Raw genomic sequence first — 111907 nt, forward strand, 5'->3', positions numbered from 1 at the left:
CCGGCGGTTTTCTGCAGCTTCTGAATAAATCGAAGACCCTCACACCGGTTGAAAAAGGTTATATCGAGTTATCTTTGCAGGAACTGGGCCGGGCGGAGCAAATCGTCAGCGATTATCTGTCTTTTGCCAAGCCGCAGTCCGAAAACATGGTCTATTCCAACCTGAGAGCGGAGTCGGAGTATACCAAAAATTTAATCCTGCCTTATGCCACTATCCATCAAGTCGAGGTCAAATATAACTTCAATAACTCGTTAAATAAAAGCTACGACAGGAACCAGATCCAGCAATGTTTGATTAACCTGTATAAGAACGCGATCGAAGCGATGAAAGAGAAGGGCGGCGGCACGCTGTCCATTGATATAACGGAGAAAAAGCACAACATCGTGATCAGTATCCAGGACACCGGAATCGGAATGACCAAGGAAGAAATATCGCGTCTGGGCAAGCCCTATTATTCCACGAAAGCTGAAGGGACGGGTCTTGGGATGCTCATGGCCTATAGCGCCATCCATAAGGTCAAAGGGAATATTGAAGTCGACAGTGAAAAAGGCAAAGGCACCACATTTGTCATAACCATCCCTACTTAAATGCCGTTTACAGCATAGTGGTAGGATATGTTAGTATGGATGTAACGAATGGAGGAATGTAGTGTTGTCTAATTTGCCCAATTGTCCAAAATGTAATTCCGAATATACCTACGAAGACAGAGGTCTTTATGTTTGCCCGGAATGTGCTCATGAGTGGACTTTAGAATCAGAACCTGAGGTTACTCAAGATCAAAGGATTATCAAAGATGCGAACGGCAATATCTTAAACGATGGGGATACAGTGACCATAATCAAGGATCTTAAAGTAAAAGGAAGTTCATCCGTCTTAAAAGTAGGTACAAAAGTAAAAAATATACGTTTAGTTGACGGGGATCATGATATTGATTGCAAAATTGACGGGTTTGGGGCGATGAGTTTGAAATCCGAATTTGTCAAAAAGGTATAACACCGATAAACCTTAAAATGGGGGGGCAGAAATGAGTCAGCAATCTCAAAACTATACTAATCATCGCAGGATACATCCTCTTTTTCACGTTTTGCTTACCCTTTTGACAGCAGGTTTGTTTATTTCAGCTGTAGTAGAGCTGGCGAGATCATTGAAAGCGGGAAATCAGGTGTTTCCTGCAGTCCTTTTTCTAATCATTTCTATCATGTTCATCGTTATTTTTCTAGTAGTTCGCTCTTACCCTTTAAAAGCACAGGACCGGGCGATACGGGCCGAAGAGAATCTCCGGCACTATGTATTGACACAAAAACTGCTCGATCCGAGGCTTAGCGTGAAACAAATCGTAGCTTTGCGGTTTGCCTCCGATGAGGAATTTCCTGCACTTTGCAAGAAGGCGGCGGCAGATCAGCTGTCACCCGATGCCATTAAAAAATCGATCCAGAAGTGGAGAACCGACGACTACAGAATCTAGGGAGCCAAGGAATAGAGTACGTTACTACTCGTTTTCCGGGACTCCTTTCCCAGATCAAAGGGCATCCGCCAAGGATGCCCTTTAGTTTATAGTTAGCCTTGCTCCGCAATTGCCGCGTGACTTCATCCAAGGGAATGAGAATTCTCTTCTGCTGGCTCATCGCTTTTCCTCTCCTCTTTAGCCTATTCAAGAATTTTAACTGGTAAGGGATGAACTGTCACGAAATATGGTGAGAAGGACAACGGCCATGCCTACGGGCACTCAAATTTCATTGTTGGCGGAGATAGCCGACAGCTAGATTAGCCTTGACCTAGAGTGCACTCGAGGTATTATACTGGAATAATCTCGAATCAAGAAAGGGTGGTCTAATATGTTAAACGTTGTAGGAAAAGTCGTTATTTTAACGGGAGCATCCAGTGGAATTGGTGAAGCTACGGCGAAGGTGCTTGCAAATAGCGGAGCCAAGGTGGTGCTGGCGGCAAGACGCGAGGATCGGTTGCGCGAGCTGAAGTCTGTCATCGTGCAAGAAGGCGGCATTGCCGAATATAAAGTGACGGATGTGGCTTCCCATGCAGAGGTAGAGGAGCTTGCGCGTTACACGATTGAGACGTTTGGGCGGATTGATGTCCTGATTAACAATGCGGGCATTATGCCGCTTTCTTTTTTGCATGAAAAAAAGGTCTCCGAATGGGACCAAATGATCGACGTGAACATAAAAGGCGTACTTTACGGGATCGGCGCGGTTCTTCCCTATATGAGGGAACAAAAGAAGGGGCACATCATTGATGTTTCTTCTGTCACAGGGCACATCGTCCGAAAGACGTGGGCGGTTTATTCCGGCACCAAGTTTGCCGTTCGGGCGATTACGGAGGCTGTGCGGCAAGAGGAAGCGGAGAACAACATCCGTACCACGATCATTTGCCCCGGAGGTGTGGCAACGGAGCTGTCCAATACCATTACCAATCCGGATATTAAAAAGAGCATCGAGGATTCGTGGGATGTTGCATTGTCTCCGGAGGCCATTGCCCACTCGATTTTATATGCGATCTCTCAACCGGAAAATGTGGCGGTTAACGAAATCATTGTAAGGCCGACTAAACAGGAGCTATAGAGTATGCCGGCTTCGTCCTGCATAGGCTCTGATGCTGCCTGCTTTCAGCAGTTTAACGTTTCTTGATAACAGCTGCTTGTCGCTGACGATCCAGGTATGGTCTTTGGAGTTTCTTCTGCGCATCGCAATGAAATGGCGGGGGCTTCCCGAATAAATCCTGAAGCCTTTGGCCAGGCAGGCGGAACAGAATTTTACGCATTCGCCCCGGTTGGTATTCGGGAATTTAATGCGGCTGAACACATGCCGTCTGACGAGAAGGGTCGCGCCTTGAACCTGGGAAACATACTGATTGGCCTTGTCATAGTAGCGAAGCAGGAGCATTTTTCTGCCGCTTAAGTGCATATAATGAGCCCGTTTTCCTACGATATCGGCGTTTGTTCTGAACAGGGTTCTCACACTTTCCGTTAAATAGCCCGGAGCATAGTAATCGTCGTCATCGAATTTGGCAATCAGGTTGTACCGCGATAACCGAACGCCGTAATTCAGGCAGCTTCCAAGCGATACATGCTCCGGAAGGCGGTATATCCTTACGTTCTTGAATCGTTTTGCAGCCTGGATATACTCGTTCATCTTTAAATGGTCATGATTTAAAATAACAATAAGCTCTTTGTGCCGATAATTCTGTCTGCGGTAGTTATGAAAAAGAGTGTCCATACACTGCCCCCGCTTGGTGCAAGTGATGATCGAAACCCCATGCTTATTGCGGGAAATGCCGGAGTCCGCCACTATACAACACCCTTTGGCTTTCTTCGTACAAAGCTTTTGTAATTTTTGACGCCGGGGATTTTCCGGTGGTGGGCGATCAATTCCTTGTCGCTGATAATCCACGTATGGTTCGATGAATTTTTCCGCCGAATGGCCACGAAATTATTTTTTTCAGCAGAATACACCTTGTACCCCTTCTTCTTGCTTCTTACGCAGAACAGGTCATCTTCTCCCACGCTTCGATCAGGAAACCGGACTTTGTTTAACACCTCCCGTTTAATGACGAGCGTCGCGCCCGGCAGCTTGGTGACAGGCCGGTTCTCATCCTCAGCAAAACGAAGGATAAGCGTCTTCGATCCGCGCAAATACATATAATGGGCACGCTTTCCGATAATATCGGCTTTCGTTCTCTGAAAGGCCCGGAGGCTTTCGGTCAAATAATAGGGAGCATAGTAATCATCGTCGTCGAACTTGGCAATATAGCTGTATTTCGTCTTCCGGACAGCATAGTTTAAACAAGCCCCGAGCGAGATTTGACCCGGAACGCGGAAGACGCGTATATTTTTATGTTTTTTCGCAATACGCTGATAGGGTTCAAGAGGGATTTGGCTGCTGTTGACAATAATGATCAGTTCTTTCTTGGAAAACGACTGCCTTCTGAAATTGCTTAACAGGTTTCCCAGATAGCCTTGGCGATTGGTGCAGGTAATAATGGAAACTCCCTGCGGTTTGACGGATTTTTTCGGGCTGGCTCCCATTATATCGCTCCCCTTATTCTCGTAAGAATCAAATACTAGTTCACTCTACAATATGTGAATGGAAAGCAAGGGTAACGGCATATCTACTAGGTTTTCTTTCCATTCGATATGGAGATACTTAGAGCTTAAGGAGGGAGCATACAGATGGAAGCGTATATAGGAATTATCATTCGCACCTTTTCCGCGATTCTGCTGCTATTATTGGTAGCCCAATTGCTCGGGAAACAGACGATTTCGAACATGACGCTGCGTGATTTTGTGACCGGCATTACCATTGGGACCATCGCGGCCAACCTGGCGTTCAATGAAACCCAGAAATGGACCCATCTGCTGCTGTCGCTTATTGTCATTACCGTTACATCCATTGTATTATCGATCATCGCCCTGAAGAGCCGCAAAATGAGAAGGTTAATATCGGGTTCTCCCTCTATATTGATTGAAGGCGGGAGGATCTTGGAAGATAACATGAGAAAATTAAGATATTCTATGGATTCTTTGGATCAAGCCTTGAGGGGAAAAGGGATTTTTAACGTCGAGGAAGTGGAATATGCGGTTCTCGAAGATAATGGAACGGTGTCGGTATTAAAAAAGGACGAGCATCAATATGTAACCAAGAAGGATATGAAGCTTCGTTCACACAAGCAGGCTTTTCCGGTGGAATTGATCATGGACGGAATAGTTATCGAAGAGAATTTGAAGAATAACGGGCTGACCCGAGAATGGCTGGATTCCGAATTGAGACGCAGGGGAAAGCAGATCTCCGACGTGTTCTACGGGGTTCGGGGAACCCAGCACCAGCTCGTCTTTGATTACTACAAGGATGGCATTACGAAACCGATTGATAAAGAATGAATATAAGAGGATTGCTAAAAATTTTAATTGAAAACAGAACATTCGTTTGGTATGATGGTGAAAAATACCTTGCTAATCAGGCCCCAGCTAAATTGATTTGTGTATTTGAAAGCGTTTCAATGAAAATTAATGGAGGGGAAACAATGAACGAACAACCGCAAGGTCAGGAAGTTTCGAGGCCCAGCAGCCCAATCAAGAGCAAGATCGGAAGTGTGTTTGTGCCGGTTAAGGATATCGAAAGGGCCCGGAGCTGGTACTGCAAGGTACTTGGTCTGAATGAAGCGGACTGTGAAATCCTCTTTGGCCACTTATGCCCGCTGCCGATGGAAGGAACGGGTATCCTGCTGGATATGATGCCAATGTGGGGAGGGGACAAACCGGGCGGACCTCCGTCCATTGAGACCCCCGCCTTTATGCTGATGACGGGCAATCTGCAAGGTTCCTTTGACTATTTGAAAGAGCTTGGTGCGGAGTTTGTGACCGAAATCGAGAACAACCATTGGTTCGTCGTGAAAGACCCGGACGGCAACAAATTGATGATTTGCGGGGAGAGAGAATAGGCGGGGTCCCTTTCGTGCAAGCATTTGAACCTCCGCCCAGCAGGGATTCATACGTTTATTGCCCGCAGGCGCTTTATATCTTGTATAGGTGAAAAACCAAACATTCGGGAATATTCACGGCTGAATTGCGACGGACTTTCATAGCCTACCCGGAATGCGACATCCGCGGCATCTGTTGACTCGGATAATAACAGACGCCGTGCTTCCTGCAGCCTCAGTTGTTTTTGAAACTGAATCGGGCTCATAGCGGTTACCTCTTTAAAGTGTCTATGAAGCGAAGAAACACTCATATTCGCTATTTCCGAAAGCTCCTCAATCCGAAAAGACGTATCATAGTTATTCATGATATGTTCGATAACGTCTCTGATTCGTTTGGTGCTGCTTCCTTCTATTGCAATTTGTTCCAGCGTAGCCCCATGCTGTTCTTGCAGAACCCTATAGAGAATTTCCTTCGTGATGAGAGGAGCAAGTACCGGGATATCCTTAGGATTGTCTAGCAAACGAGCTAACCTGATTACCGCATCCAACAAAGATAATTCCATCCGGCTGACAAACATACCTCGCTTAGCGTTTTCTTTCGGGTCAACTCGAACTTCAGAATCGCTTAAAATTTCTAAGATTTGACCCGGGGTAAACTCAAGTTTGAGAGACAAATACGGAACTTGGGAGGAGGCTTCCATGACTTGTCCGGTAACCGGCAAATCAACGGATGCAACAAGGTAATCGGTAGGACCGTAAATAAAGCGCTCTTGTCCCAGCAATACCTCCTTCACACCCTGAACGACAATGCAAAAGGAAGGATTGTAAACTGCAAAATTTGATCCAGTAACTTTAGATCGACGAGTGAAAAATAAAGACGGAATAGCAGTCGTGTGAACACCGTCCCGGCCTGAATAACGCTCAATGAGTTTGGCAAGCTCATCCTGCTGTTTATATATTCGTTCAGACATAAGATCCTCCTCGTTCCTCCATCCTTGATAGTTCCATCATAATTCATATTCGTACGCAACGTAAATGATTGTGAGAGGATTAGGCAATCATTTGAGCAGAATGGGATAACGGTCGCCTTTACATTTGTTGCATAATAAGGATGCCGAAGCTGATCCATAACTTTATTATGATCAATTTAGGTTAGGGGTCAGTATGCCAAGTGAAAGGGGATGATTAATATGGGTACACAAGGAAAATATACAGTTATTACCGGAGCAAGCGCTGGTATTGGTTACGCGACAGCTAAGGCTTTCGCAAAACGTAAGAAAAATATCATACTTGTTGCTCGCCGTGAACACAATCTGAACGAACTGAAAAGAGAAATTTTGCAGGAAGTTCCTGAGCTGGACATTGTGATAAAAGCAGTGGATGTATCCGTCAGTCAAAACGTCCATCAACTTTATCGAGAGTTAAATTCGTACGAAATCGAAACATGGATTAATAATGCAGGTTTCGGTAACTATGACAGTGTGTCCGGTCAAGACTTGGACAAGATTGAAACCATGCTGCGCCTAAACGTGGAAGCCCTAACTATCTTTTCGTCCTTGTATGTACGTGATTATAAAGACGTGGATGGTGCACAATTAATCAATATATCTTCAGCTGGCGGATACACAATCGTGCCAACGGCCGTTACCTACTGTGCTACCAAGTTTTATGTCAGTGCATTTACCGAGGGATTGGCCCATGAACTGAAAGCCGCCAATGCAAAATTACAAGCTAAAGTATTGGCACCAGCGGCTACCAAAACCGAATTTGGACAAGTGGCCAACAATACGAGCGAGTATGACTATGACAACGTGTTTAGTAAATACCATACAAGCGATGAAATGGCCAATTTTCTCTTGCAGCTTTATGATAGCAACATGACTGTTGGTAGAGTTGACAGAGAAGACTTTGAATTCAAACTTAGTGAACCACTTTTTGATTATGCAGGCAATTCCAAGAATAACCAAAGAGTCCAACTGAAATCTATTCCTCTTTCTATCAGCGATGAAAATAACATCCGATAATAAAAGACCCCTTCATCTACAATTAAGTAGTGGGGGGTCTTTGCATGGAATCCGTTTATAATTTTGTGGCCTTAGATACGCCTCTAAAATGATGTTTTTAAATGACGGACCAGAGCCTCTGCGCTTTCCCGAAGCTGCTCATTGCTTAGCACCCGTACGCCTTGGGCGGCAAAGGTGGGCAGGAAGCGCATTCCCGTCAGGTTCGCCATAGCCTGGAACGGTTTGGTCAGCTCGCTCAAGCTGTAATGATTGTACCCTCCCGCTTGATAGGCGGTTTCCGCTCCCCCTGTCGAAATCGCCAGACCAAACTCTTTTCCATGCAATTTCGTTCCTTGCGATCCGTAAGCCCAGCCGTAAGTGAGCACCACATCCTGCCATTCCTTCAGCAAGGAGGGACTGCTGTACCAGTAAAGCGGGAATTGAAACACAATCCGGTCATGCTCCAGCAGCAATTGCTGCTCGCGCTCCACGTTGATTTGTTTGTCCGGGTATGCCGCATATAGATCATGGACCGTGATGCCCTCTTCCTGGTGCAGCCGGTCCGCCCACAATTTGTTGACCACAGAATTCGCCATATTCGGATGCGCCACAATCACTAAAGTTTTCATGCCCATTTCTCCTTTGAAGTTTTTATTTGTATATGCAAATGAAAGGGTAAAAAAATTTACAGTTCGTCCTCCAGCTTATTGCTTGCTTCATGCAGCATTTTGCTTAAATCCAGGCTGAATTCACGTCCTAGAATTTGAGAGTAGCCTTCAAATAAGTCTTTTAAAGAGCTTCGAAACTTAAGGTACACGTTCTCTCCCTCTTCGGTTAAAGAGATGAAGGTCTGTTTGCCGTCTATTTTTCTGGTTACCAGCTTTAAGCCTTCGAGCTTGTCAATAAACCTCGTACTCGTGGAAGGAGCGATCGACAGCTTGCGGCACAGCTCTTTCTGCGTGATTCCCGGATGAAATTTGACGATCATGATCATGTAAAAATAAGAAGGAGCCAGATTACCGAAATCAAACGTGCGTTCCGCCAATTTAGTGATGTTCCGGGCAAAACGGCTGGCTGTGAAATATAGACAATGCATTAATACTTGTTCTTCTTCATTCACATGCTTCAGCCCCTTTTTTCATTTGCATATACAAATTAACACGAATACAAGTAACAGTCAACGATTGCCGGAGTTCAATGCCGTTGATTCTCATATTCTTCTTGACTTAAAGTTAACTCTAACTGCTACTCTGAAAAAGGGGGGAGAAATACTATGTATAAAATAAGCGATGTTTCGCAGTTAACGGGGCTGTCTACGCACACCCTTCGCTATTATGAAGAAATAGGTCTGCTTCCTGCAGTTAATAAAAACTGTTCTGGTATCAGAGAATATAATGACGAAGATGTTGCCTTTATCGAATTTGTTAAGGATTTAAAGGAAATGGGGCTATCGTTAGAAGAGATTATCCATTTTGGAAAAGAAGGGTGTGTGGATGAAAACAGCGCATTAACTGTGAATGATCAACTATTTAGCGTATTAACGAAACGTTTGGCTGGCTGTTGCTGGTTTTGTGCTGCTGCTAGTTTCTATTACAACGTTAATCGGAAATTTTTTCGGCGGGAGACTATTTGACCGGATAGGCGGCTATAAAACGGTTCTACTCGGACTGTGCATCTCGATTATTTCACTAACTGGTTTAGTCATTAATCATGACTGGCCGCTTTACGCCGTATTTTTAGTGATCACGGGTTTGGGTACAGGTATTATTTTTACATCCGTTAATTCGCTTGCGACCAGTCTATCAGACTATGATCATCGTTATGTATTTAATTCCATTTACTTAGGGCTGAATATCGGGGTAGCTGCCGGAACATCCATTGCCGGTTTCATTGCGGATTTCAATATTTCTCTTATATTTATAGCGAACCTGCTATTATACATCACCTTTTTAATGATCGTTTTATTGTTTTACAAAGATATGGGAGCCATTTCTCCACAAAGTGATTCTAAAGAGTTAAATGAGGCAGGCGATCGTAGTAAGGGTAAACGGTTAATCCATGTATTTGTCATCTGCTTTGTTTACTTCGTGGTCTGGATAGGTTATGTCCAATGGCAAAGTACGATTTCGGCTTATTTACCAAAAGTTAATATTTCAATTAAACAGTACAGCTTTTTGTGGACGATCAATGCATTGCTAATTATTTTAGGCCAGCCGATGATTTCATTAATTATTAAGAAAGTGGCTCACACTAATAAAATACAGATTTATATGGGCGTTACGCTGTTTATTTTTTCCTTCATTGTCCTCATATTTAGTCAGCAGTATATCGGGTTCATGGCTGCCATTGTCTTGCTTACCTTGGGAGAAATGTTTGTGTTTCCTGCTATACCCGCAATGATTAATGCGATTTCACCATCCCATGCAAAAGGCTCCTATCAAAGTTTTGTAAATATGTCGTCTACTTTAGGCAGGGCGCTCGGACCCATGCTTGGCGGAGTAATGGTTGAACAATTATCCTACGTGTACCTCTATTTAGCGGCGATTATTCTTATGGTTATATCCGTTTTCATTTTTCACTATAACTTAAAACGCAGTAGTAACGAAGTAATGAGGGTATAGGGAAATAGATCTGCTTCAAGATTGTTTGAAGCAGTTTTTTTGTGTTCAGAGACCGATTCAATTGAAAGCAGTTTGTAAAATTTCTGTAAAGGCTCTAGTTAAGCTTTGGCATATCGCATAAAATATAATCGATTTTTGATATGGGAAAGGAGTATTCCGACTATGGAAACAAATCGGCAGGAGGCGCCGAAAGGGGCTGGGCAGGGCAGAGCCTCGGCACTTCTGGAAGTGCTGAAGGTTTCAACCAGGCTTGGATTCACATCATTCGGGGGCCCGATCGCCCATCTGGGCTACTTTCATCATGAGTACATCCGCCGCCGCAAATGGATGGATGAGCACAGCTACGCCGATCTTGTCGCGCTGTGCCAGTTCCTCCCCGGTCCAGCCAGCAGCCAGGTCGGAATCGGCATCGGCGTAGTAAGAGCCGGGCTGCTTGGAGGTCTGGTCGCGTGGCTCGGTTTCACCTTGCCGTCTGTCATTGCGTTAGTAGCGTTTGCCTTCTTGCTTCAAGGTTACGATATCGCGGGCGCCGGGTGGATTCACGGGCTGAAGATCGTGGCGGTCGCAATTGTTGCCCAAGCCATTCTCGGGATGGGGCAGAAGCTTACGCCCGACCGGGGGAGAGTGACCATCGCCGCCGCTGCCGCAGCGGCCTCGCTATCCTGGCATACCGCCTACAGCCAAGTGCTGATCATTGCTGCCGCGGGGGCTGCCGGCTTGTGGCTGTATCGCAAGAATGCCGCGCCGGGAGGGGCGGACCTTCAGATTGGGATCAGCCGAACCGTTGCCGTCTGCTGTCTGGCTTTATTTGTTGGCCTACTTGTAGCGCTACCGTTTCTCAGAACGCCGGGGAAAATGGACTGGCTCGCGATGTTTGACAGCTTTTACCGTTCCGGTTCACTGGTGTTCGGCGGAGGTCATGTCGTGCTCCCGCTGCTGGAACGGGAAGTCGTTCCGGCCGGATGGGTCAGCCCGGAAGATTTCCTGGCCGGTTACGGGGCAGCTCAGGCGGTGCCGGGTCCGCTGTTTACCTTTGCGGCTTATCTTGGGGCTATGGCCGGAGGGATTACTGGCGCGGCGGTCGCCACGCTCGGCATATTCCTGCCCGCCTTTCTTCTCGTTATCGGTGCGCTCCCGTTCTGGAACGGGATCCGAAAGAGTCCGAATATCCAGGGAGCATTGACGGGAATCAACGCGGCTGTGGTCGGCATTTTGCTGGCCGCTCTATACGATCCGCTGTGGACTACCGCTATCCTGGAACCGATGGATTTTGCCCTGGCTGTTATTTTGTTTATCATGCTGGTCTTCTGGAAGCTTCCGCCCTGGACGGTTGTGCTGACCGGCGCGGCAGGAGGTATACTGCTGGGATTGATGTAACACCCGTTTTTATTTCCTCTCCTTGTGCATACTAGAGGTTGGAATTGGTATGCGAGCGAGAGGAGAGTGGAAGTTTTGAAAAGGTTCGTATATTTCAGTATGCTTTGTTTCCTCCTGATGATTCCGGCACAAATGACAGGGGCGGCAGAACGTGCGTTCCAAGCCGGGCCAGTGAACCCGTCGCTCCTGGATTCGCTTCGTCAAGGCGGATATATTCTGTATGTCAGGCATGGCGAAGCAACCGCAGGAGAAGACCGGCCCAATCTTGACCTGAGGGATTGTTCCACGCAGAGAAATCTTTCAGGAGAAGGCAGAAGACAAGCGGAGGCTTTCGGAGAGGCGATTCGCAGACTGCACATCCCTGTTCAATCTCCGGTTCTGGCAGGACCGTTATGCCGTACAAGGGAAACGGCGGAGCTGGCTTTTGGCGAAGAAAATGTGCAAATCGACCCATTCTGGATCAGAATTTATCGCTTAAGCGGTGACGTCACCCCTTCCGAGCGGGAAGCGGCATTGGCTGCCCTGACTTCGATACTTGAGAAAACGCCGTCTCCAGGCACGAATCAGGTCATCGTTGCTCACAGTTTCCCTAAAGGGGTGGGACTAGGTGGAATCCCCAACTTGGGTACCGTTGTGGTGAAACCGAGAGGGCAGGGGCAGGGCTACGAAGTTGCAGGCCGGATTTCGTTAGCCGAGCTGCCAAATGCGCGATGAGAAAGTCAAACATATAAACCTGAGGAATCTTAAAGTAATCGCTTTCCTGATAAGGTATAATGAGAGCGGATTTAGCTTGTTATATCTTAGGTACAAGGCGGGTGACTGTGCTTGAAAATTCAATTAAACGAGCAGCTTTCCATTTCCAAACTGGTCATTGGATGCATGAGAATGAATGACTGGAATTTAAGTGCCGAGCAGGTAGTCGAGTTTATCGAGTGGTGTATTGAACGGGGAATTACCACGTTTGACCATGCCGATATTTACGGTGGCGATCATCGAAACGAAGCGCTGTTCGGAGAAGCCCTTCAGCTGAAGCCATCGCTGCGGGAGAAAATTGAAATCGTGACCAAATGCGCAATCAGTGTGCCGAACGCCCGGAACCCGCATATCAAGACTCGTTATTTCAACACGGATAAAGAATATATTCTGACGCAGGTCAACGACTCTCTGGACAAGCTTCAATGCGGTTATATCGACATCCTGCTCATCCATATGTTCGATCTGCTGATCGATCCGCGCGAGCTTAATGAAACGCTGCTTCAGCTTCAGAGCGAGGGAAAGGTCAAGTATTTCGGCTTGTCCAACCACAGTCCGCTTGAATTTGACACTTTGCAAAAATATTCGGACATTCCGTTTGTCACCAATCAGTTTATGCTGCATCCGCTGGGCATCCAGAATTACCAGAACGGGGCCATGACCCATTGCCTGAAAGAAGGAATATCACCGATGATTTGGTCGCCTCTGGCGGGCGGACGAATCTTTAAACCGACTAATGCGTTTGAGGAGAAGATGCATAACGTTCTCGAAACGATTCGGCAGGAGCTTGGGCTGGAGCATCTCGACGAGGTCGTCTACAAATGGATTTTCAAGCACTCCTCCAATCCGGCCATTGTCCTGGGCACCGGAAACAAGGAGCGGATTGAGCGGGCCATAAAGTCGGCAGAAGGCCCTGAGCTGACCAAAGAGCAATGGTACAAAGTCCTTGTGGAAGCAGGGTATACGCTGTGGTAAATGCCGGGTAATCGTTATAGAAGTGCTGCTCCCTCGGTAGAACTCTCTGCCGGGGCTCGGCCCTTTTTTGCGTTGCACCCTTTATTCAGACGCTCCCTATTTTACGAATAGCCGCAATGATCAACAGCAGAATGGGGATGATCACATACAGCGGGAAAAAGATATAGGGTATGGATATATTCCAGCCGATATAGATATGCTGGCTGTACGTTGACGCAATGATAAAGGACAGGGCCAGAATAATCGTGCCCCATGGTACAAGCAGAATGTGGTAAGATTCCAGTCTGAACAGCTGCGCGGTTCCGAGAACGGCACCGTACATAAAGGCCCCAAGCTTGAAGAACCCGCCCAGAACCATCATCAGGATTGCGAACGCATCCAGATTCATAATAAAATCCCCCAGATCAACCATTCCTATCGCGGTATATAGAGGGAATTCCGTTTCTTTCAGAACGAGCGGTCCGAATACGAAAGTTAATCCCATCATATTTAATGACAAAATAATGCCGGACGCGAGAATCCCGGCCATCCCGACTTTTCGGAAACGGTTGCGGAAATTCAGGTTTTTGGCAAACATCATGAACAGCAGCGTTTGGCCGAACGGAAACACAAGAAGGAAGGGAAATACCGCGTTCCAGATCGACCGCCCATTTTTCTCAAAGACGGGTTCTATATACTCGAAATGGTGAATTTCGGAAGTGAAGATGAGAATCCACCCCGTTACAAGGGCGATGAAGGCCACCGGAAACAGGATCTCCCCCAAACGTCCAAGCACTTCAATCCCGCCTCGCAGACAATAGACGACGCCGAGCATTAATCCGGCCATAATGACCAGAATGGGGGTTTCCCTCAAGATCGTCTGCACAATAAGCTCCCCGAAGTCCCGAAGCACCCGTGAAGACTCGTAAGCAAAATTCAAGATATAAATCAGCGACAGCGGATAGCCGATCCATTTTCCGACGACCTCCGGAATGATTTGGACGAGCGTCCGATTCGGATAATATTCGCAAAGCTTGGCGTATACCCGCATTAAGACAAGCCCCGCAACCATCGCGGCCAAGATGGCCAGCCACTCGTCCTGCTTGGCCCGCATGCCCAGTCCAAACAGTACCGTAGTCCCGATTTCAAACAGAATGATCATGGAGAACAGCTGCCACCCGCTGATTTTTTCCTGTGCCATGTCCTGTCCTTTCCCGTGAAAAATAATAAACCCAGTATTTGCAGTTCAGAGGAAAATAAACCTTGCAAGAAACGGTTATTTTAACGGCAAGTAGGAAAACTATGCAAAGTATGCTTGGAAAATGGAGGGGCAAATTATGCTGGACCGGGGAAAGATCAGTGCCAGGCAGGCCGGCTTTCTGATGTTTACGTTTCTGATGGGAAGCTCAGCGGTAATCATTCCGTCCAGTGCGGCTTCCTTTGCCAAACAGGACGGTTGGCTGACCGTTGTTATCGCCACCCTGATTGGGATAGCGGTTGTTCTACTATTTACGAAGCTGGGCCTTCTGTTTCCGGAGCGCAGCATTGTTGAGTACAGCGAAATCATACTGGGAAAATGGATTGGAAAAGCTGTCGGTCTGCTGTATGTGCTGTACCCGTGTTATACGGGGGCGCTTGTCACCGGTGTCTTTCGCGATTATGTCATAACCGTCGCGCTGCCGCAGGCACCCGCCATTATCGTAAGCGGATCCTTGCTGGCCGTAATCGCCTATGCCGTCCGGGGGGGAATTGAAGCTCTAGGCCGGGTCAATGAGCTGATTTTGCCCTTTCGCGAACTGATCGTGATGATTATCATTCTGATGCTGGTCACGGAATACAAATGGAATTATTTGCTGCCTTTTCTAGGGCAGGGAATACCTCCGGTTATTAAGGGCTCGGTGTCGGTGGCTTCGCTTCCATTTGGCGAGACGATCGTGTTCGCGATGCTGCTGCCCAATATCAGCAATATCCGGAAGGTCAAGAAATCTTATATCCTGGCGGTTATATTCGGCGGGAGCATGCTTACGATAAGCGTGCTGATCAGTCTTCTGGTGTTCGGTCCGTCCATCGTTGCCAGAATGAATTATCCGACCCATGAACTTATCAAGTACATCGAAAAGCTGGGCTTCCTGACGGACATGGATACTCTGGGCATGATGCTCTGGATTTCGTCGGGCTTTACGAAGATCGCGATCCTATATTATTGCGCCGCTGTCGGGTTGGCCCAGTGGTGCAGGCTTTCGGATTACCGCTTCGTCGTTAATCCCCTGGGAGTTTTGATCTTCATTTTCTCAATTGCCGCCTATGGAAATCTTGTTGAGGATGCTGTATTCGTTACCACGATCTGGCCGTTCTTCTCTCTGCCTTTTGTTATTCTGCTTCCGCTGCTCATGTTGATTGTTGCCAAAATCCGGAGACTGGACGGAAGAAAAGAAGAAGTACATCTAAAGAAAGGGTGAACGAGAAATGGGCCAAGGGACGCCGCCTAATCAAGAGCTTGTCAGCGGGAATATTGCACAGGACATAGCCCTTCTAAAGAAGATTTTTGACCGATCGTCTGACGTTATCTACCGGGAATTTCAATTAGGAGGCTCTCAGGACGCGGCCATTATTTTCCTGGATGGAATGGTGAATAGCCTCATTGTCGATTCCGATATTATGGAGCCCTTGCTCGAATTTGGCCGGCAAATGACACAGAACTTAACAACTTCGCTGACTGGAATTGAGAAGTTGCTCCAAAACAAGGTCCTCAGCGCATCGCAAGTAAGCACCGGCGGGCGGATTCAGGATACCATAGACCATATTCTGCGTGGAGATACGGTGCTGCTGATTGACGGCGTGGACAAGGCTCTCTTCATCAGCGCGAGGGGCTGGGGAATGCGGGCGGTTGAGGAGCCGGCTACCGAAGCCATCATCCGCGGGCCAAGGGAAGGATTTACGGAAGATCTGGTCACCAACATCACTCTCATACGCCGCAGATTGAGAACGCCGCAGTTGAAATTTGAAGGCATCCAGCTGGGGCGATTGTCAAAGACCGATGTCGCCATTACCTACGTGGAAGGGATTGCGGACGAAGCGCTCATCGAAGAAGTCCGGAAGCGATTGAACCGGATCGACATCGACGCCATTCTGGAGAGCGGTTATGTGGAGGAGCTGATCGAGGACAGCTCATTTTCAATCTTTCCCCAGATAAACTACACAGAGCGCCCCGACCGGATCGTGGCCAACCTGCTGGAAGGCAAAGTCGCGGTGTTGATTGACACCACTCCCTTTGCCCTGTTTCTTCCCGTTACCTTCTTTGAAATGATGCAGGCCAGCGAGGATTATTACCAAAGATATGTCGTCTCGACGCTCATTCGGCTGCTCCGTTATATGTTTCTGATCATTGCTCTGCTGCTGCCGTCGCTGTACATCGCTCTGCTGACGTTTCATCAGGAGATGCTGCCAACAGCTCTGCTGCTCAGCGCGGCCGCTTCCCGCGAAACGGTTCCCTTTCCGGCCATTGTCGAAGCGCTGCTGATGGAAATCTCATTCGAGGCGCTGCGTGAAGCAGGGGTACGCCTGCCCCGGCCGGTCGGACAAGCGGTCAGCATTGTCGGGGCGCTCGTTATCGGCGAAGCTTCCGTAAGCGCAGGGATTGTATCCGCGCCCATGGTCATTATCGTCTCCATCACGGGGATAGCCTCCTTCATTATTCCGAGCTACTCCCAGGCGATTACCATCCGGCTGCTGCGGTTTCCCATGATGATTCTGGCCGGGACACTCGGGCTGTATGGCGTGCTGCTCGGCTTATTGTTCATTCTGATCCATATGGCGCGCCTGCGTTCGTTCGGCATTCCTTATCTATCGCCGCTGGCTCCCTTTCATGCCAGTGATATGAAGGATACTCTTCTGCGCGTGCCTTGGTGGGGGATGACCAAGCGCTCGACCGAGACCGGCAAGAGCAATCCCCGACGCATGAAAGGATCACTACGGCCGCGTTCTCCAAGACGCGGCGGGTAGCCGTGCTTATGAAAGGAGGACGCCTGATGAGAAAGCTGGGGTTCATGCTGCTGATCCTTGCCATGCTGCTGATGAGCGGCTGCTGGGGCCGGGTTGAATTGAACGACCTGTCGATTGTGACTGCCTCCGCCATTGACAAGATGGAGGACGGAAAGTACCTGCTCACGCTGCAGATTGCCGTTCCGACGATGCTCGGACCGGCCAGCGGTTCGGGAAGCGGCGGTTCGGGGAGCGGGGATGGAAATAAAGCAACCGTGGTCGTGTCGGAGAAAGGGGTAACCATGCTGGATGCTTGCCGCAGGCTGCAGAAGAAGCTTCCCCGCCAATTGTTCTTCTCCCATAGCCGGATTATTATCATCGGGGAGGAGCTGGCGCGGGAGGGGGTTGCGCCCGTGCTTGATTTTTTTGTACGGTACCGGGAATCCCGGCTGCGCAGTTACATTCTATTCAGCGAAGGAAGAGCGGCGGATATTTTGAAGATCAACGCCAAATGGGAGAAGATTTCGGCCGAGGAAATCAGGGAAGAGGAGAAGCGTCATATCGCAATCAGAATCTACTTAAAAGACTTTTTTAATATGCTCCTTACGGACGGTTGCGAGCCGATCGCTGCCCAGGTGGGGCTAAGACAAAGCGAGGTTGAGAACAAAGATGGGTCTTCCGGAGGGGAGATGAACACGGTCATTTCCGGGGCAGCCGTATTCCGCAAAGATAAGCTGGTCGGCTGGCTGGATGATGCAGAGACGCGCGGAGCGCTGTGGCTGCGCAATGAGCTGAAGACCAGTATTGTCACAGTGGAGATTCCAAAGGATAAGGGAGGGGGGAATATCAGCGCCTTGGCGGTCCGGAAAGCGACGAAGATCAAACCAATTCTCCGGGGCGGCAAGCTCCGAATCCAGGCGGACATCTATATGGAAAACACGGTCTATGAGAATAACTCCCCATTGGATATGAGTGACCCTAAGGTGATTCAATATGTCGAACAGGAATTGGAGCTGGAAACGAAGAGAAGAATACAGTCCACAATCGAGAAGGCGCAAACAACGTTTAATTCCGACATCTTCGGGTTCGGCAACGCTGTATACCGGGCATATCCGAAAGCGTGGAATCGGCAGTATAAAGACAAATGGGATGATGTATTTCCCGAACTGCAAGTGGACGTCAACGCCCATGCGAAGGTGGTCCACACCGGTCTGACCAATAAGTCGATGATTACCGTGGAATAGGAGTGAGAGTAAGCATGAAGATTATGGCGATTATCCTGCTGTTTGTGATGCTGGCCGGCTGGGATATCCCCCAATTGATCAAAAAGAAGCAGCGCAAGGATCTGATCGTGTACGCCCTGCTTATTCTGACGGGCTTGATTCTAAGTATTTTGTCGGCCTTTCACGTCCATCTGCCCAATCCATCCAAAGGGCTGTCAACGGTTCTGGAGCCGCTCGGTTCGTTATTGAAGGCGGATTGAACCAAGGTTGGCAGCCAATGGATTTCCGGGTGATTCGGTCCTAAGCAAGAAGAACCTTAAGGCCTCAGATTAATGGGGCCTCAAGGTTCTTAAATCCATGGCATCGGACTGGATATCCGTACTACACTCGAACTTCTTTAACGTCTTTAACTTCTTCCTGGATACCGGTTTTCTTTTTCTGAATGCTTTGTTTGACGTAATAGCAAATATAGCATAAGGCAACGAATGGGATGGTATAGAATAATGCCGCTCTTTGCGCCGGGTCGAACACGATCAATACACAAGAGAGGAAGCACAGAAGGAATGCCGCAATAGGGACAATCGGATACAGCGGCGTTTTGAATTTTAAATCGTTCACAGCATTTCCCGCTTTGAGGTAAGCTCGGCGGAACATAAATTGGGAAGCGGCGATGCCCATCCACACAATCACCACGGCCAGACCCGAAATGGAAACCAGGATAATATAAACTTGTTGAGCGGGAATCACACTGGAGATCAGAGACAGTACACCGCCCAAGGCGGTAAGAATCAGAGCGGGCATAGGAACGCCCTTCTTATTTACTTTGCCAAAGACGCCCGAAATCATTTTTTCATTGGATAAGGACCAGAGCATACGGGTAGCGGCATATAGACCCGAATTTGCGCAGGAGAGAATAGCCGTTAGAACAACAAAATTCATAATCGTTCCGGCATAAGGAATTCCTATACTGTTGAAGACCAGAACAAAGGGGCTTTGATCAACTCCGGCTTCCTTCCAGGGGATTAAGGCCGAGATCACTGTAATACTGCCCATGAAAAAGATAATAAGCCGTATGAGGGTGGTATGAATGGTTTTGGGGATGACTTTTTCCGGATTTGCCGTTTCGCCGGAAGCGACACCAATCAGTTCTGTGCCCGAAAAGGCGAAGTTAACCGCGAGCATCGTCAAGAATACCGCGCCAAACCCCGTCGGGAAGAGCCCGTCTTTGACAAAATTAGTGAACAAGGGAGCTTCGCTGGTTCCGGACATCGGAATGATCCCGAATACGGCCAATCCCCCGATAAGAATAAACAAGATAATCGCGATGACTTTAATACTCGAGAACCAAAATTCCGTTTCTGCAAAAAAACGGACGGAAAAGGCATTGAGAGCAAAGAGCAGTACAACGAAGAATGCGCTCCATTCCCATACCGAGATAGATGGAAACCACCCTTCCATGATTAAACCGGCTGCCGTAAACTCTGAACCGAGCGCCACAGTCCACGTCAGCCAATACAGCCATGCCATTGTGAACCCCGTACCGGGACCAATAAACTTGGTGGCGTACGTATGAAAGGAGCCGGTCACCGGCATCTTAACCACCAGTTCACCCAAGCAGAGCATAACCAGATAAACGATGACGGAACCGATCAGGTAAGCGAGAAGTGTACCTACCGGTCCTGCTTGATTGATGGTATAGCCTGAGCTCAGAAAAAGCCCCGTTCCAATCACACCGCCAAGCGAAATCATAAACAAATGCCTGCTTTTCATCGTGCGTTTCAGTTGGTTTTCCGTTATATTCTTCGTCTCTGACATTCTATTGCCTCCTCTTTTAGCTTTGTCACAAAAATACAATACACTTAATATTGTATATTGTATTTTTAAAAAATATAGCACTTTTCTTTTGATTGCACAATAAGTTTGTCAGAATATCTAACAAAAAAACCTCTATATCGTGCTGGAAAATCTGTTGGAGCATGATTATTCCGAAGAAAAATGCTGTAAAACCTAGTGTTTTATTAGATTGTGCGAGTTGCACGTTACCTTTCGTAACATGTATATTCAGTACCTTTTTGAAAAGAGGTTTACAAATCGTTTGTCATGATGGTAGGATTAAAAAAAATACAATATACAATATACAATACTACTTATAGATGCCTGGAGGCGACTTGTAATGAACCGAAACATGAATACTCTGCTAACCCGATTGGGAAATCACAACCCCAGCTCCTTATCCGTTCCGGAGACGATTCCGCTTACTTTAAGTTCGGTATTTGCCTTTGAGGACGTAGATAGTCTGAATCAGGTATATGAAGGCGAAGCGGAGGGTTTTATTTATTCGAGGATGACCAATCCCGTTCATGAAGCGCTAAAAGAAGTCATGCGCACCATCGACGGCGGAGAAGACGCGCTCGTGTTCTCTTCGGGAATGGCCGCCATTACTTCAACTCTAATTACGCATCTTGAAGCAGGCGACCATGTCTTGGCTTCTCATGCTTTATATGGAGAGACCTATGAGTTCCTCAAATATCAATTGAGCAAATTTCACATTGATGTGACCTTTGCCGATTTTGGAGACGAGAATATTGACCGTTATTTTACTCCAAAGACCCGGCTCGTTTACACGGAGACGATCTCCAATCCGTTAATGACCGTGAATGATCTTCGTAAGCTGGCGGAAGCCGCTCATGGTCACGGAGCCAAAATGGTGGTGGACAATACGTTCGCTACGCCTGTTGTCTGTCAGCCTCTGGCCCATGGAGCGGACATTGTGATCTACAGCGCAACCAAATATTTGTGCGGTCATGGAGATGTGACAGGGGGCATCGTCGTATCTGACCAAGAGACCATTCGGGCCATAGACAAAGTGGGTACGCTTTACGGAGGCTGCATGAGTCCGTTCGATGCCTGGATTCTGATTCGGAGCTTAAAAACATTGGAGCTGCGCATGAAAGAGCATTCCCGCAATGCGCTCAAACTGGCCGCCTACTTTAATTGCCATCCCAAAATTAACAAGGTTTTCTATCCGGGGCTGGATTCTTCTCCTTGCTACGACCGGGCGAGCTCGCTATTTAACAATCAGTTGTTTGGCGGCATGTTAACCATTGATTTAAAGGGAGCAGAGGACAGCTACCGCACCTTTATTGACAACCTGGACGGAATTAAATTTGTCCCGAGTCTGGCAGGTGTCAAAACCTCCGTCTGCTCACCGGCTATAACCTCCCACCGCAACTTAAATGACAAAGAACTGGAAGAAGCGGGTATTGCCAAAAGCTTCATTCGAATTTCGACAGGACTTGAGCATATTGATGATTTGATCGCCGAATTTGACAGCGTCTTAAACCTGATCTAAAGAGGGGAGCATTCCAAATGAAAAAATATTGGGTAACTTTATTTCTCGTTACCGCGAATTTATTTTGGGGAGGGCACTACGTATTCGGAAAGTATGTGGTTGCCGAAATGGACCCGCTGCAAATTACATTTACCCGGTGGATCATCGCCGTCGTACTGCTGTTCCCGATTGCCCAGCTCATTGAGCGTCCGGATTGGAGAAAGGTGTGGAAGCAGTGGAGGTATCTTTTGCTCATGGCCGCGTTTGGAATTATAGGGTATAACTTTTTCCTGTATACGGCTCTGAAGTACACCTCTTCTTTGGAAGCCGCGATGATTAATTCTTTAAACCCTGCATTGATTGTGCTGTTCTCGGTCATTTTTTTGAAGGAAAAGCTGAATCTGGTCAACGTGGCGGGACTGTTTATCTCCCTGCTTGGCGTGCTGCTCATTTTAACCAAAGGAAACCTGCAGCAAATTTTTAGCATCGACTATAATCAAGGGGACCTGATCATGCTGTTTGTCATCCTGAATTGGACCATATATTCCATTTTGGGACGAAAAATGAAAGGGATTCCGCCTATTGCGGCAACAGCGGCGTCCGTATTGCTTGGCATCCTCCTGTTGATTCCGTTCATGCTGTACTATGGGATTCACCTTCCGCACGGTAAACCTGCCATCATCGGGATACTCTACATCGGTATTTTGCCGTCTGTGGGATCCTTTGTGTTCTGGAATATTTCCATTAGCAAGATCGGAGCAAGCCGTGCCGGCATCTATCTCAATTTAATTACCGTGTTTACGGCGATCATCAGCGCATTTCTGGGACAATCCATTCCGTTCATCCAGGTGGTTGGAGGGCTGCTCGTTTTTCTTGGCGTCTATTTATCCAATAAAAGAAGAGAAAGCAGAGAACTCAAAGTGCAAGCGGAGGCATTGGGCTGACGGAACAGAACCGGATACAGTTATGGCATCCCATATATTATATATTGTATAATGAGCATATAACCGTATGTTAGGGGGCTGGCTATGACCAAGAGATATCAATCCTTGAAAGATCATGTCTATGACCATATCGCAACCGAAATTCAAAACGGGACCCTGCTTCCGAACCATAAAATTAATGAAGTCGCGCTAAGCAAGAAACTGGAAGTCAGCCGTACCCCTGTCAGAGAAGCTTTGATCCAGCTTGCTTCGGATAATCTGCTTGAATATTTGCCCCGCAGGGGATTTATCGTGAAGGATCTGGACACCAAGAAGAAACTGGATGTATTCCAGATCGTCGGTGTGCTGGATGCTTTGGCGGCTACGCTCGCTTTAGAGCAAATGACGGAAGAGGATATCGAGCAAATGGAAGACTTCGCGAAGATTATTGACCTGTCCATTGCGGAGAAAAATTATCCCGACTATCAAAAGTACCAGAAGAAATTCCATAACGTCTACATTAACAAATGCAATAATGCTACATTGATCGACACTTTGGAAATGCTGCAAAACAGCTTCGTGAGACAGGTTTATTTAAGCGATGACACGGACCGTTTGTTCGCCGTATCGGCACAGCTCAATGAAGATCACAAAGAAATCATCAAGTGTTTTAAGAATAAAGACAAGCAGAAGCTGGAGCAGCTCATTAAGAAGCATTGGGAGATTGAACATAAGGACATGATATAGGGGGCCGTCATGAGAAAAATAGTGTTGTTCAACAACATCTCTGTCGATGGTTATTATGCGGGTCCGGGAGGAGAGATCGACTGGTTCATCCACGACCCGGAGGTTAACCAGGCCGCGCATGAGCGGATGAGTCCAGACACGGTGCTGTTCGGCCGGGCAACCTACCAGATGTTCGAGGGCTATTGGCCGCATGTTGCAGCCAATCCGAAAGCTCCCGAAGGCGCACGGCGGATGGCTAATGAGCTGAACCAGATGACCAAAGTCGTGTTTTCCTCAACCTTGCAGGAAGTGAGCTGGATGAATTCGAGGCTGCTCAGCGGCAACCTTCAAGAAGAAGTAAGAAGGTTAAAGGAAGGCGAAGGCGCCGATATTACCATATTTGGCAGCGGCACGATTGTGCAGCAGCTTGCGAAAGCAGGATTGATCGACGAATATTTGCTTGTGCTGACGCCGGTTGTTATCGGAAACGGAAAACCCCTGTTTATAGATGCCGGTAAAATGAAGCTGGAGCTGCTCGAAGCGAGGAGCTTCAGTTCAGGGATCGTTCTGCTTCACTATAGATTTTAAGTATAATTTTTCCGATATTCCGGTTTTCCTCCATGTATTCATGAGCTTTTGCTGCCATTTCAATGGGAAACGCAGTGTCCATAATCGGTCTTACTTCTCCCCGTTCGAAATAAGCGGCAACGTTTGTGACAAAATCATGGGTTAATTGAGCTTTGTATTCATCACTTCTCGGAGTAAGCAAAGTACCTGTTAACTGGATGCACTTGGACATCAAGGAAATCAAGTCTACTTGTTTCACTTCACTGCCGCCCAGTATTCCAATAAGGACCCATCGGCCTCCGGTCTTGATGCTCGCAAGATTTTTCTTCCAGTATTCCGCACCTACGAAGTCTAAAATCAAATCCACGCCTTTACCGTTCGTGACTTTCAATATCTCTTCATCGAAAGACTGCTCTTTATAATTAATAAGGACATCGGCCCCAAGTTCTTTGCATATATCCAGTTTTCTTGTTGAGCCGGCCGTTACGATAACCTTCGCGTTGCAAAGCTGTTTTGCCAATTGAATAGCTGCTGTTCCGACCCCGCTTGCACCTGCATGGATTAAGACGGTTTCATGCTTTTGAAGCTTGCCGATCCAGAATAAGGTTTGATAAGCGGTCAGGAATACTTCGGGAATAGCAGCCGCTTGTTCAAACGAAAGAGGGTCAGGGATTTTCATAGCCCGGTCGGCAGGCATGACTGCATACTCCGCATAACCCCCGCCATTGACAAGTCCCATCACCCTATCCCCTTTGGAAAAAGAGCTTTCACCGTTGACTCCAGCCACTGTACCGGCAATTTCAATACCCGGAACGGGATTGGTCAAATATCCCAATTTCCCTTCGCGCGTTAATAGATCTGTGCGATTGACTGCCGCAGCATGAACACGAATCAGCAGCTCTCCCGCTTTAGGTTCAGGCATCGGCACCTGTGCCCAATCAAGCTGGTTTGGACCACCCGGTTTTTTTACGATTATACCCTTCATTTTTAACCCTCCCAATATATAAAATAGCCAAACCTAAAACCAAACATCCGCTTATTGCCACCCCTGGAACTAGGCCGAAGTGAAAGGATAAACTTCCTATACCTGAACCCGCCGAACCGCCAAAATAATACCCAACCATATACAGGGAGTTTAACCGGCTGTGTTTTTCCGGCGCAAGCTGATAAATACGTCCTTGATTTAAAGTCATATTCATTCGGGAGCCGACATCAAGCAGGAAAGTAACAGCAATCAGCAAAATCAAATGATTCCAGCTTAGACCCAAAACGACAAAGGAAAGGATCATCATGAGCAAAGCCGCAATATTCCACATTTGAACATGTTTGCTGTCCGATAATCGCCCGGAAAAGCCTGCTGCTATAGCTCCGGCAATCCCGATAATCCCGAACATGCCTATGGCCCCGCTGTCAAAATGATATGGTGCGCCATTTAACATGAAGGTGAGGGATACCCAAAAAATATTAAAAGCGGCAAACGCGGCTCCTCCCAAAATAATAGTCTCCCTTAACACAGGCTCTTCTCTCAGAAGAGGAATCATTGACCGCAAAATTTGTTTGTACGAGGGCTGTTTCGGTGTCTGATCGTCAGGTAATTTTATAAAAAGGTAACCCGCGATTACAAGTAAAATAAAAGCAGCGACCCAGTGAACCGTCTGCCAGTTGAACAACTGGCCAATCCACCCGCCAAAGACACGGCCCAATAATACCCCCAAAAAGATACCGGTTAACAGCCGGCTGATAATAGGCCCTTTTTTCCCGGATTGAATATTTGAAGAAACAAACGGGATAATCAGCTGAGCGGAAACGGTGCTAAAGCCGAGACAAAGACCAAAGACTAGCAGCAGCATAAATGAAGAAACAAGCGTCATCATGACCAGCCAAAATGCAGACAGCAGCAAGCTTATAAGGATCAGCTTCCGCCTGTTAAACCGGTCGCCCAGCGGAACGATAAACACTAGTCCCAGGGTATAACCCGCCTGAATGACGGTTAAGAGGAGGCCGGATTGATTGGGCACAATGTTGAAATCTTTGATAATGTCAGAGAGAAGGACCTGGTCGTAATATAAATTGGCTACGGCTATTGCACAAACAGCCGCCAGCAGCCATTGTAAAGGTAAGGAAAACATCTTTCGATCCGCAGCAAGTTCCATAAAGAATCATCATCCTTTCCGCTTTCTATGGGGTACAGTGTACAATGAAACCTATGCTGCAAGAAGACACGTGTTATCCTAGGATTGTGAAACCTACGAAAGGGGGCTTGGCGAGACCGTGGCCGACGAAAAACATGTTGAATTAGGACAATTTTTGAAGAAAAAGCGGGCATCGCTAACACCGGAACAGGCGGGTCTTCCATTAGGGAAAAAACGTAAAGTAACCGGACTACGCAGAGAGGAAGTTGCCGAATTAGCTAATCTAAGCGTAGATTGGTATATTCGTTTGGAGCAGGGGAGAGCGGTACAGCCTTCAGTGGAAGTATTGCTGGCTCTAAGCAATGCCCTGCAATTAAACCGAAAAGAACGGGACTATCTATTTAATTTGGCGGAACAACGGTTACCGGAGGAGATGCCGGATCCTATTACAGTAAGCCCGGGTTTGCAAAAATTCCTGGATTCCCAGAACCCCTATCCGGCCTATATTACAGATAAAGAGTGGAATATTGTAGGATGGAATAAAGCCGCGGCTCTCGTATTTGGAGATTATTCCTCAATGACCCCATTACAGCGTAATTCCATATGGCGGGCATTCATGGACCCTTTCATGAAGGACTTATTGGATAACTGGGAGGGTCACTCCAAGCTGCGTGTCGGTCAATTAAGAATGGCTCACAGCCAATTCCCTGCTAATCCTGAACGGTTGGCATTGATTGATGAACTGTGCGGGAAAAGCAATATCTTTGATTTATGGTGGAACGAACAATTTATTATCGGTACGCCTGAAGGAAAGAAGCTGCTTCACCATCCTGTCGTTGGCGATATCCGGCTCGACTATCTTTCCTTCCAGACGGATGAATATCGGGACGCAACGATTACCGTTCATCTGGCAAGTGATTCGGATTCCAAGAGGAAACTGGACAGGCTGTTAGAGGGGAGCTAAATACAGAGCGGAGATTACGACAAAAGCAGGGCATCCTTAACCTGGATGCCCTGCTTTTGTCTCGTCTGGCTGCATCATGCACTCAAGGGAAATAATTGTAATTCATGGATTTCATGATCGAATCCATGGCAGTTAATACTACATAATGCGACAAGTTAGTTGCGTATTTTGGATGATATTATCGAATTTTAGGATTTTAAACAAATTTCGGGCTGATAGAATGAACATATATTCCAATTGAGGGGGCAAGAAAAATGATGAAGTGGTTGAGGTTGTCAGTAATTCTGACGTTATTGGCCGGAGTATTGGCGGCTTGCGGAAATTCCGGTTCGGAAGGAAACGAAGCAAGCGGTTCAAATAAGCTTGTAGTCTATACGCCTAACAGCGAAAGCATGATTAATGCGCTGGTTCCGCTGTTCGAGAAGCAGACGGGCATTACGGTGGAGCTGGTGTCCGCGGGCAGCGGTGAGCTGATTAAGCGAATCCAGTCGGAGAAAGACAACCCGTATGCCGATGTCATGTTCGGCGGCGCATTTGATCTGTTCAATGCGAATGCCGACCTGTTCGAGAAGTACGTGTCACCCAATGACCAGTACTTGCTCGAAGGTCACCGGAACACGACAGGAATCATGACGTCTTATGTCTCCGATGGCAGTGTAATGCTCGTGAATACCAACCTGGCCGGAGATATTCAAATTAACAGCTACGAAGACCTGCTCAACCCGGCATTGAAAGGCAAAATCGCGATGGCGGACGCGGCCAACTCCAGTTCGGCCTTCCACCAGCTGACCAATATGCTGAAGGCGAAAGGCAATGACTATACCTCCGACGCCGGATGGAATTATGTCGGTGAACTGATCAAGAACTTGGACGGCAAAATCGCGGGCAGCTCGAGCAAAGCGCATAAGAGCGTAGCTGACGGCGAGTATATCGTGGCGCTGACGTATGAAGATCCGTCCGCAAGCTATGTCAGAGACGGCGCTCCGGTTCGCGTTGTGTATCCTTCGGAAGGAACGGTGTTCCTGGACGGGGTAGCGGGAATTGTCAAAGGCGCGAAGCATGAAGAGAACGCGAAGAAATTCATCGACTTCCTGATTTCCAAGGAAGCGCAGGACGCCCTCGGTACGGAAACAACGAATCGGCCGCTCAGAGCCGATGCACAGCTTGGAAGCTATATGACGCCGATGGATCAGATTAAAGTGATCGAAGAAGACATTACTTATGTGAGTGATCATAAGAAAGAAATTATTGAGAAATATACGGAGCTGTTCACCAGCCTGTCCAAGTAATAACAGCAAAGCGGGTGTTTATATGAGCGTTACGATTTCATTTCGTGATATAGTCAAGAAATACGGGAATACGACGGTGATTCCGGAGCTGTCTCTAGAGATCCAACAGGGTGAGTTCTTCACCCTGTTGGGCCCTTCGGGGTGCGGGAAGACAACCTTGCTGCGGATGATCGCGGGGTTCAACAGCATTGAAGGGGGGAGCCTCGCGTTTAATGACCGGGTAATCAACCAGGTTGCTCCGGGCAAGCGGAACATCGGGATGGTATTTCAGAATTATGCGATCTTCCCCCATCTGAATGTTTCGCAAAATGTAGAGTTTGGACTCACGAACCGAAAGATCGACAAGGCCGAAAGAATCCGGAGAGTCCAGGAGATGCTGAAGGTTGTGCAAATTGAGCCTTATCAGGACCGGATGCCGAAGAATTTGTCCGGAGGACAGCAGCAGCGTGTCGCGTTGGCCAGAGCCATTGTGATTCGCCCGGATGTTCTGCTGATGGACGAGCCGCTGTCCAACCTGGATGCCCAGCTGCGGGTCGATATGCGGAATGCGATCAAGGAGATTCAGCGGGAGGTTGGCATTACAACCGTATATGTGACGCATGATCAGGAGGAGGCGATGGCGGTCTCGGACCGGATTGCGGTCATGAAATCCGGCGTTATTCAGCATGTCGGAACGCCCCGCGAAATCTATCAGCGTCCGGCCAACCTGTTCGTGGCGACTTTTATTGGGCGCACCAATATTATGGACGCGGTGGTGTCCGTCGGTGAAGACGGAGAGGCTGTACTGCGTATCGGGAGTAGCTACTCGGAGCGGATACCCGGGCTGAAAGCGGACAAGTCTCATGGTTCCGCTCAAAATGTAAAGCTGTCCGTGCGGCCGGAAGAGTTCGTATTATCCGATGACGGCTCCGGCCTTAGAGGAAAGGCTATGACCAGCATTTTTCTCGGTCTGAACACTCACCTGAAGGTGGAGCTGGAGAATGGGCAAGAGGTCGAGATTATTCAGCCGTCCGCCGGGAACGTAGGGATCGAGCCGGGAGAGACCGTATGGCTGAAGGTCGATCCGCGGACGATTAACGTCTATGACGCATCGGGAGAAGTTAACCTGACCAGAGGAACCGGCGTATGAACAATGCAATGAAGCGAAGAGATATTTGGTCGTTAATTACCGCTATTATTTTTCTGGGTTATATCGTCTTTCTGGCTTTGCCTTTGTTCATGATTCTCATTAAAAGCTTCTTTGACGGGACCACGGGCGAATTCTCGCTCGCTTATTTCCAGAAATTTTTCGGCAAAGCCTATTATATGAATGCCTTGTGGAACAGCCTCAAGGTGACGATAAGCGTAACGGTATTGTCGGTTATCGTTGCCGGTCCGCTCGCGTATATCATGTCCACCATCAAGATTAAAGGCAGCGCTGCAATCCAAATCCTGATCCTGATTTCTTCCATGTCCGCGCCTTTTATCGGAGCGTACGCGTGGATTCTGCTGCTGGGCAGAAGCGGGGTCATCACCAAATTCGCCGAGCGGGTTCTTGGGCTGCAGATGCCCGATATTTACGGGTTTACCGGAATTCTGCTCGTCTTGACCCTGCAGCTGTCTCCGCTGATCTTCATGTATGTCTCGGGTGCGCTCAAGAATGTCGATCATTCGCTGATGGAAGCGGCGGAGAGCATGAACTGCACGGGTCTCCGGAAAATGTGGAAGGTGCTCGTGCCGCTCATCACGCCAACGCTGCTTGCGGGCGGCCTGCTCGTGTTCATGCGGGCCTTTGCCGACTTCGGCACTCCGATGCTGATCGGGGAGGGCTTTCGGACGGTCCCTGTCCTAATATTTAATGAATTCATCAGTGAAGTTGGCGGTGACGACGGATTCGCGGCTGCCATCAGCGTTGTCGTCGTGCTGTTCACAACCGCAGTCTTTCTGCTGCAAAAGTATATCGCGAACCGCAAGTCCTACAGCATGAGCGCGCTGAATCCGATCGAGCCCAAGCCAAAGAAAGGGCTGGCGAATATTGCCGCCCACGCTTACGTCTATCTATTCACGATCCTGGCCATGATGCCGCAAGTCTATGTGGCGTATACTTCCTTTCTCAAGACATCGGGCAAAATCTTCGTGGACGGCTATTCGCTCGACAGCTACCGCGCAGCCTTTACCAAAGTCGGCGATTCGATCTACAATACGTTCTTCCTGGCGATTATTACGATCATAATTATTACGCTTACGGCTGTTCTGATCGCCTATGCCACGGTGAAACGAAAGGGCGCTGTCGCCAATCTGCTGGATACCTTCACGATGATGCCGTACATTGTACCCGGTTCGATCCTCGGCATTGCGCTCTTGGTAACCTTCAACAAGCCGCCGATTCTCTTAAGCGGCACGGCCGCCATCCTGATCGCGGCATTCGTCATCCGGCGCTTGCCGTACACGATCCGTTCCAGCGCCGCCGTACTGCATCAGGTGAACGACAGCATTGAAGAAGCCGCAATCAGTCTGGGCGCTTCCACCATGAAGACGTTCTTCCGGATTACGGTGCCGATGATGATTTCGGGTGTAATCGCCGGCGCAATATTAAGCTGGATCAGCATTATTACGGAGCTGAGCACCTCTATTATTTTGTATACAGGAAAGACCAGGACGATGACCGTAGCCGTATATACGGAGGTTGTCCGGGGCAATTACGGTGTGGCCGCAGCGCTGTCAACGCTGCTTACTGTCATTACCGTCCTGTCGCTATTGCTCTTCTTCAAGCTGACAGGCAAGAAAGATGTGACCATGTAGGTTCGCTTAAGTCCGGTTTTCGCATAGCGGGAGCCGGCTTTTTGCGGCTTGCCCAGAGGGACCCAATCGGCTACGATAGTGGAAATCAATCGGCTTATGAAGGAGAGGAAGGCGATGGCCCAAAAGCGAAACTTCAAGGACTCGATCCGCCGCATGTTTTTGCTGCACGCTTTTGTGCCTATATTTCTTCTGTTTATCCTTTTCCTGATCTTCACCGTCGTCAACGCCCGCTTTATGCTGATCCACCAGACGAAGGAAGCCGGCAGGACCATCCGTTCCTCGCTCGGAGAGGTATACCGGTCTTATAGTGAAGAAGTGAACCGGATGGCAGAGCTGCCAGTAGTGATTGAATATACGGATACCCGCCGAGGCAGTCCCCGTGTATACGAAGAGTTCTACAATTTCAACAATCGTCAGCAGGTCAAGAGCATCATGCATATTCTGAACAAGAATGGCGAGATCCTTGCTTCTTCCGCTAATCTCAGTCCCGAGTCCTCCGAAAATGCGCTGAAAGCCATTGTGTTCCGGATGTCCAGAACCGGGCAGCCTCTGTTGGCCGAAAGCAACCATATCCGCTTTTCTCATGACCGTTACACGGTGTACACTTTTGCCAGGGAGATCCGGAAAGACGGCAGGATTCTGGGGTACCTGACTTATCAGCTGTATGAAGAGGATTTTCAGAAGCTTATTTTTGTGCAAAATAATGAAATCGCCATCGTGACGGATCAGCACCAGACCATTATTGCCACCACTAACAACATTGTGAGAGGGCTCCTGAATAAGTTAACGCTTGAGAAGAAGAACGGAAATATTGTGATCAACAATGGAAAATATTACGGCAGCGAAACGTCCATTCCGCAGGCGCAGTGGCGAATTTACACGCTGAACGCCATCCAGCTCATGAACTATACTTATCTGTCGCTTGTTGTATTCTTTGCCATTGCCAGCGTGCTGCTGCTGTTTCTGATCCAGGTTCTTGCAAGGACGGTTTCTTCGCGCCATACCCGGGCGGTCGACAAGCTGATCTATGCCGTAAGGCAGCTGCAGGCTGGGAATATGCAATCCTATGTTCATATTGACTCCGGCGATGAATTCGAGACGCTGGCCAATCAGTATAATACGATGCTCTCCCGTCTGAATGAACTGCTTGCCCGAAATGAAGAGCTGTCCGACTTAAGGAGAGTTGCCGAGGTAAAGCATCTTCAGTCGCAGTTTCATCCTCATTTTATTTTTAATGTGCTGGAAACGCTGCGTTATGCGATTGTGGTCGATAATAAGCTTGCTCAGGATATTGTTCTTATTCTTTCGAGGCTGCTGCGCTACAGCATCAGCACGGAGGGAAGCACGGTGATGCTGAAGGATGATTTGAATTATGTCGCGGATTACTTAAAGCTTCAGCAAATGCGGTTCAAGGAAAGGCTGAGCTATACGATGAACGTCAATGAAGAAGCGATAGAGGCGCTCGTTCCGAGGCTGATGCTGCAGGTGGTTATTGAGAATTCGATCAAATACGGCTATCGGCAAAAAGAACGGCTGCAGCTTTCCGTGTGCGGATACGTGGCCGGTCCGGATTTAACCATCGAGGTCAAAGATGACGGCGGAGGGATGAGCGAAGAGCGGCTGCGGGAGGTTCGCGGGATTATCCTGGACCCTGATAACAAGTCGCCGCATATCGGACTTAACAACCTGCATCGCCGCCTCGTTCTGATGTACGGGGAACGCTATGGTATCCGCATCGACAGCGTGCCCGGAGAGGGGACCGCTGTTCTAATCAACATTCCTTTCATGAGGGGGGGCGCCGATGTTTAAAGTGCTGCTGGTGGAAGATGAAGAGATGATTCGTAAAGGCCTGCGCTATACCTTTGACTGGCTGGCGGCCGGGTGCATCGTCATCGGCGAAGCCGAGAACGGAGAGGCTGGGCTGGAGCAAATCCGGGCGCTTAAGCCCGATATCGTCATCGTTGATGTGAACATGCCACTCATGAACGGGATTTCAATGATCGAGCAGAGCGTGCAGGAAGCGGTGTGCAGCTATATTATTTTATCGGGTTACGACGAGTTCGGGCTTGCCAGGCAGGCGATCCGCCTTGGGGTCACGGAATATTTGGTAAAGCCGCTTGAGCAGGAGCAGCTGCTCGGCGCACTGGAGCGGGCCAAGCAGCAGGTCGAGCTGAAGAAGAAATACGATGCGCTGATCCAGGCGGCTTCTGAGAGCGAGGAGGAGATTTACGCTTCATTAATGAAGCTTCCGGTCGGTTCCTCCCATTATGTATCGAAGATGATCGAATACGTCCGGGAGCACTATGCCGATAAAATCAGCATCAATGATCTTGTCGACCGGCTTGGAATCAGCGCAGCTTACCTGAACCGGAAATTCAAGAGCGAGACCACCTACACGTTTAATGATTTTCTGAACCGGTACCGGATTCAGCGGGCGATGGACAAGCTCAAGAGCGGCGAGGGAAAAATCTATACCATCGCCTCGGATGTGGGCTTCCGGGATTATAAATATTTTATTGCCATCTTCAAGAAGTACGCGAACTGCACGCCCGGCCAATACCAGGAGCAGTTCGGGGTTCGTGAGACAGAGCTGGAATAATCGCTCGAAAATTTAAAATTTTAAAATATTCCTTTACAGGAATATTCGAGATGAGGTATACTATCTACATAAAGCAGCCCATACTTAATTCATGAAATGAGGTGGCCTGACATGACCCGCACAGGAAGCATAGGCCGCGCAGGATCCGATGAATATTACAACCTTCAGCGCATTAGCTGAACCTAACCGGCTGGGCATGGTTGAGCTTTTGCGCGGCGGTCCCCTGACTGTAGGGGAAATTGCCGATCATTTGGGGCTCCGCCAGCCCCAGGCCTCGAAGCATCTGCGGGTTCTGCTGGAGGCCGGATTGGTAGAAGTGGAGGCCGTCGCCAATCGCCGCAATTACAGGCTCCGCGCCGAGCCGTTTCGGGCGCTGGATTCCTGGCTCGATGCGTACCGCAGAATCTGGAATGACCGATTCGACAATCTGGACATGTATCTGCGGAAGCTTCAAGCCGAAGAGAACAAGCCGCAAGCTGGGGAAAGTGAGCCAAAGGAAACCTAATCTTAAGGAGGAGTTTTCATGACGAACAAAATGGTTACCCGGGTAGAAGGTCAGGAACTTGTTCTGGAGCGTGTGTTCGATGCGCCGCGCGAGCTGGTATTCAAGGCGTTCTCGGAAGCTGAGCATTTGAAGCATTGGTGGGGGCCCCGCGGCTGGACACTGCCGGTCTGCAACATCGATTTTCGTCCGGGCGGCGTATGGCATTACTGTATGAAATGTGTCGACGAGAAGCAGGGCGATTTCTACGGCATGGAATCCTGGGGCAAGGCGGTGTACGAGGAAATCGTAGAGCCGGAGAGCATCGTCTATACCGATTACTTCTCGGATGCGGAAGGCAATGTAACGGATGGGATGCCCTCCTCCCAGATTACGATGATTTTTGTCGAGCAGGAGGGGAAGACGAAGGTGATCAGCCGCGGACGCTTTGAGTCCGCCGAAGCGCTCAAGACCGTCATGGAGATGGGGATGGAGCAGGGCATCACCGAAACGTGGGACCGTCTGGAAGAGTACCTGCCGTCAATCAAATAAACGCAAAGAGAAGGCCATCCTGCTTAGGGATGGTCTTCTTATTTAGGCTTGATTCAGATTTTTCAAATTTAGTGAGTGATTGATCAATTACTTTGCTTCGGCAAAAGAATTCTTCCGCTTCTGCAAGGTGCGAATGGTAGAGGAAATCCCTTCTTCGAACGATGTAGCCCGAACCGGTCCGATTAACCGTTCGTATTTCTCCCCGCTTAAGGTGAGCGGTTCGACTGTCAGGTAGAGCATTTCGACAACTTCCTTCATGACCGGAACGGCCAGGCCCAGCAGAGATAACCCTGCTTTTTTAAGCGGAATGACGGGTTTGGCGCTGCCGCTCGTAGCTTGGGCGATTCGTACGATTTCTTTGCCGGAAATCACGCCGGAGCCCGGGATATTCCAATTCTGGCCGTAAGCCAAGTCCTTGGCGGCTAACTCCGCAATCATGGCAGCGGCATCGGGCAGGTAGATATATTCACGCGGCACATCCATATTGCCGATGAAAAAAGCCATTTTACCATCAGCGATCGCCTGAAGGGTAGACCCCAGATACGAGGCTTCATTGGCTGTAGGGCCGTAATAATCCGGCAAGCGGACAATCATCACCTTAGCGCGGTTCCACCGGGGGCTGAACAGCATTTGCTCATAGGCCAGCCTGACCTTGCCCTTTTTCGTATGAGGCTGCTTCGGGTGGTCTTCGGTCACAAGCTCCATCTGCCTTCTTCCATAGGGATAGATCCCGTCTATGGCGACCACATTAATGCCCAACCGGTTGGCCGCCTCCATAACCGATTCCCCCAGCGGGATCAGCTTATCCGCCATTTCATGGTACGGGACGTTCGCGCAATGGAACAAGACGTCCGCCCCGTCCGCTTGCGATACGATGTCATCCGGCTTGAAGGCATCTCCAATGGCAAGGGACAAATGGTCGGGGTTGCCGAGGCTGGCCGCGAACTGCTCGAGCTTCTGACGCGAACGCCCGAATGCGATGGTGCGAACTCCCCGCTTGACCAGCTCTTCCGTAATGGCGGCGCCGCTTCCGCCTGTTGCTCCAATGACGATTGCTTTTTGCATAGATACTTCGCCTCTTTTCGTTAATATAGTAATTGATCAATCACTAACCTGATCTCATCATAGCACCGTGGTTAGTGATTAGTCAATAACTAAATGGAGAAAAAAACGCACAGAGAGTTTCCGCAAAACAGAGAGAAGGATTTGCGCCTTCTCACGTTTCCATTAATTCCGGCATGCCGATGGCTACAGCAATATTGCATAGCATTCCTCTTGCCAGAAACAGCATCGTCCGTTCTTCGGGATGCGCGATACCCGCCTGACGGAAGGCGCCAAGCACGATCTGGCGGACTTCCCTGAAGCCGACCCGCATGGCTTCCCGAATCGAGGGTTCCTGAATCGTCTGGGCCTGCATCTGAAGCAGTACCTCGTTGCGATGTTCTTCCAGAATTTTTTCGTATGCGGTGATCAGGTCGGTTTCAAGCTGCTGGGGAGATGCAGACTCTACGACTTGACGGAAGGACTCGATGATTCTCGCCCAGGAAACTTCCAAAGCCGTCAGCAGCAGCAATTCTTTCGTCTGGAAAAAGCGAAAAATATAAGGCTGCGATATGCTCGCCCGTTCAGCGACCTGAGCCGTAGTTGCTCTGTAGTAGCCGGTTTCCGCAAACACTTCAATGGCTGCCGAGATAATGTCCGATTTGCGGTTTACAGATGCCGATGTGTCTTTGGCCATGAGATTTCCGCCTTTCAATGAGGGTAAGTATTTAGTGATTCATCAATTCCTGATCAGTATAATGGAAAAGAAATGGCTATGCAACAAAGGAGGCAATCAGATGCAGCTGCACATTACCAACGGCGACTCGGTCGCGAACAAGCTAAGGCAGGGCGCCGTGCAAGGTGAGGTTATGGCCTGGAGGGAGATCTATTCGGTGGGGCCAGTATTTCGCGATATGGCGGCGAAGGATCACCGGGAGATACGGGCGCGGGATCTGGAACGGAGACTCGGGATTCCGCAGGAGGAGTATTTGAAGATTGAAGAGCAGGAGCGGCTCCTGCGTAACCTGGAAAAATATGAAGAAATCGTCCTGTGGTTCGAGTACGATCTATTCGACCAGACGATGCTGTGTTATTTGCTGCATTCACTTGCATCGCAGGCGCTTGGACACACGAAAGTAAGTCTGCTGTGCATCGGGGATTACCCGGGGGTTGAGCCGTTTTACGGGTTGGGTCAGCTGACGGCCGAGCAGCTGAAGGCACTAGCCGGCACCTGGCAGCCAGTCGGCGAGCGGGAATTGGCGCTTGGAAGCCGGATGTGGGAGGCCTACACTTCACCTCTGCCTGAGGAGCATGTCCGGTTTCTGCAGGAGGATACCTCGGCGCTGCCTTTTGCGAAACCGGCGTTCGAGGCCCATCTGTCCCGCATCCCTTCCGTTACGAACGGGCTCGGCGTCATTGAGCAGACGACGCTTGCGACCATTACAGACAAGGAGTATGGGCCGCACGCATTATTTGCAGAGGCGGGGGACAAGCTGCATATGCTCGGCATGGGCGATCTGGAATTTTGGCAGCACCTTAAAAAGATGTCAATGGAGCCTTATCCGCTGCTGAATATTCAAGGTCTGGAAGCCTCCCCCGACTATCGCAGCGCCGTACGGTCTTTTGCCGACTGCCGAATTACGCTAACCGCGTTGGGCCGGAAAGTTCTGGCCGGAGAGGCGGACTATCTTTCATTGAAAGGCATAGACGAGTGGTACGGCGGTCTGCATCTGATCGGAAGGTCCATCCCCTGGCGCTGGGACCCGGGCCGAAACGAGCTGTCCCGGTCCGGGCCGGACGTAAGCCGCTGACTTCCTTATTGTCTGTCCAGTCATCCAAGCGAAGAGTGAGCCTCAGGAATAATTCTCTACGTACCAGTCGATGATTTTGCGGGCGATGCTGACCTTTGGCGGGATATTGGGGAGGTTGTCCGGATCGAACCAGGCGGCATGGGCAATTTCCTCGCCGTCCACGTTGATCTCTCCGCTCTCATAGTCGGCGACGAAACCGACCATCAAGGAGTGGGGAAACGGCCACTGTTGGCTGGAAAAATAACGGATGTTATTAACCTTGATTCCGACCTCCTCCATAATCTCGCGCTTGACGCAGTCCTCCAGCGTCTCGCCGGGCTCGACGAAGCCGGCAATCAGCCCGTACATGTTGTTTTGGAAATGCCGGGCGTGGGCAAGCAGAATCTGCTTGTCCTTCAGAATGGCCGTGATGACGGCTGGCGCGAGGCGCGGGTAACTGACCAGACCGCATTCCGGGCATTCCCGGGAGCGCTCGATTTGCGACAGGACGGTCTGCGTGCCGCACCGGCCGCAGAACTGATGCGTACCGTCCCAGGCGATCATCTGGATCGCCTTGCCCGCCAGATGGAAGAGATCCTCTTCTATGATATCGTACAGAGGACGGAGCGGGCGGAACGCCAGTCCTTCCGGATCGGCCGCATCCGCCGGGACTTCCGAGGCGAAGCACGGGATTTCTTCGAACGTTCCGAGGTACAAGGTGCGCACGGGAGCAATCCCGAGCTGCTCGGCCGTCGGCGCGAGCGGAATATCGATCCTGCCGGAAGACTCGTCGACGAGGAGGCGGCCGGAGCTGAATATGAACCAGTAGGCGGGTCCGCTGAAATCGGGGCTCGCGGCAACCGCCGGAATATACCGTTTATAAATGCTTTCTCTTGGTTTAGGCATGGCGCAGGAACCTTTCATGCTAGAATTTTTTTCTATTAAGAATAGCAAAAAAGAGAAAGAGTGACAAACGCAGACAACTGCCGTCTCCGTTACCGGATCGGCAGTTGTCTATGTTTCTGTTTGTTATATATTGCTAGATTGCGTCTATGGCCTTTCCGTGTCTAACCCGGCGGACGGCTTCGATGAAATCCTCGGCCCGCTTCGTCAATTGATCGTAGCTGCCCGAATCCACCACAGACTTGTTCACCAATTCGCTGCCGATGCCGAATGCGGCCGCGCCCGCTTCGGTAAACTCTTTTGGACAGATCATATCTTTGGTTTAAGCTTTGTTTGAAAAATCGGATGAATCGTTAAATTAATCGCTTTCAAACACCGGATTCAAAGAAAATTGCCGCGGTATCATCCCGAATTTTCATGAATCAGCTTAAATCCCAAGATAAAGATCGGTTCTTTTGTCATAATCATATGATCTATTTTTGATCCGGTCAACTCTTTTTTTTCGCGCTCGGGCTCCTGCTGACACATGATCGGTCCAACGAATTATGTTAGAATGAAGCTGGTATAGACTATTTTTGTCCAAAAGAAAGGCCTGACCCGATGAAAAAAACCGCTTTCCAGAATGCGATTGATAAATTTAAACAAATGATCATTGACGGAACCTGGGCTGCGGGCGAACGGATTCCGACGCTTCAGCAGCTCTCCAAAGAGCTGTCCGTAAGCATTACGACGGTCCGGGAAGCGCTGCGGATTCTGGAGAATGAGGGGATTATCAGCATCGAGCACGGGCGGGGCATGTATGTGAGGAATGATCCTTTGCTGCTGAAGGACCCGACCGCCGAGTTAAAAGCGCTTGGGGATATCTCTTTGATCTCGCTGCTGGAAGCGAGGCTGCTGATCGAACCGAGACTTGCGGCTCTGTGTGCGGAAAGGGCGACCGACTCCGAGGTGAAAAAGCTGCGGAAGCTGGCCGATCTGATGATTGTGCAGATGGAAAAGGGAGGTTCTTTTCTCGAGACCGATCTGGAGTTTCACCAGATGATCGTTGCCGGTGCGCGGGAACCGGTGCTGTCGAGGATGAGCGAGGCTATTCTCCCTCTTCTTCAGGAGGGGCGGAGACAGACGAATACGCTGCCCAATATGCGAACGAAATCGTCCAATTATCATGTGCTGATTGCCATTGCCATCGAGGAGCGCAACAGCGAGCAGGCCCGGCAGCTAATGCAGAGCCATATCTTGCAAATGCTAGAGCCGCTGAAGAAAGCCAGAGAGGCCCAGGGAGAGGCGGACAGGATAAAAGGTTAAGGGCGGAGGTGTTCGAACGTATGCCGGAACCGGTGAAAACATACAATACCGCGGTGGAAGCGACCCTTGAAGTCATCGGAGGGAAGTGGAAGCCGCTAATCTTGTTCCATCTGACGTTTGGCAAGAAACGCAACGGCGAGTTCATGAGCCTGATGCCTACTGTCACACAGAAAGTGCTGACGCAGCAATTAAGGGAGCTGGAGCGGGATGAAGTCGTCAAGCGGACAACGTACAACACGGTTCCGCCCAAGGTCGAGTATGAGCTGACCGACTACGGCTGGAGTCTCAAGGAAATTCTTCATCTCATGTGCCGCTGGGGAGATACCCATGTTGAACGGAAATACGGGGATCAAGCTGTTATCTTGTCTGAAGTCCAAACAGAGAAAGAAACCGGTCTTTGAAATGCGAAAGACCGGTTTCTTGTGTGTGTAAAGGTTACGGAATAACCTTGCGGCGGCGGAAGTCTTCAAAAATATTCAGGAACATGGACTCCGTATCCACAAACTCATGAAAGCCGGCCCTTCGCGCCTTGGAGCCGTCAGCGAAAAAGTCGTAATCCCAAGAAAACACAAAGTCGCCGAACCGCCATGAGGAAACGCTGCTATAGCTGTTGTTCTCTAAGCCGTATTTCTGTACCATGGCGTCCCACAGCGCTTCTTTGTCCTGCATGACGACGTCCAGCGACATCGGCAGCGGGGGTGCGACCTCAAGCTCAAAATACGCGGCGATCTTGGGCCAAAGCTCATTCCACCTAAACAAGTCCCCGTTCGTAATGTTGAAAGCCTGATTGGCGCAGCGCTCGTCGGTCGCGGCCCACACCGTGGCTTTTGCAAGCAGCCCGGCGTCTGTCATCTCCAATAAGCTGTGGTAAGCCCCCGGTTTGCCGGGAAAGCGAAGGGGGATTCCCAACTCTTTCGAAATGGAGGCATAGACGGCTATCACCATCGCCAGATTCATTGGATTGCCGAGAGCGAAACCGCACACAACGGAAGGGCGGAGCGCCGACCAGGTCCAGCTTTTTCCCTGCTGCCGATTCTCCAGAAACTTCTGCTGGTCGATATTGAATTCCGGCGGCATATGATCGGCGTCGCTCTCGCGGGCCGGCGTCTTGAAAGGTCCGAGATGCGCCCCGTACACTTTATAGCCCTGCATGAGACTGATATGCCTGAGCTTATCGGCAACCGGCTCGACAGCCTCAACGGTGTTAACGAGCATAGCGAGGTTCGGGGGGACGAGCTCCGCCCATGTCGGGCGGTCCTGATAGGCAGCATAGAAAATATGGGTCACTTCCGTCAGGCCGCTTAATTTCTCGCGGCTTTCCAGGGGATCCAGCAAATCCGCGGCGATATAGCGGACGCGGCCGGAGGATTCCCCACCGCGGCGCGATACGCCGATGATATCCCAATCGGGAAGTGTGGCAAGATAATCCATCAAATTGCGCCCGATCACCCCGTTAGCTCCGACGACTAGCGCCGTTTTGCGCGGCTCCGCTGCTATAGTGTCCATCATTTGATCCTCTCCTTCCCTGTAATGGGGTTACACCCTCATTGTGCGGGAGCCGGGCGATGGCTGAAAAGTACGCACCTTGAAGTCATATAGTAACTTGAAAGTTATGAATGGAGGAATCCAATTAAAAAGGCTGGGATTTCCTGAAAGAAATCCCGGCCTTTTTGCGCCATCATAAGTTTTCATTCCCCCAGCAGCTTCTCGGACAAAAGGTCAAGAGCCTGCATCACTTCGGCGGTCTCCTCCGGATTCAAATGGGCAAACTGTTCGGCGATCAGCCTCTCCAGTCTGGCCGAGCATTCGTCCATGAGTTCCGTTCCGGCTGGGGAAAGCTCGACAAAATGAACTCTTTTATCCTTGAGATCGGCCCGTTTGGTCACCAGTTTCTTCTCCATCAGCTTCTTGACTTCACGGCTCGTATTCGGCAGGGACATGCCCACGCAGGCGCCGATCCGCCCAAAGGTCGGGGAGTCCTCGGTGTACAGAAGATGCAGGATTTCGAACTGAAGCAGGGTTACGTCTTCGGGCTTGATCTCCGTAAGCAATCGATGGGTTATCTTGGAGAATCCGGTTCCGAATGTCTTCAGTTTAAAGGCGAATTCGGGCAATGGCATGGTGATCACCTCGCTATGTGGAATAATTATGACAAATATTTTTTTGGCGCGCAATCTATTTATCATTTGACAACTAAAATACAATGTCTTAATATAGTTGTAAAATGAAAATTATCATTTGATAACTAATTAGGAGCGATGAGTGATGAACACCTTGATCGTCTATGCCCACCCGAGCCGTGAAAGTCTGAATGGGGCCTTCCTGAACGCCGTTCAGCAGGGGATCAGGCAAAATGCGGCTTCCGGAGAAATCCAGGTGCTGGATTTGTATGAAGAGCAGTTCAACCCGGCGCTGGTGTACAACAAGGAGCGCAGAAGAAGGGATATGCACAAGGACCCGGAGATGGAAAAATACAGAGCGCAAATCCGCTGGGCCGACCAGATTGTGTTCATCTATCCGATTTTTTGGGGGAGGCCGCCGGCGATGCTGCTGGGTTTTTTCGACCGGTTGTTCGCCTCGAACTTTGCTTACAGGGACCGGCCGAACCGGATTTATCCGGAAGGGCTGCTGAAGGGAAAAAGCGTCGTCTGCATCTCGACGATGAAAGGTCCGGCCCATTATCCTCTACTGACGCTGAACAATGCGCATAAAGTGCTGATGAAGAGGGCGGTGTTCCATTTCGTCGGCATCCGCAAGGTTAAGTTCTTCGAATTCGGGTCCATGGAAAGCCGAAAGGGGAACCATGCGAAGAAGCTGAACAAGGTGGAGCGGTATTTTGCGGGAAAATGATCCAAAGGACAGTAAAAAGGATTGACACTTCTCCAACCTGTAACTACAATAGTTACAGGATTGATTGAAAGCCTATGCCCTCATCGGGCTATACCTTTTAGAGTGGAGGAGTTCAAATGAAGATCGCGTTAACAGGAGCTACGGGACATTTCGGTTCGATTGTGGCGGAGTTTTTACTTGAATCAGTGCCTGCGGGAGACCTCGTCGTCAGCGTAAGGAACCCGGAGAAGGCGGCGAGCCTTAAGGCACGCGGTGCCCAAGTCCGGCACGGGGATTTTGATGCGCCCGAAACGCTGGACGCTGCGTTTGCCGGCGTGGACCGGCTGCTGATCGTATCCGCCGACGGTGACAATGAGACCCGAATCCGCCAGCATACAGCCGCCGTAGACGCGGCGAAGCGGGCCGGCGTTGGCTTCATCGCCTACACCAGCGTCAGCAATGCGGATGAGAGCGGATTGTTTCTGGCGGAAGTGCACCGCATCACGGAGAAGGCCATTCGCGAGTCCGGGATTCCATACAGCTTCCTTCGGAACAACTGGTATCTGGAGAATGAGACGGGCTCCATTCAAGCGGCATTGGGCGGAGCGCCTTGGGTGACTTCGGCCGGTTCCGGCAAGACCGGATGGGCTGTCCGCCGCGACTACGCGCAGGCGGCCGCGGTCGTATTGACGGGGGAAGGCCACGAGAATACGGTATATGAGCTCGCTGGCAGACCGAAGACGCAAGAGGAGCTGGCTGCAGCCGTAGCCGATGTCCTGGGCAGAGAAGTTCCCGTCCTGCAGGTGGATGATGATACGTATGCGGGCATTATGTCCGAAGCGGGCGTTCCGGAAGCCGTACTGCCTATCCTTCTCGGCATCCAGCGGGGAATCCGCGAAGGAGCAATCGATATCGAGAGCGGCGATTTGGAGAAGCTGCTGAACCGTCCGGCAACGCCGCTTGCGGAAGGCATTCGCGGCATCATCGGCCAGTTGAAGGTATAAGCTGAGACCGGAATGAAAAGAGTCTAGTTCAAGCATCGTTTAAATAAGCCCCCTCATGCTTAACAAGGATAGAAGGCCATCCGCCGGATGCGTCCTGCCTTGTCGTTAAGCCGAGGGGGCTTTGTGCTATCATCGCAAGTAAGATCGATTTGCGGGAGCTGCGCAAGGTTCAACCGGCTGTTTAAAGCGGTCATCGGCGTAGCTGCTTAATGTCGTTAATCTTGACCAGATTATTACCGCGGCAAAACGTTCGGGTGAGGATGAATTTATTGTTAGGCTTACGGAGCAATATGATACCAAACTAAAAAAGAAGGGGTTTATGCTCAACTCTATCACAAGCATGCTGGTTCATACGAAAACATAAAGATTAGGGAGTTTCACAAAAAAGTCACAGTTTGAGTTCACTTTTTCTCGAAAAAAAACAGTTATACATAATAGAGAGGAGGGGATGTAGTGGATGAGAGTGAATGGATTCGGCGCATCCAGCAGGGGAAACCTGAGTATCTGACGCCGCTGATTGAGCGATATTACGCCGGTATCCAGAAGTATTGTTATTGGAGGGTCCGGAACGGGGAAGAGTCGAAGGATTTGACTCAGGAAACCTTCTATCGCTTTTGCAGACACATTGAGAATTACAAAAATACCGGAAAATGCCGCAGTTACTTATACATGATCGCCCGTAATCTGTGCAACGATCATCTGCGGAAGCGGCCGCCCCTATCCTGGGAGGAAGCGGGGGAGGCAATAGGCCGGGTAGCTTCACAGCAATACAGTTCCATAGAGGAGCAGGTGGAAAGGGAGCAACTGGTGCATGAATTGCTCCAGTTGCTCCCTGAAGAGCAGCGGGAGATGGTGTTCATGCGGTTTTGCCTGGATTTGGCCTTCCGCGACATTGCTCGCATAACGGGAGTGAATATGTGCATGGTGCAATATCGGGTGAAGCGCGGGCTGGGCGTATTAAGACGCTATTTAGAAAGGAGTGAGTCCGGTGAAGAAGGAATCGAAATATGCCCTCGTCACCGCCCTAAAGAACTACCCCTCGCCCCCCGTTGACCAGCAGAAGCTGCAGGAGACGGTCAAAGAGGCGGCGGAGGTGCTGCGTCAAGCACAGGCGAGCCGTAGAACTTCCTTTGGAGAGTTTTATATGACCCAGCTTCGCTTCATCAGCTGGAAGGTGTGGGCTGTTCAATTGCTGATTGTTCTCGGGATGGGGCTATTGCTGCACAACTCCCTTCAAGAACAAGTTAGAAATGTTCAGCTTGTCATGCTGACCTCTATCGCCGCACCGCTCTTAGTGATAGCGGGGATACAGACGCTGACCCGTTCGTTAAGCTGCCATATGCTGGAGATTGAACTTAGTACGCGCCATCTTCTGGAGAAGCTGACGCTAGTTCGCATGAGTCTGCTCGGAATGGCGGATCTGATAGGTCTGGCACTGCTGGCCGTCTTAATGAGTGCTTGGATGCAGATGGAAATCGCGGTCATACTGCTCTATTTGCTGGCGCCATTCAATCTGACTTGTTTTGGCTGCTTGTGGCTGCTGAATCGGGTTCGTACCCCAAACTGTGGATACTACTGCCTGATCTATGGCGCTCTGGTGGCGCTGATGCAGACGGTTTTGGCGTTTAATCCCTCCCACTGGCTGTTTGAATCATCGGCAATCGGGGTGTGGCAGGCCTTGATGATGCTCACAGCCGCAGGAATTGCTTTCGAGGTACGCGGGGTGCGCAAGACTTGCCGGAGTCTGGAAACCGCATCAAAAATGCTGGTGTGACATTCTGGAAAAGCATGCAGGAGAAACGGGGCATACAAGGAGGAGGCATAAGATGCTCGAACTGACCTTGAACGAGGTAAGCAAGCATTTTTCCGCGAAAAAAGCGGTGAACGGCGTTTCGGTCCGGTTGACCAGCGGTGTATACGGTCTGCTTGGAGCCAACGGGGCGGGGAAAACAACGCTGATGCGGATGATCTGCGGTATTCTGAGCCCGACATCGGGAACGATTCAGATGAACGGCCAGGAGATTAGCCGTATGGGGGAGCGTTATCGGGATCTGCTGGGCTACTTGCCCCAGGACTTCGGTTATTACCCCGATTTCAGCGCAGAGGAGTTCCTCTGGTATGTGGGATCACTGAAGGGGTTGACTCTGCCCGCGGCAAAGGGCAAAGCTAGGGAGCTTTTGCGGACGGTGGCCCTGTTGGAGGCAGCACGCAAGAAAATCCGCACCTTTTCCGGAGGAATGAAGCAGCGGCTGGGTATTGCCCAAGCGATGCTGAACGATCCCCGCGTGCTGGTGCTGGACGAGCCGACGGCGGGACTTGATCCCAAGGAACGGGTACGCTTCCGCAACCTCATCGCTGATCTTGCCCGGGACAAGATTGTCATCCTTTCGACGCATATTGTATCGGATGTGGAATACATAGCCGACCAGATTCTAGTGGTGAAGCAAGGCGGACTATTGATGACAGGTACGGTGGAACAACTGACGGCGACGATGGAAGGCTGCGTATGGTCATGCCATGTTCCAGCCCGGGAAGCGGAGGAATGGAACGCCCGCTACTGTGTGAGTAATCTGCGGCATGAAGGGGATCAGGTGGAGCTGCGAATAGTGTCCAAGGTGAAACCTGCGGATCAAGCAGCATCGGTTCAGCCGACGCTGGAGGATTTCTATCTGCATCACTTCCAGGATGAACAGGCCGCAGTGAGTGATGAAGAGAAAGAGGGGGCATAGCCGATGGATACGTTGACTCGGTTCGAGCTGCGCAAGATCATGCGCCGGAAATCATTCTTTGCAGGGATTGCGATTTTGGCAGCAATGGTCATATTGATGACAAGTACTTTGGTTACGGGTGCGTACATAACGGGTAAGGACGGTAAAGAGTTAAAAGGAATAGCAGCTTTCCCGTTGCGAAAGGAGTACAACCGTCAACTTGCCGGTCCTCTAACCGTGGAAAAAGCAGCAGATGCGGTTGATCGGCATTATAAGCTGATGCATGATCCGAACAATCTTAATGAAAAAGGAGAGATTACCAATGAAGCCTATGCTAAATATGAAGTAAAGGATCAACAGATTGACTCCTTGATTCGTTCCGCTTTTTCTCCCATAGGGGAATACAATTACTATATTATCGACAAGTTGAAACCAAGTGACGGAAAAGCTTTTTACGAGAAACGGATGGAGAAGGTTCATGGATATTTGAACATGGATTATACGTTTGGCAATTATTCGGCGGAAGATAAAGCCTTCTTCATCAAGATGAATAAGAACATCCCTGTTCCTTTCCAAATGGACTATGTTACGGGTTGGGAGAATGTGTTCTTGAATCTGCAATATGTCTTTTTTTTCACCGCTTTCGTTATCGCACTCAGTCTCGCTCCTGTGTTTTCAGGTGAATACCAGAGTGGGGCTGACTCCATCATTTTATCCTCTCGCTACGGGCGTAGCAGGGTCATTGCCGCCAAGTTGAAAGCGAGCTTCATCGTGTCACTGGGACTCCTAGTCTTCGCGCTGACAGCCTATACACTCTTGATGCTGGGGATTTGCGGATTTGACGGCGGAAATGCCAGTGTACAAATCATTGATCTGTTGGCGCCAGTCCCCTACACGGTTTTTGAAACGTATTTGTGGGCGGTTTTCATTGGTGGTCTGGCCTGTCTGCTTGTGGGAGCAGTGACGCTGTGGCTGTCCAGCCGTATGAAGAGTCCTTTTCCCGTTATCATTGCAATCGCAATTTTCCTTATCGGTCCGATGTTTCTTCAGGAAAGCAAAAGCAGCCGCTTGTTTAATCACATGATGCATTTGCTGCCGAGTAATATGATGGATAGTATTGTAAGAGTAACCGGCTACGAAGTGTTCCATATTTTTGGTCAGTTGATTCCAGAGTACAAGGTCATGGTAGGCTTTGCAGTAATCGTTATAGCCCTGCTGCTGCCTCTTACTTATCGAACATTTAAAAAGCATCAGGTTGTATGAGGATACGATGGAAACTATATGTAGGATTCATAGTTTTGTTACGATAAATTAAGCATCTTACATTTATTAAGTTCCTACAATTGCTCTTTCAGCAGTTTACGAGCTCGAGAAATTTTTGAACTCTAATTCATGTGGACTTAATCATTTGCTGTCGTAATGTACTTGATCCCTATCTTTTTTGATCATGCTGCGAAGGATGGGACCTGATGTCGTCCGGGGCAGCCGGACGGATGCGAATGGCCTGCCCGCCTCCCGGGGCAAGCTTCAGCGACAGGGTTACGCTGCTATCAACCAATACCCTGGAAATAGTCAGGGGATAGGGATTGATCCTCCAGTCCGCATTGGGGCCGTCGGCATATATTTCGGCCACGTAAGATTTTCCGGGATCAAGAAAAGCAAGCGGTGCTTCAAGCATACGCCCGCACTCATCGGTAATGCTGCCCAGATACCAATCCTCGCTGTTTCTGTCTTTGCGGGCAATCGTTACATAATCTCCGATTTCACCGTTCAGCACCTTGGTATCCTGCCAATCGGTCGGAACATCCAGAATAAATTGAAAGGCTGCCCGCTGCTGTTCGTAATGTTCCGGCAGGTCGGCGGCCATTTGCAGAGGACTGTACAGAATGACATACAGCGCGAGCTGCTTGGCTAACGTCCCCCGCACCCGGTTGCCCGGTCTGAATTCCTTATAGATCAGCCTAACAATCCCCGGCGTATAGTCCATGGGCCCGGCAAGCATCCGGGTGAAAGGCAGGATGGTCGTATGGTCCGGCGGGTTGCCGACATATTCGGCGGAAGCATCGAACTCCTGTCCCCGCGCGCCTTCACGGGTCATCATATTCGGGTAGGTCCGCCGTTCACCCGTATCTTTTACCGGCTCATGGGCGATCAGGCTGATCTGATACCTGGCCGCGGTTTCGATGACTTTTAGATGATGATCGACCATATATTGACCGCCAAGCCATTCCATGCTGATCAGATTCCCTTGGTCGTCAAAGAGCTTGAGCGCAGGGTCGTGGGAGACATAGCCCGTTTTGACAACGTCTATCCCGAGCTTTTTAAACAATGTAAAAGCCGCTTCCATTTGCTGCTCCAGATTCTGAATCGCTCCGGCCGTCTCCATGTGACCGATGATTTTCACGCCCTTGCTCGCGGCATATGAGGTGACTTCCACAATGTCATAATCCGGATAAGGGATCGTAAAACTGAAATCCTCGCCATGCTTGGTCCAGTCGTTCTCCCATCCGATATTCCAGCCCTCAATTACCACCATCGGAATGCCGTATTTGGCGGCAAAATCAATGTACTTTTTGGCATTCTCGGTCGTCGCGCCATGCTTGGGGCCATAGCTCCATGTGTAAATCCCCAGATGCATGCCCCACCATATGCCGATATACTTGCCCGGCAGCACCCACGAAACATCTCCCAGCCTGTTCGGTTCATTCAGATTAAGAATCAAATAGGAGGTAATCAAATCGCCCGGCGTCTCCGCAATCTGGACCGTTCGCCAGGGCGTCTTTAGCGGAGTGGAGCCTTTGACTTTAACGCCGTCGGACCAGGGAATGAGGTCGGCTGCAAGCGTATTATTTTCCAGGGGCATTAGAGTCATTGTGGAATAGCGGGATAGTTCGGCTTCGTGAATGCTGAGGTATAATCCATCCGCCATTTTCATCGTTAGAGGGGTATGGACGGCGCGGTAAGGAATGGAGTGAATGGGGGTTACATTGTAGAAACCTTCGGTATACAGCTTCTGATAAGCGGGAATCCACCACGCCTTTTCCACATCGGTCAGGGCAAATTCGGTTTCTTCGCTTCGGATTTCCAAACGGGAGAGGTGCTGCTGCTCGGGCAGCTCGTAGCGGAAGCCCAGGCCGTCATTATATACGCGAAAAATAATCGACATTCGGCGCGCAGACGGGGTTGTCTCTACAAGCTCCACGCGGAGTTCATTGTAATAATTGCGTATTTCCTTAACTTCTCCCCAGGGCTGTGTCCACGTCTCATCAAAGCTGTCATATCTGGCGGCGGAGACCCTGAAGTTCCGGTTAAGCGGCTCGGCATGTTCCAAGGTGAAGCCCAGCTTAGAAGGCCGGATCAAGGGCCGGTTACAATAGCGCACACAATAATAAGGAATACCGCTGCTAAGCATGAATTCCGTCTGAATATCCCCATCGGGTGAAAAAACAACCCACCTGCTTGTCATTTTGGGCTCCGCCTCCTCGCGCCAATCTCATTACATCATCTTATGAGGGCTCCAGCTTGGCATATCCCTTGAAAAGCGTTTACAATAGGGGTAAATCATGAGCCGAGGTGAAGATATGGCAGCCTTTCGTTGCATGAACCACCCCGAACGCGAAGCGGTCCACCAATGCGCTAGATGCGGCAAGCCGCTCTGTGAGGAATGCTATAATCCCGATTTCGGAAGATGCCGGGATAACTGCGCGGACTCGCTTGTTAAACCGGAGCCGAAAGGGCGCAGCGCGGTCTTCCGGGTCATTGTTGCTATTTTGGCGGTTATCGGAGCGCTTGTCGTGCTGCTGGTGACCATCTGCGGGGCCTATATCTTCACGCTGTCCAATTAGGAAATTAGGCAAAGGAGCGAAGCCGATGGAATTTCCCGTATATATCGCTCTTGGTCCCTGGCGGATTCATCCGCATGTGCTGTTCGAATCGCTGTCTTATTTTATCGGCTTCCGGGTGTATCTGTGGACTCGCCGCCCAAGCGAAATGACCCGGCTGATGAGCCTGCTAATTCTCGCGGGTACCATTCTAGGCGCGGCGCTCGGAGCGAAGCTGCTGTTCTGGCTGGAGGACCCGGCCGTGACGTGGGAGCAGCTTCGGCAGCTGCATTTTCTCTGGGGCGGCAAAACGATCGTCGGCGGTCTGCTTGGCGGATTGATCGGCGTGGAGCTGACCAAGAAATGGGTGGGCTGGACAAGGTCTACCGGCGACGATTTTGCCTATCCGCTTATTCTGGGGCTGTGCATCGGGCGGATCGGCTGCTTCCTGACCGGCCTGGACGATCATACGTACGGTACGCCGACGACCTGGTTCACTGGCATCGATTTCGGCGACGGCATCCGGCGGCATCCGACCCAGCTGTATGAGATCGCCTTTTTGCTTGCGCTGGCTGTGCTGCTCATTCCCCTGTACCGGAGAAGCCGCGAGCCTGCGGGCACCCGCCCCGGTTCCATCTACCTTTCGGGCCGGCTGTTCCAATGGTTCATGTTCGGCTATTTGGCATTCCGGTTTGCCGTTGATTTCATTAAGCCGACGCCCCATCCTTATTTCGGACTTAACAATATTCAGCTTGCCTGTCTGGCCGGCCTTGCCTATTACGCCTGGCTGCTGTGGTGCAGGGGGCGTGTCCGCCGCTCTGCTGCGGCCGCGGAGGCAAGAAGCTATAAATAAAAGCGGCAGGCGCCGGCGGTTTTTAGGGCAATCTATGGCCCTGCCCAAGCTTTCACCATTCCACCGCAAAGGAGTCCTTCCATGCCGAACCGACCGTATCTCTATCATGAACTGACCGCCAGCATCTGCTCCGTGTGCTACCGCAAAGTCGAGGCCAAGATCATCGAGGAAGACGGGCGGATCTTTATGGTCAAAAGATGCCTGCTCCACGGCCCGGAAAAGGTGCTCATCTCCACGGACGTTCCCTATTACAAAAAGACGCGGGAGTTTATCAAGCCTTCGGAAATGCCCCTAAGGTGGAATACGCCGATTAAGTACGGCTGCCCGTATGACTGCGGCCTCTGTCCGGATCATGAGCAGCACAGCTGTCTGACGCTGCTGGAGATTACGGATCACTGCAACCTGAGCTGCCCGATCTGCTTCGCCGAATCGTCGCCTCACCGCACTTCCTACAGATCACTTGAGCAGATCGAGTTTATGCTGGACCGGATCGTGGAGAATGAGGGCGAGCCGGACATCGTGCAGATCAGCGGCGGCGAGCCGACGACGCACCCGCAGTTCTTCGAGATTCTGGACATGGCCAAGAGCCGTCCGATCAAGCATATCATGGTGAACACGAACGGCGTCCGCATCGCCAAGGACCGGGAGTTCGCGCGGCGGCTCGCTTCGTACATGCCGGGCTTCGAGATTTACCTTCAGTTCGACAGCCTGGAGGCGTCCGTGCTGAAGGAGCTGCGGGGCGCCGATTTGCGGCACATCAGGGAAGAGGCGATCCGCCATCTGAACGAATTCAATATTTCGACGACGCTTGTCGTCACGCTGAAGAAAGGTCTGAATGACGGGGAGATCGGCTCGATTATTCAGTACGGACTGAATCAAAAGGCCGTGCGCGGCGTGACGATTCAGCCGATCCAGGCGGCGGGAAGGCTGGAGGGCTATGATCCGGCGACGGATCGGCTGACGGTAAGCGAGGTGCGCCGCAGCATTATTGAGCAGTCGGGCGTGTTCGGGGAGGCGGATATTTTGCCGGTGCCCTGCCATCCCGACTCCCTTGCGATGGGCTACGCGCTGAAGCTGGGCGAGGAGGTGCTGCCGCTTACCGGACTGATCGATCCGGATATTCTGCTTGAAGGGGGCAGCAATACGATCGTCTTCGAGCAGGACCCCGAGATCCGGGGCAAAATGTTCGAGCTGCTCTCCACCGGGCACTCGCCGGTTTCCTCCGCCTTGTCGCTGAAAAGCCTGCTTTGCTGTCTGCCGCTGGCCGCCGTGCCGGAGCAGATCAGCTATGACAATGTGTTCCGGGTCATTGTGATGCAGTTTCTCGATGCGCACAATTTCGACGTGCGGTCGGTGAAGAAGTCGTGCGTGCACATCGCCCATCCCGACGGGCGGATCATTCCTTTTGACACCTATAATTTGTTCTACCGGGACGACAAGGAGCAGCTGCTGGAAGGGATAAGGGACGAGATCGCGACCGCTTGGGACGGGGAAGTCCAGTAGGGGGAGCCAGCCGCGAGGGGGATGGGCTGAAAAGGTGGCCGCGAGGGGAACGAGCTGAATAGGTGGCTAAAACTAACGGACGCTTTTCTGACTGCTTCCTGACTACTACGGTTCGGTCTGTGCCCGGTGTATGGCGGTTGGCATTTTCCTGCAAACCTGCAGGTTTGACAGATGAATTTTGCGTAGGAAAAAGTGATTGATGCGAATGTGCAGGTTTTGAGCTTATGTATCGCCAATCGGGGTGAGGGGAGGTGGAGTGCCTGCACTTTTGCAGGCATTCAGTCTGGGAGGCGGATTTCCATGGAAAAAAGATGTATCATCGCAGGAATCTCGCCAACCCAGCCACCTTCACCTTCCCATCGACCAACCGGGCCATCGACCAACTAACCACAGCCCCATCGAACCACCCATCAATCCAACCCATCGAACCACCTATCCAACCCCCATCAAACCCACCGAACCCATCCAACTGATCGAACCCCCATCCAACCTATCTACCCGTAGGCAATTTCACGACCCCACTCCCACGCACCTGCTAACTATCCCGCTGTCGGGACATCTTGCTTGACTTTAAACGTATACAACCCCTATCCCGTTTGATAGGCATTCCGCCCCAAGCATCTGCCACCGTCTCAGTATCTTAATAGGGGAACCGGCGTTTCCAAGCTCCTGCTGAAAAAGGTTATAGATCTCTACCTTACAACTGCCGGGCGTCAACTCCCGGTGCAGGAAGGGCATCCATTGACGGTGTCCTTTTTTGAATGGTTTAGTAACGTTACACCGCCCGCCGAAGCCCGCAGCGATAATAGTGTATAATAACGGGAGACGTCCCCAGGAGGCTATAGACCGGCGCAAGAGCACGGCGTACCAATGAAATTAAGGAGGAGCGGCCGAATGTCCGATCCGTTAAGAGAGGAAATCAAACAAAAAATCGTGAACGGCGATTTTCACTGCGAAAAGGAGCTTACCCTGTCCATCATCAGCGGAAAATGGAAGGTCGTCATTTTGTGGCATCTCGGGGTGGAGGGGCCGCACCGGTTCAGCGATTTACAGAAGCTTTTTCCGAAAATTTCTCATAAAATACTGACCCAGCAGCTGCGCGAATTAATGGAGGACGGCATTGTCCACCGGGAGGTGTACCCCGATATCCCGCCGAAGGTGGAGTACTCGATGACGGAGCTTGGGATGACGCTTCTGCCGATTGTCGAGATGATGTACGAATGGGGAAAAATGCGGATCGAGCGGATCAGACAGGAGCTAAACCCGGATGGCGGCCTGGAATTAGCGGCGGACCAGTGCGAGGGAACCTGCAAAAAAGCCTGAACAAGCCACGCGGCTATAGACCGGAAAAAGCTTGAGCAGGTTACCTTTTGGTAACCTCTGTACAAAAAAGTGCATTCTTCACAAGGAATATCGGCGGCGCTACAATGGTTGTTGCGTGAAGATAACCTTGGGAGGGAAATAACGATGAGTAAAAAAGCACTGCTGATTATTCCGCCGGACCGCTTCAACGAGGACGAACTGTTTCATCCGAAGGCGGAGCTTGAGAACGCGGGCATCGCGGTAACAGTCGCCAGCACGAAGACAGGAGAAATCACCGGCGACAATCAGGGAAAAGTAAACGCTGAAGTCGTTTATTCCGACGTTTCCGCTAACGACTATGATGTGGTGGCCGTCATCGGCGGCTCCGGCACGATCGATTATCTGTGGGGCGACGACAACCTGATCCAATACTTGAAGCAGGCTTACGAGCAAAAGATCCTCGTGGCCGGCATCTGCGCAGGTTCTGTGGCGGTTGCGAAGACGGGTCTGCTGGCCGGACGCCAGGCGACCTGCTATCCGGTTGATGCCATGATTGATGAGCTGAAAGCCAACAGCGCCGACTATGTGGTGCAAAATGTGGTGGCGCATGACGATATCATCACCAGCAACGGACCGGACGGCGCGCGGGACTTCGGCAAGAGCCTCGTAGCGGCGCTTGCCTAATTACAGGCGCGAGCGTGTTTTGAACTCCGTCCGCCGGGTTGAACCGGCGGGCGGGGAGCCTGACGGTCAAGTTGCCGCCGGGGAGTATTATACGGCAGCGGATCATAAGAATCCGCTGCTTTTTGCGCTGGAGCGGGGCCGCGAACAACAGCAGCCGCCCCCACATTTTCCCTTCATGCCAAGTACATAAACCGTCGCCATCCGGCCATCCTAAACGGGAAAGAATAGTCCGCTTGAGAAGGAGTGGTCCTTATTTATGAGACATTATGAGTCCAGTATGCGTTCGAACAGCACGGTCGATCAGGCGGAGGATGCGGCGGCTAAACTGCATAACGCCGTTTCCCAGGCGATGAGCCATCCCACGGAGCAGGTAATCGAGCAGGCCGAGAACAGCCTGAAGCATGCGGAGCAGGCAGTCCGGCACGCGCCCGAAGGCTCGGTGCAGGGGCATGGCGTCGATCTGGCGGAAGAAATGCTGGCAACGGAGAAGGAACGGCTGGCCTCTTTGTCCAAACAAAACCGCTGATCCGCCGGGCAAATGGCCATGAGCACAGACATGGTTTAATAAAAAGTCAAAGGCTTCCGCCATCGGCGGAGGTCTTTTTTAATAGGCTGATTTTAGGATGCCCAGAAACGTTATTTTCAAGCGATGCAGGCGGATTTGGGGTATATAGTAGGAAACGGGTGAACGTTTGCCGCGTAAATAACGGTTAAAAAGGAGGCATGACGATGACGGAAATGACGCTGGGTTCCGGAGGGCTGGAAACGCAGGAGGAGCTGCGCTTGGCACTGGAAGAGGTCAGGAAATGGGAAAAGGAGCAGAGACAGCTGATGATTTGGGAACGGCTGACCCGGCTCCCGTTTAAGCTGCTGGACAAGCTTACCCCTAAGGTTGTTCATGAAAAAATAGGCCAGCTGCTGAATGAGCTGGGCGTCTACATTCAAAATGGCGGCAACTACCTTGTGGCAGGGCGCAAGGTGGGCGAGCTTGTGGGCGAGGTGAGCCGCGAGACTGGAGGCAAGGGTGAAGGCCCTTACCCGCTTGCGGTGATGGACGAAGCGGCGCGCCGCCTGTCCAAGAGCCGAAGCAATTTCGCCACGGCTCAAGGGGCGACTACCGGCTTCGGAGGCGTGTTTACGCTTGCGGCGGATATCCCTGCCATCCTCGGCCTGTCACTGAAGGTGATCCAGGAGATCGGCCTCTGCTACGGATTTAACCCATTGGAGAAGGAGGAGCGCATCTTCGCCGTCAAAGTGATGCAGCTGGCCTCAGCCGAGGCGGTCGGCAGACGGGCGATTCTGGAGGAGCTGGACCTGGAGCTCGGCAGCGACGGCCGGATTGGCGGCGGCGATGGGGCGGCGGTGTCCAAAATTCAGGGTTGGCGGGAAGTGATTGCCGCCTACCGCGATAACTGGAGCTCGAAGAAGCTGCTGCAGACGATTCCCGTCGCGGGGATGTTCTTCGGCGCATACACGAACCGGGAGATGCTGAAGGCGGTGGCGGAAGCGGCCATGATGCTGTACCGCAAGCGGAGAATACTGGCCAGGCTGGAGGAAGGCGGCGAAACAACTTAAAGCAAGATTTTTTTTGCCGGATTAAATTATGAAACAAAAGCCAGACTCCTATTCTGCTAACAAAGGAATCTGGCTCATAGTGAAGCTAAAGCGCCGCATATGTACTTTAATTTTAAGCTGCCCGAGAGAGGATTTGCCGGTCTTCCAGAATCGTTCTGGAACGTCCGTCTGCGGGAGCATATCCTTTTTCAATCAGTTCCTTAATGTAAATATTATTGTAGACAAAGGAAAATACGATCCCGGTTACGAAGGCGCCGATTCCAAGGGTAAATGAGCCGATAACCGCTTCGATGATTAACATGATGATTGCCCATTTCAAATCGCCCCGGAATAAAGCCGGTAAAAAGCCAAAAAAGAAGGTAGTCCAACTGAAGCCAACCTTAACCTCTTTAGTCAATCCCCCCGGATTCTTCAATACAACTTTCATTAGGTCACATCCTCAAAATAATTTAAAAAAGAAAGGAAAGTGGATCGCATAGTACTAGGATGGAAGGGTGATGATTGTTAGACTTTTCCCTTCAGTAAGTAAATAATACCATGAAAAATATGGGTCTTTATTATCATTTGTGTCGTTTAAAGTAAAATAAGTCTGAATAAACTATGACTTTTGGTCTAATCTTATCACAGGGATGCTGTTGCTCCTCATTTTTACAAAATGGTAAGGTGAGACGCATGAACCGCCTGCTGGGCTCTCGCATAGCTTATAGCATCAAGGCTATAAGTTAAGGGAGCGATTTCTGCCATGGGAATCCAGTTAACGGCAATCCATTACGTCTATTTGGCGTTTATCGTATTTATTATGGCGCTGCTGATCAGGCGGCGCGACACGACGATGATTTGCGTGGCCGGCATCTTTATCCTGGGACTCCTGGCGACGGAGACGCTCGGCGGTTCGGTATCCGGTGTGTTCAACTCCTTTGTCTACGCTACAAAAGAATTGATGGGAACGATTATGATCATTTCCATTATTGTGGCCATGAGCCGGGTGCTGATGATTACCGGCATCAACGAGACGATGGTGTCGCCGCTGACCCGGTTTCTGCGCACGCCGGCGATGGCGTATTGGGGAATCGGCATCATTATGCTGGTTACCTCCCTCTTTTTCTGGCCTTCGCCGGCTGTCGCTCTGGTTGGTGCGGTCCTGCTGCCGGTGGCGCTCCGGGTCGGCCTGCCCGCGCTCGGAGCGGCGATGGCCATGAATCTGTTCGGCCACGGCATCGCCCTCTCCGGCGACTACATTATCCAGGGGGCGCCGAAGCTGACGGCGGACGCCGCGGGCCTGCCGGTCGCCGGCGTAATGGAGGCGAGCGTTCCGCTCGTCGCGGTTATGGGAATCGTGACGACCGCCGCCGCCTTCTGGATGATGCGCAGGGATCAGAAGAAAGGGACCTGGAAAGACGGCCTCGTCTCGGCGGGGCGGACACCGGGCGTATTCGGGGAGTCTTCTTCCCCTCTTCATCCGGCCATTCTTCATCCCCGATTGAAAAAAGCGCTAGCCGTCCTCATTCCGCTGCTGTTTCTCGCCGATGTGGCGGCGATGTTCCTCCTGCGTCTTCAAGGCGGCGACGCGACCGCTCTGATCGGCGGCACCGCCGTCCTCATTTTAATCTTCGTCACCTTGCTTGCGCACCGCAATCGGGGACTTGAGCAGATCACCTCCTACCTCATCGACGGCTTCGTCTTCGGCTTCAAAGTCTTCGGCCCCGTCATTCCGATCGCGGCCTTCTTCTACCTCGGCGACTCCGCTTTCACCGAGCTGTTCGGCACCGTCCTCTCCGAAGCCTCGCATGGCATCGTCAATGACCTGGGCGTGGCGCTGGCGAACTCCGTCCCGCTGAACGGCATCGTCGGCGCGGTCACACTGACCGTCACCGGTGCAATCACCGGTCTGGACGGTTCAGGATTCTCCGGCATCTCGCTTGCCGGTTCCGTCGCGCATCTGTTCGCCGCCGCCATCGGATCCGGCGCCGAGACGCTGACGGCGCTTGGCCAGATCGCCGCCATTTGGGTCGGCGGCGGCACGCTCATTCCCTGGGCGCTCATCCCGGCGGCGGCCATCTGCGGTGTCAGCCCGTTCGAACTGGCGCGCCGTAACCTCAAGCCTGTGCTGATCGGCCTTGCCGTCACCACTGTAGTCGCCATGTTTCTCGTCTGACTCCATCATTTTTCGCCTTCAAACGACAGCGGCGTTCTCCTAGAGGCGACGCATGGCGACGCGATTCTACAAATGATAGTTCTGTTTAGAACTACTAATATGGTGGCGCCCCAACAAATGACCGACAGCCAATGACCGACAGCCAATGACCGACAGCCAATGACCGACAGCCAATGATCGGTGAAGAGAAAAGGTGTCCACGTCATGCCAAGAAGCCTAAGTGTCTTGGCATGGCCCTTTTTTCTTTGCCAAAGTTGTACAAGCGTCGGCAGGCGGAAAGGCTGAAATGAAGAGGGCCGAAGCGCATTGACCGGGAACGCGCGGTTCATCTGGCGGAGCCTGCCGGGCCTGTGCTATGATGATTTCCTGAACGAAGAAAAGGAGCGATATACATGCTTGAAATATCGAGTTACACAGCCGAGCAGGTCCCGGACCCGTTCGGTATTATTGCGGGAAACCGTTATGAGTTCATGATCAACCTGGTCGTCCCGGAAGAGGACGAGCTGTACTCGGAGAACGGGGTCACCGTGCGGGTCATTGTCAAAGAGGATGGTGGAGAGGTAAGCGTCGTAACTTACGATCTGATCGAAACGACGACGCAGAAGCTGCTCGACTTCGATTTGGAAGATGACGAAGAGGGAGAGCTGGAAGCCTTTTGCAAGGAACATCTGCCGGAAAGTTAATCTCCTGCTGCGCCGGATACCTTTTCAACCGGATATCTTTTCAATAAGTACTGATTGTATAGGCGGTATCTATCGGGAATATTGCTTACAAGTCTTGGACGGCCAATCACCTCGGGGGTATAGTAGAAGGAAATATTCTACATAACGAGGTGCCCGTTCGTGATCCAAACCGTGCTGTCCACGCTGCTTGAAGTCATCGTCCCTTTGTCGATCCCGGTTATTTCCGGCGCGCTGCTGGAACGCTTTAAGCGTCTGGACACGAAGCCGCTGCTTACTCTGTACCTGTATTTTTTAAGCCCGGCCATTATTCTAGATACGCTGTTACACGCGGAAATTTCATTTGATGATATCTATTTGACGCTAGCGTTCTCCTTATCGAATCTGCTGGTCCTCTGGGGAGCGGCGGCGGCGATGGGCCGGGTGTTGAAGTTCTCCTCGCAGGACAGGGCCGGGCTTACGCTGGTTTCCACCTTTACCAACAGCGTGAACTACGGCCTTCCGCTCGTACTGCTCGCCTTTGGTCAAGCGGGACTCGATAAAGCCTCCGTGTATGTCATTGGCCAGATGATTATCGTCAACACGATCGGGATTTATTTTGCGGCCCGGTCCCATTTTTCCGTGAAAAATGCCGTTAAATCGGTGTTCTCCCTCCCCGCGATCTACGCCGCCATACTGGCGATGCTGCTCCGGGCCTTTCACCTGCACCTGCCGGCTGAAGTGGAGAAGGGAGTTACGATGGCGGCGGGCGCATACTCTCCGGTAGTGCTGGCCATTCTGGGCGCGCAAATGATGAAGGTCGGCATGCTGCCCGGGGTCAAGAGAGAACGATCGGTGTTCTGGACGGGAATCGCGATGCGGGTACTGGCGGGACCGCTGCTTGCGCTGGTCATATTGGCTTTGCTCGGGATTACGGGAACGCTCCATTCGGTGCTCTTTATCCTTGCTTCCATGCCGGTCGCGGTTAACGGGGTTGTTCTGGCGGAACGCTATGGAGCATCCCCGTCAGTCGTTTCCCGCTGCATTCTTTGGACGACGTTGTCCTCCTTCCTGGTGCTGCCCATGCTTATCGTGGCAATTGCTTAGGTAAAGCTCCGGCAGAGAACTTCAAACTCCTGTTTTCCGGTGAAACGGTGCATCCTGAAGAAGGAAGCCCGTTTCTTTTTGACATGCAACCAAAAGGTTCTATATAATGATAAAGCGAAACCAAAAGGTGTTATATTCAAAGGCGAAAGAGGGATAAGCAAAATGGAAGACAACCGGGGGAACAATCTGCCGGACGTGGTGCAGACCGTTGTTATCAATGCGCCGATCGGCAAGGTATGGGAAAAAGTATCGACAGCGGAGGGGATCGCGCAGTGGTTTATGCCAAACGACTTTCAGGCGGAGCTCGGCCATGAATTTCATCTGCAGTCACCTTTCGGCCCGACACCGTGCAAGGTAACGGAGCTTGATCCGCCGAACAGTCTGGCTTTTACCTGGGATACCGAAGGCTGGACCGTTTCTTTTTTATTGAAAGAGCTGGGCGATCAGACGGAATTTACGCTGGTTCACGGCGGGTGGAAGCAGCCGGACGAGCTCATTGGTAAAGCGAACGAGAAAAGCTCGGTCATTCATGGCCGGATGGCGGGCGGCTGGGCTGCTATTGTGCAGGAGCGGCTGAAAAAGGCGGCCGAGGCTTAATATGGCGGCGGCGGAGAAGCATGATGTGTTTCAGGCGATTGCCGATCCGACCCGCCGGCAGGTGCTAAAGCTGCTTTCCGAGAAGGAGAGGCCGATCTCCGAGATTGCCGCCCATTTTCCGGTAAGCCGTACGGCTATTGCCAAGCATCTGCAAATCCTGTCGGAGGCGGAGCTGGTCATCGGCCGCAAGGCCGGCAGGGAGAAGCTGTACCGCCTGCACCCGGAACCGCTGCGGGAGCTTCAGGATTGGCTGTCGTATTACGAACGGTTCTGGAGCAACAAGCTGTCCATTCTGAAGCATATCGTCGAAAATGAAGAATAAACGAAACCGGCCATCCGCAAGCATGATCGCGAATGACCGGTTTTTTTTGGCAGAACAACTTCTGGTCTGTCCACTTATTCAAAAGGATAGGTGATGCCCCACTGCCCTCTGACATTGCTCATGATATCCATTACGTCCAGGGACAGCTGAAGCGTAGGGCTGCCGCCCGACTGGATGGCCTGCTCCATATGCTTGATTTCATACTGAAGGGCCGCTTCCGTCTCTCCGGCTTCGACCGTTTCCGTCGTTCCGTCCAGATATTGAATGACGGCTTTGGAGGCGCGGGGGAAGTTATCGACGGTAATGAAGCCGTTCTCTCCGGCGACGACGCCTCTTTTCGGCATTTTGGCGCGCATCGTCAGTGCGACGACGGCCATCTCGTCGGCTTTGTTCTTCAGAATAATGCCCGACTGTTCGTCGACTCCGGTCTCGAACGGCTTGACGGTAGTAAGTACCTCATGCGGCTGTTCGGACAGGAAATAACGGGCGAACGACAGGGCATAGGTGCCGATGTCGAGCAGCGCTCCCCCAGCCAGGTCTTTACTAAAGAACCGGTTGTTCACATCGTATTCCTTATGGCTGCCGAAGGAGACCTGGATCATTTTGAGCGGGCCGATTTTGCCGCTGTTCAGAATTTCCCGGAGCTTGGTGTACAAAGGCATGTGGTAGATCGTCATCGCTTCCGCCACGACCAGCCCTTTCTCTTCGGCCAAGGCTGTAATTTCCCGCAGCTGGGCGATATTGACAGTGATCGCCTTCTCCGCAAGCACGTGCTTGCCCTGTTTCAGGCTTTCGATTATATATTCATAGTGATTGCTGTGCGGCGTGGAGACGTAGACGGCGTCGATTTCGGGGTCCTGCAGCATTTCGTGATAATCACCATAGGCTTTGGAGACTCCGAACTTTTCGGCGAAGCTCTGCGCTTTATCCAGACTGCGCGATCCTACAGCATACAGCGTGCCGCCGTATTGCTGCATCGCTTCGGCGAAGTCTTGGGCGATTCCGCCCGGCCCAATAATGCCCCATTTGATTGTACTCAACTCAATCCCTCCGTTTCGCTTGTTTGAACCTGAGTTCGACTACCTCACATAGTGCACATATGTGCTAAACAAACAAAAAAGGTGCTAAACATTTCCCTAGAGTATATAACCGGGAGGGATATCTGTCAATTCTGTGAGAGCTTGCTGTGGGGAGCTTGCCTAGGGGCAGCGCAAGCGCAAGGAATGCCTTCAACCGGACGGTTATTGGTGGGGAAAATGCCCTTGTAACGATAAAGCATACCGTGTAATATAAAGGGCGTGCTTTTTTCAAAATGTAACGATAAGGAAAGAACAATTGAACTCATATAATCGTGGGAATATGGCCCATAAGTTTCTACCGGATGACCACCGCAATTGTCCGACTATGAGTGAACAGCGCGACCCGGGTTTATAGGCGGAGCGGACACGCCTGCCGTGTTACACCATAAGGGACATCACCCGGAGGGGCAGATTCACTTGAGAGAAACGCTCAAGGAATCTGTCCTTTTTTGCTTTTTGCAAAGGAAAGGGAGATTTCAGGCCCAAGCTGCGCTTGCGGGGCTATTTCAGGTTTCCGAAAAGGAAGAAGGAGCGGAAGAAGCAGAGATGAAAGTGTTGGAAGAACGTATTAGACAGGAAGGACAGATTTTGTCGGATACGGTGCTGAAGGTGGACTCGTTCCTGAATCATCAGGTCGATACCGGATTGGCGCTTGAAATCGGGAAGGAGTTCGGCCGGATCTTCGGCGGCAGACCGATCACCAAGGTGTTGACGATCGAGGCGAGCGGCATCCAGTTTGCCATGGCGGCGTCAATCGCGCTAAGCGTACCGTTTGTGTATGCCAAGAAGAAGAAAGCCGTGACCCTCTCCGAGCAGGTCTATTCGGCGCCGGTTCACTCGTTCACGCGTCAGGAATCGTATCAAGTCTGCATTTCGCAAAAATATCTCGGCCCCGGCGACAAAGTGCTCATCGTCGACGATTTCCTCGCCACGGGCGCGGCCCTGGTGGGCCTGGTCGATATCGTGCGCGAAGCGGGAGCCGAGCTGCTGGGCGTCGGCTGCGTCATCGAGAAGTGCTTTCAGGAAGGACGCGGGCTGCTGGAGGAGATGGGCGTGGAAGTTCATTCCCTGGCCCGGATTTCGGCGATGGCGCCGGGAGAAGTGCATTTTATCGAAAATGAGGAAATTACCGGGGGCCTTTCGAAGACGAAGGATGCCCGGGAAATGATGGCTCCGGCCGCCGTGCAGGAAGCGCAGCAGGCCTGATTGCCTTTGAGGCGTAGTAATATAGCATCAGATTGAAATTAACGGATATGTTCCCTTAAGGACGGTATCCGTTTTTTCTGCTGAATCCCCGGATATGCAATCGGTGAGCTCAGGAATCATGGTGGCACTTGTAACGCGCGGTCTCCTCTAAAGCGCTGCCGGAGAACGAGATCATGAAACTTTTCCCAGGTAATTTCGTCCAACTATTATGAAAGGTACATGAAGAGGAGGTTGGTAAGAATGAGAACTGGCAGACTGGCGGCCGTTGTTCTGGCTGCGATGCTCGGCTGGGGCGCAAGCACGGCGTTTGGAGCGGAGGTTTCCCCGATTTTGTTGAATTATAAGAATTTGGATCTTGCAAGCAAGGCAACCGTCTCGGCGGGAACAACATGGGTTCCTCTCAAAACCTTTGCAATGGATATGGGATATTCGGTCGTATGGAACCAGGCATCCAAAACGGCCGTTTTGACGCGTCCAAGGCGGCAGATTACCGTAACGGCTGGCTCCAAAGTCGCCAAAGTGAATGGAACCGCATTTCAGCTTGCGAAGCCGGTACGGATTGTGGCAGGCACCGTCTATATTCCGCTTGTAAGCGGAACAGGCGCGCTGGGAGGAAGAATCGGGCGTGATCCGGATAGAGGCAATGTGAATATCATCGACGAGGCGCGGTTTGTCACGGCAGCCGTCCCTGATATGACGTATTGGGTATCGCTGCATACGGGCGAAGTCTACATCTCCCCTTCCGCCTCGGGACAGCCGGCGCTTCTGGGCAAGCTGCCTCTGATTGAATCATCGTATATGCATAATCTGGAGATAAAGACAGTGGCCCGGGGAACGCATTTGCTTGTGTTAAGCGACAACCACTACGCCATGTTCAATAATTTCAGCAATGTATACCAGACGGTGATCCGGGACGGCAAAATCGTTAAGCAGATGGACTTTCATCTCATGGCTCCGGCCTATTCGGAAGATCCGAAGGTCTCGTCCACACAGCTGTATATAAGGGACGACGACAGCGTGCAGTATATTAACGGCGACGGCAGTCTCGGCAGGCTGTATGACATAGAGGCGCTTACCGGACAGGGCGGCAAGTTCACCGTCGAATATGCCGCTCCCGATGCGCTGATCCTCCGCTTCATCGATACGTCGCACTTGTATTTAATTCAAAACGGCACGGATGCCGCCGTCAATCTGAACAAGGAACTGGTTACGCCCGAAGATTGGAAGGACTGGGAGAAGTCCGACGGCCAAGACCCCTACGTGCTGGCAAGAATGCTTATTCTGACCAAGCGCGACGGGAACCGGCTGACGCTGACGTACCGTTCGCTTGCGAACGACAAGAGCAGAACGGTGATGTACAGCTTGTCGCCCGAATAAAACGGATGAGGTTATTCCGCCCCGGTATCCCAGTGGCTGGATCATACGGCTGTGCCGGAAGCCAAAACAGCGACAGATATGGACAAATCGTCCAAACCTGTCGCTGTTTTTAACTTTAGAAGATCCAAAGAATCACAATAACGATTAATGCAATAATAGCCAATCCGATAAGCAAATCCGTTACCTGTCTCCAAAAGCCGCGGACGCCTTCTGTATGAAGTTTTTTCTCATTGACATCATGATTAGCTTTATGACCGCCGGGGTCTGTGGAATTTGCAGGGGGTCCTGGATTAAAGAAGTCACTCATTTGAACATCTCCTTTACCATGATTATACCACCATAATATTCCATTATTAAAACTTATGGGATTTAAGAACAGCGGCCCTTTCTTCAGTTTGAAATGCAGGGCGCTTTATTAACGTATTTCGTTTCGTGGATCTGGCCGATGAGATATTTCGCGATGTCCGAATTTGTAATGCGTCTTCCCGGAATGTCCCTTAGATTTTCCTTGATATGGCCCGTTTCCAATCCCTCCACCACAAAAGGCAACCGCACCAGAGTCCATTGAATATCGCTTTGAACGAGCAGCTCCAGTTCCTTTTTGCGGTCCGAGATCATCTTGCCGTATAGCATGGCGAACAGGGCGGAGACGATCCGGCTTGATAACGACTTCCTGTCGCCCTGGACGTCCAGCGATCCGCCAGCAACCCCTATGTACCGGGTAATTCCGTACTCCCCCATGACCGTGAGGACAGTATGGGTGACGCTGCTGTAATGCGGTTCGGCTCTTACAGGCTGCCCGAAGGTGTTAATCACCGCGTGGCAGCCCTCCAGCAGAGAGCGAATGTCCCGTGCATTTTGGGCGTCTCCGGTAATCACCTGCAGTCGGCCGTCTTTCATGTTCACTTTATCTGGATTCCGGGCAAGCATACGAACACTGTAGCCGCTCTCCAGCGCTGTTCGCGCGAGATAACGGCCTGCTTTGCCTGTTCCTCCGATAATGGCTATCGCCTTCCGTTGTTCCAAACAGTTGATCCTCCTTATTAAAAAGTGTACATCTGGCAGCGCGCCCGATCACAGGCCATCTTTTGAAACGCCGGTTCCCTTGGAGAGCTGAGCCTCGAGCTGCGGGCTGCCAGAATTCCCTGCTTCGCGTCTTCCTTCGGTCAGGTTTAGCCCCGCTACACCCGCGATGATGAGCAGGATGCAAATGATTTTGATAAGCGACATTCGTTCACCGAACAGTACCCAGCCGATCCCTGCCACCAAAGCGGTTCCCGCGCCGGACCAGATCGCGTAGGCGACACTGACGGAGACACCTTTCAGCGCCAGATTAAGCAGGGTCAGGCTAATCAAATAACAGACCGCGAGCAGAACGGAAGGCACAAGCTTCGTAAAACCCATGGACAGCTTCATGAATGTGGTCCCGGCCACCTCTGAGGCTATTGCGGCTAGCAGCAGCAACCAGTGCATAATCTCACCTCTTCCTTATCCCGTCTATCATAATGTCAACCATTTCATCCAGCGCTTGTCTGAGCGTTATCGCGATCCCGCCCGCGGAGGATTGCTCCATTAACCGGTACAGTCCCCCGATGTACAGCTGAATGAACAGGGCTTTATTGAAATCTTCAAGCAGTCCTTCAGCCTGAGCCGCCGCAAGCATTTGGGTCACACCATCCCATTGTTCCGTCAAAAAAGAATCCACAATGCTCCATACATTCGGGTAATAACGCTGCAGCTCGTGCAGACGCTTGATATCGAAGAACTGGAAGTCGCGCGGAAAAAGGACGAGCAAGGCTCTCAGCTTATCCATTGTTCCCAGCTTCGGGTCACTCACGATCGACTGCTCACTCTGCGCGAGCTCATCGATGGCCAGCCGAACCATATCCAGAATCAGCTCTTCTTTGGACGAATACACCTGGTAGATCGTTTTGGTGCTGAGCCCGCAGCGCTTCGCCATATCCGCCATTGTAAAGCGGAAGCCGGACTTGTAAATCTCCTGCCGGGCCTCGGCGAGTATTCTTTGTTTCAACAGCAGCCCTCCCTTCTCTCAATGGGAAACGCAGAAAATATTTTGTTTTAATTATTTTATTTGAACCAAAACTGTATTGTCAAACGTGACTCCCAGAGATCAACCTGTTCTGCCAGTGAAAAAAGATTGCCTACGGTAGGACGAACGCATTATTCTATTATGGGAAGGTTTTACATTCTCCCGGCAGTTTCCATGAAACATTAGGCGGAATTTCCCCGTATTAGAGGATAATCGAATCATGAAGGGAAGGTTGTTCGCTTGGACAATGGAATGAGCGTTATTTTATATGAAAAAATGCCGGACGGCGCACTGAATGCGATCGAAGAACGCGTATGGAACGCCACTATGATCGCCGCGCTGGAGCATGTCAATTATTTGGTGGTCGGCGGCCGCGAATTCGAAACGGTGGAGGGCAGGCTCAATTTGGATGAGGGCAAGCTTGAGCTGCTGCTCGTTCCGATGCGGACCGAATAGGCAGAAGATTAACATTCAAGGGAGGCACCCGCTTTGGGTAGAGACAATGAAAGAGGAAAGGAATCGCTTAAGGAACAGGAGCCGGTTGTGAGCGGCAAGCCGGTTCGCGTGCTGTCTACCTCGCTCGGAATCGCTTTGTTGGCCAATGCGCTGTTCGTTCCGGGCGCTTCGACGGCAAGTTCGTCGGCTGACGAGCCGACTCTGGTATCCTGGTCCACAGACGAGGTCAAGGCCTATTTCGATAAAAATGTGGACTGGAACATCCCGTACCCGGATCAGAAGGAGGAGGACACGGCTCAGCCCACCCAGGCTCCGGGTGTGAACTCGTCGAACGGGACGACGGTCATCAACAACTACGGCGGCTATAACTCCGGCTTCGGCTGGGATGATCTGCTGCTGTATCACATGCTGTTTGGCGGCGGTTCCAGCTATTCGCCAAGCCGATGGTATGAACATCGCAAAGCCTATTATGGAGGCACGCGTACGGTCTATAAACCGCGTACTTATAACAGCACGACGTTTCAGAACAAGCCGGTGGCCGGCTCTGTGGTGAAGCCGAAGACCTCCACCTCCACGACAGGCACCATTACGAGACGGTCGACGTCTTCCAAGGCGGGCGGGATCGGCGGCAAGTCGAGCGGCCTAAGCTCGTCCGGTTCGTCGTCCAGCTCAAGATCGTCGGGCCTTGGGTCCAGCTCCCGGTCCAGCTCGGGCAAGAGCGGCGGGTTCGGGTTCGGCGGATGACGGAGCCCGTATTTCAGTGGCTGGAGCATTCCGGCGAAGACCGGGCCTCCAGAGTGGAGGAGCTGGGGCGCCTGGGCTTTGCCTGGGCAGACCTCGAGGACGAGGAATATTGGCTGGACGGAGTCGCCGTTATGAGAGAGGACACCTACCGGGAGCTTGAGGAGGCTTCCTCCCGGCTGTGGGCCATTCTCGACAAGACCGCGCGCTATATTCACCGCAGGCACGACCTGTACGCGCTGCTCGCCATCCCGGAAGTACTGTGGGAGATGCTGGACAGCGCGCCGCTCGCTCCGCCCGGGCTGATCAGCCGGTATGCGCGGTTTGACTTCGCTATTGATGAGACAGGCAGCATCAAGCTGTTGGAGCTGAACGCCGACACGCCGACCGGTTATGTAGAGGCGTCCATTGCGACGCCATGGATATGCGCGCAGGCGGGCATTCCCACCGTGAATGGCGGGATGCCGGAGCTGGTTGCCGCGGCCTGGGGCGAGGAACGGCCGGATACCGCCGCCTGCGTGAACTACGGAAGCCATCTGGAGGATTCCGGCACGATCGAAGCGCTGGTCCGTCACAGCAGACTCGCGATCCAATGCGTCGACTGCCTGGAGCTTACAATTGAAGATGGAACGGTAAGAGACGGGCAGGGCCGTGTGATTCACCGGATGTTCGCTCTGTACCCGAAAGAGTGGATGGCGGTGGATGAGGGCGGCGACGCCTTGGCGTATGCTGTAGAGACCGGCCAGCTCACGCTGTTTAATCCGCCCCCCAGCATTTTGCTTCAGTCCAAAGGGCTGATGGCGGCAGTCTGGGGCATGTATGAGCTGGGCTTTTTGTTCAGCGAAGAAGAGCGGGAGGCCATCGCCAAATATATTCTGCCTACGTACAACAAGCCGGTGTTCTCGGGAAACTTCGTGTCCAAATCAATGTTCGGCCGCGAAGGCGGCTCTGTGCGTATGTATGACGAATCCGGCAGCCTGGAGCTTGAGGATGAGGACGGCTTCGACAGCAGCGTGCTGTTCCCTTCCGTCTATCAGAAGAGGGCGGAGCTTGCGAGGATTCACACCTCTAAGGGCGAGCTGCACCTGCTTACGGGCATGTTCATGATCAACGGCCGGCCCTGCGGTCTGCTGGGGCGGGGCGGCGGGCCCATTACCGGAAATACAAGCCATTTTATTGCCATGGGAGTGAGAGCAATTGCGCAAGAATAAGGATAAGACGCTGGGAGCGGGCCCAAGCGGGCTTCGGGGAAAGCGGCCGCCCCGCGCGGCCCTTCTGCTGCTGATTATCGCGGCGGTGCTGGCGCTGGCCGGCTGCTCCGATAATCCGGGCAGTGTATTTTCAACGGATTCAAGTGCGACGTCGACCAGTGATGTAGCCCGGGTGCCGTGGGATTACCGGGTTGTGGAGGGGACGGTCGGCGATCTGATCGGCAGCGATATGACGATTCTGCCGAACAACGAGATGCTGCCTAACGACGGCAATTACGCGACCGGGGACAAAATCTATACCCTTCAATACATGGACGCCGAAATTACGACGGATGCCGATCAGAAGAATCAGGTCCGCCTGTCTTCCTGGTCCACGATCAAATCCTACAAGGATCTGAAATCGGCGACCGATGATCTGAAGAATCTGAAGGTATCGGTAACAACGGACGTCGATCTGATCGGCGTATACAAGACGAAATACAAGGACAAGACAAGAAACTTTGCCGTCGTGGAGCTGCCATCGGGAAACCGGATTAAGCAGCCGATCGACGATAAGCGCTACACCGCGATGGAGAAGAAGAAGACGGTGCAGGTCGTGCTGGAAGAGGTTCACGATTTTGCCGATTATGATTTGGCTTATGCAAAATTTCGGGGGTGGGCGAATTGACGGTCGTTATCAATATTCTGGTTAGTGTCATTTTCATCATCGCGCTTCAATTGCTGGGGATGCTGATCTTCAGCTGGATGACCCCGTTCAAAGATATGGAGGAGCTGAAGAACGGCAATGTTGCCGTAGGTCTGGCGCTCGGCGGGAAATTTCTGGCGACCGCGATAATTCTCGGCGTGGCGGCTTATACGAACTCCTCGATCTGGTTTATGGCGCTCTGGTTCGCCGTCGGGTATGTCTGTCTAGTGGCAGCATACTGGATTTTCGAGCTGGTCACGATCGGCTTTAGAATCTCCGACCATCTGAAGCAGGGCAATGTCGCGGTGGGAACGCTGCTGTGCTTTGTTTTTATCGGAACCGCGTTTGCGGTCAGCAGTCTGATTATTTAACCATTTGAAGGCCCGCAGGGCTGTCCCCGTATTATGCGGCGGGCGGCTTTGCGGGCTTTTGCGGAACATCCGGGGAGGGTGACTGCCATTCACTTTTTGTTAAAGCTGTCTACTATGATGACCAACGTCAGGAAAAGAACGATCGGTCTGAGCATTCTCTTGTTTGTCGGGATCAGTGCGACGGTTGCCTTCCTCCTGGAACCGGATACGTTCGGCAGCTGGTTCAATTCGTTCTATTGGGTGATGACGACCATGGCGACGGTCGGATACGGGGACTTTTTTGCGAAGACCGTCATCGGCAAAATATTTACGATTTTTCTATACATTTTCGGCATCGGGCTGCTTAGTTTGGTGATCGGAAAGGTTATCGACGCAATCGCGGAAATTGGAAGGCAGAGGAGGGCGGGGAGGTTGCCGTTTTTTGGAGAGGATCATGTCATTCTTATCAATTGGAGCAAAAAGGCGCAGGCGGCGGTAGGCGAAATTCTCAGCTATACGCCGGACGGTCACATCGTTGTTATCGACGAATCGGGTCAGCATCCGCTGGAGCAGATGAAGCAGGTTCATTTCATCAGCGGCGACCCTTCCTCCGACGATATTTTGGTGAAGGCGGGACTCGCCAAGGCCAAGGCGGCGATTATTTTCGGCGATATCCGGATCGACGAGCCCGCGCTCGTGGACGGCAAATCGCTGCTGATCGCTTCCAGCATTGAACGCATTGCGCCGGATGTACATACCACGGTGGAAATCATGCAGGAGAAGAACGTACAGAACTTCCGGCATGTCCGGGTCAACGACTTCGTCCTGTCGCATGACGCCGTCTCCCGGCTGGCGGTAAGAGCGGCGCTGCAGGAAGGGAATCCCGAGGTCATCACGCAGCTCATCAGCCGCTCCCATGGCGACGATATTTACGAGGTGCCGGTAGACCGGTCGTGGAAAACCTACGGGGACGCTTTCCAGGGCCTGCTGCGCCAAGGAGCCACCCTGATCGCCGACCGCCATGATCTTGGCATCAACCGCAGGCTGGACGATCCGATTCCGGCGGATGCGAGGCTGTATATCGTCTCCGACGAGGCCACCTACCGGAAAATCGCGGGCAAAACGGGATAACGGCAATGAAAGAACTTCCGCTTGAGAAAGGAACAGGAGCGCTATGGCCAGTATCAGAACACTGAACGAGGTGCCGCTGAGTACGGCGCTGGAAGCATGGAATATGGGTTTTGAGGACTATTATGTTGATTTGTCGATGAAGGAGCCGGCATTTGTCTCCCGGCTGCACAATGAGGATCTGCTGCCCGAGCAGTCCATCGTGCTCTTCGACGGTGAACGGCCGGCGGGCCTAACGCTGAACGGCATCCGCATGGTGAACGGAAGCAAGGTGGCCTGGAACGGGGGGACCGCCGTCGCCCCCTTTTATCGGGGCAAGGGAGGCGGGCGCCAGCTGCTGGAGGAGAGCATCCGGCGCTACCGGGAGGAAGGCGTCGATCTGGCGACACTGGAAGTATTCGTGCAGAACGCCCCGGCCATTGCGCTGTATGAGCGGTGCGGCTATGTGAACAAGGGCATGACGCGGTTTTACGAGCGGCCCGCCGGAGCCCAGCCGTCATCAGGGGGCGCGTCTCTTGAGGCGGCCGCTCGGATTGAGGTTCGGGAAGCCGACGTGGCCGAGGCGTCGTCGCTTACCTTCTACCGCCACCGCGGGCCGTGGCAGACGCATTGGCTGAGCCTGAAGGGCGGGCGCTGCCTGATCGCGGAGCAGGAAGGACAAGCCGCAGGGTATCTTCCGTTCCGGCGGATTTATTCCGGGACCGGTGAGTTGTCCGCGCTGCTGATTTATCCATGCGGCGTGGCAGGAGGCCGCCCGGACACGGAGGAGATCGCAGATACGCTGTTGTCCCGGCTGCTCTCCGGAACCCCGGACGGTACGGGAGCAAGAGCAGTTCATATTCCGGCCGCCGACGCCTTTTTTACTGCTGCACTGGAGCGAGCCGGTTTTGTCCCGGCACATGAGCTGCTGTATATGGAGCTGGCGTTGACGGACACCGTGCCATCATAGGTCCGCCCCGGTATTTTCCGAAGTTTTTCACGAAAGCGGTCATTTTGTTGAAAGCTTTATCCAAAAGTAGGGTAAGTTAATAAAGATGTCTATTTTATTTAAGAAAGAGGGAGTTACGATGAGAGAAGGCATTCATCCGAAATACCAGCCGGTCATTTTCTATGATGCCAGCGCGGATTTTAAATTTCTGAGCGCTTCCACCAAGTCTTCGAACGAGACGATGGAGTGGGAGGACGGCAAGACGTATCCGGTGATCCGGGTCGATTCCAGCTCGGCTTCCCATCCTTTCTATACCGGAAGACAGAAGAATATCGACACCGGCGGCCGCATCGACCGCTTCAATCAGCGGCTGAACTACAAGAAATAACGCCAAAAGCATATATCAGCCCAAAAGGACCAATCGTTTCAGGCTTCGGCCGTCTGCGGTTGGTCCTTTTTTTCGTTAGTCCTATCCTCAGGCTATATCTTGCGGAACAATGATCTCCAGCCGAACACCTGCACCCGGACGAGCAGCTTGCTCAGCCAGTACGCCAGCACATACAGGAGAAGAAACACCAGCACCAAGGGGCGGAATACGACCCAAAGCACGATCCAGACGAAAAAAAACTGCCAATTGCGAAGCCGTTTCTTCATGATTAACGGCAGGAGCAGCACGCGGTAGAACCAGTATTTCTTCTGCAGGCTGTTCAAATACTCGCGGCGGATTTGCTCGTCCGTAGGGTCGATGCGGACCGCGTTCTTCATGAACTCGATCTCTTTGGCGTAATCGCCCCGTCTTTCCGCCGCCCAGGCGAGATAGAGAAAGGTCTGGTCGTCTTCGGGATCGTAGAACAGCGCCATGCGCTCCGACGAGAGCGAGCCTTCGACATCGCGTGAGTTGGCGCGCAGATAGCTGTCGGCTGCGAGGAACAGGGAGCGGTCCGGAGCAAGCCGGAGGGCAAGGTCCATTTCCTCCCGGGCCGCCTGGAAGTCTCCCTTTTTATGGTAAATATTGAATTTGAGAAAAGGATAATAGCTTTCCAGCGGATCAATCCGCTGCCCTTCCGCCGCCGCTTCCAGAAACAGCGCCTCATTGCCCTGCGAATACAGCGATACGGCCCGCACGAACCAGCCGAGCGCGTTCTCCGGATCGCAGCGGAGAGCCTCCGCCGCCCAATGCAGAGCGTGGTCATAACTGCCGGCTTTCATGTGGATTTGCGCCAGCATTCCGTACGCATCGGCGTTCTCCGGATCTTCGCGTATCCACTTTTCCGTCTCCTCAATGGCCTCCGCGAAGCGCCGCCAGTTCATCAGCTGAAAGGCCCGCTCATAGTGGAAGCCGTCAGGGCTGTGCAAGCTCACGGGCATCACCGCCTGTTCATTTGATTCGGTGGGTCTTCACGTATTCCAGCACCTGCTCGTAATCTTTGTTGATATCGCTGAAGGTCGCGTAGTTCTTGGCTGTAGAGAACCAGTCGAGCGTCGTCGGTTTGCGCCCCTCGATGCTCGCCTTCATATCTTTGTCCGTAATCGGCTGGATGCTGCCGCTCTCAAGCGAACGCTCGATCACCCGCTCCACCGCATCTCTGACAATCTGCTCCAGATCGGCGCCCGAGAAATGCGACGTCATCTCGGCCCAGCGTTTCAGGTTCAGCCCTTCCTGCGGCTTGCCCTGAAGCTTCAGGCCGAGGATAAGCTCCCGCTCCGTAGACTCGGGCGGCGGCACGAATAACAGATGGTTGAACCGCCCCGGCCGCCGAAGCGCCGAATCCAGATACCATGGGGTGTTCGTCGCGCCGATGACGAGCACCTCATGGTTGAAGGACTGCAGTCCGTCGAGCTCGATCAGGAGCTGGTTGACCAGCATACGGTTATGGTGCTGATGCATATGATGGCGGCTTCCGCCAAGCGCGTCGAGCTCGTCGATGAATAGGACGCAGGGCTTTTCCTGTCGCGCTTTTTCAAAGAAATCATGCAGATTATGCTCGCTTTCTCCGATGTACATGGAAAGAATGGCCTGCAGCTCGACATGCAGGAAGTTGGCGTTGATCTCCCCGGCGATCGCCCGGGCAAGAAACGTCTTGCCGCAGCCCGGAGGCCCGTATAGCAGGAGACTGCCTCCCGCCGTCTTTCCGAAGGCCTGGAACATTTCCGGCTGCTGAAGCGGCAGAATAAAGTTCAGGCGGATTTTTTTCTTGAGTTGTTCCATTCCGCCGACATCCTGAAAGGTAACCTGCGGCTGCTCGGTTTCGACAAGGCTGCTCTCGTCCCCGTTGAACGAAATCACCTTGAGTTTTGGTCTGATCCGGTTCTTATCCTGCTCGTCATGAGGCACGGCATTCACGCCCTTTCACCCAAAAGCGCCTACTGCTGCTGAGAAGCGTTCCTAATGAACGTGTCACAGTACAGAGGACGCAGCTTATCTAGTATTATAAGCAATCAAAAAAAGGGACGCAATTTGCCCGGTTCCTCCAAGGCTTCGCTGTATGCAGGCGGGGGGCTTATGCTACAATGGGTTTGCAGTTCCAAGCAGGAAGGATGAACACATATGAATCAACCCATAAACGAGCGGGAAATGATCGCCTATATCGCGGGCAAGACGAAAGCCGATTCCCAAGCGATCACGCTTATTTTGAAGCATGAACAGACGTATATTAACAGCGCCAAGGCGAACGCCAAGGGAGAGGTCGACATCGACAGCGACGATCTGGTCGATTATGTGCTCAGCCGCCGCGACGTCAAGCTGGACGAGCTGACGGTCGAGCGGATACTGGATGCGGAGATGGACTACCTGATGGATAAGGGCTTGGCCGGCTACGTTGATTGACCAGGGCGGCGATGGTCTTTCGGCCTTGTCGCCGGGAGGCCGCCGCTTCCAAGAGCGGTTTGACAGGCAATAAAAGAGCAGGGCCGGGAAAGAAGCTGTTTCTTTCCCGGCCCTGCTTATTTGATAATATCAGGAAGTATAAACTTCTAAGACCAGACTTCCTGATATTGCAAGAAAAACAACCACTTAAGAGGGATTCGGCAACATCTTCGAGAGGCTCCGATAGGAGTTTTTCTTATTTTCGGCTGCGTCCCGGCTTTAGCAGGGAACGAAGCTCCGCCGTGTCCCGGAAAACGCAGTCAGGTCAGCACAGACTTCGCTTCGCCTTCGGCAGGGCCGCGCTCGACCAGCGCGTATTTCTCCCAGGCGCGGCTGCGCCAGCGTAAATACATAATGACCGCCCGCGTCCATTCGTCGGCGGCGTTCGCGATCCAGACCCCGGCAAGCCCCAGATGAAACTGGAAGACGAGTACGTAAGCCAGAGGCAGGCTCATGCATACCATGGAGATCAGCCCCATATATACCGGAAAGTTGGCGTCTCCCGATGCCCGCAGGGAATTGATGATGATCAGGTTGGTGGTTCGCCCCGTCTCCAGCAAGAAGCTGAGCAGCATCACCTGAGCCCCCATTAGAATGATATTCCCATTGTCCGTGAACAGCCCGAAGAGCGGGATGCGGAAGGCGATGACAACCAGATCAATGAGTACGGTGGCGAGCAGCGCCCATTTGACGCTTTGGAACACCCGCCTGTAAGCCTCCTGCGGCATCTTCGCTCCCACAAGGTGACCGACGATAATGGAGGTGCCCATCGCTACCGCCATGCTGAACAGGTATACATAGCTTGAAATATTAAGCGCATATTGGCGGGTCGCCAAAGCTTCCGCACCCAAATAGGTGATATACAGCGTGAACACGAGTTGGCATGCCTGGTAGATAATCGACTCGAAAGCGGAAGGGATGCCGATTTTCAGTATTTTCATGACGTAGCTTTTGCTTAGGAAAATATAAGAAGACCACTTGATGCGCACTTCCATGATCCGGTACATCAGCAGGAAGAACAGGAACAGGCAGATCAGGCGGCTTAGCACGGTTGAAATGGCCGCGCCCTGCACGCCGAGCGCCGGGAAGCCGAAGTGGCCGAAGATCAGAATATAGTTGAAGACCACATGCAGAATGTTCATAAGCAGCGACAGCAGCATCGTCTGTTTGGTGAAGCCATGGGTGCGAATCGTGGCCGCAAGGGCGTTAATCAGCGCCTGGAAAAAAATAAAACCGCCAACAATAACAATGTACGTCTTCCCGTAGACAAAAATATCGCCCTGTATGTTAAGGACGGACAGCAAGGTTCCCCCGAATACGAGGAAGATCATGCTCAGCAGCGCCCCCAGGCCCAGACTGAGCGTAATGGAGCTTGCGGTAACGTCCGCCGCTTCGAGCAGCTTTCTGGAGCCGAGGTACTGGGAGATGACGATGGCTGCGCCGTTTCCGACAACGCTGAGCACGAGGATGGCGATTTGGATGATCTGGTTCGCCGCCCCTACGCCGGATACGGCATCGTCCGAAACGGAGCTGATCATAAACGTATCTACCGTACCCATCAGCATGAACAGGAACAGTTCGAGGAAGATCGGCCAGGTAAGCTTGACGAGACTGATTTTTTCATGGGAGGGGCTTTCATTTTCCGTCTTGTTCACAGCGGTGTCAGCAGCCATGAAGGTCACCTTCTTTTTGTAAAGTCAGGATTCTCCGTTGATTCCAAAGGATCATATTAGCACAGCTTTTGGATAAATTCACCCCTTTTTCCCGTTTAACCAAAAGATTATGATTTTCCTGAAAAATCCCGGTACGGAACAATAGTATCCTCCAGGTGACTACGCCACGTTGAAGTGCCTACTTCCTAAATGGAAATGTACTGTCTACTATAGACGTAGCAATAAATTATATAACCACGAAGGAGACATGACCCCATGAAACTGCAATTGGCGCTTGATTTGGTAGACATTCCCGGAGCGAAAGAAGTAGTAGCGGAGGTAGCCGACTATATAGATATTGTTGAAATTGGAACCCCGATCGTGATTAATGAAGGACTGCACGCTGTAAAAGCGATCAAGGACGCTTTTCCGCAGCTTACGGTATTGGCCGACCTGAAGATTATGGACGCGGGCGGTTACGAAGTGATGAAAGCCTCTGAAGCGGGCGCGGATATTATTACCGTACTCGGTGTTTCCGACGACTCCACGATCAAAGGCGCGGTTGATGAAGCCAAGAAAAGCGGGAAGGAAGTTCTCGTCGACCTGATTAACGTCAAGGACATCAAAGGCAGAGCGGCGGAAGTGGACGCTCTTGGCGTCGATTACATCTGCGTTCATTCCGGCTACGATCATCAAGCCGAAGGCAAGAACTCCTTTGAGGATCTGCAGGCGATCAAGAGTGTGGTCAAGCAGGCCAAGACGGCCATCGCGGGCGGCATCAAGCTGGACACGCTGCCTGAAGTGATCGAGGCGAAACCGGACCTTGTCATCGTAGGCGGAGGCATTACTGGACAAGACGACAAAAAAGCAGTTGCTGCTGAAATGAAGCGTCTTGTCAGTCAGTCATAAGCGGCCGATGAACACCGTACAATACGCAGAGGAAATTATCAATGAGCTGCAGCGGTCCGTATCCCGGCTTCCCGTGCAGGAAGCGGAGGAACTCGCCGAACGGGTTCTTCGTGCAAAACGGATCTTCCTTGCGGGAGCAGGAAGATCCGGTCTAATGGGACGGGCGTTTGCCATGCGGCTGATGCATGCGGGCAAGGAAGCTTATGTGGTCGGAGAAACAGTGACTCCCGGTATCGCTGATGGAGATTTGCTTATCCTCGGCTCCGGCTCGGGAGAGACGCAGAGCTTGATTGCGATGGCAAATAAAGCCAAGGCACTCGGCGCGGGCGTAGCCGCGCTTACGATTAACCCGGAGTCGACGATTGGACGTCTGGCCAATGATACGGTGAAGCTCCCCGGAGCACCGAAAGATCAGGCGGCTGGAAGCGGTTCGACGATTCAGCCGATGGCCTCGCTGTTTGAGCAGACGCTCCTCCTGTTCTATGATGCCGTTATATTGCGGCTAATGGATAAAACGGGTCAAACGACAACTCAAATGTTCGGCAAGCATGCCAATCTGGAGTAGCCTGCGCGGTATGTGTTCAGATTATCGAGAAACCCACGTCTTTTACTTTTAGGACGCAGGGTTTCTTTTCGTTTTAATTAAGGACTTAGTACCGTTGACTCACTCTTATATGTAGAATATCTTTGAATTAATAGATATTTTTGGATTCGTCTAAATATTTTCTGTAAAATATTTAGAGTAAGGAGATTGAAATATGGAACAAGTATGCATTGTATTCAACTTTAATGGAGTTTTGGTGAATACAAGATCACTAGCCGTTCAACTATTTAACCAGATCGCTGTAACTAAAGGATTCCGAAGTATTCAACCTGACCAGGTGGAAGAACTTAGCCGTTTATCCATTCGAAATCGTTGTAAGTTATTAGGGGTACCTTGGCACCAGATGCCAATCGTTGGAATGTTAATTAAAGCAGGTTACCAGGATGCTTTCCCTACGATGAAAGCCGTGGAGGGAATTTCAAAGCTGCTTCATGATTTAAAGGCTCGGAATATTAAAATCGGTTTTATTACATCCAATTCCCAAAAGGCTACCCGCGAGTTTCTTCCAAATAATCGAATGGATTTCTTTGACTACGAGTATTTTTCATCTAATCCTTTTACGAAATTTAGAGACCTGAATCAGTTTTGCAAAAAATTCAACTTAAAAAAAGAGGATCTCATTTATGTTGGCGACGAACTGCGAGACATCAAGGCTGCTAATCGGTTAAGGATAAAAAGCATTGGTGTAACTTGGGGCTACGATTCATCTACACTTCTTCAACAAGGGAAGCCGACTTTTATTGCTGCCAAGCCTGGTGATATCTTGAGCTTCATTAAAGGAGAATAAAGGATGTCTTGTTAGATAGAGCTTTCACGGTGGAAGGATACCAGTTAGGAATTCTATCTTCAAATACAGAGGATAATATCAATCATTTCCTGGTTGCCAATCAAATCCAAATCTTTGATTATGTTTTTGGAGCCAGCAATCTTTTTGGGAAGGATAAAGCCATTAAAAAATTAATTAATCATTACAATCTTCCGAAAGATCAAGTTTTGTATATTGGCGACGAACTGCGAGATGTAGAGGCTTGCAAAAAAATAGATGTTCCTTTTATTGGCGTAACTTGGGGATTTGATTCCGCTGAATTATTAGTTAAAGGACCCTTCAAAGCAATAGTAAATAATCCTCAGGAAATTTATGAAGTCATAAAGAGGTGAATTTGCTTATGGAGGTTATGTTTATAATGCTCTTTTCATTATGGTTTACTGATGTATGCTATTGTTCACTCCATAGGATCTTCATTCAAATACAAAAAGGTATTGTTCTTTATTTTGCTAATTCCTTTGATCCTCAGTCTTTGCTTTATGCCATGGCAGAACTACTCAATACAACTTGAAATGATATCTTATTTTTTATGGACGACAGCCTATGATTTATGTGCCGCCTTGATATCCTCTCTTTTCCCCTCAATAGCCTCTAATGAATTTTTTTGGCAAGAAAACATAGCTCAACTCCTTCTTTTACATGCCGATATTAACCTTGTGAAAAAAATATCAACCAAGGAAGAAGCTTTGTCAGCAGAATTGTAGAATTAGATAAGCTATTGAATACTTATTTGCGCCGGAAAATACACCAACAAAATGGGCCGACTGCATGAACGTGGAGAAACGCTTAAACCTGAAGAATTGTTCACTGAAGCTTGCCCGCTCGAAAGTCCAAATCGCCATATTTTACGCCACGTCCTCACGGAACTTGCCTTATCCAGGGCGGCATGCGTTTCTTTTTTGTAGTATGATATCAACAAAAGGAGGTGCAAGCATGGCAACGGACATCAAGGACCGGATCAATCTTAAGGAAATTAACTGTGAAAAAGAGTTGACTCTGGCCGTCATCGGCGGAAAGTGGAAGCTGATTATTCTATGGCATCTCGGCCTGGACGGTACGAAACGGTTCAGCGAGCTGAAAAAGCTCATTCCCCATATCACGCAAAAAATGCTGACGAACCAGCTCCGGGAGCTGGAGGAGGATCAGCTTGTACTACGCAAAGTGTATGCGGAGGTCCCCCCGAGAGTGGAATACTCTTTGACGGAATATGGCCAAAGTCTGATGCCCGTCCTGCGCATGATGTACGACTGGGGCAAAAACTACGGGGAAAATGTCATTTGGAAAGACGGACGACCGGCTGAGGAAGAGGGACCGCTCAGTTCGGCAAGATTATAAATGAAACCGTCTGTGCAACCTTCCATTACGCATAAAGAAGCCTCCGGGCATGGCAATTGACGCCAGGCTTCGGAGGCTTTTGTATAAAGGAGTGATGAGCTGCCCGGGAGATCAGGCCTGGCGCTCGAACAGCTGCGCAATCTCGATAATCACTTCGGCCGCTTTGACCATCGAATCGGCCGAGATATATTCGAACTTGCCGTGGAAGTTCTCCCCGCCGGCAAAAATATTCGGCGTCGGCAGCCCCTTATAGGACAGCTGGGAGCCGTCGGTCCCTCCGCGAATCGGCCGGACAATCGGCGTGATGCCGAGATTGGTCATGGCCGTATGGGCGATATCGACGATGTGGCTTACGGGCTCGATTTTTTCGCGCATGTTGTAATATTGGTCCTTCAGCTCCAGCACGACGCTGTGCTCCCCGTAAGTCTGTCTGAATTCGTCGGCCAGGGCCTGGATGTACGCCTTGCGTTCCTCGAACCGCTCGCGGTCAAAGTCGCGGATAATATAATTCAGCCGGCTGATCTCCACGGTCCCCTGGAACGAATTCAGATGATAGAAGCCTTCCTTGCCTTCCGTGAATTCCGGCGCTTCCCCGGCGGGCAGCCGCTCGTGGAAAGCCATGGCGATTTTGGCGGAGTTGATCATTTTACCCTTGGCTGTGCCGGGGTGTACATTGACGCCGTGGAAAATGATCTTCGCCGCGGCCGCGTTAAAGCTTTCGTACTCCAGCTCTCCGAGCGGTCCCCCGTCCATCGTGTACGCGAACTGAGCACCGAAGGCCGGAACATCGAATCTGTGAGCGCCGCGCCCGATTTCTTCGTCCGGTGTAAAGGCCACCCGGATTTTGCCATGCTTGATTTCCGGATGCTGCTTCAAGTAATGCATGGCCGTCATAATTTCGGCGATCCCGGCCTTGTCGTCCGCGCCGAGCAGGGTCGTGCCGTCGGTCGTAATCAGCGTCTGCCCCGAATATCCGCTCAGTTCCGGAAAGCCTGACGGCGAAAGCACGATGTTCAGCGCTTTGTTCAGCACGATATCGCCGCCATCATAGGCTTCCACAATCTGCGGCTGAACGTCTGCGCCCGTGATTTCGGTGGCGGTGTCCACATGGGCGAGAAAACCGATAACCGGCACATCTTTGTCACTATTGGACGGAAGCGAGGCGAACACATAGCCGTTCTCATCGATCGTAATTTCCTCCATGCCGATTTCGGCCAGTTCCTCCGTAAGCTTCCGGGCCAGAATCATCTGCCCCGGCGTCGAAGGACAGGTCTGGCTGCCTTCATCCGACTGCGTATCGACACGCGCATATGAAATAAAGCGTTCTATAACCTCTTGCTTCATTCTCTTCATCTCCTCTGGATCTTCAATGCTGCAATTTATTTTATCATGTTCCGAAGGCAAACCCTATTTCCGGCGGTTCCCGCCCGGGTCTTCACCTGATAAGGATCTCGGCAAGCAATTCATAGGAGCGAAGGCGTGCGGCATGGTCGTAAATTTGCGAGGTGACGATCCATTCGTCGGCTCCGGTCTCCTCCTGAATCTGCTCCATCCGTTCCCGCACGGCGGCTTGGTCGCCGACAACGGCGTACTGCTGCCTGCCGAGGACAAGGGCCCGTTCCTGCGGACTCCACAGCTCTTCCATGCTGTCCACCGGCGGCTTCAGCTTGCCGGGACGGCCGCGGATTAGGCTCAGCGCCTGCTGCTGCGCGGAAGTCGCGAGCCGCCGGGCTTCCTCCGCCGTGTCGGCAACGGCGGCGCTGAGGCCGACCATGACGTACGGCTTATCCAGCTCCGCGGAGGGCTGGAAGCTGCTGCGGTACAGATGAAGCGCGGGCAGCAGATAGTCCGGCGCGAAATGGCTGGCGAAGGCGAACGGCAGTCCGAGCTGTCCGGCGAGCCGCGCGCTGAAGCCGCTGGAGCCGAGCAGCCAGATCGGCACGCTCAGGCCCTCGCCGGGGACGGCCCGCACGCCCGGAGGGCGCGAGTTCGCCGCGCCGGGCTCAAAATAGGCGCGCAGCTCGGCCAGCTGCTCCGGAAAGTCGCTGCCGTCGCTGCCGAGCCCGCGCCGGATCGCCCGGGAAGCCGGCTGGTCCGAGCCGGGCGCGCGGCCCAGGCCAAGATCGATGCGGCCCGGGAACAGGGATTCCAGCGTGCCGAACTGCTCGGCGATCATCAGCGGGGCATGGTTCGGCAGCATAATGCCTCCCGAGCCGACTCGGATGCTCTTGGTCCCGGCGGCCACATGCCCGATGACGACCGAAGTGGCCGAACTGGCGATGCCGGGCATGTTATGATGCTCCGCCAGCCAATAGCGGCGGTATCCCCACCGCTCGGCATGCCGCGCCAGATCCAGCGCGTTGCGGAGGGCGTCCGCCGCCGATCCGCCTTCCACAATCGGGGCAAGATCGAGCACCGATACGGGTATATCTTGAAGCTTGTTCATGGCTAAGCCTCCTATACAACATGGTTTATCTATCGAAGAAGCAGGGTTCACAACTGCCAACCAGCACAGTACAGGCATTATAGCATAACTAAACATCATTTACATACTTTAAGTAAGGGTTGGTTTGTTCCCGGCCAGCCGCAAAGCTTATGGCAAGCATTGACATCGTTTGTTATCATTTGTATATAACGTATATCCGATAGGGGGAACGGCCATGAACCGGTACTTAATCATTACGGAGCGAACGGAACGGTTCAATCCGGACGATATCAAAGGGCATTATGAACATCTAGATCAGTTAAAAAAAGAGAACCGTCTCGAAATGTACGGTCCTTTTAGCGACTCTTCGGGCGGCGCTTATTTAATCACGGCATCGTCGCTTGATGAAGCGGAGAAGATCGGCCAGGCCGACCCGCTGATCCGAAGCGGTTCTTCGGCTGTAACGGTTAAGGAGTGGCATCTGCGTTAGAAAATACACAAAATCCCCCAATAAACCTGGGGGATTTCTTTTTCCTATGCTGTCTCTCCTTCAATCAGGCGCACCGGCAGTACATTCTCCGCCGGGACCTTGTTGCCCTGCAGCTGCTGGGTGATGAGCTCGACTGCCTTTTGGGCCATCTCGGCAATCGGCTGGGCGACCGTTGTCAGAACGGGCGTGAGCAGGCCGCGGAGCGAAATGCCGTCGTAGCCGACGATTTTGATATCCTGGGGCACCCGCCGTTCCCTGGCCAGGCAAGCTTTAAGCGCATAAGCGGCAATCACATCACTGCTGGCAAAAATGCCGTCCACGTCAGGGTGCTCCTCCAGCAGCCGATTGACGAGACGCTCATATTCCGCGAAGTCAAACCCATCCCAATCGGTATGTACCTCGACATGCTGCAGTCCTCGCTGCATGGCGATCTCCTTGAAGGCGTCAAGCCGCTTCAATGCGAGCAGGTCGGGATGGGGATGCCCGCCGATGTGGGCGATTTTGCGGCAGCCCTTGTCGGCCAGCCGCGCCGTTGCCAGCTCCCCGCCGCGGTAGTTGTCGGAGCAGACGTAGGGAATGTCGGCGCTGATCTGCCGGTCGAACGTCACCACGGGCAGATGTATCTGGCGGTAGTCCTCGACCTCCAGCGTGTGGCTGCCCAGAATAATGCCGTCGACGCGGCTGGAGCGCAGCATATCGATGTATTCCGCTTCCTTCTGCCTGTCCAGATGGGAGTTGCAGAGCAGCAGCCTGTACCCTCGCAGATACGCGTGCTCCTCGATGTGGCTGACCAGTTCTCCGAAGAAGGGATGCGCCGCATGCGGAATAATCAGTCCGATGATATTCGACTTGGAGCGGCTCAGCGAACGGGCCAGCTCATTGGGCCGGTAATTCAGCTCCTCCATGGCGCCGTATACTTTTTTCTTCAAATCCTCGCTCAGATACCCTCTGTTATTCAGCACCCGGGATACGGTGGTAACGGAAACCCCGGCCTTTAAAGCCACATCTTTAATCGTGGGCATGCAATCGCTCCTGCCTGCAGGCTCCTTAAGCAAAGGGCGCGTTCACCCTTATACAGATGAATCGCGCCTTCGAAAGGAACACATTTTTTGTCGTCGGAAAAACGTTATACGCCCGCCAGCAGCGTCTCTTCGCCGGTATGCTCGTCCGTATAATGCACGGTGAAGGTTCTTGCCGCAAGGTCGGCGCGCAGTACGGCCCGAAGCGGACCGTTCGTCCAGATCAATTCTAACTTAGAGGCCTCGCCTGTGTCCATTACGGTCAGGTCGCCGTCAAAAGCGCGATAGCTGTTGCGGAACTTCATTAGCGCGAACAGCCGTTTCAGCACGGGACGCTCCAGATTCTCTACGACTTCTTCCTTTGTATAATAATGGCGGTTGATATTGCGGCCAACCTTTGTTTGCTCCAGCAGCTCGATATCGTTCTTGCCGGCCAGCAGCCCGACGTAATACACCTGCGGAATCCCTGGCGCGAAGAACTGGATGGCGCGGGCCAGCACATAGGCATCGTCATCGTCGCCAAGAGCCGAATAGTAGGTGCAGTTGAGCTGGTAGATATCCAGATTGTTGTAAGCCACCGTATTGTAGACCCGCTTCACATTGGCGCCCTGCGAGAACAGATTGTTCTTCGTTTCCTCGATTTCCTCGGGTGTCATCAGATCGGCGGCGTCGACCACGCCAATGCCGTCATGCGTGTCCAGCGTGGTGAACTGCTTGCGCGGGCAAATGTTCAGCCAGTGCTTCAGCCGTTCGGCTTTTCCGCTGTAGAGCGCATGGAGCACAAGCATCGGCAGCGCGAAGTCATAGACCCAGTAGCCCTTATCCGCCAGCTTCAGCTGAATGCTGTAATGCTCGTGAATCTCGGGGAGAAGCTCGGTTCCGTACGGCTCCAGTATGGCTTTCACTTCATCAAGCATTTCCCACGTGTCCGGTTCGATGAAGAAGCAGCTCGTGCCCGCCTTTTTGGTAGCGTATGCAAAAGCATCCAGGCGGATAATCGAAGCGCCCCGCTCGGCCAATCCCTGAAGTTGTTCCCTCACGAACTGTTTCGTCGTTTCCGTATACAGATTAAGGTCGATCTGCTCCTCGTCGAACGTGCACCAGATTTTCTCGGCCGTTCCGTCCGCGAAGGTTACATCAATATAAGGCGCGCGCGGCTTGCGCTTGTAGATCGCGTCCACATCTTCCTGCGTAGGCTCGCCGCCCGGCCAGAAGTCCTTGTAACGGATGAACAGGTCGCGGTAGGGAGAGGAATCCTTGTTCTGCTGAAAATCCTCGAAATACGCAGAGCTGCGCGAGATATGGTTGATCATGAAGTCGTACATCAAATAGAAACCGTTTGCAATCTTGGCGACGTCATCCCAGTTTCCAAACTCGGGATCGACCTCCTCGTAAGTAAGCGGAGCGAATCCCCGGTCGGCGGAGGAGGGGTAAAAAGGCAAAATGTGAACGCCTCCAACAATATCCTTGAAATGGGCGGAGAGCAGTTCGGCGGTCTCGTGCAGGTTCTTGCCTAGGCTGTCGGCATACGTAATCAGCATAATTTCGTTTTTGATGGTCAATTCAATCGGCTCCTGTTCAATTGGAATGGTGGGCAGATCGCAAGACTAATGAAGACACTTTCAGTATAAGAGCCGTATATTGCATATGTCAACCGGTTAGCATACCCTGATTTCAGGGTTGCTCCAAAATATTTTTCGCGCCTTCTCTCTACAAATATGTAAAATTACAGACTTTCTTCCGACAATAGAAGGAAGGGAGAGTTGAGCCTAGAATCTATATATTGTCGAAATTTACCGAAAAATTTTCGCAGCTGGATGCAGGCATTTCGAAGCGGGGTGAGGATATGGGATCAGGAATGGTATATACAACAAAGCAGGGAATCTGGCGGTTATTACTGCTTGTTCTGTTCTTGATGGGCCTCTGCCCGACAATGGCCGAAGGAGCGGCGGAAGCTCCCCAGCAGAATGTACTGATCCTGCACTCCTATCATAAAGGATTCTCTTGGACGGATGACCAGAACAACGGCATTGAAGAGCGGCTGAAGAGCTCGAAGATTCCTCCCGTCATTTATACGGAATACCTGGACTGGAAAAGGTATCCGAGCGAGGAAAATCTGCAGCGCTTTTACGAATTGATCAAGGGCAAATACGCAAAATTACATATCGACGCTATTATAACGACAGATGACCGCGCGTTCGATTTTGCAGCCAAGAACCGAAAAGAGCTGTTAAGCGACGCGCCCATTATTTTCAGCGGCATCAATGAGATCGGCTATGATCAAATCAAGGACCAGAAGAACATCAGTGGCGTAATCGAAAATATCGACCCTTCCGAAACGATAAGAATGGCGCTTTACATTAATCCCTCCATCCGAAATGTCTATCTTGTATACGATAACTCGGAGAGCGGCTTGTCTACGGCCCAATTAGTCATAAAGAAACTGAATTCGATGAACCTTGGCTTGAAGCTCCACAGCATGAACCAAATGTCAGAAGAAGAAATCAACCGGACCGTATTGTCGCTTTCTTCCGATAGCATCCTGCTGGCGACAACCTTTTATAGCGATGTTACCGGCAAAGTTACCGAGCTTGACCGGTTTTCGAGTGAACTTTCGGCCATCAGTACAGTACCGCTTTACTATATGTATGAATACGGACTCAATCACGGCGCATTCGGCGGAAACCTGCTCAGCGGGAAGCTCCTGGGGGAGAAAGCCGCGAATGTGGCGCTGCGTGTCCTGGGCGGAGAAAATCCGGACACCATTCCCGTCTCTTTTGCCGGCACGAGTCGCAATGTGTTTGATTACAACCAATTGGAGCACTTCCATATTGAAGTGAAGGACCTCCCGCCGGGCAGCGAGGTGATTAACAAGCCGTTCTCTTTTTACGAGACTTATCGGGGCCTTGTGCTTATCCTTATCGCGGTGTTCTCCGTATTGATTGTATTCATCGCTATTCTGCTGTTCCATGCCGGGGTGGTTAGAAGAATCCGCAAACAGCTGATGGAGAGTAACGAGAGATTTTCCTTGGCGGCGTTCGGCGCCGACGCGGTCATCTGGGACCTGGATATGACGACGATGATCTATTACTTCTCGGACCGGTGGTACGAGCTTCTGGGCTATGAAATCGGGGAGATTGACGAGCATTATATCGGCTGGAGTAACATTATTCATCCCGACGACCTCGAGCAGGAGGAACGGCAGCGGAAGGATCACCTGTCCGGAAAGACGGTCTATTATTACAGCGAATACCGGATACGCGCCAAGTCCGGGGAGTACAAGTGGTTCCAGGCCAGAGGCAAGGTGCAGCGGAACGAGGAGGGCGGCTACGTCCGGTTCGCCGGCTCGATGACGGATATTACGGACCGCAAAGGGTATGAGAGCAAGCTGCAGATGAGCTATCAGGAGCTGGAATCGACGTACGAGGAGCTGACCGCCCTTCAGGATGAACTGCTGGAGCAGTACAACAAGGTGGTCGAGAACCAGACGCTGCTTCAGGCGAGCGAGGAAAAATACCGGGTGCTTGCCTTCAATGACGAGCTCAGCGGATTGCCGAACCGGTTGTCACTTACGGAAGAGCTGAAGTCGTTCATCGAGGAGAATGAGAGCGGACAAGCCGCATTGTTCTTCATGGACATCGACAACTTCAAATATATTAACGACACGATGGGCCATACATTCGGCGATCTGCTCCTTAAGCAGGCCGGTGAGCGGCTGCTCGCGCTGTCCGCCGGCAACAGCAGGCGCTACCGTTTCGGCGGAGACGAATTTGTCATTCTGCTCAAGGACACGGAGCAGCCGGAGCAGACGGTTTTTTACGCCGAAGCGCTGATTCAGAGCTTCAAAGAGCCGTTTCAGCTGGGCGACAGCACCGTGCATGTCTCCATCAGCGTCGGAATCGCCCAGTACCCGTGTGATGGCAGGACCGCCGAAGCACTGCTCAAGAACGCCGATATTGCCATGTACCGGGCCAAGCAGGCGGGTAAAGGGACGTACATGCTGTATGGACAGAATATGCAGCAGTATTTTGACGAACGGGTGATCATCGAGAAGCATCTGCGGGAGGCCATCGATAACAACGAGCTGTCTTTGCAGTACCAGCCCAAGGTGACTCTTCCCAACGGAGAACTGTGGGGGTTCGAGGCGCTGATTCGCTGGAACAGCCCGGTTCTGGGCTTTGTCTCCCCTTTGTCTTTCATTGGGATTGCGGAGGATTGCCGCCTGATTATCCCGATAGGGGAATGGGTGCTGCGCAAGGCTTGTCTTTTTCTTGCCGGACTTCATCGTCAGGGGCTGGGACCGTATCATATTTCGGTCAATATATCGGTCATCCAGCTGCTGATGGACGATTTCGCGGAAACCGTGCTGAAGATTTTACGCGAAACGGGGCTGAACCCCAGGTACCTGGAGCTGGAGATAACCGAGTCCATCATTATGGAGTCTTTTGAAGAGATCAGCATCAAGCTGGAGTATTTGAAGCAGCAGGGCATCGGCATTGCTTTGGACGATTTCGGGACAGGGTATTCTTCCCTCAGCTATCTGAAGCAGCTGCCGATAACGACGCTGAAGATCGACAAATCGTTTATCGACGGCCTTCCGGGTGAAGGAAGCAGTATGCCGCTGGCCGGCTCCATCGTCGCGATCGGTCACGATATGGGACTTATTGTTACGGCGGAAGGCGTCGAGACGAAGGAACAGCTCGAATTCCTAAGACGGGTCAACTGCGACAAGGTACAGGGCTACTATATCAGCCGTCCGATTGCAGAGGGCCAGGTACAGGCTTGGACCCGCCAATATGCCCGCCAAATGATCAATGTTGAAAAGTGTTGAAAAAATGCCTAATAATCCGTCGATTTATGCCCGTTCTTTAACGGATAAAACTGGTAAATGACAACCTTCGATACTATAATTAAACTGAAATTCAACCCATTCGCGGAAGGAAAGTGGACATGGTAAAGAAGCTATTGGCAAGCGGATTGATCTTTATGCTGGCTCTTTTTATGGTTGCTGGCGCGGTCTTCGCATCGCCGGGGGCCGACAGTCTCACCCAAGATCAACAGACTGCACTCTCAATTATTGAGAAGGCCAACCAAGAAATTGATGAAAAGATTGAAAAAGCTGTCGCAGAAGCCGATAAACTACAAGAGGATTACTTGAAAGATATTCAGGTGATCAAACAGCTTCAGGCCGCGGCCGAGCTGAATCCGGACACTGCGCAAATCTCGGCTGATGTTGCGGATGTAAAGACTGCTTCCGATAATTTGGTTCAACAGTTGTTCACCCCAGAAGGAGCGGATTCGGAGGCTGCACAGGATCAAATTGCCGAATTTAACGCTAACGCAACTTCGGAAGGCACTTTGATCGCTGAACGCACCAAAATTTATACCAGTGCACTGGACAAGCTGGTTACGGATTTGTATAACGAAACCTTGCAAATTGCCGACACAGCGATCGCTCAAGCGGCCGAACTTGGCGTAATTGCCGAACGTTTCTGGAAGCTTGTGAAGATTGCGGATCGCGAGGTTTGGATCGATCCTATCGTTGTATCGTTATAAGGGAGGACTGAAAATTATGAAGGGCCTGAACTTGGGAAGTGAAGGAGACAGCATCGCACAAGAACATGAAGGTTCCTCTAAATATTTCCTATTGGCTAAAGGTGACGGCTCTGAAGTAATTTTGCAGACGATTAAACAAGATAAGCAGTTCTATGTTTATCCCGGCGAAGAAGCCGATACGATGGAGTTCTTCTACATACTCGAAGGCCAGTGCAGCTACAAGGGCGACAAGGGGAATATCGTTCTGGGCCAAGGAGATTATTTTTACACCCATTATTTGCAGGAGACGGTGTATTTCAGCACTCTGACAGATGTGAAGCTGCTGTGGCATACAACAAAACCGGCTTTTCATCTCATCAGCCATCGAATCAGGAAGCTTGAAAATATCATTAAACGGGTAGAAGAAAAGGATAACTATACATTCAAGCACAGCGGCCGGGTACAGAAGTACTGCCTGATGATTGCCAGAATGCTTAAAATCCCTAAGGATAAGCTGGAAGATTTATATTTTGCGGCTGCATTTCACGATATTGGCAAGATTCATACCCCCGAAGAAATTCTGAACAAGCCGGGGCGCTTGACGGCAGAGGAATTTGAGATTGTGAAGCGTCATTGTTATGACGGCTATGTCATGGTTAAGGATTTATATTACAACAATATTAGTGATATCATTCTACAGCATCATGAGCGCCTGGACGGCTCCGGTTATCCCTACGGGATTAAGGAAGATGAGATTCTGTTTGAAGCCAAAATTATCGGCGTTGCCGATACCTTCGATGCGATGACCTCCGACCGGCCATACCGCAAGGGGCTTCCGGCGGAAGTCGCGATGGACGAGCTCAAACGGCTTTCGGGCATCCATTATGACGCCGAATTGGTCCGGTTGTTTGAACAGGTGTTAATTGCCGACGGGATACTGAAGCCCGAAGAGAAAAGACCTTCCTTATGAGGCCTTATAAGGAGGGTCTTTATTTCATCTCTATCGCATACTCGGTAAACGCCTGCGGCTGCCCTCCGACTTATTCTTCCCGCTCCATAATCCCCTCCAGCTTCTTCCGGTCCAGCAGCGTGACCGTGTTTCCTTTGAACGCAATCCAGCCATTGTCGCGCAGCAGCCCCATTTCCCGGGACAGCGAAGGACGCGCAGCATTCAGATGCTCAGCCCATTCCTTGCGGCTGAAGGGCAGCCGGAGGGTATCCGTCCCCTGCTGGTCCGCTTGTTGCAGCAAATCATGCACAACCCGGCGGCGCAGCGAACCAGCCGACAGGATTTCAAGCTTGCGGTTAACCATGACGAGGCGTTCAGACAGATTTTCCATATATCTGGACAGCATGTCGGTATCGGCGGCGAACAGGCGCAGCAGCTCCTGCTTGCCGATGAACATGACGGTGCTGCGCCCCGCTGAAATAATGGTGGCCGGATACACGTTCTCCCGCCGGAACAGCACCGCCTCCCCGAAGGTCTGCCCCCTCCCCAGCCTGGCAATGGTTATGCCGCCTCCGCCCTGATGGATTTTGTGAACTTCTACCACTCCTGAGAGCACAATCCCCAGCCGGTCGGCGGTCTCGCCTTCGCTGATAATCATTTCCGACTTGCTGCAATCCCGGACGGTGTAGCGCATCGTCTCCAGCATGGCGTCAAGCTCCTCGATGCTCTTCCCCCGAAAAAATAGACAGGTCTGCAGCACAGCTGGCTCCGGCTTCATGAAATTCCTCCAATTTTTAAAATAATTTTAGATAAACGGTAACATCCGTTACCGATTGTTCGACGTCAGTCTACTACAATCGGTAGTAACTAGTAAAGACACAGACGGCAGACGAATGACATGAATATTAAGGAGAGATGATTCAATGAGCAGTATGTTTTGTTTTCAGTGCCAGGAGGCGGCCAAAGGAACGGGCTGCACGATTCAGGGAGTCTGCGGCAAGACAAGTGATGTCGCCAATCTGCAGGACCTTCTGCTCTACACGGTAAAGGGCATCTCCATTTATGCGGCAAAGGGCCGCGAACTCGGAGTGACTGACATTGCTTCAGAGCATTTCATCATCAAGAGCCTGTTCGCAACGATCACCAACGCCAACTTCGACCGCGACGGATTTATTGCGAGAGTCAGAGAAGGGATCGTCATTCGTGACGGCTGGAAAAAACGGCTGGCCGGCTCGCTTGCAGATGTGTCGCTCGGAGGCCATGATGCCGCGCAATGGACGCTAGGCACGGACGAAGAGCTGGAAGCCAAGGCAGCGGCAGTCGGCGTGCTTGCAACCGAGAACGAAGACGTTCGCTCCCTGCGCGAGCTGCTTACCTACGGCCTGAAGGGCATGGCCGCCTATCTGGAGCATGCCGCGGTGCTCGGCTATCATGAAGCCGGCGCGCAGGCTTTCCTTGAGCGCGGACTTGCCGCTACGCTGAACGATGAGCTGACCGCGGACGAGCTGGTTGCTCTTGTTATGGAATGCGGTAAGTACGGCGTTGACGTGATGGCGCTGCTGGACCGTGCCAACACGGAGACGTACGGCAACCCGGAAATTACGAAAGTGAACATCGGCGTCGGCGACCGACCGGGCATTCTGATCAGCGGCCACGACCTGAAGGATATGGAAGAGCTGCTCAAGCAGACGGAGGGAACGGGCGTCGACGTGTACACGCACAGCGAAATGCTGCCAGCCCACTACTACCCGGCTTTCAAAAAATACAGCCATTTTGTCGGCAATTACGGCAACGCATGGTGGAAACAAAATGAGGAATTCGCCAGCTTCAACGGTCCGATTCTGATGACGACCAACTGCGTGGTGCCGCCGAAGGACAGCTATAAGGACCGTCTGTACACGACAGGCAACACGGGCTATCCCGGCATCAAGCATATCGGGGAAGGCAAAGACGGCGCTCCGAAAGACTTCTCCGCCATCATCGAGCAGGCTAAGACCTGCGCGGCTCCGGTCGAAATCGAGAGCGGGGAGATTGTCGGCGGCTTTGCCCATGCAGCTGTGATGGGAGTGGCCGACAAGGTGGTCGACGCGGTGAAGACCGGCGCGATCAAGCGCTTCTTCGTCATGGCCGGCTGCGACGGACGGATGAAGAGCCGGAATTACTATACCGATTTTGCTCAGGCTCTGCCTGGCGATACGGTGATCCTGACAGCGGGCTGCGCTAAGTACAAGTACAACAAGCTCGATCTTGGCGACATCGGCGGCATTCCGCGCGTACTGGATGCGGGCCAGTGCAACGACTCCTACTCGCTGGCCGTAATCGCGCTGAAGCTGAAGGAAGTATTCGGCCTGGAAGACATCAACGACCTGCCGATTTCGTACAATATTGCGTGGTATGAGCAAAAAGCGGTCATCGTGCTGCTGGCGCTGCTCTATCTGGGCGTCAAAAACATTCACCTCGGCCCGACGCTTCCGGCCTTCCTGTCCCCGAATGTGGCGAAGGTGCTGGTCGACACGTTCGGCATCGGCGGCATCACAACCGTGGACGAAGATGTGGAGCGTTTCCTGTCGGTGGTGTAATCGAACCGTCAAGGTTAGAAAAGAGCGGACCTCAAGTCCAAACATAAACAGGAGCAGGCCAGCCGAAATTCCGGCTGGCCTGCTCCTGTTTTAGGACCTATAAATGATTTTATTCTTCACCCGAAGAACCGTTCCATCACAATATAATCTTTGCCGCCTTTTGTAAACGTGCTTGCTGTTGGGATTAATCCAAACCTTTCATAGAACGAAACTTTTCCGCTCCTGGCATTGCAGTAAATCCGTTTCACGCCGGCCTGCTCTGCTTCCCCGAGGATATGGAACAATAATCGGCTCCCGTACCCCTGATTCTGATGCGAGGTTAACGTCGCAAACTTGCGGAACTGCGCTTCGGGTCCATGTACAAAAAGAGAGACGGCTGAAATCAGCGCTTCCCCTTCAAAAAGCCCGAAGTGAGTCCCCTCATCATCGTCTTTAAGCTTTACATAATCGAGATCCTTTTCCGGCCACATGACTTCATGGCGCAGCCACCAGGCTTGCTCTTTGTGAATGATCTTAATATCCAAAATATGGTATCCTCTCCAGGATTAATGGCTTAATGCATTAAAGATATTGGCTTCGCCCGAGCCGAACAGGGGATCTTGCCCTGGCTTTCCTAAATCGCTGGCCGTCTGCTTGATGAGCGCTTGCACCTGGGCCGGTGTATATTCCGGATGCGCGGCCTTGATGACGCCCGCAATGCCCGCAACCTTCGGTGCTGCCATCGAAGTGCCGTGCAGCAGCGCATAGCCCCTCAGATTCGAGGTGAAGTAGGGCTCAAGGTAGGTTGGCCATGTGCTGAGCGTGCGGTAATGGAAGTCCCGCTCGTCGAGATTTCGGCTGGCATCGTAGACAGGACCGTTATCCCCGCCGGGAGCCGCGACGTCGATCGTGCTGCCGTAGTTGGAATAGAATGCGATCTTGTCCGAGGACCACTTGTTCGACGAAGATACATTGATGACGCCCGGCAGTGTGCCCGGCACTTCTTTCACAGCGCTTTTGAAGGTCAGGCCAAGGTAGCCGTACGTTTGGTTCATATAGTCGACGACAGCATTCGAGTCATTCAGATTCAGCGACTCGTTGCCAGCGGCCGCGACGACCGTAACGTTGCGGCCTACGGCATACTGCAGCGCGCGCTTCCAGAGGAGGAAATCCGCCACATCGTTGTATTTGACGCCGTCATAGGTGTATCTGGCAATGCCGTCGTACCCCCCGATCGACATGTTGATGACGTCGACCTTGTCCTTGGCCGCCTGGACGACGGCTGCGGCGATCCATGAGGTCGGGGCGCCGCCCTCTGCCGCGAATACACGGTACGACCGGATGCCGAGGCCGGGACCTACGCCTTTGACCTTGCCGTCCGCCGCTATGGAGCCGGCCACATGCGTGCCGTGGCCTTCGCGGTCCCTGATGTCGCTTGGATCGCCTGTTTCACTGGCGTCGACACCTGCCGGGACAAAGTTCACGCCCCCGAGGAAGTTGGCCTTCAGGTCGGGGTGGTTGGCGTCGATTCCCGTATCGATGACGCCTACAATCGCCTTGTGCTTAACCGTTCCATCCGAATTAACTGTGCCGCCCGTTTCCAGCTTGTAGGAGGCTCCGTTATTCGTAATCCGCTGGATATCCCATTGATAGGGCCAATACGTATCGGCATCCTGCGGAATATCGGTCACCGGCTGGCCGTCGGCCGCCACGGTATCTTCATCAAGCTTGTACTCCAATTCGGGATTAGCCGCTAGTATGCCGGAAACCCCGCTCAGATTCGAAAGAAAGTCCGCTCTTTCGGATTCTGCTTCGAGTCCGCCCAATTCCGGGAGGGCGCGAAGGACTTTGCCGCCCGCTTTCGTTATTAATGTTTCGTAGTTTGCCGGAAGTGAAGATTGAAACGCGATCACATACTTTTGCTTCTGACTCACCTGACTCTGGCTGGCCGGCTTGGCATACCCGGACCCGGCTAACAGGCTGGTGGCAATCAGCATAGAACCTACGACAGCGGCGACCTTTGTTCTCAAATTCTGTTCCTCCCCGAAATGGTATAAACCGGACAATAGCCGATTTTGACTTGTAGTATATCAGCTTTGGAGTAAATAACTTGTCCTAATTTGTCGATGGGAAAAGGGAATTTGTATCGGATTTCCAATAACGAATACTTTGAACAAAGTCGCTTAAATTGTGCAGCAGGCGAAGTATAAGCCCGGGCAGTTCGCTGTTGCCTGTCCGCTACTCCGGCAGCCGATACACCGCAAACGGTTCGCTGTGGATAAAAGGTTGACTAATAACGTCAAGCTTCTCCTGCGTCTCGCTGCTCAGGGCAAGGGAGACGCTCTTCAGGCTCTCTTCGAGCTGCTCCGGCCGGGTAGCGCCGACAATGACGGTGGACACCGCCGGACGGCTCATGAGCCAGGCGAGGGACAGGGCGGCGGGCGTTGTCTGAAGCTCAGCCGCGAGCGCCGCCGTCTCCCGCCCCAGGGCGATCCGTTCGCCACTAAGGAACCGGGCGAAGTTCGGATCGGTGTCGGCTCTTGAGCCTGCGGGGGCTTCATTTCCCTCGCCATATTTGCCGGTCAGGATGCCGCCGGCCAGCGGGAAATACGGGATGATGCCGACGCCCTGGTCCAGGCTGAGCGGAACGAGCTCCCGCTCCGGCGTGCGGTCGGCCAGCGAATAGCTGCACTGGAGCGATACATAACGCTCATAGCCTGCCCGTTCGCTGATGCCGAGCGCCTTCATCAGTTCCCAGGCGGCATAATTTGAGGCGCCGATATAGCGCACCTTGCCGGAAGATACCATATCGTCCAGCGTGCGCAGCGTTTCCTCCAGCGGCGTATAGGGATCGAAGGTGTGAATCTGGTACAGGTCGACATAGTCGGTCTTCAGACGCCGGAGGCTGTCCTCCAGCTCCTGCATGAGATGAAATCTGGACGAACCGCTGCCACCGGGGCCGGGTCTTCGTACCAGCCCGGCTTTGGTCGCGAGCACGGCTTCATGCCTTCTCCCCGCGAGCGCTTCCCCGATAATCCGCTCCGATTCTGTTCCGGCGTATATATTGGCGGTGTCGATGAAGTTGATCCCGTTATCCAGCGCGGTATGCAGCACCGCCGCGGAAGCAGCCTGGTCCGCCCGTTTGCCGAAGGCGTTGGTTCCAAGTCCCAGCTGCGATACTTGCAGCCCGCTTCCTCCAAGCCGTTGATATTTCATACCCCAATCTCTCCCTTTGTTCACATATGAATTCGGTCTATTCCCGCCTCCGGCTTAAGGTCTCCTTCTTCGCCTTCCGCAAACATCTTCAGCGCCGTGTCGATAAAGAGCCTGACCGCAATCGAGCATCTGTCGGCCGAGTGCACTGCAAGGCGGATGTCCCGGTATGCCGGAGGCTCGAGCTCCCGGATGGTTACGCCGTCCGGCGGGGACAGCAGGGACAGCTGGGCCATAACGGCAGAGGCCAAACCCTCCCGCACCATATTGAGGGCGGTGTGATAGCTGTTGATCACGTATTTCACGTTCAGATTCACTCCCGTTCTCTGGAACAACTCGACGACGGGAGGCTCGTAGCCCGATTTGCAGATCAGCATCGATTCCCTCTCGAAATCCCGTACCTTGACGACAGACTTCTTCGCAAGCGGATGCCCGGCAGGAAGAACCGCGTACAGCTTCTCGCGGAATAAAGGAAACGAATCGAATTCGTCGGTGGGCGGTATCAATATACCAACATCGATCACTCCGGTCTCCAGCCATTCCTTTACTTCGGCAATCGTGCCCTCATGGAGACGGAACTCAAGCTGGGGATATTGCCGGTTAATGGCGCCGATAATTTTCGGAATGAAATAGGACGAGGCCGCGGGAAAAGCGCCGATGGTAATCAAGCCTTTTTCGAGCCCTTTTTCGGCTGCGATTTCCTGCTCCACCTTGCCGAATCCCTTGAGAATGTCACGAAAGGCAACGAGAATCCGCTTGCCTACCTCCGTCAGCGCAATGCCGCGCCGGTCCCGCACCAGCAGCTGCACATCCAGCTCGGCTTCAAGCGTAGAAATCGCCCGGCTGACCGCAGGCTGGGTCATGTTCATTTCCTGTCCGGCCCGTGTGAAACTGCCGCTTTCCGCAATTTTGACGAACAGCTCAATCTGCACCTTGTTCATAACGAATTTGATATGCTCCTTATGATAAAAATTCATTATATTTATGCTTGAAAGTATTGTATCATCAGGAAAGGTTTAAAAACAAGGGAGAGTACCATATGACACGGCAAAAATCGGGTGTTCTATTATTAGCTTTTCTCGTCCTCGTCTGGGGCATTAATTGGCCTTTATCCAAAATCGCGCTGGCTTACGCGCCGCCGCTGCTATTCTCGGGTATCCGTACCGTAATTGGGGGTGTGCTGCTGATCCTGATCGCGCTGCCCAAAGCCCGGCTGCTCCGGTTTAAGACACTGTGGCCGGTATATTTGGGCTCGGCCCTGTTAAGCATAGCGCTGTATTACGGCGTACAAACGATCGGGCTGCAGTACGTGCCGGCGGGACTGTTCTCGGCGATCGTATTTCTTCAGCCGGTACTGCTCGGGATTTTTTCCTGGTTGTGGCTTGGGGAAGAGATGCATGGGCAAAAAATAGGGGGGCTCGTGCTCGGTTTTCTGGGCGTGGCTTGCTTGAGCGCGGGCGGCCTGACCGGCAGCATTTCGCTTCTTGGTATCCTTCTCGCGCTGGCTACCGCCTTGTGCTGGGCACTTGGGACGGTGTATATGAAACGAAATGCGGTGCGGGTTGATATGCTGTGGATGACGGCCATGCAGATCACACTCGGGGGGCTGATCCTGCTTGCGGCCGGCAGCGCGGCCGAGCCGTGGAAAGCCATCAGATGGAGCACCGATTTTGTCGCCGTCACGCTGTTCATTTCCATATTTGTAATTGCGCTCGGCTGGCTCGTGTATTTCAAGCTGATTCACGAAGGGGAGGCCGGAAAGGTTGCTTCTTATACTTTTCTGGTCCCGCTCGTTTCCATCGGTTCCAGCGTCCTCTTCCTAAATGAGAAGATAACGATTAATCTGGTGATAGGCCTGATTCTGGTCGTAATCAGCATTATACTGGTCAATGTCCGGTTCCGGCGCAGCCCGGCGTCTGCAGTGGCAGAAATCAGAGCCTTGGAGGAGGGGAACTATGATTTTTAAAATGAACGAACAGACAGCCCGCGACAATTACAAGCTGCTGATCGGCAGCGTGGTCCCGAGACCCATTGCGTTTGTCACCTCGGTGAGTGCGGAAGGGGTCGTCAATGCGGCTCCATTCAGCTATTTTAACATTGTGAACAATGATCCGCCGATGCTCATGTTCTCCTGCGGGCGGCATGCGGACGGCACGCTGAAGGATACGGCGCGCAATATTCTGGCGAATCAGGAGTTTGTCATTCATGTCACGGACGAGGATAATATTGAGGCGATCAATCATACGTCCATCAGTGCACCCGCTCATATTAGCGAGCTTACGCTTGCGGGACTGACGGCTGTTCCCGGTACTACGGTGGCTGTACCGCGGGTGCAGGAAAGTCCGGTTGCGATGGAATGCCGCCTTGCACAGATTGTGGAGCTGGGAAAATTTGATGTTATTATCGGCGAGGTGCTGAGCTTCTATGTGCGGGACGACCTTGTTCAAAACGGCCGGATCGACATCGGCAAGCTGAAGCCTATCAGCCGCCTGGCGGGATCGTCATACAGCGCGATTGGACGGATCTTCGATCTGGAGCGGCCGGTCTACGAGGAGAAATGAGAACGGAGAAGTATAGATGTTACAAAAAAAGGGACGCTCCCAAGCTTAAAGCTTGTGGGAGAGTCCCTTTTTGACGAAGCGCACGGCCCGGCTCGCATGAGCCCGGGCCCGCTGCGGAGCGGCGGAGCAGACCGCGTAGTCGGCCCGCTCGACTTCATCCAGCAGCCGGTTCAGGTGCGAGAAGACGGCGCCGAGGTCGCGGATGGTGGTCAGCGGGCAGCTGCCCTGAAGCTCGGCGAAGCTGGCGAGCTGAAGCTGGCGGGCGCGGCGCAGGGCATCAGGCAGCGAACCGTCGCATTCCGTGTTCGACAAAGTCTTGGCTCCGAAGATGGCAATGCAGTCCGATGTTGCAGTCAAAGTCTGCTTCATCCAGTCGGCGGCGGCGTAATGCGGCGGCAGCAGACGCAGCTCGGTTGCGATTTCTTTCACATACCCGTGCATCGTTTGTAAATGGGTGATCGATTGCTTCATGACGGACAAATTGTTCCGGCAGGGAATATGCGACAGGGTAAAAAGCATTTCGTTTTGTTTCTGGGCGCTGTCCTTCAGCAGCTCTCCGGCCCGTTTCAGCGCTTCCCCCTGACCTTTCTCATCCCGTCCCGGCGTAAGTCCGCTCAATCCGTCGGCGAGCAGCAGAGTGCCGGCAAATGCCGTGTTCTTCACGTTAACAAAGCCTTTAGGCGGCACGATAATGATATTGAAGAGCAGAGCGAAAGCCACGCCAATCAGCGTATCCGTAGCTCGGAATACGACATAATGATCCTGAAAGAAGGTCAGCGCCAGCACCGAAGTGACGCCTACTTGCGTAATGGCCTGAAAGTTAATCCGGCAGGCGGTCGCCACGCCGAGGCCGATCAGCAGGATCAGCAGGATGGACAGCGGCCCGACATCGAAAAAGTGCCCGATCATCAGACTGACGCTTCCGCCGAGCACAATGCCAAGCAACCGGTACAGCCCCTTCTCGAGCGAAGCCTTCACAGTGCCCTGGGTAATCAGAATCGCCGCCAGCGGCGCGAAGTACGAGAACTCGTTGCCGTACATGGCGTGAACAACCATCCAGGACAGCGAGGCTGCGAGTGTAACCCGTATCATATAAAGTGAAAAACCAAACTTTTCAAGGCGCTCCTGCAGCCCCTCGTCCATGTGTTGTCATCTCTTTTCGAAAAAATTTTAGAAAAAATATAAGGTTTTCAGTTATTTTCATTATAGCACCTTGAAGACAGAGGGACGCGGGGCAGTTTTTACAACATTACGAACTCGAAAGGGCTAAAGCGCCTTTGCCAAAGCAAAGCCTCCGAAAGTGCGAATGACGCGCGGCTGGAGGCTTTATCCTTACATCCTATTTGATTCCGAGTTTTATACGGTAGCTTAACAGCGTCTCCAAAGTGCGGCCGTCAAAATAACGCTCGACCTCTTCCCGGTAAGCGGCTATTGTCTCATCAAGCTCGCCTCCGCCGAGCCGAATCACGGTCTGGACGCCTCCCTGGCTGAGCGTGAGGCCGACATACCGCTCCGCGTCGCAGCGCTCGGTGTTGTGGAATACGACTTCGCGGGCGAAGGCAAATTCACCGCTTTCCTTAATCCGGCGCAGATGCTCATCCTTATTCCACTTAAAGGCCCGCTCCTCCGCCGGCAGGCGGCGCCCGATAATCGCTTCGGCCTGCTCGATCAGTTCGTGGTAGAGGGATTCAATCGACGGTTCGAGCACCGGCGGCCAGTCGCAGTCGTAGGCGGCGAAGATTCCTCCGGCCTTAAGTACCCGCCCCGCTTCCTTGAGCGTGCTTACGGGCTCCATCCAGTGGAAGGACTGGGAGCAGGTCACAATGTCGGCGCTCTCCGGCGGCAGGCCGAGCGCATTGGAATAACCCGGGATGAACGAGATCCCCTCCGGACTGCCGAGCGCTTTCCACTTCTCCAGCGCCTTGCCGCGCATATCGTCGCCGGGCTCTATGCCGATGACCGAATCGGCGGCCGCCAGCCATAGGAAGGTCGACAGTCCGGTGCCGCAGCCGAGGTCCACAACAAGGGCGGGTCTGCGCTTCAAATAGCCTGTAAGCAGCTCGGTCACGAGCCTGGGCGCCTGAGGCCGGTAACGGTCGTATTCATTCTGAAATCCCTTGAATCGTACAATGTTGGATTGATGATTTCCTTCGGGGATCATGGTTCCACACTCCATTTCCCAAGTATTTTGATGGATATTATACCAGTTTATGCCGGAGGTCGCAGTAAATGTGCGGCGGTTGTTCAGCTTCATATAAAAAGGTGTAAGATTGGGTTATGAAGTACAACTAACGTGCCGAGAATGGAATGATTCAAGCTTGTACAACCTAAACCGAAACCAAGACTTTACAACCCTTGACTATTTGGCCCGGGGTACGGAGAGGAAAGAAGTGCTTATGAGGCGTTAAGCAAACTGAAAATAATGGATGTGCTGAACGGCTATGACCCCATTTTGGTTGGCACGATTCCCATTCATATTGATCTTCCGGAATTAATGAATGGCGGTTATTTTTACGTGATGAATAGCGAGAACCGATTAATGGGTTCGGATATACAGCAAATGGTGGCTGCCGGTCAAACTAAGTAGAGGCATATGCAAAAAATCCCCGGGAGCTTCGAAAGAAGCATTCCCGGGGGATTTATCGTTCGTGGGCAGCCCGCTTGCAACTAGCGCAGCAGCGCGGGGTCGGCAGATGGAACGAGGCCTTCGGCTGCGGCTCTGCCCAGCAGGGCCGTAATGGCGGCATAGCCGCTGTCGCCAAGATCCATCGTAAAGTCGTTCACATAGAGATCGATATGCGATTTCGCCACCTGGGGCGACAGCTCCTGGGCATGTCCGAGGACGTACTCCCGCGAAGCCTGGGGGTTGTCCCAGGCGTGCCGGAGCGAGCTGCGAATCCAGCCGCTGATGGCGTCCGCGTCAAGATCACGGCGGGCGACAATCGCTCCGAGGGGGATAGGAAGTCCCGTGTCGCTCTCCCACCAGCTGCCGAGATCGACCAGCATATGCAGCCCGTAGGAAGCGTAAGTGAACCGGGCTTCGTGGATGACAAGTCCGGCGTCAATCTTCCCGTCCCGCACCGCGGGCATAATTTCGTTGAAGGGCATGACGACGATTTCGCCGACGCCGCCGGGGACATGGCTTGCCGCCCACAGCCGGAACAGCAGATAGGCGGTGGATCGCTCGCTTGGGACGGCGACCCGGCGGCCCGACAGCGCCGCCGGGCTCTTGGCATCCAGCGGCCCGCCCTTGGTCAGCAGGAGCGGTCCGCAGCCGCGGCCCAGCGCGCCGCCGCAGGGCAGAAGCGCGTACCGGTCCAGCACCCAGGGCAGGGCGGCGTAGGAGATTTTGAGGATGTCGAAGTCCGTCCCTTCGGCGGCAAGGCCGTTCGTAACGTCAATGTCGGCGTAGGTGACATTGAGCTTGGGGGCGCCCGGTACAAGGCCATGCGCCCAGGCATGAAAGACAAACGTATCGTTGGGGCAAGGAGAATAAGCAATATTCAGTTCTGCGGTCATTTCAGCACCTCCGATAGGATGGGCCCGGCGGCGGCGAGCGCTTCCAGCGCCTCGCCGATGCGCCAGGCCGCCCGGTCGCGGGGACCGACCGGGTTCGAGATCGCGCGAATCTCCAGCACCGGGAGATTCCGCGCCGCTGCGGCTGCGGCGACCCCGCAGCCTTCCATGGCCTCGGCGGCCGCGCCCGGCACGCGCGCCGCCAAAGCGGCGGCCGTCTCCGCAGAGCCGGTCGCCGTCGACACCGTGAGCACCGGTCCCGTGCTCACGGCCAGCCCCGCCGCCGCAAGCCCGGCGGCGAGGCTCGCTGCCCGGCTCGTGTCGGCCGGGTACGTTACGCGGCCGAAGCCGAGGTCGGCCGCGCTGCGGAAGCCCTCCGGCGTCTCGGCCCCGAGGTCGGCGAAGATCAGCTCGCTGGCCACGACCAGCGAGCCGACCGCCGCCCTGCCGGGGAAGCCGCCGCCGATCCCGGCGCTGACGACGCAGCCGTAGGAGCCGGCTGCAAGCGCAGCGGCGGTGCCGGCCGCCGCCGCCGCCGGGCCCGCGCCCGCGGCGATGACAGTGAAGCCGGCCGCGCCGCTGAGGCCGAGGCGGATCGCTTCCGCCTCGGCCTCCACCGCCGTAACGATAAGGACGCCCGGGGAGGCCGGTTCCTGCTCCTTGTGGGTTTCCTCTCCGGCATGGCCGGGGTCCAGGGGGGAAGTCACAGCGAGAATCCTCCTTATTAATAGAATGTATTATTAAATGGGTTCGGCAACCCGGAACGGCCAGCCCGTCCGATTGCCGAAATTAATAGAAATGTATAGCAAAGAAAAGGATACGCCCTTTTGCAGATGAGGTCAATTTCCCCGGCGGACAGGCGCTTACCGTGACGTACGTTTATTTTTAAGAAAGTGTTGACAGAATAAAAATAAGGGTGTATATTTATCTTAACTTAAAGATAATTAATTTAAAGATACACGAGCTAAGCTGGAGGTGATGGAAATGAGCGGACCGAAAGAGGAACTGATCGTAGCCGGAGATGTGAGCGGCCGGGATGAAGCGGCGTCGCTGAAGCTGTTCGTCGTCCTGTCCAAAGCTTACCGGAGTCTGATGGACCGGGCCGTCAAGGATATGAAGAGCTACGGGCTGTCGTCCGCCGAGTTTATGGTGCTTGAGGTGCTCTATCACAGAACCCGCATTCCGCTGCAGCAGATCGGAGAGAAGATTCTGGTCACGAGCGGAAGCATCACCTATAACATCGACAAGCTGGAGAAGAAGGGGCTGCTGAAGCGCGTTCCCTGCAGCGAGGACCGGCGCGTAACGTACGCCGAGATTACCGATGAGGGCCGGAAGCTGTTCGACGAGATTTTTCCGAAGCATGTATCCATGCTGCACGGGATGATGGGCGGACTGAACACGGAGGAGAAGGAGCAGGCAACCGAATGGTTGAAGCTGCTGGGAAAAGGGGCCGGTTCCTAGGAGGCCCGCAATTTTTTATCTAATATCTTAAAGTAAAGATTATTAAAAACAAGAGAATGGAGAGGATTAAAAATGATTAGTGTAGGATTGCTGTTGATTCGTTTGTTTATCGGTGTTGCGTTTATCGGCCATGGGGCGCAAAAGCTGTTCGGCTGGTTCGGCGGCTACGGCCCGAAGGGAACTGGTGGCTGGATGGAATCGGTTGGCATTAAGCCGGGTGTGGCGATGGCGGTGCTGGCCGGAATTCTGGAGCTTGGCGGCGGACTCTTGTTCGCGGCGGGCCTGTTCACACCGGTTGGGGCCGTGATGCTGATCCTGGCGATGGCCGGAGCGATGAAAGTACATTTGTCGAACGGTTTCTGGGCTACTGCAAACGGTTATGAATATCCATTGACCTTGCTTGTTGTAGCGGCTGGCGTAGCGTTTGCGGGTCCGGGTTCCATTTCGCTGGATCATCTGTTGTTCTAATTCGATTGACCTTCTAATTTCTAATTTCTAATACCGAGAGGAGAATGATTATTATGACACTTCAAACTGCAGGTATTCACCATATTACAGCGTTCGTTCAGGACGCTCAGCGGAACGCGGACTTTTATGCAGGCATTCTTGGTTTACGGCTTGTGAAAAAAACAGTCAATTTCGACGCGCCTGAGGTCTATCACCTGTACTTTGGCAACGAAAACGGCGCGCCGGGCACAATCATCACGTTCTTCCCTTCGCCTATCGGACGTAAGGGAAGAATCGGCAGCGGCATGGTCGGCGTGACGACCTATGCTGTACCCGCCGGTTCACTCGGATTCTGGGAAGAACGGCTGAACGCCTACGGCATCCCTTACACCACCGTTCACCGCATCGGGGAGACTTACCTTTCCCTGGCCGATTACGACGGCCTGCGGGTTGAACTGGTGGAGCGGGAGGAGGGTCCGCTGAGCAACTGGTCGTTCGGCGGCATTCCGGTAGAGCATGCCATTAAGGGATTCGGCGGAGCGGTGCTGTACAGCATAAATCCAGCTAGTACGGAAGATACGCTGGTTAACACGCTCGGTTTTGAACGAATTGCCGAAGGAGACGGTTATGTGCGCTTCAGAGCGGAGGGTCCGTACGGCAACATTGTGGATATCAAGACCGACCCGTTGCCTTTTGGGGCGGGGGGAAGCGGTACGGTGCATCATATTGCGTGGCGCGCCAAGGATGACGCCGAGCAGCTGGAGTGGAAAGACTTCGTACAAAGCCGGGGCTTTCAAGTGACTCCGGTGCAGGACCGGAATTACTTCAACGCCATCTACTTCCGTGAAGAAGGCGGCATCCTGTTCGAGATCGCGACAGATCCTCCGGGCTTTGCAGTTGACGAGGACTCCGAACATCTGGGCGAGAAGCTGATGCTCCCGGCATGGTACGAGCCGCACCGGGCGGCGATTGAGACCAATCTGGCACCTTTTGAGGTGCGGGAAATCGAGGTGAAGTCAGAATGATTCATATTTTCCGCGAAGGCTCGGACTCCACGAAACCGACGCTGGTGCTGTTTCACGGAACGGGCGGCGACGAGCATGATCTGATTCCGCTCGCCGAGATGCTCTCTCCGGGCTCTTCCGTCCTCGGGATACGCGGCAGCGTGCTGGAGAACGGGATGCCCCGTTTCTTCCGCCGCCTGGCGGAAGGCGTATTCGACGAAGCGGATCTGATTGCCCGAACGCATGAAGTTAAGGCCTTTCTGGACGAGGCGGCGGTGAAATACGGCTTCGATTCGTCCCGCCTCGCCGCCGTCGGGTATTCCAACGGAGCCAACATTGCGGGCAGTCTGCTGCTGCATTACGGAAATGTATTTTCTTCCGCGGTGCTGCTGCATCCGATGGTTCCGCTGCGGGGGCTGACCCCGCCGTCCTTAAGCGGCGTGTCCGTCTTCATCGGAGCGGGGGTCAACGACCCGCTCATTTCAAAGGCCGAGACCGAAGAGCTTCGGGAGCTACTGGCCGGCGCGGGCGCGGACGTAACCGTGCAATGGAGCAATCAGGGGCACCGGGTGAGCGCCGCCGAAGCGGAGGCCGCGAAGAATTGGCTGGATCGCCAAAGCTTCGAGGCTTAAGCCGGATGCTTGCTTAACGGGCAATTCCGGGACGAAGCAGGCGCCGCTTCTATCCCGTTCATCATAACGGAAGGATGCAGAATTACGGCGGTATGCCGGGTTCTGCATCCTTTTTTAGTGACAAAATCATGATATTGATATTGGTTTTATGTGCCTTTATGTTATGATGGGGAACACAAGGGGGGAATGATGAGCGGTCGATCCATGGCTTTAAAATGACAGAACGATTGCTCTTCTTAATTAATATGACGAACGAATCGCCGTTGACGAAAGAGATGATTTTGGATGCCGCGGAACAGGTGCTGCGGCGTTATGGGCCAGATAAAACTTCCGTTATAGATATAGCCAAATTCCTTCAAGTCAGTCACGGAACGCTGTATCGGCATTTCTCGAGCAAGGCTGCGTTGAGGGAGGCCGTTACGGAGAGATGGCTGGATATAAGCATTGCCGAACCTTTGCAGGAGATTGCGGATAGGGCTGAGGGGAGTGCCGCGGAGCAATTGCGCTTGTGGGTGGAGACGCTCATAAAGAAGAAGCGGATGCATGCTTCGGATGATCCCGAGATGTTTGTCATGTACGCAGACGTTACTGTGAGAATAGGGGACATGATCGCGATGCACATCAATCGCCTGATAAAGCAGATTGCATCGATTATCGAACGCGGCATGCAGGCGGGGGAATTCAAACCGGATTCCGCGGATGCCATTGCAAGGGCTGTGTTCATGGCAACAGAAAGCTTTCATCATCCTGCCCATGCCCAGGAATGGTCGTCCGAAATGATCGACGAAGACTTCGAAACGGTATGGCGCTTGATTCTTTCCGGCCTTAAGTAAAATACGCCTTTTAGAAACAGAACGGGTTATTCCGGGTTTGTTTCTAAGAGGCGTATTTTTTTCGTCCGTGATGACGCGGAAAAGGCATTCGGCAGCCGATGACAAGCATCGGACAGCATCCAGATAAATAAATGACAAAAAAACAATTTTGTTAATTGACATTTGTTTTGTGTCATTCTATAATCAAGTCATCAAGAACAACAAGAACACGCAAACGAGATTTTGGACGATAAGGCTCAGCAGAGCCAACCCCAAAAGGAGATGTTAAACATGACTCAAAGTAAAAAGAGCGTTGTGCTCGTAACGGGCGCAGGTACGGGAATCGGAAATTTATCCGCTCGTACGCTCGCCGCGGCCGGTCATACCGTATACGCCAGCATGCGCGACGTAGAGGGGCGCAATGCTTCGAAAGCGAAAGCCCTTCATGAATACGCCGCAGTGAACGGCTACAAGATTAAGGTCGTGGAGTTGGACGTGCTTTCTCAGGAATCCGCGGATCGAGCGGTGCAGACGATCATTGAGGAGCAAGGACAACTGGACGTTGTGATGCACAATGCCGGCCACTTGGTCGTCGGGGTTGTCGAAGCGTTCTCGCCGGAAGAAATGGTCAAGGTGTTCGATACGAATGTCCTGGGTACGCAGAGGGTTAACCGGGCGGCGCTGCCGTACATGAGGGCGCAGCAATCCGGCCTCCTGCTCTGGATCAGCAGCACGACCGTACGCGGCGGTTTCCCGCCGTTCCTCGGACCTTATGTAGCCGCCAAAGCCGCTATGGACTCCCTGGCCCAGACCATGGCTTACGAAGTTGCGAAGTTCGGCATCGAAACGTCATTTGTCGTACCCGGCGCCTTTACGCAAGGGACATCCCATTTTCCAAGCGCGGGCCATCCTCAGGATGAGAAGACCTCGGCAGCTTATGACCGTATTAACGGCCTGCTTGACGAGGTAGGGGAACGCTTGAGTGCCTTGACTCCGCCGGATGCCGATCCGCAAGCGGTCGCGGACGAAGTGGCCCGAATCGTCAGCCTGCCGGCTGGAAGCCGCCCTGCACGTTCGGTCATCGATTTCGTGAATGACGGCGCGGCCGAAGTGACGGAGCTGTCGGAGAAGCTGCGCATTGAATTTGTACATCGCCTTGGTTTGGAGGAACTGTTGAAACCAACTGTTTTGCAGTAATCGATTGATTTTTAAATGAAAGCAAGGAAGTTAATAAACAAATACAAAAAAAGGATGGGATATATAATGGAAAAGAATCTTGCAGGCAAAGTAGCTTTGGTAACGGGCGCATCGCGCGGCATCGGGCAAACAATCGCGGAGGAGCTGGCGGCGCACGGGGCAAAGGTTGTCGTTAACTACGCGAGCAGCCCGGCGAAGGCGGAAGAAGTGGTGGCCGGAATCAAACAGAGCGGCGGAGAAGCGGTGGCGATTCAGGCGGATATCAGCAAGGTGGCGGAAGTCGAGAGCCTGTTTAAGAAGACACTGGACGCTTACGGGCAGGTGGACATCCTCGTTAATAACGCCGGGATTATGATCACAAAGCCGCTCGTAAACACGACGGAGGAGGATTTCGATAAGCAGTTTGCGATTAATGTCAAAGGGACGTTCTTTGCCATCCAGCAGGCGGCGCTGCATATGAAGGAGAACGGGCGCATCATCAACTTCTCCACATCGGTGATTGGCCATATGCTCCCGACTTATAGCACTTATACCGGAACGAAAGGAGCCGTGGAGCAGTTCACCCGCCAGCTGGCCAAAGAGCTCGGACCGAAAGGGATTACCATTAACGCAGTTTCTCCCGGACCGGTGAACACGGAACTCTTTACTGTAGGCAAAACGGAGGAGCAGATCAAGGCGGTGGGCAGTGCCAATTCATTCGGACGCTTGGCTGAGCCGGAGGATATTTCGAAGGTTGTGCTGTTCCTGGCCGGTCCGGAATCCCAATGGGTGACGGGACAGACCTTGCGCGTGAACGGCGGATTTATTTAACAGAGCGGGAGAGCGGGACAACGGCACGGACGAGGCAGAATGATTTCAGCATAAAAAAGCAGCGGCGGTCCCGGGACGTTAAATCTTCGTCTCGGGGAGCGCCGCTGCTTTGCGTTAGCAGGACCCTGCCGGGGGTGAGGTTACAGCGGCTCCTGAAGGAGGGCCTGCGCATGATTCGCCTGGGTCTGCCGCCGCGACCGGCCATGCATCACTTTGACGAGCAGGATACACATGGCAATATTGAATAGCGCCGAGAAGAACAGCAGGAAGCCGACATGGCCGTCGCGGCTTACGTAGCCGTAGTAGACGGCATACGTATTGAGGAAGATGGTGGCGCTGTATCCGAAGGCCATCCAAAGAAGGCGTCTGTCTTTGAAATAGACGTAGGCCAATAGCGCCAGCGCTGCCGCCGGGAACAGGTATCGCTCATGCATGCTTGACGAAAAGGTGAATACGCCCGATATCAGGAGCAGGGCGGACAGCGATGCGAATGCGGCGCTGCGGCTGCGCAAATAACACCAGCCCGACAGCAGCGTGGCGGCGACGATAAAAATCAGGCCCCAGACCTGGTAGCTGAAGAGCAGAAGCGTGGACGAAGAGTCCTTGTAATTGGCACCGAGCAGCCCGAACAGGTTAAAGGCGTTCACCGAAGCGTAAGGGTACTCGTTCACCGTGCCGCTGTACAGTTCATAGAGCCACAGCGGACTTTTGCCCGAAGAGAAGGGCAGCGCGGCGATTACGACAGTCACGGCGGCAATGGCCGCCGCTTTGAGCCAAGCCTTAAGCTTGCCCGTACGCAGAAGCGCGAACAGCAGCACAGGCGTATAGATGATGCCCTGCGGCTTCATCAGAATGGCAAGGGTCAGGAACAAAGACGCCCAGCCGAGCTTCCGGCGGGTCATCGCAAGCACGGACAAGACCACGAGCATGGTGAAAAAGGAGTCGACCTGCCCCCAGAACGTGGCGTTGATCAGCACCGCCGGGTTGAACATGTAGAAGCCGGCGATCAGAAAGGCCGTCTCGAACCTTAGATAGCGGCTGGCCGCTTTATACAGCAATCCGGCGGTAACCGCATCCGCGAGGATCGAGGGCAGCTTGATGAGCGTCAGAAAATAGGGCTCGATCTGCGGCAGCGTCACGATTTTGCCAGTCGCGTACAGAATGTACACATACAGCGGCGGATAATCGCTCGAGCTTGTGTCGTAAAAGGTGCCGAGGCCGTTTGCCGCCGCCTGCGCCCACGTTGTGAAGAAGCGGATGTCGCCCCGGTAACCCGAAATCCAGGGGGCGGCGGCAAGCTTGAGGCACAGGCCCGCGGCCAGCAGCAGGCAGACTGCAAGCCCCCTGCGGCTCACGTTCATGCGCAGCTTGCCGGCCTTCGCATAATAGAAGGCCGCCGCCAGCAGCCCGGCGAACAGCGCCGCGTAAACGGCCAGCGCCGTCCCGTACTGGCCGTCGCTTCCGAAGCCGCCTCCAGCGAAACCGCGGCCGCTCCCGGAGCCGGAGGCCGCACTAGCTCCGCTGCTGCCGTCCGCGGCGCTCTGCTGTCCGCCGCCTGCGCCTGCCTCCGCAGCACCGCCGTCCGTCGCGTTCTGCCGCCCGAGGGGCAGCGTTCCGTTCCGGTCCCCTGGGAACGCGCCTCGCTCCCCGCTTCGGAACGTGGCTCCTTCGCCGCCGCGCCACTGCATGCCTGCGCCGGTTTCGACTGAGGCCCCGCTGCCGCTCACTTTTGCCAGAGAATAGATGCAAATCCCAAGAGATAGCACCAGCATCAGGGTCAGGCCTGCGATCCATTTATGATTTTTAATCCGGGTCATGGGCTTCTCCTCTCCTTTATGTATCGAATGATGGCCTTATTATAAAAGCGTGACCTTAAGATATGCTGAATAGCCGATGGGATTAGGGAGAATGCGAAACGGCCAGCCCAGCGGCATGATTCTTGGTATTGAACAGATTTAGTGTCGCAGTCCCCCGCCTCTAAGCCAACAGCGAAGGTGGGGGTTAGACACGTCCGCTTAACAAACATATGTTCTTGTGTTATGCTAGATCCATCAAATTACGATGGAGGCGCGTCTCATGAAGGTGGTCAAAACACTCAAACATCCGATTACATCTCACCACCGCATGCTGGATGCGACTCTCCATGTGTATCAAGAAGCGTTATCGTTTTTGATTACGGTCATTCAAGAGCAGTTTATCACCTTGGAATCGTTATCCACCCAAGCCGTGGTGACGGCGGTAGAACGGCTGACTCACCATACCAGACAAAATCCGAATCCGCTATACGCCGAGTTTGATCAACGCTTTTATAAGTTTCCTTCGTACTTCCGCAGAAGTGCCATTGCCGAAGCGTTTGGCATTGTGAAAAGTCATCATTCCCGTTTTGAGCTTTGGCAAGCCGAGCGGCAACACGCCCTGCAAGAAGGGAAACGTTTTTCGAGGAAACCGCCGACACTTCAGGCTCAGCATAAGGCGTTCCCTTGCTTGTACAAAGGCAACATGTTCATTCGAACCTCTGATAGGACAGCCAACATCAAGGTATTTCATCAAGGGGATTGGGTCTGGCTCCCCATTACCTTTAAAGGGCAAGACCTATTCAAACGTAACGTGTGGAGCATGAAAGAATGCAGCCCCACATTGGTTCGAACAGGAAAACGCTATGCCCTTCATATCGCCTATAAGGGGGATGTGAAGTTGACTCAGACGGAACATTCCAAGCAGCGGGTGTGTGCCGTTGATTTGGGGTTAACGAATTCCGCAGTTTGTTCCATGATGGACGCAAGCGGCACTGTCTTGGCGAGGACATTTATCAACCAAGCCAAAGAAAAAGATCGGATGCGCCAAATCACAGGCAAACTGAAACAAGCTCAGCGACAATCCGGTATAGGGGCAAAACCGAATTTCTGGCGGCGGATGAACGGCTTACAGACGCATATCATCCACGATACCGCGCATCAAATCCTCGCCTTTGCCCAAAAGTACCACGCTGATGTCATTGTCATGGAGTATTTAGGCAAGATGCGTCTGCCT

120 protein-coding genes and 1 riboswitch (2 of these 121 cut by a window edge) are annotated in these 111907 nt (G+C 52.4%); of the genes, 81 read left to right on the forward strand and 39 right to left on the reverse strand.

All coding sequences use genetic code 11. The features are described 5' to 3' along the window. The 4 genes from G5B47_RS06395 to G5B47_RS06410 all read left to right on the forward strand — a co-directional run. Positions 1-587 carry the end of an ATP-binding protein gene (locus tag G5B47_RS06395; RefSeq protein WP_165095801.1) on the forward strand. 652 nt of this gene lie to the left of the window's left edge, so the window shows 587 of its 1239 coding nt (coding positions 653-1239); its start codon lies beyond the left edge, outside the window; it ends in the stop codon at positions 585-587. Positions 588-651: 64 nt separating this feature from the next. Beyond that, on the forward strand, positions 652-993 hold the full coding sequence (locus G5B47_RS06400) for a zinc ribbon domain-containing protein YjdM (RefSeq protein WP_165095804.1): 342 nt from the start codon (positions 652-654) through the stop codon (positions 991-993). 31 nt (positions 994-1024) lie between these two features. Beyond that, entirely contained in the window at positions 1025-1465 is a 441-nt protein-coding gene (locus G5B47_RS06405) for a DUF6526 family protein (RefSeq protein ID WP_165095807.1), read from the forward strand. A 370-nt stretch (positions 1466-1835) separates the two neighbouring features. Further along, positions 1836-2576 (forward strand): SDR family oxidoreductase, encoded by a 741-nt coding sequence (locus G5B47_RS06410; RefSeq protein WP_165095810.1) that lies wholly within the window; start codon positions 1836-1838, stop codon positions 2574-2576. On the opposite strand, the gene G5B47_RS06415 is transcribed toward G5B47_RS06410, so the two are convergent. Both G5B47_RS06415 and G5B47_RS06420 read right to left on the reverse strand, forming a co-directional pair. Beyond that, positions 2571-3302, reverse strand: a complete 732-nt coding sequence (locus tag G5B47_RS06415) for a glycosyltransferase (RefSeq protein ID WP_165095813.1) — start codon at positions 3300-3302, stop codon at positions 2571-2573. The genes G5B47_RS06410 and G5B47_RS06415 overlap by 6 nt on opposite strands. After that, the gene (locus G5B47_RS06420) at positions 3302-4039 is read right to left on the reverse strand and encodes a glycosyltransferase (protein WP_165095815.1); all 738 of its coding nucleotides are present in this window, start codon (positions 4037-4039) and stop codon (positions 3302-3304) included. Before G5B47_RS06420 ends, G5B47_RS06415 begins: the two co-directional genes overlap by 1 nt. Before the next feature lie 144 nt (positions 4040-4183). Between G5B47_RS06420 and G5B47_RS06425 the strand changes: the two genes are divergently transcribed. After that, positions 4184-4891 carry a DUF421 domain-containing protein gene (locus tag G5B47_RS06425; RefSeq protein WP_165095817.1) on the forward strand — a complete coding sequence of 236 codons (708 nt, stop codon included), beginning with the start codon at positions 4184-4186 and terminating at the stop codon, positions 4889-4891. 143 nt (positions 4892-5034) lie between these two features. After that, positions 5035-5451: a VOC family protein gene (locus tag G5B47_RS06430; protein WP_165095820.1), complete on the forward strand. Its 417-nt coding sequence runs from the start codon at positions 5035-5037 to the stop codon at positions 5449-5451. Positions 5452-5498: 47 nt separating this feature from the next. On the opposite strand, the gene G5B47_RS06435 is transcribed toward G5B47_RS06430, so the two are convergent. Further along, a complete protein-coding gene (locus tag G5B47_RS06435) occupies positions 5499-6401 on the reverse strand; it encodes an AraC family transcriptional regulator (RefSeq protein ID WP_165095823.1) in 903 nt (300 codons plus the stop codon). Between the two features lie 219 nt (positions 6402-6620). Between G5B47_RS06435 and G5B47_RS06440 the strand changes: the two genes are divergently transcribed. After that, the gene (locus G5B47_RS06440; protein ID WP_165095826.1) at positions 6621-7454 is read left to right on the forward strand and encodes an SDR family NAD(P)-dependent oxidoreductase; all 834 of its coding nucleotides are present in this window, start codon (positions 6621-6623) and stop codon (positions 7452-7454) included. Positions 7455-7537: 83 nt separating this feature from the next. On the opposite strand, the gene G5B47_RS06445 is transcribed toward G5B47_RS06440, so the two are convergent. Both G5B47_RS06445 and G5B47_RS06450 read right to left on the reverse strand, forming a co-directional pair. Beyond that, positions 7538-8062, reverse strand: coding sequence for an NAD(P)H-dependent oxidoreductase (locus tag G5B47_RS06445; RefSeq protein ID WP_165095829.1), 525 nt, complete (start codon positions 8060-8062; stop codon positions 7538-7540). A gap of 56 nt (positions 8063-8118) precedes the next feature. Beyond that, complete coding sequence (locus tag G5B47_RS06450) at positions 8119-8553, reverse strand: MarR family winged helix-turn-helix transcriptional regulator (RefSeq protein ID WP_328804471.1); 435 nt, start codon at positions 8551-8553, stop codon at positions 8119-8121. Between the two features lie 153 nt (positions 8554-8706). Between G5B47_RS06450 and G5B47_RS06455 the strand changes: the two genes are divergently transcribed. From G5B47_RS06455 to G5B47_RS06475, 5 genes are all read left to right on the forward strand, one after another. Further along, on the forward strand, positions 8707-9066 hold the full coding sequence (locus tag G5B47_RS06455) for a MerR family transcriptional regulator (protein WP_165095832.1): 360 nt from the start codon (positions 8707-8709) through the stop codon (positions 9064-9066). After that, positions 9005-10054: an MFS transporter gene (locus G5B47_RS06460; protein ID WP_165095834.1), complete on the forward strand. Its 1050-nt coding sequence runs from the start codon at positions 9005-9007 to the stop codon at positions 10052-10054. Before G5B47_RS06455 ends, G5B47_RS06460 begins: the two co-directional genes overlap by 62 nt. Positions 10055-10216: 162 nt before the next feature. Next, on the forward strand, positions 10217-11431 hold the full coding sequence (locus G5B47_RS06465; protein WP_165095837.1) for a chromate transporter: 1215 nt from the start codon (positions 10217-10219) through the stop codon (positions 11429-11431). 75 nt (positions 11432-11506) lie between these two features. Next, complete coding sequence (locus G5B47_RS06470) at positions 11507-12145, forward strand: histidine phosphatase family protein (protein ID WP_235957107.1); 639 nt, start codon at positions 11507-11509, stop codon at positions 12143-12145. A 111-nt stretch (positions 12146-12256) separates the two neighbouring features. Then, positions 12257-13159, forward strand: coding sequence for an aldo/keto reductase (locus G5B47_RS06475; RefSeq protein ID WP_165095839.1), 903 nt, complete (start codon positions 12257-12259; stop codon positions 13157-13159). Positions 13160-13244: 85 nt separating this feature from the next. Here the strand turns inward: G5B47_RS06475 and G5B47_RS06480 are convergent, their stop codons facing one another. After that, on the reverse strand, positions 13245-14339 hold the full coding sequence (locus tag G5B47_RS06480; protein ID WP_165095842.1) for a GerAB/ArcD/ProY family transporter: 1095 nt from the start codon (positions 14337-14339) through the stop codon (positions 13245-13247). A 136-nt stretch (positions 14340-14475) separates the two neighbouring features. On the opposite strand from G5B47_RS06480, the gene G5B47_RS06485 reads away from it, so the two are divergent. From G5B47_RS06485 to G5B47_RS06500, 4 genes are read left to right on the forward strand one after another with little or no spacing between them, the layout of a single operon-like run. Beyond that, complete coding sequence (locus G5B47_RS06485; protein ID WP_165095844.1) at positions 14476-15597, forward strand: GerAB/ArcD/ProY family transporter; 1122 nt, start codon at positions 14476-14478, stop codon at positions 15595-15597. A 7-nt stretch (positions 15598-15604) separates the two neighbouring features. Further along, positions 15605-17140 carry a spore germination protein gene (locus G5B47_RS06490; protein WP_165095846.1) on the forward strand — a complete coding sequence of 512 codons (1536 nt, stop codon included), beginning with the start codon at positions 15605-15607 and terminating at the stop codon, positions 17138-17140. 26 nt (positions 17141-17166) lie between these two features. Beyond that, complete coding sequence (locus G5B47_RS06495) at positions 17167-18363, forward strand: Ger(x)C family spore germination protein (protein ID WP_165095848.1); 1197 nt, start codon at positions 17167-17169, stop codon at positions 18361-18363. Positions 18364-18377: 14 nt separating this feature from the next. Continuing rightward, positions 18378-18602, forward strand: coding sequence for a hypothetical protein (locus tag G5B47_RS06500; protein ID WP_165095850.1), 225 nt, complete (start codon positions 18378-18380; stop codon positions 18600-18602). A gap of 121 nt (positions 18603-18723) precedes the next feature. Here G5B47_RS06500 and G5B47_RS06505 read toward each other — a convergent pair whose 3' ends face one another. Then, on the reverse strand, positions 18724-20157 hold the full coding sequence (locus tag G5B47_RS06505) for an amino acid permease (RefSeq protein ID WP_165095852.1): 1434 nt from the start codon (positions 20155-20157) through the stop codon (positions 18724-18726). Between the two features lie 358 nt (positions 20158-20515). Between G5B47_RS06505 and G5B47_RS06510 the strand changes: the two genes are divergently transcribed. The 4 genes from G5B47_RS06510 (at position 20516) to G5B47_RS06525 (ending at position 23910) form a co-directional block, all read left to right on the forward strand. Beyond that, a complete protein-coding gene (locus tag G5B47_RS06510) occupies positions 20516-21694 on the forward strand; it encodes a trans-sulfuration enzyme family protein (RefSeq protein WP_165095855.1) in 1179 nt (392 codons plus the stop codon). A gap of 17 nt (positions 21695-21711) precedes the next feature. Beyond that, entirely contained in the window at positions 21712-22617 is a 906-nt protein-coding gene (locus tag G5B47_RS06515) for a DMT family transporter (protein ID WP_165095858.1), read from the forward strand. A gap of 84 nt (positions 22618-22701) precedes the next feature. Beyond that, positions 22702-23343: a GntR family transcriptional regulator gene (locus tag G5B47_RS06520; RefSeq protein WP_165095861.1), complete on the forward strand. Its 642-nt coding sequence runs from the start codon at positions 22702-22704 to the stop codon at positions 23341-23343. A 9-nt stretch (positions 23344-23352) separates the two neighbouring features. Continuing rightward, on the forward strand, positions 23353-23910 hold the full coding sequence (locus G5B47_RS06525; protein WP_165095863.1) for a dihydrofolate reductase family protein: 558 nt from the start codon (positions 23353-23355) through the stop codon (positions 23908-23910). On the opposite strand, the gene G5B47_RS06530 is transcribed toward G5B47_RS06525, so the two are convergent. Continuing rightward, positions 23873-24874, reverse strand: a complete 1002-nt coding sequence (locus G5B47_RS06530) for an NAD(P)H-quinone oxidoreductase (RefSeq protein WP_165095865.1) — start codon at positions 24872-24874, stop codon at positions 23873-23875. The genes G5B47_RS06525 and G5B47_RS06530 overlap by 38 nt on opposite strands. Further along, positions 24828-26042 (reverse strand): MFS transporter, encoded by a 1215-nt coding sequence (locus G5B47_RS06535; protein ID WP_165095867.1) that lies wholly within the window; start codon positions 26040-26042, stop codon positions 24828-24830. Before G5B47_RS06535 ends, G5B47_RS06530 begins: the two co-directional genes overlap by 47 nt. A gap of 118 nt (positions 26043-26160) precedes the next feature. Between G5B47_RS06535 and G5B47_RS26000 the strand changes: the two genes are divergently transcribed. The 8 genes from G5B47_RS26000 to G5B47_RS06575 all read left to right on the forward strand — a co-directional run bounded on the left by G5B47_RS26000 (position 26161) and on the right by G5B47_RS06575 (position 34687). Then, positions 26161-26985, forward strand: coding sequence for a helix-turn-helix domain-containing protein (locus G5B47_RS26000; protein WP_165095869.1), 825 nt, complete (start codon positions 26161-26163; stop codon positions 26983-26985). 254 nt (positions 26986-27239) lie between these two features. Next, positions 27240-28274 (forward strand): ABC transporter substrate-binding protein, encoded by a 1035-nt coding sequence (locus G5B47_RS06545; protein WP_407945213.1) that lies wholly within the window; start codon positions 27240-27242, stop codon positions 28272-28274. 22 nt (positions 28275-28296) lie between these two features. Then, the gene (locus tag G5B47_RS06550; protein ID WP_165095872.1) at positions 28297-29403 is read left to right on the forward strand and encodes an ABC transporter ATP-binding protein; all 1107 of its coding nucleotides are present in this window, start codon (positions 28297-28299) and stop codon (positions 29401-29403) included. Beyond that, positions 29400-31055 carry an ABC transporter permease gene (locus G5B47_RS06555; protein WP_165095875.1) on the forward strand — a complete coding sequence of 552 codons (1656 nt, stop codon included), beginning with the start codon at positions 29400-29402 and terminating at the stop codon, positions 31053-31055. The genes G5B47_RS06550 and G5B47_RS06555 overlap by 4 nt, the downstream gene beginning before the upstream one ends. Before the next feature lie 114 nt (positions 31056-31169). Continuing rightward, positions 31170-32864, forward strand: coding sequence for a sensor histidine kinase (locus tag G5B47_RS06560; RefSeq protein ID WP_165095877.1), 1695 nt, complete (start codon positions 31170-31172; stop codon positions 32862-32864). Beyond that, positions 32857-33654, forward strand: coding sequence for a response regulator transcription factor (locus G5B47_RS06565; protein WP_165095878.1), 798 nt, complete (start codon positions 32857-32859; stop codon positions 33652-33654). The genes G5B47_RS06560 and G5B47_RS06565 overlap by 8 nt, the downstream gene beginning before the upstream one ends. Before the next feature lie 148 nt (positions 33655-33802). Continuing rightward, a complete protein-coding gene (locus G5B47_RS06570; RefSeq protein ID WP_165095880.1) occupies positions 33803-34159 on the forward strand; it encodes an ArsR/SmtB family transcription factor in 357 nt (118 codons plus the stop codon). A gap of 18 nt (positions 34160-34177) precedes the next feature. After that, positions 34178-34687 carry an SRPBCC domain-containing protein gene (locus tag G5B47_RS06575; protein ID WP_025337039.1) on the forward strand — a complete coding sequence of 170 codons (510 nt, stop codon included), beginning with the start codon at positions 34178-34180 and terminating at the stop codon, positions 34685-34687. Positions 34688-34774: 87 nt separating this feature from the next. Here the strand turns inward: G5B47_RS06575 and G5B47_RS06580 are convergent, their stop codons facing one another. Next, positions 34775-35752: an NAD-dependent epimerase/dehydratase family protein gene (locus G5B47_RS06580; RefSeq protein ID WP_165095882.1), complete on the reverse strand. Its 978-nt coding sequence runs from the start codon at positions 35750-35752 to the stop codon at positions 34775-34777. 151 nt (positions 35753-35903) lie between these two features. After that, positions 35904-36425 (reverse strand): TetR/AcrR family transcriptional regulator, encoded by a 522-nt coding sequence (locus G5B47_RS06585; RefSeq protein WP_165095884.1) that lies wholly within the window; start codon positions 36423-36425, stop codon positions 35904-35906. Positions 36426-36525: 100 nt separating this feature from the next. On the opposite strand from G5B47_RS06585, the gene G5B47_RS06590 reads away from it, so the two are divergent. Then, positions 36526-37539, forward strand: a complete 1014-nt coding sequence (locus G5B47_RS06590; protein ID WP_165095886.1) for a DUF1835 domain-containing protein — start codon at positions 36526-36528, stop codon at positions 37537-37539. 42 nt (positions 37540-37581) lie between these two features. Here the strand turns inward: G5B47_RS06590 and nudC are convergent, their stop codons facing one another. Continuing rightward, positions 37582-38424, reverse strand: a complete 843-nt coding sequence (gene nudC / locus G5B47_RS06595; RefSeq protein ID WP_165095889.1) for an NAD(+) diphosphatase — start codon at positions 38422-38424, stop codon at positions 37582-37584. A 133-nt stretch (positions 38425-38557) separates the two neighbouring features. Further along, positions 38558-38734 carry a beta/alpha barrel domain-containing protein gene (locus G5B47_RS06600; RefSeq protein ID WP_165095892.1) on the reverse strand — a complete coding sequence of 59 codons (177 nt, stop codon included), beginning with the start codon at positions 38732-38734 and terminating at the stop codon, positions 38558-38560. A 287-nt stretch (positions 38735-39021) separates the two neighbouring features. On the opposite strand from G5B47_RS06600, the gene G5B47_RS06605 reads away from it, so the two are divergent. After that, on the forward strand, positions 39022-39726 hold the full coding sequence (locus tag G5B47_RS06605) for a FadR/GntR family transcriptional regulator (protein ID WP_165095895.1): 705 nt from the start codon (positions 39022-39024) through the stop codon (positions 39724-39726). 20 nt (positions 39727-39746) lie between these two features. Continuing rightward, positions 39747-40127 (forward strand): winged helix-turn-helix transcriptional regulator, encoded by a 381-nt coding sequence (locus tag G5B47_RS06610; protein ID WP_165095897.1) that lies wholly within the window; start codon positions 39747-39749, stop codon positions 40125-40127. A 34-nt stretch (positions 40128-40161) separates the two neighbouring features. Here G5B47_RS06610 and G5B47_RS06615 read toward each other — a convergent pair whose 3' ends face one another. Together G5B47_RS06615 and G5B47_RS06620 are read right to left on the reverse strand one after the other, a co-directional pair. Continuing rightward, complete coding sequence (locus tag G5B47_RS06615; protein ID WP_165096632.1) at positions 40162-41232, reverse strand: SDR family oxidoreductase; 1071 nt, start codon at positions 41230-41232, stop codon at positions 40162-40164. A 182-nt stretch (positions 41233-41414) separates the two neighbouring features. After that, positions 41415-41846, reverse strand: a complete 432-nt coding sequence (locus tag G5B47_RS06620) for a MarR family winged helix-turn-helix transcriptional regulator (protein ID WP_165095899.1) — start codon at positions 41844-41846, stop codon at positions 41415-41417. A gap of 145 nt (positions 41847-41991) precedes the next feature. On the opposite strand from G5B47_RS06620, the gene G5B47_RS06625 reads away from it, so the two are divergent. From G5B47_RS06625 to G5B47_RS06650, 6 genes are all read left to right on the forward strand, one after another. After that, the gene (locus G5B47_RS06625; protein ID WP_165095901.1) at positions 41992-42576 is read left to right on the forward strand and encodes an NAD(P)H-dependent oxidoreductase; all 585 of its coding nucleotides are present in this window, start codon (positions 41992-41994) and stop codon (positions 42574-42576) included. Between the two features lie 116 nt (positions 42577-42692). Beyond that, positions 42693-43559: an SDR family oxidoreductase gene (locus tag G5B47_RS06630; protein WP_165095903.1), complete on the forward strand. Its 867-nt coding sequence runs from the start codon at positions 42693-42695 to the stop codon at positions 43557-43559. Positions 43560-44012: 453 nt separating this feature from the next. Next, complete coding sequence (locus tag G5B47_RS06635) at positions 44013-44612, forward strand: RNA polymerase sigma factor (RefSeq protein WP_165095905.1); 600 nt, start codon at positions 44013-44015, stop codon at positions 44610-44612. Next, positions 44548-45333 (forward strand): hypothetical protein, encoded by a 786-nt coding sequence (locus tag G5B47_RS06640; RefSeq protein ID WP_165095907.1) that lies wholly within the window; start codon positions 44548-44550, stop codon positions 45331-45333. Before G5B47_RS06635 ends, G5B47_RS06640 begins: the two co-directional genes overlap by 65 nt. A 52-nt stretch (positions 45334-45385) precedes the next feature. Next, a complete protein-coding gene (locus G5B47_RS06645) occupies positions 45386-46288 on the forward strand; it encodes an ABC transporter ATP-binding protein (RefSeq protein WP_165095909.1) in 903 nt (300 codons plus the stop codon). Positions 46289-46291: 3 nt separating this feature from the next. Continuing rightward, complete coding sequence (locus tag G5B47_RS06650) at positions 46292-47530, forward strand: ABC-2 family transporter permease (protein ID WP_025337023.1); 1239 nt, start codon at positions 46292-46294, stop codon at positions 47528-47530. A 169-nt stretch (positions 47531-47699) separates the two neighbouring features. Here G5B47_RS06650 and G5B47_RS06655 read toward each other — a convergent pair whose 3' ends face one another. Further along, a complete protein-coding gene (locus G5B47_RS06655) occupies positions 47700-49733 on the reverse strand; it encodes a glycoside hydrolase family 97 protein (protein ID WP_165095911.1) in 2034 nt (677 codons plus the stop codon). 115 nt (positions 49734-49848) lie between these two features. Here G5B47_RS06655 and G5B47_RS06660 point away from each other — a divergent pair, with 115 nt between their 5' ends. The 7 genes from G5B47_RS06660 to G5B47_RS06690 all read left to right on the forward strand — a co-directional run bounded on the left by G5B47_RS06660 (position 49849) and on the right by G5B47_RS06690 (position 56005). Continuing rightward, positions 49849-50112: a B-box zinc finger protein gene (locus tag G5B47_RS06660; RefSeq protein WP_165095914.1), complete on the forward strand. Its 264-nt coding sequence runs from the start codon at positions 49849-49851 to the stop codon at positions 50110-50112. A 25-nt stretch (positions 50113-50137) separates the two neighbouring features. Then, positions 50138-50941, forward strand: coding sequence for a prolipoprotein diacylglyceryl transferase (locus G5B47_RS06665; RefSeq protein ID WP_165095917.1), 804 nt, complete (start codon positions 50138-50140; stop codon positions 50939-50941). A gap of 81 nt (positions 50942-51022) precedes the next feature. Further along, entirely contained in the window at positions 51023-52444 is a 1422-nt protein-coding gene (locus G5B47_RS06670) for a radical SAM protein (RefSeq protein WP_165095919.1), read from the forward strand. An 894-nt stretch (positions 52445-53338) separates the two neighbouring features. Then, on the forward strand, positions 53339-53767 hold the full coding sequence (locus G5B47_RS06675; protein WP_165095921.1) for a winged helix-turn-helix transcriptional regulator: 429 nt from the start codon (positions 53339-53341) through the stop codon (positions 53765-53767). A 144-nt stretch (positions 53768-53911) separates the two neighbouring features. Beyond that, entirely contained in the window at positions 53912-54430 is a 519-nt protein-coding gene (locus G5B47_RS06680; protein ID WP_165095923.1) for a DJ-1/PfpI family protein, read from the forward strand. Between the two features lie 256 nt (positions 54431-54686). Beyond that, positions 54687-54956: a hypothetical protein gene (locus G5B47_RS06685; protein ID WP_025337016.1), complete on the forward strand. Its 270-nt coding sequence runs from the start codon at positions 54687-54689 to the stop codon at positions 54954-54956. Between the two features lie 203 nt (positions 54957-55159). Next, on the forward strand, positions 55160-56005 hold the full coding sequence (locus tag G5B47_RS06690; protein ID WP_235949755.1) for an EcsC family protein: 846 nt from the start codon (positions 55160-55162) through the stop codon (positions 56003-56005). Between the two features lie 112 nt (positions 56006-56117). Here the strand turns inward: G5B47_RS06690 and G5B47_RS06695 are convergent, their stop codons facing one another. Next, the gene (locus G5B47_RS06695; RefSeq protein ID WP_165095925.1) at positions 56118-56432 is read right to left on the reverse strand and encodes a DUF2628 domain-containing protein; all 315 of its coding nucleotides are present in this window, start codon (positions 56430-56432) and stop codon (positions 56118-56120) included. A 315-nt stretch (positions 56433-56747) separates the two neighbouring features. On the opposite strand from G5B47_RS06695, the gene G5B47_RS06700 reads away from it, so the two are divergent. From G5B47_RS06700 to G5B47_RS06720, 5 genes are all read left to right on the forward strand, one after another. Then, positions 56748-58160: a hypothetical protein gene (locus G5B47_RS06700; protein ID WP_165095927.1), complete on the forward strand. Its 1413-nt coding sequence runs from the start codon at positions 56748-56750 to the stop codon at positions 58158-58160. A 392-nt stretch (positions 58161-58552) separates the two neighbouring features. Next, positions 58553-58843: a DUF6509 family protein gene (locus G5B47_RS06705; protein WP_165095929.1), complete on the forward strand. Its 291-nt coding sequence runs from the start codon at positions 58553-58555 to the stop codon at positions 58841-58843. Positions 58844-59002: 159 nt separating this feature from the next. Next, complete coding sequence (locus G5B47_RS06710; protein WP_165095931.1) at positions 59003-59926, forward strand: AEC family transporter; 924 nt, start codon at positions 59003-59005, stop codon at positions 59924-59926. Positions 59927-60088: 162 nt separating this feature from the next. Further along, positions 60089-60523, forward strand: a complete 435-nt coding sequence (locus G5B47_RS06715) for an SRPBCC family protein (protein WP_165095933.1) — start codon at positions 60089-60091, stop codon at positions 60521-60523. 1 nt (position 60524) lies between these two features. Further along, positions 60525-60845, forward strand: coding sequence for an ArsR/SmtB family transcription factor (locus tag G5B47_RS06720; protein ID WP_165095935.1), 321 nt, complete (start codon positions 60525-60527; stop codon positions 60843-60845). A 74-nt stretch (positions 60846-60919) separates the two neighbouring features. On the opposite strand, the gene G5B47_RS06725 is transcribed toward G5B47_RS06720, so the two are convergent. Next, positions 60920-61885 (reverse strand): Gfo/Idh/MocA family protein, encoded by a 966-nt coding sequence (locus G5B47_RS06725; RefSeq protein ID WP_165095937.1) that lies wholly within the window; start codon positions 61883-61885, stop codon positions 60920-60922. A 281-nt stretch (positions 61886-62166) separates the two neighbouring features. After that, a riboswitch (purine riboswitch) is annotated at positions 62167-62270 on the forward strand. Between the two features lie 200 nt (positions 62271-62470). Between G5B47_RS06725 and G5B47_RS06730 the strand changes: the two genes are divergently transcribed. Together G5B47_RS06730 and G5B47_RS06735 are read left to right on the forward strand one after the other, a co-directional pair. Beyond that, positions 62471-63130, forward strand: a complete 660-nt coding sequence (locus G5B47_RS06730) for a xanthine phosphoribosyltransferase (protein ID WP_165095939.1) — start codon at positions 62471-62473, stop codon at positions 63128-63130. Between the two features lie 240 nt (positions 63131-63370). Continuing rightward, the gene (locus G5B47_RS06735) at positions 63371-64507 is read left to right on the forward strand and encodes a copper amine oxidase N-terminal domain-containing protein (protein WP_165095941.1); all 1137 of its coding nucleotides are present in this window, start codon (positions 63371-63373) and stop codon (positions 64505-64507) included. A 115-nt stretch (positions 64508-64622) separates the two neighbouring features. On the opposite strand, the gene G5B47_RS06740 is transcribed toward G5B47_RS06735, so the two are convergent. The 4 genes from G5B47_RS06740 to G5B47_RS06755 all read right to left on the reverse strand — a co-directional run bounded on the left by G5B47_RS06740 (position 64623) and on the right by G5B47_RS06755 (position 66539). Then, a complete protein-coding gene (locus G5B47_RS06740) occupies positions 64623-64814 on the reverse strand; it encodes a hypothetical protein (protein WP_165095943.1) in 192 nt (63 codons plus the stop codon). A gap of 83 nt (positions 64815-64897) precedes the next feature. Next, entirely contained in the window at positions 64898-65533 is a 636-nt protein-coding gene (locus G5B47_RS06745) for an NAD(P)-dependent oxidoreductase (protein WP_165095945.1), read from the reverse strand. Between the two features lie 48 nt (positions 65534-65581). Continuing rightward, the gene (locus G5B47_RS06750; protein ID WP_165095947.1) at positions 65582-65980 is read right to left on the reverse strand and encodes a DMT family transporter; all 399 of its coding nucleotides are present in this window, start codon (positions 65978-65980) and stop codon (positions 65582-65584) included. Positions 65981-65984: 4 nt separating this feature from the next. Continuing rightward, positions 65985-66539 carry a TetR/AcrR family transcriptional regulator gene (locus G5B47_RS06755; RefSeq protein WP_165095949.1) on the reverse strand — a complete coding sequence of 185 codons (555 nt, stop codon included), beginning with the start codon at positions 66537-66539 and terminating at the stop codon, positions 65985-65987. A 258-nt stretch (positions 66540-66797) separates the two neighbouring features. On the opposite strand from G5B47_RS06755, the gene G5B47_RS06760 reads away from it, so the two are divergent. The 8 genes from G5B47_RS06760 to G5B47_RS06795 all read left to right on the forward strand — a co-directional run bounded on the left by G5B47_RS06760 (position 66798) and on the right by G5B47_RS06795 (position 72444). Beyond that, a complete protein-coding gene (locus G5B47_RS06760; RefSeq protein WP_025337002.1) occupies positions 66798-67013 on the forward strand; it encodes a hypothetical protein in 216 nt (71 codons plus the stop codon). 33 nt (positions 67014-67046) lie between these two features. Next, positions 67047-67757, forward strand: a complete 711-nt coding sequence (locus tag G5B47_RS06765; protein WP_206107262.1) for a hypothetical protein — start codon at positions 67047-67049, stop codon at positions 67755-67757. Then, positions 67754-68965 (forward strand): glutathionylspermidine synthase family protein, encoded by a 1212-nt coding sequence (locus G5B47_RS06770; protein ID WP_165095951.1) that lies wholly within the window; start codon positions 67754-67756, stop codon positions 68963-68965. The genes G5B47_RS06765 and G5B47_RS06770 overlap by 4 nt, the downstream gene beginning before the upstream one ends. Beyond that, positions 68952-69632 (forward strand): hypothetical protein, encoded by a 681-nt coding sequence (locus G5B47_RS06775; protein WP_165095953.1) that lies wholly within the window; start codon positions 68952-68954, stop codon positions 69630-69632. Before G5B47_RS06770 ends, G5B47_RS06775 begins: the two co-directional genes overlap by 14 nt. Beyond that, entirely contained in the window at positions 69629-70021 is a 393-nt protein-coding gene (locus tag G5B47_RS06780; RefSeq protein ID WP_165095955.1) for a DUF350 domain-containing protein, read from the forward strand. The genes G5B47_RS06775 and G5B47_RS06780 overlap by 4 nt, the downstream gene beginning before the upstream one ends. A gap of 78 nt (positions 70022-70099) precedes the next feature. Beyond that, on the forward strand, positions 70100-71131 hold the full coding sequence (locus G5B47_RS06785; protein ID WP_328804472.1) for a potassium channel protein: 1032 nt from the start codon (positions 70100-70102) through the stop codon (positions 71129-71131). Between the two features lie 43 nt (positions 71132-71174). Then, positions 71175-72077 (forward strand): GNAT family N-acetyltransferase, encoded by a 903-nt coding sequence (locus tag G5B47_RS06790; protein ID WP_165095957.1) that lies wholly within the window; start codon positions 71175-71177, stop codon positions 72075-72077. 118 nt (positions 72078-72195) lie between these two features. Beyond that, positions 72196-72444 carry a type B 50S ribosomal protein L31 gene (locus tag G5B47_RS06795; RefSeq protein ID WP_165095959.1) on the forward strand — a complete coding sequence of 83 codons (249 nt, stop codon included), beginning with the start codon at positions 72196-72198 and terminating at the stop codon, positions 72442-72444. A gap of 92 nt (positions 72445-72536) precedes the next feature. On the opposite strand, the gene G5B47_RS06800 is transcribed toward G5B47_RS06795, so the two are convergent. Next, the gene (locus G5B47_RS06800; protein ID WP_165095961.1) at positions 72537-73418 is read right to left on the reverse strand and encodes a tetratricopeptide repeat protein; all 882 of its coding nucleotides are present in this window, start codon (positions 73416-73418) and stop codon (positions 72537-72539) included. Positions 73419-73434: 16 nt separating this feature from the next. After that, positions 73435-74391, reverse strand: coding sequence for an ATP-binding protein (locus G5B47_RS06805; RefSeq protein WP_165096642.1), 957 nt, complete (start codon positions 74389-74391; stop codon positions 73435-73437). Between the two features lie 213 nt (positions 74392-74604). Here G5B47_RS06805 and G5B47_RS06810 point away from each other — a divergent pair, with 213 nt between their 5' ends. Beyond that, positions 74605-74883, forward strand: coding sequence for a hypothetical protein (locus G5B47_RS06810; protein ID WP_165095963.1), 279 nt, complete (start codon positions 74605-74607; stop codon positions 74881-74883). 299 nt (positions 74884-75182) lie between these two features. On the opposite strand, the gene G5B47_RS06815 is transcribed toward G5B47_RS06810, so the two are convergent. Next, positions 75183-76595, reverse strand: a complete 1413-nt coding sequence (locus tag G5B47_RS06815) for an MATE family efflux transporter (RefSeq protein ID WP_165095965.1) — start codon at positions 76593-76595, stop codon at positions 75183-75185. 255 nt (positions 76596-76850) lie between these two features. Between G5B47_RS06815 and hxlA the strand changes: the two genes are divergently transcribed. From hxlA to G5B47_RS06840, 5 genes are all read left to right on the forward strand, one after another. Next, positions 76851-77483, forward strand: a complete 633-nt coding sequence (gene hxlA, locus G5B47_RS06820; RefSeq protein ID WP_165095967.1) for a 3-hexulose-6-phosphate synthase — start codon at positions 76851-76853, stop codon at positions 77481-77483. 7 nt (positions 77484-77490) lie between these two features. After that, the gene (hxlB, locus tag G5B47_RS06825; protein WP_165096645.1) at positions 77491-78048 is read left to right on the forward strand and encodes a 6-phospho-3-hexuloisomerase; all 558 of its coding nucleotides are present in this window, start codon (positions 77491-77493) and stop codon (positions 78046-78048) included. 193 nt (positions 78049-78241) lie between these two features. Beyond that, positions 78242-78874: an HAD hydrolase-like protein gene (locus G5B47_RS06830; RefSeq protein ID WP_165095969.1), complete on the forward strand. Its 633-nt coding sequence runs from the start codon at positions 78242-78244 to the stop codon at positions 78872-78874. Between the two features lie 8 nt (positions 78875-78882). Then, positions 78883-79245, forward strand: coding sequence for an HAD-IA family hydrolase (locus G5B47_RS06835; RefSeq protein WP_165095971.1), 363 nt, complete (start codon positions 78883-78885; stop codon positions 79243-79245). A gap of 601 nt (positions 79246-79846) precedes the next feature. Continuing rightward, on the forward strand, positions 79847-80248 hold the full coding sequence (locus G5B47_RS06840; protein WP_165095973.1) for a winged helix-turn-helix transcriptional regulator: 402 nt from the start codon (positions 79847-79849) through the stop codon (positions 80246-80248). A 111-nt stretch (positions 80249-80359) separates the two neighbouring features. On the opposite strand, the gene pepT is transcribed toward G5B47_RS06840, so the two are convergent. Continuing rightward, positions 80360-81592, reverse strand: coding sequence for a peptidase T (pepT, locus tag G5B47_RS06845; RefSeq protein WP_165095975.1), 1233 nt, complete (start codon positions 81590-81592; stop codon positions 80360-80362). A 91-nt stretch (positions 81593-81683) separates the two neighbouring features. Continuing rightward, on the reverse strand, positions 81684-82694 hold the full coding sequence (locus G5B47_RS06850; RefSeq protein WP_165095977.1) for an LLM class flavin-dependent oxidoreductase: 1011 nt from the start codon (positions 82692-82694) through the stop codon (positions 81684-81686). Between the two features lie 214 nt (positions 82695-82908). Between G5B47_RS06850 and G5B47_RS06855 the strand changes: the two genes are divergently transcribed. Next, the gene (locus G5B47_RS06855) at positions 82909-83163 is read left to right on the forward strand and encodes a YciI family protein (RefSeq protein ID WP_165095979.1); all 255 of its coding nucleotides are present in this window, start codon (positions 82909-82911) and stop codon (positions 83161-83163) included. Positions 83164-83207: 44 nt separating this feature from the next. On the opposite strand, the gene G5B47_RS06860 is transcribed toward G5B47_RS06855, so the two are convergent. Both G5B47_RS06860 and gtfA read right to left on the reverse strand, forming a co-directional pair. After that, positions 83208-84185 (reverse strand): LacI family DNA-binding transcriptional regulator, encoded by a 978-nt coding sequence (locus G5B47_RS06860; protein ID WP_165095982.1) that lies wholly within the window; start codon positions 84183-84185, stop codon positions 83208-83210. Positions 84186-84289: 104 nt separating this feature from the next. Next, positions 84290-85744, reverse strand: coding sequence for a sucrose phosphorylase (gtfA, locus tag G5B47_RS06865; RefSeq protein WP_165095985.1), 1455 nt, complete (start codon positions 85742-85744; stop codon positions 84290-84292). A gap of 296 nt (positions 85745-86040) precedes the next feature. On the opposite strand from gtfA, the gene G5B47_RS06870 reads away from it, so the two are divergent. From G5B47_RS06870 to G5B47_RS06880, 3 genes are all read left to right on the forward strand, one after another. After that, on the forward strand, positions 86041-89013 hold the full coding sequence (locus G5B47_RS06870; protein WP_165095988.1) for an ABC transporter substrate binding protein: 2973 nt from the start codon (positions 86041-86043) through the stop codon (positions 89011-89013). A 119-nt stretch (positions 89014-89132) separates the two neighbouring features. After that, on the forward strand, positions 89133-89738 hold the full coding sequence (locus G5B47_RS06875) for a hypothetical protein (RefSeq protein WP_165095992.1): 606 nt from the start codon (positions 89133-89135) through the stop codon (positions 89736-89738). Between the two features lie 16 nt (positions 89739-89754). After that, a complete protein-coding gene (locus G5B47_RS06880) occupies positions 89755-90687 on the forward strand; it encodes an HD-GYP domain-containing protein (protein ID WP_165095994.1) in 933 nt (310 codons plus the stop codon). Positions 90688-90757: 70 nt separating this feature from the next. Here the strand turns inward: G5B47_RS06880 and G5B47_RS06885 are convergent, their stop codons facing one another. Further along, complete coding sequence (locus G5B47_RS06885; protein WP_165095997.1) at positions 90758-91444, reverse strand: Crp/Fnr family transcriptional regulator; 687 nt, start codon at positions 91442-91444, stop codon at positions 90758-90760. Positions 91445-91589: 145 nt separating this feature from the next. On the opposite strand from G5B47_RS06885, the gene hcp reads away from it, so the two are divergent. Beyond that, positions 91590-93245 carry a hydroxylamine reductase gene (gene hcp, locus G5B47_RS06890; protein WP_165096000.1) on the forward strand — a complete coding sequence of 552 codons (1656 nt, stop codon included), beginning with the start codon at positions 91590-91592 and terminating at the stop codon, positions 93243-93245. Between the two features lie 116 nt (positions 93246-93361). Here hcp and G5B47_RS06895 read toward each other — a convergent pair whose 3' ends face one another. From G5B47_RS06895 to G5B47_RS06910, 4 genes are all read right to left on the reverse strand, one after another. Beyond that, a complete protein-coding gene (locus G5B47_RS06895; protein ID WP_235957108.1) occupies positions 93362-93769 on the reverse strand; it encodes a GNAT family N-acetyltransferase in 408 nt (135 codons plus the stop codon). A gap of 21 nt (positions 93770-93790) precedes the next feature. Continuing rightward, a complete protein-coding gene (locus G5B47_RS06900) occupies positions 93791-95254 on the reverse strand; it encodes a S8 family serine peptidase (protein WP_165096002.1) in 1464 nt (487 codons plus the stop codon). A 208-nt stretch (positions 95255-95462) separates the two neighbouring features. Continuing rightward, the gene (locus G5B47_RS06905; RefSeq protein ID WP_165096004.1) at positions 95463-96440 is read right to left on the reverse strand and encodes an aldo/keto reductase; all 978 of its coding nucleotides are present in this window, start codon (positions 96438-96440) and stop codon (positions 95463-95465) included. Positions 96441-96460: 20 nt separating this feature from the next. Then, positions 96461-97378: a LysR family transcriptional regulator gene (locus G5B47_RS06910; RefSeq protein WP_165096650.1), complete on the reverse strand. Its 918-nt coding sequence runs from the start codon at positions 97376-97378 to the stop codon at positions 96461-96463. Positions 97379-97476: 98 nt separating this feature from the next. Here G5B47_RS06910 and G5B47_RS06915 point away from each other — a divergent pair, with 98 nt between their 5' ends. Both G5B47_RS06915 and G5B47_RS06920 read left to right on the forward strand, forming a co-directional pair. Further along, positions 97477-98403 carry a DMT family transporter gene (locus tag G5B47_RS06915; RefSeq protein ID WP_165096006.1) on the forward strand — a complete coding sequence of 309 codons (927 nt, stop codon included), beginning with the start codon at positions 97477-97479 and terminating at the stop codon, positions 98401-98403. Continuing rightward, positions 98393-98998, forward strand: a complete 606-nt coding sequence (locus tag G5B47_RS06920; protein WP_165096008.1) for a flavin reductase family protein — start codon at positions 98393-98395, stop codon at positions 98996-98998. Before G5B47_RS06915 ends, G5B47_RS06920 begins: the two co-directional genes overlap by 11 nt. A 45-nt stretch (positions 98999-99043) precedes the next feature. Here G5B47_RS06920 and G5B47_RS06925 read toward each other — a convergent pair whose 3' ends face one another. Both G5B47_RS06925 and G5B47_RS06930 read right to left on the reverse strand, forming a co-directional pair. Then, on the reverse strand, positions 99044-100141 hold the full coding sequence (locus G5B47_RS06925) for an FUSC family protein (protein WP_165096010.1): 1098 nt from the start codon (positions 100139-100141) through the stop codon (positions 99044-99046). A 196-nt stretch (positions 100142-100337) separates the two neighbouring features. Further along, complete coding sequence (locus G5B47_RS06930) at positions 100338-101159, reverse strand: class I SAM-dependent methyltransferase (protein ID WP_165096012.1); 822 nt, start codon at positions 101157-101159, stop codon at positions 100338-100340. A gap of 261 nt (positions 101160-101420) precedes the next feature. Between G5B47_RS06930 and G5B47_RS06935 the strand changes: the two genes are divergently transcribed. Beyond that, entirely contained in the window at positions 101421-101585 is a 165-nt protein-coding gene (locus G5B47_RS06935; RefSeq protein ID WP_165096014.1) for a hypothetical protein, read from the forward strand. Between the two features lie 80 nt (positions 101586-101665). On the opposite strand, the gene G5B47_RS06940 is transcribed toward G5B47_RS06935, so the two are convergent. Then, on the reverse strand, positions 101666-102505 hold the full coding sequence (locus G5B47_RS06940) for a 1,4-dihydroxy-6-naphthoate synthase (RefSeq protein ID WP_165096652.1): 840 nt from the start codon (positions 102503-102505) through the stop codon (positions 101666-101668). An 8-nt stretch (positions 102506-102513) separates the two neighbouring features. Beyond that, positions 102514-103221, reverse strand: coding sequence for a futalosine hydrolase (locus G5B47_RS06945; protein WP_407945214.1), 708 nt, complete (start codon positions 103219-103221; stop codon positions 102514-102516). 277 nt (positions 103222-103498) lie between these two features. Between G5B47_RS06945 and G5B47_RS06950 the strand changes: the two genes are divergently transcribed. The 7 genes from G5B47_RS06950 to G5B47_RS06980 all read left to right on the forward strand — a co-directional run bounded on the left by G5B47_RS06950 (position 103499) and on the right by G5B47_RS06980 (position 108877). Beyond that, on the forward strand, positions 103499-103975 hold the full coding sequence (locus tag G5B47_RS06950) for a MarR family winged helix-turn-helix transcriptional regulator (protein ID WP_165096016.1): 477 nt from the start codon (positions 103499-103501) through the stop codon (positions 103973-103975). Positions 103976-104047: 72 nt separating this feature from the next. Beyond that, the gene (locus G5B47_RS06955) at positions 104048-104443 is read left to right on the forward strand and encodes a DoxX family protein (RefSeq protein ID WP_025336963.1); all 396 of its coding nucleotides are present in this window, start codon (positions 104048-104050) and stop codon (positions 104441-104443) included. A 53-nt stretch (positions 104444-104496) separates the two neighbouring features. Continuing rightward, the gene (locus G5B47_RS06960) at positions 104497-105447 is read left to right on the forward strand and encodes a ring-cleaving dioxygenase (RefSeq protein WP_165096018.1); all 951 of its coding nucleotides are present in this window, start codon (positions 104497-104499) and stop codon (positions 105445-105447) included. After that, positions 105444-106058: an alpha/beta hydrolase gene (locus G5B47_RS06965; protein WP_165096020.1), complete on the forward strand. Its 615-nt coding sequence runs from the start codon at positions 105444-105446 to the stop codon at positions 106056-106058. Before G5B47_RS06960 ends, G5B47_RS06965 begins: the two co-directional genes overlap by 4 nt. A 215-nt stretch (positions 106059-106273) precedes the next feature. Further along, a complete protein-coding gene (locus G5B47_RS06970) occupies positions 106274-106891 on the forward strand; it encodes a TetR family transcriptional regulator (RefSeq protein ID WP_206107263.1) in 618 nt (205 codons plus the stop codon). Between the two features lie 270 nt (positions 106892-107161). Then, complete coding sequence (locus G5B47_RS06975) at positions 107162-108067, forward strand: SDR family oxidoreductase (RefSeq protein WP_165096022.1); 906 nt, start codon at positions 107162-107164, stop codon at positions 108065-108067. A gap of 66 nt (positions 108068-108133) precedes the next feature. Next, positions 108134-108877: an SDR family oxidoreductase gene (locus G5B47_RS06980; RefSeq protein ID WP_165096024.1), complete on the forward strand. Its 744-nt coding sequence runs from the start codon at positions 108134-108136 to the stop codon at positions 108875-108877. A gap of 140 nt (positions 108878-109017) precedes the next feature. Here the strand turns inward: G5B47_RS06980 and G5B47_RS06985 are convergent, their stop codons facing one another. Then, positions 109018-110694: a glycosyltransferase 87 family protein gene (locus G5B47_RS06985; protein ID WP_165096026.1), complete on the reverse strand. Its 1677-nt coding sequence runs from the start codon at positions 110692-110694 to the stop codon at positions 109018-109020. 259 nt (positions 110695-110953) lie between these two features. On the opposite strand from G5B47_RS06985, the gene G5B47_RS06990 reads away from it, so the two are divergent. Continuing rightward, positions 110954-111907 carry the 5' portion of an RNA-guided endonuclease TnpB family protein gene (locus tag G5B47_RS06990; protein ID WP_165096029.1) on the forward strand. The gene runs 399 nt beyond the window's last position, so the window shows 954 of its 1353 coding nt (coding positions 1-954); its start codon is at positions 110954-110956; the stop codon falls past the right edge of the window.

The organism is Paenibacillus apii, from assembly GCF_011043685.1.
Classification (GTDB): domain Bacteria; phylum Bacillota; class Bacilli; order Paenibacillales; family Paenibacillaceae; genus Paenibacillus_AQ; species Paenibacillus_AQ sabinae.

Excerpts from the sequence above, each read along its gene's own strand:
- G5B47_RS06920 (WP_165096008.1), top strand. The coding sequence starts at position 98,393 with ATGATTTTTAAAATGAACGAACAGACAGCCCGCGACAATTACAAGCTG.
- G5B47_RS06525 (WP_165095863.1), top strand. The coding sequence starts at position 23,353 with ATGAGAAAAATAGTGTTGTTCAACAACATCTCTGTCGATGGTTATTAT.
- G5B47_RS06985 (WP_165096026.1), bottom strand. The coding sequence starts at position 110,694 with ATGACCCGGATTAAAAATCATAAATGGATCGCAGGCCTGACCCTGATG.
- G5B47_RS06535 (WP_165095867.1), bottom strand. The coding sequence starts at position 26,042 with ATGGAACTTGCTGCGGATCGAAAGATGTTTTCCTTACCTTTACAATGG.
- G5B47_RS06705 (WP_165095929.1), top strand. The coding sequence starts at position 58,553 with ATGCTTGAAATATCGAGTTACACAGCCGAGCAGGTCCCGGACCCGTTC.
- G5B47_RS06690 (WP_235949755.1), top strand. The coding sequence starts at position 55,160 with ATGACGGAAATGACGCTGGGTTCCGGAGGGCTGGAAACGCAGGAGGAG.
- G5B47_RS06770 (WP_165095951.1), top strand. The coding sequence starts at position 67,754 with ATGACGGAGCCCGTATTTCAGTGGCTGGAGCATTCCGGCGAAGACCGG.
- G5B47_RS06680 (WP_165095923.1), top strand. The coding sequence starts at position 53,912 with ATGAGTAAAAAAGCACTGCTGATTATTCCGCCGGACCGCTTCAACGAG.
- G5B47_RS06505 (WP_165095852.1), bottom strand. The coding sequence starts at position 20,157 with ATGTCAGAGACGAAGAATATAACGGAAAACCAACTGAAACGCACGATG.
- pepT (WP_165095975.1), bottom strand. The coding sequence starts at position 81,592 with ATGAAGCAAGAGGTTATAGAACGCTTTATTTCATATGCGCGTGTCGAT.
- G5B47_RS06570 (WP_165095880.1), top strand. The coding sequence starts at position 33,803 with ATGAATATTACAACCTTCAGCGCATTAGCTGAACCTAACCGGCTGGGC.
- G5B47_RS06870 (WP_165095988.1), top strand. The coding sequence starts at position 86,041 with ATGGTATATACAACAAAGCAGGGAATCTGGCGGTTATTACTGCTTGTT.
- G5B47_RS06530 (WP_165095865.1), bottom strand. The coding sequence starts at position 24,874 with ATGAAGGGTATAATCGTAAAAAAACCGGGTGGTCCAAACCAGCTTGAT.
- G5B47_RS06735 (WP_165095941.1), top strand. The coding sequence starts at position 63,371 with ATGAGAACTGGCAGACTGGCGGCCGTTGTTCTGGCTGCGATGCTCGGC.
- G5B47_RS06485 (WP_165095844.1), top strand. The coding sequence starts at position 14,476 with ATGCTGGACCGGGGAAAGATCAGTGCCAGGCAGGCCGGCTTTCTGATG.
- G5B47_RS06935 (WP_165096014.1), top strand. The coding sequence starts at position 101,421 with ATGGATGTGCTGAACGGCTATGACCCCATTTTGGTTGGCACGATTCCC.
- G5B47_RS06695 (WP_165095925.1), bottom strand. The coding sequence starts at position 56,432 with ATGAAAGTTGTATTGAAGAATCCGGGGGGATTGACTAAAGAGGTTAAG.
- G5B47_RS06420 (WP_165095815.1), bottom strand. The coding sequence starts at position 4,039 with ATGGGAGCCAGCCCGAAAAAATCCGTCAAACCGCAGGGAGTTTCCATT.
- G5B47_RS06480 (WP_165095842.1), bottom strand. The coding sequence starts at position 14,339 with ATGGCACAGGAAAAAATCAGCGGGTGGCAGCTGTTCTCCATGATCATT.
- G5B47_RS06615 (WP_165096632.1), bottom strand. The coding sequence starts at position 41,232 with ATGGACACTATAGCAGCGGAGCCGCGCAAAACGGCGCTAGTCGTCGGA.
- G5B47_RS06650 (WP_025337023.1), top strand. The coding sequence starts at position 46,292 with ATGGATACGTTGACTCGGTTCGAGCTGCGCAAGATCATGCGCCGGAAA.
- G5B47_RS06740 (WP_165095943.1), bottom strand. The coding sequence starts at position 64,814 with ATGAGTGACTTCTTTAATCCAGGACCCCCTGCAAATTCCACAGACCCC.
- G5B47_RS06655 (WP_165095911.1), bottom strand. The coding sequence starts at position 49,733 with ATGACAAGCAGGTGGGTTGTTTTTTCACCCGATGGGGATATTCAGACG.
- G5B47_RS06610 (WP_165095897.1), top strand. The coding sequence starts at position 39,747 with ATGCCGGAACCGGTGAAAACATACAATACCGCGGTGGAAGCGACCCTT.
- G5B47_RS06750 (WP_165095947.1), bottom strand. The coding sequence starts at position 65,980 with ATGCACTGGTTGCTGCTGCTAGCCGCAATAGCCTCAGAGGTGGCCGGG.
- G5B47_RS06630 (WP_165095903.1), top strand. The coding sequence starts at position 42,693 with ATGAAGATCGCGTTAACAGGAGCTACGGGACATTTCGGTTCGATTGTG.
- G5B47_RS06860 (WP_165095982.1), bottom strand. The coding sequence starts at position 84,185 with ATGCCCACGATTAAAGATGTGGCTTTAAAGGCCGGGGTTTCCGTTACC.
- G5B47_RS06600 (WP_165095892.1), bottom strand. The coding sequence starts at position 38,734 with ATGATCTGTCCAAAAGAGTTTACCGAAGCGGGCGCGGCCGCATTCGGC.
- G5B47_RS06810 (WP_165095963.1), top strand. The coding sequence starts at position 74,605 with ATGAATCAACCCATAAACGAGCGGGAAATGATCGCCTATATCGCGGGC.
- G5B47_RS06960 (WP_165096018.1), top strand. The coding sequence starts at position 104,497 with ATGACACTTCAAACTGCAGGTATTCACCATATTACAGCGTTCGTTCAG.
- G5B47_RS06445 (WP_165095829.1), bottom strand. The coding sequence starts at position 8,062 with ATGAAAACTTTAGTGATTGTGGCGCATCCGAATATGGCGAATTCTGTG.
- G5B47_RS06675 (WP_165095921.1), top strand. The coding sequence starts at position 53,339 with ATGTCCGATCCGTTAAGAGAGGAAATCAAACAAAAAATCGTGAACGGC.
- G5B47_RS06715 (WP_165095933.1), top strand. The coding sequence starts at position 60,089 with ATGGAAGACAACCGGGGGAACAATCTGCCGGACGTGGTGCAGACCGTT.
- G5B47_RS06700 (WP_165095927.1), top strand. The coding sequence starts at position 56,748 with ATGGGAATCCAGTTAACGGCAATCCATTACGTCTATTTGGCGTTTATC.
- G5B47_RS06625 (WP_165095901.1), top strand. The coding sequence starts at position 41,992 with ATGAACACCTTGATCGTCTATGCCCACCCGAGCCGTGAAAGTCTGAAT.
- hcp (WP_165096000.1), top strand. The coding sequence starts at position 91,590 with ATGAGCAGTATGTTTTGTTTTCAGTGCCAGGAGGCGGCCAAAGGAACG.
- G5B47_RS06455 (WP_165095832.1), top strand. The coding sequence starts at position 8,707 with ATGTATAAAATAAGCGATGTTTCGCAGTTAACGGGGCTGTCTACGCAC.
- G5B47_RS06795 (WP_165095959.1), top strand. The coding sequence starts at position 72,196 with ATGAGAGAAGGCATTCATCCGAAATACCAGCCGGTCATTTTCTATGAT.
- G5B47_RS06560 (WP_165095877.1), top strand. The coding sequence starts at position 31,170 with ATGGCCCAAAAGCGAAACTTCAAGGACTCGATCCGCCGCATGTTTTTG.
- G5B47_RS06815 (WP_165095965.1), bottom strand. The coding sequence starts at position 76,595 with ATGGCTGCTGACACCGCTGTGAACAAGACGGAAAATGAAAGCCCCTCC.
- G5B47_RS06565 (WP_165095878.1), top strand. The coding sequence starts at position 32,857 with ATGTTTAAAGTGCTGCTGGTGGAAGATGAAGAGATGATTCGTAAAGGC.
- G5B47_RS06465 (WP_165095837.1), top strand. The coding sequence starts at position 10,217 with ATGGAAACAAATCGGCAGGAGGCGCCGAAAGGGGCTGGGCAGGGCAGA.
- G5B47_RS06500 (WP_165095850.1), top strand. The coding sequence starts at position 18,378 with ATGAAGATTATGGCGATTATCCTGCTGTTTGTGATGCTGGCCGGCTGG.
- hxlB (WP_165096645.1), top strand. The coding sequence starts at position 77,491 with ATGAACACCGTACAATACGCAGAGGAAATTATCAATGAGCTGCAGCGG.
- G5B47_RS06575 (WP_025337039.1), top strand. The coding sequence starts at position 34,178 with ATGACGAACAAAATGGTTACCCGGGTAGAAGGTCAGGAACTTGTTCTG.
- G5B47_RS06910 (WP_165096650.1), bottom strand. The coding sequence starts at position 97,378 with ATGAACAAGGTGCAGATTGAGCTGTTCGTCAAAATTGCGGAAAGCGGC.
- G5B47_RS06850 (WP_165095977.1), bottom strand. The coding sequence starts at position 82,694 with ATGAACAAGCTTCAAGATATACCCGTATCGGTGCTCGATCTTGCCCCG.
- G5B47_RS06980 (WP_165096024.1), top strand. The coding sequence starts at position 108,134 with ATGGAAAAGAATCTTGCAGGCAAAGTAGCTTTGGTAACGGGCGCATCG.
- G5B47_RS06520 (WP_165095861.1), top strand. The coding sequence starts at position 22,702 with ATGACCAAGAGATATCAATCCTTGAAAGATCATGTCTATGACCATATC.
- G5B47_RS06495 (WP_165095848.1), top strand. The coding sequence starts at position 17,167 with ATGAGAAAGCTGGGGTTCATGCTGCTGATCCTTGCCATGCTGCTGATG.
- G5B47_RS06975 (WP_165096022.1), top strand. The coding sequence starts at position 107,162 with ATGACTCAAAGTAAAAAGAGCGTTGTGCTCGTAACGGGCGCAGGTACG.
- G5B47_RS06730 (WP_165095939.1), top strand. The coding sequence starts at position 62,471 with ATGAAAGTGTTGGAAGAACGTATTAGACAGGAAGGACAGATTTTGTCG.
- G5B47_RS06515 (WP_165095858.1), top strand. The coding sequence starts at position 21,712 with ATGAAAAAATATTGGGTAACTTTATTTCTCGTTACCGCGAATTTATTT.
- G5B47_RS06875 (WP_165095992.1), top strand. The coding sequence starts at position 89,133 with ATGGTAAAGAAGCTATTGGCAAGCGGATTGATCTTTATGCTGGCTCTT.
- G5B47_RS06580 (WP_165095882.1), bottom strand. The coding sequence starts at position 35,752 with ATGCAAAAAGCAATCGTCATTGGAGCAACAGGCGGAAGCGGCGCCGCC.
- G5B47_RS06915 (WP_165096006.1), top strand. The coding sequence starts at position 97,477 with ATGACACGGCAAAAATCGGGTGTTCTATTATTAGCTTTTCTCGTCCTC.
- G5B47_RS06555 (WP_165095875.1), top strand. The coding sequence starts at position 29,400 with ATGAACAATGCAATGAAGCGAAGAGATATTTGGTCGTTAATTACCGCT.
- G5B47_RS06665 (WP_165095917.1), top strand. The coding sequence starts at position 50,138 with ATGGAATTTCCCGTATATATCGCTCTTGGTCCCTGGCGGATTCATCCG.
- G5B47_RS06880 (WP_165095994.1), top strand. The coding sequence starts at position 89,755 with ATGAAGGGCCTGAACTTGGGAAGTGAAGGAGACAGCATCGCACAAGAA.
- G5B47_RS06840 (WP_165095973.1), top strand. The coding sequence starts at position 79,847 with ATGGCAACGGACATCAAGGACCGGATCAATCTTAAGGAAATTAACTGT.
- G5B47_RS06585 (WP_165095884.1), bottom strand. The coding sequence starts at position 36,425 with ATGGCCAAAGACACATCGGCATCTGTAAACCGCAAATCGGACATTATC.
- G5B47_RS06965 (WP_165096020.1), top strand. The coding sequence starts at position 105,444 with ATGATTCATATTTTCCGCGAAGGCTCGGACTCCACGAAACCGACGCTG.
- G5B47_RS06885 (WP_165095997.1), bottom strand. The coding sequence starts at position 91,444 with ATGAAGCCGGAGCCAGCTGTGCTGCAGACCTGTCTATTTTTTCGGGGG.
- G5B47_RS06830 (WP_165095969.1), top strand. The coding sequence starts at position 78,242 with ATGGAACAAGTATGCATTGTATTCAACTTTAATGGAGTTTTGGTGAAT.
- G5B47_RS06930 (WP_165096012.1), bottom strand. The coding sequence starts at position 101,159 with ATGATCCCCGAAGGAAATCATCAATCCAACATTGTACGATTCAAGGGA.
- G5B47_RS06510 (WP_165095855.1), top strand. The coding sequence starts at position 20,516 with ATGAACCGAAACATGAATACTCTGCTAACCCGATTGGGAAATCACAAC.
- G5B47_RS06660 (WP_165095914.1), top strand. The coding sequence starts at position 49,849 with ATGGCAGCCTTTCGTTGCATGAACCACCCCGAACGCGAAGCGGTCCAC.
- G5B47_RS06410 (WP_165095810.1), top strand. The coding sequence starts at position 1,836 with ATGTTAAACGTTGTAGGAAAAGTCGTTATTTTAACGGGAGCATCCAGT.
- G5B47_RS06490 (WP_165095846.1), top strand. The coding sequence starts at position 15,605 with ATGGGCCAAGGGACGCCGCCTAATCAAGAGCTTGTCAGCGGGAATATT.
- G5B47_RS06545 (WP_407945213.1), top strand. The coding sequence starts at position 27,240 with ATGATGAAGTGGTTGAGGTTGTCAGTAATTCTGACGTTATTGGCCGGA.
- G5B47_RS06550 (WP_165095872.1), top strand. The coding sequence starts at position 28,297 with ATGAGCGTTACGATTTCATTTCGTGATATAGTCAAGAAATACGGGAAT.
- G5B47_RS06605 (WP_165095895.1), top strand. The coding sequence starts at position 39,022 with ATGAAAAAAACCGCTTTCCAGAATGCGATTGATAAATTTAAACAAATG.
- G5B47_RS06955 (WP_025336963.1), top strand. The coding sequence starts at position 104,048 with ATGATTAGTGTAGGATTGCTGTTGATTCGTTTGTTTATCGGTGTTGCG.
- G5B47_RS06950 (WP_165096016.1), top strand. The coding sequence starts at position 103,499 with ATGAGCGGACCGAAAGAGGAACTGATCGTAGCCGGAGATGTGAGCGGC.
- G5B47_RS06685 (WP_025337016.1), top strand. The coding sequence starts at position 54,687 with ATGAGACATTATGAGTCCAGTATGCGTTCGAACAGCACGGTCGATCAG.
- G5B47_RS06855 (WP_165095979.1), top strand. The coding sequence starts at position 82,909 with ATGAACCGGTACTTAATCATTACGGAGCGAACGGAACGGTTCAATCCG.
- G5B47_RS06590 (WP_165095886.1), top strand. The coding sequence starts at position 36,526 with ATGCAGCTGCACATTACCAACGGCGACTCGGTCGCGAACAAGCTAAGG.
- G5B47_RS06645 (WP_165095909.1), top strand. The coding sequence starts at position 45,386 with ATGCTCGAACTGACCTTGAACGAGGTAAGCAAGCATTTTTCCGCGAAA.
- hxlA (WP_165095967.1), top strand. The coding sequence starts at position 76,851 with ATGAAACTGCAATTGGCGCTTGATTTGGTAGACATTCCCGGAGCGAAA.
- G5B47_RS06440 (WP_165095826.1), top strand. The coding sequence starts at position 6,621 with ATGGGTACACAAGGAAAATATACAGTTATTACCGGAGCAAGCGCTGGT.
- G5B47_RS06905 (WP_165096004.1), bottom strand. The coding sequence starts at position 96,440 with ATGAAATATCAACGGCTTGGAGGAAGCGGGCTGCAAGTATCGCAGCTG.
- G5B47_RS06925 (WP_165096010.1), bottom strand. The coding sequence starts at position 100,141 with ATGGACGAGGGGCTGCAGGAGCGCCTTGAAAAGTTTGGTTTTTCACTT.
- G5B47_RS06405 (WP_165095807.1), top strand. The coding sequence starts at position 1,025 with ATGAGTCAGCAATCTCAAAACTATACTAATCATCGCAGGATACATCCT.
- G5B47_RS06670 (WP_165095919.1), top strand. The coding sequence starts at position 51,023 with ATGCCGAACCGACCGTATCTCTATCATGAACTGACCGCCAGCATCTGC.
- G5B47_RS06720 (WP_165095935.1), top strand. The coding sequence starts at position 60,525 with ATGGCGGCGGCGGAGAAGCATGATGTGTTTCAGGCGATTGCCGATCCG.
- G5B47_RS06970 (WP_206107263.1), top strand. The coding sequence starts at position 106,274 with ATGACAGAACGATTGCTCTTCTTAATTAATATGACGAACGAATCGCCG.
- G5B47_RS06790 (WP_165095957.1), top strand. The coding sequence starts at position 71,175 with ATGGCCAGTATCAGAACACTGAACGAGGTGCCGCTGAGTACGGCGCTG.
- nudC (WP_165095889.1), bottom strand. The coding sequence starts at position 38,424 with ATGCCTAAACCAAGAGAAAGCATTTATAAACGGTATATTCCGGCGGTT.
- G5B47_RS06425 (WP_165095817.1), top strand. The coding sequence starts at position 4,184 with ATGGAAGCGTATATAGGAATTATCATTCGCACCTTTTCCGCGATTCTG.
- G5B47_RS06620 (WP_165095899.1), bottom strand. The coding sequence starts at position 41,846 with ATGCCATTGCCCGAATTCGCCTTTAAACTGAAGACATTCGGAACCGGA.
- G5B47_RS06435 (WP_165095823.1), bottom strand. The coding sequence starts at position 6,401 with ATGTCTGAACGAATATATAAACAGCAGGATGAGCTTGCCAAACTCATT.
- G5B47_RS06430 (WP_165095820.1), top strand. The coding sequence starts at position 5,035 with ATGAACGAACAACCGCAAGGTCAGGAAGTTTCGAGGCCCAGCAGCCCA.